Genomic DNA, 115,343 nt, shown 5'->3' on the forward strand with positions numbered 1-115,343 from the left:
AGCATAATGAATGCCTGCGCTGCATGCCGTTGATCCAGGTTATGGCGAAGCTCTGAGCCCGGTTTTTCATGTTGCCCGATACTCACGGGAGCCGTGCTGCAGGAGCCACTGGTGTGGCATGTGCAGCCATGTCTGTCATTGCTGATGATTATCGTTTCAATCGGCCCGCGCCCGGAGGCCACGAGTGCGTTACACTGCTCGGATCAATGACCGACCGCCCGGAGGGTGGTCACTTTCGGATCATGGAGTGAATGTTCAATGGCGAAACAGCAGATCGGTGTCATCGGCATGGCGGTCATGGGGCGCAACCTGGCGCTCAATATCGAAAGCCGGGGCTATACGGTGTCGATCTACAACCGTTCGCGCGCCAAGACCGATGAGGTCATGGCGGAAAACCCGGATAGCAGACTGGTGCCGCTGTACGATATCGAAGAGTTTGTCGATTCACTGGAAAAGCCGCGTCGTATCCTGCTGATGGTTCAGGCCGGCGAGGCCACCGACAAGACCATCGAGGCGTTGCGTCCGCATCTTGATAATGGGGATATCCTCATTGATGGTGGCAATACGCCCTATGAGGACACCATCCGCCGCAACCAGGAGCTTTCCGAACTGGGTCTGAACTTCATCGGTACGGGCGTCTCCGGCGGTGAAGAGGGTGCGCTCAAGGGGCCGTCGATCATGCCGGGCGGCCAGAAGGAAGCTTACGACATGGTGGCGCCGATTCTTGAAGAGATCGCCGCTCGTGCCGAAGATGGTGAACCCTGTGTGACCTATGTTGGCCCCGATGGTGCCGGCCATTATGTCAAGATGGTGCACAACGGTATCGAATACGGTGACATGCAGTTGATCGCCGAAGCCTATTCTATTCTCAAGGGGACACTGGGGCTCTCCAATGCCCAGCTGGCAGAGATCTTCTCGGAGTGGAACGAAGGCGAACTCGACAGCTATCTGATCGATATTACTTCGCGCATCTTCACCAAAAAGGATGATAAAACCGGCCAGGATGTAGTCGACATCATTCTCGACTCCGCCGGCCAGAAGGGGACCGGCAAGTGGACCAGCAAGAGTGCACTCGATCTTGGTGTGCCGCTGCCGCTGATTACCGAATCGGTCTTCGCTCGTTTCATCTCCTCACTGAAGGAGGAGCGTGTGGCGGCTTCGAAGGTACTCTCCGGGCCGGAGCCGAAGCCGCTCAGCGGTGATGAGAAAGCGTTCATCGAGAATGTGCGCAAGGCGCTCTATCTCAGCAAGATCGCCTCCTATGCCCAGGGCTTTGCCCAGATGCGCGCAGCTTCCGATGCGCACGACTGGAACCTGAACTACGGCGAGATTGCCAAGCTGTTCCGTGCCGGCTGCATTATCCGTGCCCGCTTCCTGCAGAAGATTACCGACGCCTATCAGAACAATCCGAAGCTCGATAATCTGCTGATGGATCCCTACTTCGCCGATATCGCCGATCGCTATCAGCAGGCACTGCGCGATGTGGTCAGCCATGCGGTGCAAAATGGTGTGCCGGTGCCGACCTTCTCCTCGGCCATCGCCTACTACGACAGCTATCGCTCCGAGACGCTGCCGGCCAACCTGATTCAGGCTCAGCGTGACTTCTTCGGCGCGCATACCTACAAGCGCATCGACGAAGAGGGCACCTTCCATACCGAGTGGCTGGAAGACTGATTCCCTCATTGTAATGTGACTGACGCCCCGCCTATCGAGCGGGGCGTTTTTATTCATGTTGAGGGCGGCCCATCATGGGTTGATTCGTGGTTGGGACGAGTATGGGATACTGGCGCTTTGCAGGCAGAGAGCCGGTCGCCATGAAACGTCTTGCCCTGTGCGCCCTGATCGCACTACTGATGGCCGGTGTGCTCGGCGCCACCGCGACCTCTACACCCTTTCGCGAGCAGTTGCTGGATGCCGAACTTGATGATTCCCTGCCATCGCCGATGGCGCGATCACTGAGGGATGAGTCGACGGCATTGCAAACCGTCTTTCTCGCCTACGCCAATGAGCCAACCCTGTTGCTGGCCGCTCGGCTGGCGCTGCTGCGTCATGGTGATATTGCCCGCCAGGTCCTCGGAGAATACGGGTTGGACGAAGATTTTCAGCAGGCGCTGAGCCGCTTCGGCGCCGATGCGGTGCTGCCGGTAGCCTACTTTCACGATCACGAGATTGCTACGCTGAATCTGCGCCACTGGGCAAGCCAGCGCTATCGACAGGCCAGTAATGCGCTTGCTGCCTGGTGGGCGGATGAAGACGCCTCGCAATCCTCGACCTCATCTGCCGATGCCAGGACTGCAGGGTCTTCAGAGACGACCGAGCCTCACTCGCAGGGCAGCCTGACGCCGCATCAACGCGGCGATTATGCCGTCGCCTGGCTCAACCGTGAAGGGCATGGCGTGCTCGATCAGTTTGTGGTCGATGAACATCAACAGGTGGCATGGCTGCAGAGTGAGCGAGTGCTCAGCGATGTCAGCGACTTTTTTACCAGCGGGATTCGCGATCTGGATCGCAAGTGGCAGCAGGGCGAGCCGGTGCGGGCCAGTGATGTCGCCTGGGCGGGGGTCGATCTGCTGGCCATGACCAGCGTGGTCAAGGTGTTGCGTGTCGGCCGCGGTCTGAAGGCTGCCGGTGGTGAAGCGCGTACTGCAAGAACAGGTTCACGAGCTTCACGAGGGCTCTTGCCGGGTTTGAAATTCGCTCGTTTGTCGCGCCCGGCGAAGTTTGCCGCCCTCGGCGCGACCGGTTGGCTGGTAGTGCGTCATCCCTCACTGGTCAGTGCCTTCGGGGCCACCCTGGCAGACTGGCTGGGCTGGCCGGTGAAGCTGGTTCAGTTCATGGTCTGGGCAGTCATCCTGACACCGCTGTTGTGGTTGATCGGTATCGCTTACCGCTGGCTGGTGGCGCCACTGCTTCGCCTGGTTGAGTCAATGACCTCGGTCATTCTGCGCTCACGCCCCGCCGATCATTGAACATGGCTGTGCCGCACGCAGGCTGAATGCTCCTTTCGTTGGGCCTGGCTAAAAGCGAATGTCGATCAATCTGCGAATCGGCCATGCTGGAAGCCTTGGCATGTAGACCCGACACGTGCGTGGTGGTGCCCGGTTATCCTGCTTGAAACGGCAGGTGACCCGGTATCGGAAGACCTGTCGATCGGCCCATGAATCAGTCCATGAGGCATTGGGTGCAGACCATGCGCCGCCGTCTCGATGTCATGAACCATAACGATAACAGGGGATATCCCCGTGCATGACGCAAGGAGTGCCCATGAACGTCGAGACCGATTCCTGTCCTCGAAAGGCGGCGCGCTCGGCGCTGCTTGTTTCGGCCGTTCGATCCGATCGGGTTGAAAAGGCGCTGGCCGGCAGGGCCGACATGGTCATCGTCGATCTCGGTAGCCCGGTACCGACGGCTGATCGGCAAGCTTCGCGGGAGGCACTGGCGAGGGTTCTGCATGAGCATCCCGGCACTCCATTGGCGGTGCGTGTCAGTCCGCCGGATACCCCGGAACATGACGAGGATCTGCTGTTTTGCCAGCGCTTCGAGGCGATCTCCACCGTGGTGGTGCCCGGCATTGATTCGATTGCTTCACTGGTCTCGGTGGCTGCGCTGGGACGACCGATCTGGCCGCTGATTGATAGCGCCGCCGGTCTTGGAGCGCTGAGAGAGATTGCCAGTGCCGACGGGGTTGAGCGGCTGGGCTTCGGCGCCCAGGAGCTGGCACTTGATCTTGATATGGCCGTGGGCACTTCCGGTGGCGAGAGCCTGCTGGATCAGGCCCGCTTCGCACTGATCATGCAGTCGCGCCTGGCGGGTCTGCTGGCGCCACTGGCAGAGGTTTCGCCGATCATTGGTGACAGCGAAGCGTTGCGGGCAACGGCACGCCGGGCGCTCGACATGGGATTTGGCGGCATGCTGTGTTCACATCCTGCCCAACCCGGTCCGATCAACGAAGCGTTTACACCCAGCTCAGCTCAATTGGACTGGGCTCGGCGAGTGCTGGCCGATGCTGACACCATTGACTTCATGGTTGATGGTGAACCCATCAGTGCTTCGCTGATCCATCGGGCCAAACGTCTGGTGGCCAGAAGCGGCAGTGTGCGAAAGACCTCCCCCTCTTCACCATGACAAGGGAGAACCCGATACCTTCTGAAGGCGGATATGGCGGGGGATGCGCCCAGCGTGGCCTCTCTGTTTAGACCAAAGTCTACTCGCCAAAGGCTAATACTTTCAGCTGTATGGCCGTGATACACGCTGTAGCGAACCGATCGTGTTCGATGGCTGACGTTGGCCGATCGGGGGATATTCAATCATTCCAGGGAATAACACCATGTCCAAAGCCGCTCTCAAGCGCACCATCGGCCTGGCAGGCTGCTCGCTACTTTTGATGACCTCTGCTCATGCATTGGCGGCCGATCCGATCGTGATCAAGTTCTCCCATGTGGTTGCCAATGACACGCCCAAGGGAGAGGGCGCACAGATGCTGAAGAAACTGGTCGAGGAGCGTCTCGGAGACAAGGTGAAGATCGAGGTCTACCCCAACTCGTCTTTGTATGATGACACCAAGGGGCTCAATGCCCTGCTGACCGGTGATGTGCAGTTGCTGGCGCCTTCGATGGCCAAGCTGGGGCAGTACAGCAAGAGCATGCAGCTCTATGACCTGCCTTTCCTGTTTGATGACATGCAGGCCGTATCGCGCTTTGAGCAGACGCCCGAGGCAAAGAAGCTGCTCGAATCAATGGAGGGCCACGGTATTCTCGGGCTGGCCTACTGGCATAACGGCATGCGTCAGCCGACTTCCAATACTGAAATGCAGGAGCCTCGTGACATGCGGGGGCTGAAGCTGCGCGTCGAGCCTTCGAACGTACTGGCCGATCAGGTCAAGGCGCTGCGGGCCATTCCACGCAAGATGGCGTTCGGTGAAGTCTACCAGGGCATGCAGACCGGCGTTATCGATGGTCAGGCGGGTAACACCTGGTCCAATATCCAGACCCAGAAGTGGCCCGAGGTACAGAAGTACGTCACCGAGGCCAATCTCGGTGTACTGAGTTATGTACTGATCACCAACGACAAGTTCTGGAAGGGCCTGCCGGACGATGTGCGTACCGAGCTCAATGAGATCATCGGTGAGGTGACCGAATCGGTGAACGACAATGCCAATCGACTCAATGAGCAGGCGCGTCAGACCATTGCCGATTCCGGCAGCACTACCATCACCACGCTTTCGGACGATCAGCTGGCCGACTGGCGTGACGCCACCGACAGCGTCATCGACAAGTACCGCGATGAAATCGGTGACGATTTGATCAAGGCTGCCCAGCAGTCCAATCAGACGTCGGCCGACTGATCACGCGTCAGATAATAGAGTAGCCGCACATGTCCATCGTGATGCGTGTCTGGAACCGACTGGAGGAGGGCCTGGTGGCCCTCCTGCTGGCGGCGATGACCCTGGTAACCTTTGCCTACGTGGCAATCTCGAATCTTTACAACGTCTTCTACGATCTGGCCGATGCCGTACCATGGCTGGAAACCCCGGCCTTTGCCGTTGGAGATTTTCTGCTCGACCTGACCCAGTCGATGACCTGGAATGTGGCCATGACCAGTGCGCTGTTCGCCTGGCTGATCTTCATCGGTATTGCATGGAGTGTACGGTTGGGCGCGCATATCGGGGTCGATCTGGTGGTCAGGCTGTTCCCACCGCATCTGCGTCGGGTATTTGGCGTCATTGCCTGTCTGATTTTCATGGCCTATGCCGTGTTGATGCTGACTTCCAGCTACCAGTGGGTCTCCTCATTGATGGAAGGGCAGGTCGGTGTCGAAGACCTCGATCAGTTCGGTATCAAGGAGTGGCATGTCGCCATCGTCATGCCGATCGGCTTTGCGCTGGTGATTGCACGACTGGTTGAAGTGCTGATCAACATTCTGCGAGGGCGTCAGGAAGGACTGGATCTGTCCAGCGAGACCAGTGACGCACTCAAACTCTCCGAAGACAACGAACAAAGCGGGGAGCCGCGTTCATGACCATCGCCTTTCTTTTTGTGGCGCTGTTCGCGCTGATGGCCATTGGCGTGCCGATCGCGATCTCGCTGGGGCTGTCGAGCGCACTGACCATCATGCTGTTCAGTCAGGATTCGCTACAGTCACTGTCGATCAAACTGTTTGCGACGGCCGATCACTATACTCTGCTGGCGATTCCGTTCTTCCTGCTGGCCGGCGCCTTCATGACCAGCGGCGGCGTGGCGCGTCGGCTGATCAACTTTGCCAATGCCTCTGTCGGGCATATCAAGGGTGGTCTGCCGATTGCCTCGGTACTGGCCTGCGTGCTGTTCGCCGCGTTGTCGGGCTCTTCGCCGGCCACTGTGGCTGCCGTCGGCTCGATCGTGATTGCCGGCATGGTGCGCTCCGGTTATACCCGGTCGTTTGCCACCGGTGTGGTCTGCAATGCCGGTACCCTGGGCATTCTGATCCCCCCCTCGATCGTGATGGTGGTCTACGCTGCCGCGACCTCAACTTCAGTGGGGAAGCTGTTCATGGCCGGTGTGGTGCCGGGGGTCCTGCTGGGCGTGCTGCTGATGGTGGCGATTTATGTCATCGCGCGGCTGAAGGACATGCCGGCGCAGCCCCGCGCCAGTTTCGGTGAGTGGCTGACCGCGGCGCGCAAGTCGATCTGGGGCCTGCTGCTGATCGTGATCATTCTTGGCGGCATCTATTCCGGCCTGTTTACTCCGACGGAAGCGGCTGCCGTGGCGGCGGTCTACGCGGCCTTCGTCTCGCTGGTGATCTATCGCGATATCGGTATCAGGGAGTGTCCGCGCGTGCTGCTGGATGCCGGCAAGCTCAGCGTGGTGCTGATGTTCATCATTGCCAATGCGATGCTGTTCGCCCATGTTCTGACGACCGAGCAGATTCCGCAGACGATTACCCAGTGGGTGGTCGAGCAGGGCTTCTCGCCGATTACCTTCCTGCTGGTACTCAACGTGCTGCTGCTGGTCGCGGGCAGCTTCATGGAACCCTCGGCCATCATCCTGATTCTGGCGCCGATCCTGTTTCCGATTGCCACGCAGCTGGGCATCGATCCGATCCATCTCGGCGTCATCATGGTGGTGAACATGGAGATCGGGCTGTTGACGCCGCCGACCGGCCTCAACCTGTTCGTGGCATCAGCTGTGACGGGGCAGCCGCTGACGACGGTGATTCGCGCCGTGGCACCCTGGCTGATCCTGATGTTCGCCTTCCTGATGCTGGTGACCTACTGGCCGGCGCTCTCGCTGGGGTTACCGAACTGGCTGGGCATGCCATGAGCACAGGCCACCGTCACTGATCGGTTCGTACAACGTTCGCCCGCCGCAGTCATTCGCCGCCGCGGGCGAACGGGCGTATGATGGGCCCGCTGCCGACTGATGGCAGTTGCACGGGCCCACCAGAAGAAGAGCCGCTCATGACCGTGATTCGCCAGGCTGATCTCATCGACAGCGTGACCAGCGCGCTGCAGTACATCTCGTACTACCATCCGAAAGATTTCATCGACGCCATGCATCAGGCGTATCTGCGCGAGGAGAATCCCGCCGCAAAGGACGCCATCGCCCAGATCCTGATCAACTCACGCATGTGTGCCACCGGCCATCGTCCGATCTGTCAGGACACCGGCATCGTGACCGTGTTTGTCAATGTGGGTATGGCGGTGCGCTGGGAAGCCGACCTGAGTCTTGATGACATGATCAACGAAGGCGTGCGTCGTGCCTATCAGCATCCGGATAACGTCTTGCGCGCTTCCATTCTGGCCGATCCTGACGGTGCGCGGCGCAATACCGGAGACAATACCCCTGCGATCATTCATCACCGGCTGGTACCCGGGGATCAGGTTGAAATTCATGTGGCTGCCAAGGGCGGTGGCAGTGAGGCCAAGACGAAGTTTGCCATGCTCAATCCTTCCGATAGCGTGGTGGACTGGGTGCTCGAGCAGGTGCCGAAGATGGGCGCCGGCTGGTGTCCTCCGGGCATGCTGGGGATCGGCATCGGTGGTACTGCCGAACAGGCGATGAAGATGGCCAAGGAGTCACTGCTTGAGCCTATCGATATTCAGAAGCTCAAGGAAAGAGGGGCTTCAAATCGGGCGGAAGAGCTGCGCCTGGAACTGTTCGACCGGATCAATCAGCTGGGCATCGGCGCGCAGGGGCTGGGCGGACTGACGACCGTGCTCGATATCAAGGTCATGGATTATCCAACCCATGCAGCCAACAAGCCGGTTGCGATCATTCCCAACTGTGCGGCCACCCGGCATGTCGATTTCACACTGGATGGCAGCGGGCCTGCCGAACTGCCGGTGCCCAACATCGACGACTGGCCGGAAATTGCCTGGGAAGCGGGTGAGGGCGTGCGGCGTGTCGATCTTGACCGCATTACGCCGGAAGAAGTCGCCACCTGGCAGCCGGGTGACACCCTGCTGCTTTCCGGCAAACTGCTGACGGGCCGAGATGCGGCGCACAAGCGCATGGTCGACATGCTCGAGCGCGGAGAAGCCCTGCCGGTCGATCTGAAGGGGCGTTTCATCTATTACGTGGGTCCGGTCGATCCGGTAGGCGATGAGGTTGTGGGTCCGGCGGGGCCGACGACAGCAACCCGCATGGACAAGTTTACCCGCCCGATTCTGGAGCAGACCGGGTTGCTGGGCATGGTCGGCAAGGCTGAACGCGGCCCGGTGGCGATCGAGGCCATTCGCGATCACGGTGCGGCCTATCTGATGGCTGTCGGAGGCTCTGCCTATCTGGTGGCTCAGGCGATCAAGGCCTCGAAAGTGCTGGCCTTCGAAGATCTCGGGATGGAAGCCATCTACGAGTTCGAGGTACAGGACATGCCGGTCACTGTCGCGGTGGACAGTCAGGGTACCAGTGTTCATCAGCAAGGGCCGGCCAAATGGCGGGAGATTATCGCCAGGCGTTGAGTCCTTTCACTTGCGGCGCTCCCTGGAGCGCCGTCATGCTGAGGCAGGGGCATCAGCCCCGATGTTTCATTTCCGTTAGCGAGACGAAGTCCGATGTCCGAACCCCCAGGCTCCCCGAACTCTTCTGATGCTCTGATTCGTCTGGCTCGTTTTATTGGCGCCTTTCTGGCGGCGCCATTGCTCTATCTGGTGCTCTGGCAATTGGCTGCCGATATGCTGCTGCCCCGTGAGGCGGGGAGTAGCCGGCTGGTCATGATCAATCTGTTCAGCGTGGCCATTCCGTGTCTGGGTGTGCTGGCCACCATCTATCTGGCGGGTCCGAGGGCAGGGCGCATCATGGGATCGGTAGTGATGATGGTGTTCTTTCTGTTTCTTTATCTTTCCTCGGCGGTCACGCTGGAGCTGCTGCCGCCGCTGCTGACCGTACTCGGTATTGCGCTGGCGGTGCTGATCTCGCGTCGGATGCCCACCATGACACCGGATCTGGCAGAACTGAAAGCACCCTGATACGTCCGTGTCAGGCGCATGAAAAAACCCCGGTCATGACCGGGGTTTTTGGTGCCTGCTGCGTTGTTTACTTCGAGATGGCTTCGGTGCCATGTCCCAGCGGACGCGCATCGAGTGACTGCTGAGAGACGGCAGCGCTGGCCGCTTCGGCCTGATGCGGCCGATAGGAGACGAAGTAGGCCAGACCAACGAAAACAGCGCCTCCCACGGCATTGCCGAGGAAGACAGCGATGAAGTTGGGCAGATATTCTGCCCAGGTCACGGCGCCGGCGAAAATGGCAGCCGGGACTACAAACATGTTGGCCACCACGTGCTGAAAGCCGATGGCCACGAACGCCATGACCGGGAACCAGATACCCAGCACCTTGCCGGCGAAGTCCTTGCTGGCGTAGGCCAGCCAGACACCCAGGCAGACCAGCCAGTTGCAGCCGATGGCAGAAACGAAGGCGTGAGCGAAATCGGCGCTGACCTTGGCCTGGGCGATGCCGACTGTCGACTTCAGAAAGGCGCCTTCGGTAAGGCCCAGGAAGTGGCCGAAGAAATAGGCCACGAAGACACTACCGACGAAGTTGGCGATCGTGATCACTACCCAGTTGCGAACCAGTCCGGCGACGCCAACCTTTTTCGAGAACAGTGCCATGGGCAGCGCCATCATGTTACCGGTCAGCAGTTCACCGCCGGCGAGAACGGTCAGTACCAGTCCGACCGGGAATACGGCAGCGCCAATGAAACTCTTGAAGGAGCCCCACTCGGCGGGCATGGTCCCGGTAACACGGATATCGAGCAGAAAGCCGAAGGCAATGAAGGCGCCAGCCAGAAAGCCTAGCACCAGCAGCGATGACATCGGGGTCTGATCCTTCTTGACGCCAGCCGCGATGGTCAGCCCGGCAGTTTCCTGTGGAGTATGAAATGACATGAGAAAATCTCTTGCTGTCGGCGCTTTGAGCCCCATGGCTCGATGCCGTGAAAATGAGAGAGCTGGTGGATACCACTGTCGATCACGATCAAACCTGTCGTGCAAACAATTAGTCTGCTAAAAATAGGCTTGTGCGGGATCGACCATTGTTCCGCCGATGCATATCGGCAGGACTTAAGCGACACTGAAGGGTGTGGCACTTTGCCGCACACACTAGCACAGCCCGTCTGTCCTTACATCCTGTAACAGGGCGTTTTTTTTAGCCTGTATGACAATACGGACGCTTCGTCGATAGGCGGCACCCCATCTCATCAGGAGAGTACGCAATGGATTACCGCAATCTGGGTCGAACGGGATTGAAGGTATCCCCGCTGTGCCTGGGCACCATGACCTACGGCACCCCCGAGTGGCGGGACTGGGTGCTTGATGAACAGCAGAGTCGCCCTTTCATCAAGCGGGCGCTTGAAGCGGGCATCAATTTCTTCGACACCGCCGACATGTACTCCGACGGCGCCTCCGAGCGGGTAGTGGGGCGGGCTCTGAACGATTTTGCCCGCCGCGAGGAAGTGGTCATTGCCACCAAGGTATACAACCCGACCGGCCACAAGACCGCCAATGAGCGTGGCCTGTCGAGAAAGCACATTCGGCACGCCATCGATGATTCGCTCTCACGGCTGGGGACCGATTATGTCGATCTTTATCAGACGCATCGCTGGGATTATGACACCCCCATCGAAGAGACCATGGAAGCGCTGCACGAGGTAGTGCAGTCGGGCAAGGCGCTCTATATCGGTGCTTCGAGCATGCACGCCTGGCAGTTTGCCAAGGCGCAGCGGGTGGCCCATGAAAATGGCTGGACACCCTTTTCGACCATGCAGCCGATGGTCAATCTGATCTACCGCGAAGAAGAGCGCGAAATGATCCCGCAGTGCATCGATCAGGGGGTGGGAGTGATCCCATGGAGCCCGCTGGCACGCGGTATTCTCGCCGGCAGCAAACCGGTTGGCAGTGAAGGGGAGACGACCCGGGCCAAAAGCGATGAACAGATGCGCAACTGGAAGCTGGGGCTGGAGCGCGATCGTCCGGTACTCGAGGCGTTGCAGCGTATTGCCGAGGCTCGTGGGGTATCATCAGCGCAGATCGCGCTGGCCTGGCTGCTGCAAAAGCCCGGCATTACCGCACCTATCGTCGGGGCCAGCAAGTCGCGTCATCTTGATCAGGCGCTCGGCGCGCTCGAGCTTACCCTGAGTGAAGAAGAGGTAGAGCAGCTGGAAAGCCCTTATGTGCCGCACGAGGTGGTAGGCTTCGTCTGAGCACTATCCCATGACAGTGATCTGCCGATTGCGGGGGGCGGATCACTGGCTCGGCAGACAGATATCGCGTGGTTGCTGCCAGATCATGACGCTGCGCAGCACGCTGTCGACCAGCAGTTCGGCATTGTGTTCAAGATCGAACATCTCGTGGCGATGCAGCCATGCCTCGATCATTCCCTTGAGATAGATGTAGATCAGCCGTGCTGCCTGCGTGGTGGTCAACGAGTCCGCCAGTCGGATCTCATCGTGCTGCAGGGCCCGGTTCAGGGTGTCACAGACGATTTCCAGAAAACGATCGACGCTGGCATCCAGCTGGGCGCGCACCCAGGCGAACTCACCGGCAAACTCGCAGTGCTGAGCGCAGATCAGCAGAATGCGCTGGAGCTGAGCATCATGGTGCAGCTCCTGCAGATCATTGATCAGAATGCGACGCATGGTAGCCGCCGGGCGTGCAGCGCTGCGTTCGCAGCGAGCCATGTGTTCGGCGAGGCGCTCGGGCATCTGGCGCTTGCGTTCGAACAGCTCGGAAAAGATTTCGAGCTTGCCTTCGGCAAAATGCCAGTTCAGGGCTCCGCGGGTCACGCCTGCCCGCTGGGCAATATCGTTGTGCGTGGTCCGGGTCAGCCCTTTCTCGATAAACAGATGCTCGGCAGCATTGAGCAGCGCCTGGCGGGTGCGCTCGGCTTCTTCCTTGGTCTTGCGCATGGGCGTCTCTCGACGTTGACCTGAAAATGGGACGGGATGATGCCATGGGTCATGGCCCGGTTCATCCACACATGAGGTAATTATACGTCCAGGTTTGTATATTTTTCATGTGCTGCTCGTGCCTCTGGAAAATCGTGTTGATGCATACAGGTGCCTTGCCTACCTTGAGGAAGTGATTCGTGATGCCCGCCCGGCGCCTGACCTGTGCCGGCAGGGGTTTATTCACTCCAACAGTAGAGCCGTCCGTGCGTGATGGCCTGATGAGGCTTCCATGGTATCCATTCAGTACAGCTCTCCGGCATCGCCTGTGGGCCATGCCGATCCGGGTATGGCTGCACCGTCGCAAGCCACTGCCCCGCAGGAGACACCCGCTACCGGTGGTGATGTCAATGCGGGAAAGCAGCGGGTCACCCTGCGCGTCAATGGCCGTTCCCACACCCTCGATATCGAGCCCAATGTCATTCTGCTTGATGCACTGCGCGAGATTCTCGGCCTGCATGGCACCAAGAAAGGCTGTGACCACGGCCAGTGCGGTGCCTGCACCGTGCATGTCAATGGCCGCTCAATGAACGCCTGCCTGCTACTTGCCGTCATGCAGGAAGGTGTCGAGATCACCACCATCGAGGGGCTGGCGCAAAGTGCCGGTTATGAACAGGGTCAGCATCCGGTCCAGCAGGCCTTTCTGCAGCATGATGCCTACCAGTGCGGTTACTGCACTGCCGGTCAGATGATGACGGCCGCGGCAGTGATCAATGAAGGCAATGTCGAGGGCGACGATGTCTCGCTGCGCGAGGCGATGAGCGGCAACATCTGCCGCTGTGGCGCCTACAAGAACATTCTTGAAGCGGTCCAGAGCGCCAGGGCCCGAATGACGGGAGAGGGCTGAGATGCGCGGATTCGAATTCGAACAGGCCAGCGACATCCAGCAGGCGATCAACCGCCACGGCAGCAGTGATGCGCTGATCGCCGGCGGCACCACGCTGCTGGACCTGGTCAAGCTGGATGTGATGCGTCCGGAAAAGGTGGTGGATGTCACTCATCTGCCGCTGAGGCAGGTCGAGTCGCTGGCAGATGGCCGGCTCAAGGTCGGGGCTCTGGTGAGTAATGCCGATCTGGCACGCCATGACAGTGTTCTGCGTGACTATCCGATAGTCAGCGAGGCGCTGCTGGCTGGTGCCTCGACAGGACTGCGCAACATGGCCACCACCGCCGGCAACGTGATGCAGCGCACCCGCTGCCCCTATTTCCGCGATCCCGACATGCCGTGTAACAAGCGCGAGCCGGGCAGCGGCTGCTCGGCGATCGAGGGCATCAACCGCAACCACGCCGTGCTGGGTACCAGCGACAAGTGCATTGCCACTCATCCTTCCGACATGTGTGTTGGCATGGTGGCCGCCGGTGCCACGGTTGTGGTGGAAGGGCCCCAGGGCGTTCGCGAGATTCCCTTCGAGGAGTATCACCTGCTGCCCGGCGAAACGCCCGAGCAGGAGCATGACCTGATGGCGGGTGAGCTGATTACCCACGTGATACTCGATCCGCCCCGCGGTGGCGGCCAGAGCTACCTCAAGCTACGCGACCGCTCTTCCTATGAGTTTGCGCTTGCCTCCTGCGCGGCGATCGTCAATCTCGATGGTGACACCATTACCGAGGCCCGGGTGGCCATGGGGGGCGTGGCCACCAAACCCTGGCGCGCCACGCCTGCCGAAGAAGCTCTGAAGGGGCAGCCGGCGACCCGCGAGACCTTTGAGCGTGCTGCCGAGGCAGTCATGCAGGATGCGGTGGCCTACAGCCACAATGGCTACAAGATCACGCTGGGCAAGCAGGCGGTGGCTCGTGCCCTGCGCGATGCTGCAAATCGCGCGCGAGCCTGACAGGGAGAGTTCTCAATGACTACGGAATCCAGCCGGACTCGGCAGAGCGCGACGACCGGTCAAACCATGGGGGTTGCCAAGCCCCGTATCGACGGCACCCTCAAACTGACTGGTGGGGCCGACTATGCGGCCGACCGCAATCTGCCCAATCAGGTGCATGGCTATCCGGTGACCAGCACGATCACCAGCGGCAAACTGTTATCGCTGGAACTGGATGAGGCCATGAAGATGCCGGGGGTGCTCGACATCTTCCACCATGACAATTTTGACAAGCTGAGTCGTTCACCCAACAGCTTCGCCGATGAGAATCTGACCAGTGAAGCGCGCCTGCCGTTCGAGGATCACCAGATCCACTATCAGGGGCAGTACATTGCCTTTGTTGTGGCCGATACCCTGGAGCACGCCCGTGCAGCGGCGCGCAAGGTCAAGGCGCACTACGAGCGCAATGATGAACAACTGACCAATATCGCCAGTCTCGATCGCGGAGAGGGGGCGCTGCCCGGCGAAGAAGTGCCCGGCGATGCTGCTTCCCGCGGGGATGCCGATTCCGCCTATGCGGGGGCTGAGGTTCAACTTGATCAGCGCTATTCGATTGCCCAGGAGAACCACAGCGTGATGGAAATGCACGCCTCGGTGGCGACCTGGGAAAATGACATGCTGACCGTCTATGAATCCACCCAGGGCGTGATCTTCCAGCGTAATGCACTGGCGAAGATCTTCGGCATACCGGTAGAGAAGGTGCGGGTCATTTCGCACTTCATCGGCTCCGGTTTCGGTAGCAAGCTGTTCATGTGGCCCCATGCCATCATGACCGCCGTGGCCTCGCGTCGGCTGGGGCGACCGGTCAAGACCGTACTATCGCGCATGCAGGAGTATCTTGATACCGGCTACCGGCCGACCTCGCTGCAGCGAGTACGACTGGGGGCAGACAAGAGCGGTAAGCTGCTGTCGATCCATCACGACGGCTGCAATGAAACCTCGCCGGCCGGTAATCACGATGATACTGTCAGCGGCGCCACGCCCAAGATGTATGACTGTGACCATGTAGCGGTGACCAATCGGCTGGTAACGGTCAACAAGTGTCCGCCGTGTCCCATGCGCGCTCCCGGCGAAGCGTCCGGCAATTTCGCGCTGGAAACATCACTGGATGAGCTGGCGGTCAGGCTCGATATGGATCCGCTTGAGCTGCGCAAGCGGAACTTTGCCGAGGTCGACCCGGCCGCCGGACTGCCCTGGTCGAGCAATCATCTCAAGGAGTGCTGGGATAACGCTGCGACGCGTTTCGGCTGGGAGAAGCGTAACCCGATCCCCGGCGCCATGCGCGAGGGTGACGAGATCATCGGCTATGGTATGGCGACCCAGAGCTGGGAAGCGATGCGCATGCATTGCGGTGCTCGCTTCGGTTTTCGCTCTGATGGTTCGATCATGGTCGCCTGCGGGACCCAGGATATCGGCACCGGCACCTATACCATTGTGGCGCAGACGGCGAGCGAGCTGGCCGGTGTGCCGATCGAGATGATCGATGTCCGTCTGGGTGACTCCTCGCTGCCGAGTGGTCCGCTGTCCGGCGGGTCGATGGCGACCTCTACCGTACTGCCGGCGGTGTCAGCGGCCTTCCGCAATGCGCTGTCACAGCTTGCGGATATGGCCACCGCGGAGGGCGGCGTGTTCGAGAATGCCCAGCCCGATACCATCGGCATGAAGAACGGGCAGCTGATCAGTGGTGATCAGTCGATTGCAGTCACCGAGTTGCTGGACCGCAACAGCATCGGTCTGGTGGATGGCGAAGGCAACGCCGCCCCCGGTGACGAACAGAGCCAGTACAGCTTCCGCTCCTTCGGGGCCGTGTTCGTCGAGGTGCGCTGGGATCCGGAGATCACGCGTCTGAAGCTGTCGCGCGTCTGCTCAACGATCGATATCGGCCGAGCCATCAACCCGCTGACGGCGCGCAACCAGGTCGAGGGCGGCATTGTCATGGGCATGGGGATGGGCATGTTCGAGCAGGCCGAGTTCGATCAGCATGGCTATCCCTACAATAACAATCTGGCCGATTACATCCTGCCGGTGAACGCTGACATGCCGGATATCGACGTCGAACTGCTGGATTATCCGGACTTTTTGCACAACGAGTTCGGTGCCCGTGGGGTCGGCGAAATCGGCCTGACCGGGGTTGCAGCGGCCATCTCCAATGCCGTCTATAACGCGACCGGCAAGCGCATTCGCGATATGCCGATCAGCATCGAAAAATTGCTCGCAGCCGAAGCGTAAGACGCTCGAGTACGGTCGCCGAAGTGATGCTTTGGCGGCCGTAGTTTCGTTACCCTTGCCGTTGAAATTTTGCTGAAGCGTCGTCGGGAACGACGCTCGCAATCCCCGCCCGTATCAACCAGGCTGAATTCGTTTGCCAACGAACGAGTTGGCTGCGACGCCCGTCGCAGTCATGCCATAACCGCCGTTCGGCGCTTTGCCAGCCGCTCGGCAGGAACCGATGACAACAGATGACCTTTCGTGCTCTGACCTGCGCGAAACAAGACGCATCGATAATGATGAGGTGATGGCCATGGCCGATCAGGACGATTACACGCCTGCGGATGAGAAATCCTCATCCGGAGTCGAAACCTTTGATGCCCGCTCGCCTTCCCGGCGACGATTCCTCAAATCCATGGGGGCTTCTGGACTGGCAGCCGCTACGGCGCCCGCCTGGGCGCAGGTCGCCTATGCCGGCCAGCAGGACGAAGCCGCGAGTGAACCGCAACAGGATGGCGCGCCGGCCGAGGGCGAGCAGCAGATCCATCTGACCGTGAACGGGCAGCAGCATACGCTTAATGTCACGCCCAATGCCGTGCTGCTGGATGTACTGCGTTCCCGGCTGGGGTTGACCGGTACCAAAAAGGGCTGCGACATGGGGCAGTGCGGTGCCTGTACGTTGCACGTCAACGGCGTCGCGGTGAATTCCTGCCTGTCGCTGGCGGTGATGCATGATGGTGACGAGATCACCACCATCGAGGGACTCGAGCAGGGGGATCAGCTCCATCCGGTTCAGCAGGCGTTCTGGGAGCACGATGCCTACCAGTGCGGTTACTGCACCTCAGGGCAGATCATGAGCGCGGTTGCACTCATCAATGATGACCGGGTGGACACCGACGACAGGACCGTACGCGAAGCGATGAGCGGCAATATCTGCCGTTGCGGTGCCTACAAGAACATTCTGGCGGCCATTCAGGACGCCCGTGGCAACATGAAGGGAGCGAGCTAATGCGAGCCTTCGACTATTCCCGTGCCGACAGCCCTGATCAGGCGGTCGCTACTCACCGGGAGGGCGAAGCAGCTGCCTATCTCGCCGGTGGCACCAATCTGCTGGACATGGTCAAGATCGATGTCATGCAGCCCGATCGGATGGTCGACGTCAATCGGCTCGATCTCAAGCGTATTGAACAGCTCGATGATGGCCGGGTGCGTATTGGTGCACTGGTGACCAACACGGATCTCGCGCGTGACGAGCGGATCATGAAGGACTATCCGGTGCTCAGCGAGGCGCTGCTGTCGGGGGCGTCCACCCAGCTGCGCAACAAGGCCACCACCGCCGGCAACGTGATGCAGCGGGTGCGCTGTCCCTACTTCCGCGATGGCGTCTCGCCGTGCAACAAGCGTGAGCCGGGTTCGGGTTGTGCGGCCATTGGAGGCTATAACCGTAGCGTGCATGCCGTGCTGGGGACCAGTGACAAGTGCATTGCCACACATCCCTCCGACATGTGCGTGGCCATGGCGGCCATCGGGGCGACAGTTCATGTACGAGGCCCGGACGGCGAGCGTGAGATCGATTTTCTCGACTTTCACCTGCTGCCGGGTGATACCCCCTGGCAGGAGCATGCGCTGAAAGAGAATGAACTGATCACCCATGTCACCCTCGAGGCGCCGATCCGGGACAGTCGCTCCGGTTATCTCAAGCTGCGCGATCGCGAGTCCTATCAGTTTGCCCTGGCTTCCAGTGCGGTAATTGTGGCACTTGAAGGTAACACCATTCGTGAGGCCCGAATCGCCCTGGGAGGTGTTGGCACCAAACCGTGGCGGGCGAAAGAGGCGGAACAGGCGCTCAAGGGGCAACCGGCGAACGAGCAGAGCTTTCAGAAGGCTGCGGATATCGTGATGCGCGATGCCACTCCGTATGAGCACAATGCCTTCAAGATCCCGCTGGGCAAGCAGGCGGTCATCCGCAATCTGACCACCCGGACGGCCTGAGCCGATTCATCACTTACAGGAGTCATGTCATGAGTGACAGCATTATCGGCGCCGGCCCCAGACGGATCGACGGGCGCCTCAAGGTATCCGGTGCAGCGCCCTATGCCGCTGACCACTATCCCGACAACATGGCCGTGGGCTATGGGGTGTTCAGTACCATTGCCAGCGGCCGGATCACCAATCTCGACCTGAGTGAGGCCCGCAGGTCGCCGGGCGTGATCGATATCTACCATCACGGCCACTTTCCCTCGCTCTATCACACGCCTTCCTCGATGATGCAGGGCAACAAGGTTGAAGAAACCCGTTTGCCGTTCGAGGATGACCGCGTTTACTACGAAGGGCAGTTTGTGGCCCTGGTGGTGGCAGACAATCTGGAGAACGCCCGGGCTGCGGCCTACAAGGTGAAGGTCAGCTACGACGAGGACCAGGCGATTGCCAATCTCGATCAGGGTGTGAAGGCGCACGGTACACAAAAGGGCAAGGGGAACCATTCGCGTGGTAATCCCGAAGCCTCCTTCGCGGGCGCCGCTCACAGCATTGATTACACCTATACCACTCCGGTTGAAACCCACAACCCGATGGAGATGCACGCCACCGTGGCCTCCTGGCGGGGCGAGCGGCTGCATGTGTATGAATCCTCCCAGGGCGTTCTGCAGGAGAAGGGGGCACTGGCGAAGATCTTTGGTATTGCCCCCAATCAGGTCGAGGTGGAGTCGCCTTTCATCGGCTCGGGATTCGGCAGCAAACTGTGGATGTGGCCTCATGCCGTAACCGCAGCCGCCGCGTCACGAGAAACCGGTCGTCCGGTGCAGGTCGTGGTGCCGCGACAGCAGATGTTTACCACGACCGGCCATCGACCCGAGACCCGGCAGCGGCTGCGCCTGGCGACGGATGACCGGGGCCGGCTGGTGTCGATTCGACATGAATCGATCAACACCACCTCGTTTACCGATCAGTATGTCGAGACCTGTGGCAGCGTCACCAAGAGTCTCTACTCCTGCGACAATGTACTGGTCAGTCATGAGACCACCCGGGTCAATCGTGGCACGCCGACCTCGATGCGCGCACCAGGCGCCGCACCGGGGCTGTTTGCGCTGGAATCGGCAATCGATGAAATGGCGAACGAGGCTGGCATCGATCCGCTCGAGTTTCGCATGAACAATTATGCCGACCGCGATGAGAGTCAGGACCTGCCGTTTTCCAGCAACCACATCAAGGATGCCACTCGGCAGGCCGCCGAGAAGTTCGGCTGGTCGAAGCGCACGCCCGAGCCGGGTTCAATGCGTGATGGCCACGAGATCGTTGGTTATGGCATGGCAGCCTGCAACTGGGAAGCGATGCGCTTTCCCTGTGATGCCCGGGTCTCGCTGCGCGCCGATGGCACGGCCTATGTGACCTGTGCCACCCAGGATATCGGGACGGGCACCTATACCATCGTCGCTCAGGCGGTCAGCGATGTGACCGGCCTGCCGCTGGAGCGGATCACCGTCAAACTGGGCGATACGTCCTACCCCGAGGGGCCGCTGTCGGGCGGATCGTGGACCACCGCCACTACGCTGCCGGCAGTGGCCGAAGCCAGCCGCAAGGCGATCGAGCAGCTCAAGAGCCATGCCACTTCCGGGAAGGGCGAGTTTGGTGATGTGGCTGCCGAAGACCTGAGCTTCGAGAATGGTCAGCTCAGTCACAATGGCCGCTCAATGAATTATACCGAGGTGCTCAATGCCCAGCGGCTGGCCAGTGCCGACGGCGAGGCGCATACCGGCGGGGCAGACACCAGCAAGTACTCGTTTCGCTCCTTCGGGGCTCACTTTGTCGAGGTGCGCTGGGATCCCGGTATCTCCAACCTGCGGGTCAGCCGGGTGGTCAGTGCCATCGATGTAGGTCGAGCGATCAATACGCTGACGGCTCGCAATCAGGTGGAAGGCGCCGTGGTCATGGGGCTCGGCATGGCGCACTTCGAGGCGACCGATTACGATTCCCGCAACGCTCGTCCGGTCAACAACAACTACGCCGAATATCTGGTGGCAACTCATGCTGATCAGCCGGAGATCGATGTCATCCTGCTTGATAATCCGGACTATGAGTTCAACGAGTATGGCGCCCGTGGTATCGGCGAGATCGGCATCACCGGCATGGCGGCGGCAGTCGCCAACGCGGTCTATCACGCGACTGGTAAGCGGATACGCGAGCTGCCGATCACCAAGGACAAGCTGATGGAGAATATTCCCGAACCGCAGCGCGCCTGAACCGTTTCGGGAAAAGACCACTACCGCCGCAGGCTGCTACTGGCGCCTGCGGTTTTTCATGGTTGCATGCGCCACGTTCACAGGGCTCCGCTCGGTTCAGGACGTATCCACTGCAAGGAAGCGCTTCATGTCAACGGGATTGCGTCATCATGGTCGTTTTGATTATCGACCGATTATCGATCGGGATCACTGGCGCTGGCCCAACGAAACCGGGCTGGCGGTCTATATCGGTTTCAATCTCGAGCATTTCGCCTTCGGCAGCGGGCGCGGCGCCGGTATCGCGCCGCCGGCCCCGGAAGGGGAGCCCGATGTGCTCAACTACGGCTGGCGTGAGTACGGCAACCGGGTCGGCGCCTGGCGCTGTCTGGAACTTTTTGAGCGCCTGGGGCTGCCGGTAGGGGCGATCGCCAATACTGCCATTCTCGATCATTGCCCGGAGCTGCTGGATGCCTTTCACGCGCGCGGCGACGAGATTATCGCGCATGGTCATACCAACGCCGAGCGTCAGGGACAGCTGGCGTTCGAGGATGAGCGGGCGCTGATCGAGCGCTGTCGCGAACGGCTGCATGCCCGTTACGGGCGGGCGCCCGGAGGCTGGCTGTCGCCGTGGATTTCGGAAAGCGAGCACACGCCCGATCTGCTCGCCGAGAGCGGGTTCGACTATACCCTCAACTGGGCGCATGACGAACGTCCCGTGCCCCTGTCGACCAGGCACGGCACACTCTGGTCGATTCCCTATCCCCAGGAGCTCAATGACATCCCCTCCATCGTGCCGCATCGCATCAGCATGACGGAATTCGTCACCATGGCGCGCGATCAGTGTGATGAACTGCTCGAACAGTCGCGTCATCAACCGCTGGTGATGGGTATCGCCCTGCATCCCTATATCGTGGGTCAGCCGTTTCGGCTGCCCCAGTTGCGTCTGTTACTGGAGCACCTGGCGAACTACCGCGATCGCGGCCTGCTGTGGTGGAGCACCCCGGGAGAGATCCACCACCATGTCACCGAGCTCGGTTCCCGGTGACAATATATTTCGAGCGTCGTTGTGCGCAACGCGTGGAGCTCGCTTCCCGGGATGGCTTTGGCGTGCCGGTTGGTCAGCCTGGTCGAGTGGCCTGTAGCTTCGCCACTAACGCGGATACCCGCATGCTGCTATGTGCAACTCAAGGGCCCTCGTTCACGACTGGCAATAACAAGACGCGCGATCGATTCGGCTCTGTCGGCCAGAAGTTCGGAGCAACGAGAGAGCGCCTCATCGAGTGACAATGGGCCGTCGGCGAGGGCAAAAGCGGCAGTGATCCCGGCTTCGTGCACGGCCTGCCAGCCTTCACCGAGTCGGCCGACCAGTGCGACCGTTGGCACGCTGTGACGATGGGCCAGACGGGCCACGCCGATCGGTGTCTTGCCGGCCAGACTCTGACCGTCGAGCTGACCTTCACCGGTCACCACCAGATCTGCCTGCTGCAGCAGCTGCTCGAAACCGACGGTTTCCATGACCAGTTCGATGCCGGGTTTGAGCCGGGCGCCAAAAAAGGCCAATGCCGCATATCCCATGCCGCCTGCAGCGCCGGCGCCAGGTGTGTTCCGCGGATCCTGTTCGAGACGCTGCGCCATGCAGTCGGCCAATTGTGCCAGGCCCTGATCGAGATGACGCACGGTATCGGCGTCAGCGCCCTTCTGTGGTCCGAAAACGGCACTGGCACCGCGTTCACCGCACAGCGGATTATCGACGTCGACAGCCGCTTCCACGGTCAATCGTGCCAGACGTGGATCGAGATTCGTATCATCAATGCGATGCAGTTCGGTCAGTGCGCCCCCGCCCGGCGGGAGAGGTTGGTCATTGGCATCCAGAAAGCGTATGCCCAGTGCCGTCATCATGCCGGTGCCACCATCATTGGTGGCGCTGCCCCCAAGCGTCAGAATCAGATGCTCGGCGCCTTCATCCAAAGCCGCCAGAATCAGTTCTCCGACGCCAAGGGTCGAGGCTTGGGTAGCGTCGCGCTCATTCCGGCTCAGATGTTGCAGGCCACTGGCTTCGGCCAGTTCGACGATGGCAGTGCGGGTCTTTCCGATCCAGCCCCAGCCGGCCTGACGCGGGCGGCCCAGCGCATCATGTACCTGACAATTGCGTCGCTCTGCCCGAGTGGCGGCCAGCACGGCTTCAAGTGTCCCTTCCCCCCCATCGCCCAGCGGACAGGTGGTCAGTGCCGCTTCCGGCAGAGCGCGTTGCAACCCCCGACGAATGGCTTCGGCGGCCTCCCGGGCTGAAAGGGCATCCTTGAAACTGTCGGGGGCAATCAATACATGCATGATGAACTCGCTCTGTGGGTCGTCTGACTCTTGTCCAGGATAACACCCGGATGGCAGACGTGCCGCTCAGGAGGATGCCGGCAGACCGAATGGCATAAAAAAGCCCGCGGCCTGGCCGCGGGCTGGAGCAAGCGATACCACTGATGATCAGCGGATCAGATGCAGGAAGTGCAGGTGCTTCTCGTACTGATCGAGAATATCCCCGATCACCTGCTGCTTGGAGTAGCCCATGATGTTGTACTGCTGGCCACCTTCGCGCAGGAAGACTTCAGCACGATAGTGACTGCGCTTCTCGTTGCTGGTGTTACGCCGGACGCTATTGAGCGTGAAAGAGGGCGCTGCATAGGAGCGCACGCGAACGCCATAGACGAAGTCGATCTCGTCACCATGTCCCACACGCAGATAACAGCGATCGTCCTCTACGGTGACATTGGTATCGAGTTCCTGCTTCTCGTACTCCTGGCAGACCTCTTTCATGGCCGGTGCCACTGTCTCATGCAGGAACTTGTTGACCTGTTGACGACGCGGCGAGGAAACCAGCGTTTGCAGACGATCCTGCCAGTAGTCGCTACGACCGGGGCCGCTGCCGACACGCGAGACGTTGCTGGGCGTGTTCATCATGTGGCGCATGCTGTCCTGCTTGAGCGCCTCGACACGCAGCGCCTTGAACAGCCCATAGCATACGGCCATCAGGATCAGTGCAAAGGGCAGCGCCGACATCAGCGATGCAGCCTGCAGAGCTGTCAGTCCGCCGGCGAGCAACAGCGCAAAGGCCACCACACCTTCGGAAACAGCCCAGAAGATCCGCTGCCAGACCGGCGACTCTTCACCGTCCTTGGCGGTCAGCATATCGATGACCAGCGAACCGGAGTCCGAAGAGGTCACGAAGAAGGTTACGACCAGCACGGTAGCCACGATCGATGAAATCCAGGCCAGCGGGAAACCGTCCAGGAAGTGGAACAGCGCCGTGGAGGTATTGGCCTGTACCTGTTCAACCAGATGGCTGGTCGTGCCGGTCATGATGCCGTGCAGAGCGGTATCACCGAAGACCGAGAGCCAGACGAAGGTAACGCCCACCGGTACGAACAGTACGCCAAGCACGAATTCACGAATGGTACGACCGCGTGATACACGCGCGATAAACATGCCAACGAAGGGCGACCAGGCAATCCACCAGGCCCAGTAGAACAGGGTCCAGCTGCTCATGAAGCTGTCGGTACTGCTATTACCGGTGTAGGCAAAGAGATTGAAGGTCTCGTTAACCACCGAAGAGAAATAGGTGCCGATGTTCTGAGCCAGCGACTGGAAGATGAACAGGGTCGGCCCGACCAGCAGCACAAAGACCAGCAGGATCACCGCCAACCACAGGTTCCACTCGGACAGTCGCCGAATACCACCGTCCAGACCGAGTACCACCGAAGTGGTTGCCATTGCGGTCACTACGGCAATCAGAATGAACTGAACGAAGATGTTCTGTGGAATGTCGAACAGATAGTTCAGACCGGAATTGACCTGCATGACACCCAGCCCCAGCGAGGTAGCCACGCCGAACATGGTGCCGAATACGGCAAAGATATCGACGGCATAGCCGATCGGACCATGAATGCGCTTGCCGATCAGCGGATAGAGCGCTGAGCTGATGCGCAGGGGAAGACCGTGCCGGAAGCCGAAGTAGGCCAGTGCCAGGGCTACTACCACATACACACCCCAGGCATGCAGTCCCCAGTGGAAGAAGGTGGTCCGCATGGCCTGTCGGGCTGCCTCGGCACTGCCGCCATCGCCCATCGGGGGATTGGCATAGTGCATGACCGGTTCGGCCACACCGTAAAACATCAGGCCGATACCCATGCCGGCCGAAAACAGCATGGCGAACCATGAGCCATAGCTGAACTCGGGCTCACTGTGATCCGGCCCCAGCTTGAACTGGCCGAGTCGGGAGAAGGCCAGCAGCAGAGAGAAAATCAGAAAGACACCCATCGAGAGCAGGTAGAACCAGCCAAAGGTGTCGATAATCCAGCCCTGAGCAGCACTGAACACCTTGCCGGCCGTATCCGGAGCAATGACCCCGAATAGTACCAGCGCCAGGATTACAGCTGCAGAAGGGAAGAAAACGGGCGGATTAATCCCCGCCTTGGTAGGCTTTTCGGCTTCTGCCATAAGGAAAGCATCCTGTTTAAGGGTTATAGATGATAATTATAACTTATTAATCGCAACGAACACGAAGTCAAAATTGCCTTCACCACCATAGATGACGTGTCAACTTTTGAGTAGCTGCAAACCCATGGCGTTTGGTTATATCTCTCTTCTGTTGTGCCCGAACAGCCAGGGTGGCGAAGGACGTATGGGAAGTTCTGCTGCTACCTGCCATGCTGATACCCATGTGGGTTGCGGGACACATGGCCTGAGATGATCCGCCTGCCGGGAGAAATGCAATGCGTCATGCATGGGGGTGGCTGGTCGTAACAATAATGAGTCTGAGCGGATGTGCAGGCTATCGTACCGCTGATCCGCTGGCTTTCGAGGGTAGCCGGACACTGTCCGCCAGCTGCCAGCAATCTCACGCTGGGCCGCTGATCAGGCAGGTGGCTGCCGCTGCCGAAGCGCTGGAGAAAATGGGGTATCAGGTTCGCAGTACCGATGCTGGTCTGGGGCTGGTCAGTGCCGAACGGCGTACATCCATGCCGGGCCTGGGCGCGGTCGATGAGCCTTTTATCAGCGGGTGGGGGGGACACTACCGTCGCGGGTTCGGTTTCGGCGCCGGATTCGGCGGCTTCCACAGCCCGTGGGGTGTTTTTCGCGGAGATCCTGTCAGGGTCGAGCAGGTCTCCGTCGCACCGCTCAGCGTGCCCGAAAGCCACGCTTCGGATACAACGCTCGCGGTGACCCGGGAAGTCTCGGTAGTCATGCCCGATGGGTACGTGCGTTATCGCGCTCTTGAGCTACCTGATGAGTTCTGCCAGCAACTGCATCAGTCGATCGACCAGCTCCTGCATGCGGGATCTGGTGTCATGGAACCGACCTCATGAGAAGACGCCCGATATTACCTGGCGGTTGGCGGTCATGGCGGCTCTGGCCACTGCTGGTGATGATCGCCTGGCTATGTGGCTGCGCTACGGCATCGATGCCGGCCGAGCCAAGGGTGGAGCCGTTTCAGGCGTCTGCTCGGCAGGTGCTGGCCGCGACGCAGGCTACCCTGGCCGAGCGTGGTTTTGTCATCCTGTATGGCGATCAGACGCTGGGGCGACTGACTGCAGAGTATCCGGGACGACCGGCGCTGACACTGGATGCCCGCGTCATTGATGAGGCCACTGGCAGCCGCCTCTCGGTCACGGGAAGGCGAGGTAGCCAGGGGTTGGCACCCCCCGAGCTGGATAATCTGATGACGGCTATCCATGAGCGCCTGGGGGAGGGGATCTTTTCCTCACCGGGCTCATGACAGATGAAGATGCAGTGCCTTGAGGGCTTCCAGCTGTTCATGGAGCCGAAGACTGCCCAATGCTTCCGGCTGACCGTAGCCCCATACCGGCCCGGGCCAGGCGGCATCCTGACGATGACGCAGCAGCACATGCACGTGCAATTGCGTGACTCTGTTACCCAACGCGCCGATATTGACCTTGTCTGCAGGAAAGGCGTCATGCAGCGCCTGACCGACCGCATCCACTTCCTGCCATAACTGCTGGCGCTCCGGCGCGGGCAGCTGGAAACTTTCACTGATTGCCGCGCGCTGTGGGATCAGCAGTGTCCAGATAAAGCGAGCATCATTCATCATGCGCCACTGACACAGTGGCAGTTCGCGGATCAACACGCTGTCCTCGGCCAGTTGGTGATGCAGCTCGAATCCTCTGTGTGCTTCATTCATTACAACGCTTCCATGACTGATGGGGGAGCACGCCACTGTTTCCCGACCCGGCATGCAGGACAACGACAATAACTGAAAACATTTATTCCGCCACGACCCTGTGGTGGTGGACTGACCGGGATGCAGGATTTACTTTCGCGATAATGAGAAGTATTATCAAACGCATTTCCGGCGTGGTCTCCCACGAGGCGGCTGGTGCTTTCGGTGGCCAAGGCTACGCTTGTCCATGATCGCCTCCCACCCCGCTGTACTGGCCTCTGACGGGTCGTGATAATCGATAGATGAGTCTCATGCCGTACCCTTTGCGAGTGTCTTTATCATCATGAGCCAGCGTGTGCCCCGTTTGGCCGGTCAACGTATGGCTGTCTGGCGTATCAGTGCTGCCGCTGCTCTGCTGGGGCTGGGACAGAATGGTTTTCTGGTGGCGCTGCCCATGCTGGTGGCGCAGTCCGGACTGGCGCTGGAGCAGTGGGCAGGGCTTTTACTGCTGGGTTCGATGCTGTTTGTGGTCGGCAGTCCCTTCTGGGGGCGCTTCAGTGATCGGCACGGCAGTCGCCCGGTCGTGCTCCAGGCGCTGGGCGGTTATATCATCAGCTTTACCCTGGTGGCTTCGGCGCTGGCAGCTGCCATTGCAGGCTGGCTGCAGGGAATGACGCTGATCGCGGTAGTGGCCGTGGCACGTATTATCTATGGTCTGACCGTGGCGGGCATGGTGCCGGGTTGTCAGCGCTGGGCCGTGGCGCTGGAACCGGAAAACCACCGGGCCCGCGCCCTGGCCGCGATCAGTGCCGGGCTGTCGAGTGGCCGGCTGCTTGGACCGCTGGTCGCCAGTGCCAGCCTGACCCTGTCGCTTTATGCACCCTTTGTCATCATGGTCATCGCCGGGGTGCTTGCCATGGTGCTGGTACTGGGCGTAGCCGATCCCCACCACGATATGCAGCAGCAGGAGACGCCCGGGGCATGGTCAGGGCGTCGTTTCAATCCTCGGTTATGGCCCTATATCGGCCTGGCACTGGCCATTTCGGTGGCTCTGTCACTGATGCAGCTGGGATTACCCGATGCACTGCAACATCGCCTTGCCATTACGCCCGATCAGGCCAGTCATCTGATGGGGATCATGCTATCGCTGGGTGCGCTGGGCAGTCTGCTGGTCCAGGTGCTGGCCGTACGGAGACGACGTCTGCCGTGGTCGTGGCTGGTGGCCGGTGGCATTCTGGCGGCCACAGCGGGCACCCTGCTGCTGACGCTGGGCGGGACGGCCGCCTGGCTGGCACTGGGTACGGTGATGACCAGTATTGGCATCGCGTTGGCGGTCCCGGGGTACAATAGCCGCGCCGGTCAGCTGCAGGGGCAGGGGACCGGTTCCGGTCTGATGGGGATGATGCATACCCTGGGCTATGGGCTGGCAACGGCCATCGTGGCGCTTTCCCCGGCCACTACCCTGTTGCCTCTGGCGCTGCTGGCCTGTGGGTGCGCTGCCCTTCTCGGTTGGCCAATTGCGCTGGATGCGCGCCGAGCCGGTGAGTGACGCCCTGCGTCGAGACTGGAATCGATACGGACAAGGAGATTCTGCAACATGGCGCTGCTGCCGGACCCCGATCTGCTCGCGGCAACGAGCTTTTTCAATGCGCTGCTGCGTGAAACCGCCGACTGGCAAATGACGGCCGATGGCACCGATGCAGGAGGGACGGTACGTCTGCCACTGAACGGTGGCGAGCAGCTGTGCCTGACACTGCAACATCGTAGCCACAGTGGCCGTTGCCGGCTGTTGTTGCCTCTTGAGCTGGAGACCGATCAGGGCCGTCGTCCGATCGATTTTCTGCCCGCCGTCGAGCGGCTGATGGGGGAGTCCCCCCTGTTCGATGGCGTCGAGGCGGAGCAGCGCCAGGCCTTCATCGAAAGGGTGCAGGAGAGTCGCCATAACATCGCCGACTCACTGACCCGACGTGACGATGCTGATGAACTGGCACGGGGGCCACTGGATTTCCTGCACGCTGAACAGGGCGTGCTGGCGGGCCACGACTTTCACCCTGCACCCAAGTCACGGGCTCCCTTCACGCTTGAACAGGCCCGCACATACTGCCCCGAATATCGTGCCGACTTTCATCTGGTCTGGTGGGCTGTAGCGCCCGAGCTGGCGGTCAGCGATTCCAGTCGTGAGCGCTCGGCAGCTGAACTGATGACTGATCTGCTGCCGGAGTCGCTGGTGGATCGGGTGCCTGCAGGGTTCATGCCTCTGCCAATGCATCCCTGGCAGGCGCAGCAACTGCAACAGCGTGACGATATCCGTGCCCGTATGACTGCGGGTCGGTTGGTGCGCCTGGGGGAGAGTCCGCAGCGCTGGGCGCCGACTTCATCGCATCGTTCGCTGTATCTCGCCGGAGCCAGGTGGCAGCTCAAGGGCTCGCTGTCGGCGCGACTGACGAACTCGGTGCGAGAACTGCACATCAATGAAGTCGCACGTGGTTTGCGTCTGGATCGCTGGTGGCGATCGTTGCCGGCATCGCTGACCCGATCCTTTCGCTTGATGCAGGAGCCAGCCTGGCTGGGTTGGCATGACGATCAGGGCAGCATCGATGAAGCGAGCCTGATACTACTGCGTGAAAATGGTATCACCGAGCCCGGTGCCGAACGCTCGGTGCTGGCGACCCTGACCCAGCGTTTGGAGAGTGATAGCGCGACGCTGCTGACCGCACGGGTTCGGCATTACGCGCGACAGCACGCTATGCCCTCTGATTCTGCCGCCATGAAATGGTTCGAGGCTTTCTGCGAGCAGGTGCTGACACCGCTGTTGCGGTTGGTGGTGGAGGAGGGGGTTGTGCTGCTGGCGCATCAGCAGAATATCGTACTGCGCCTTGAAGAGGGGCTGCCGGCCGGGGTGGACTACCGCGACTGCCAGGGCAGTGGCGTTACTGCGCACTTCTTCGAACGTCATCCGGCCGCCGAGGTCAGTCAGGATCATCGCCTGACCGATGCCATGCTCCGGCGTTATTTTCCCTATTATGTACTGGTCAATTCGACGCTGGCAGTGACCGGTGCGCTGGCCGAGGATGGCCTGATGGATGAACGTCACCTGCTGGTCCGGCTGCGTCATCATCTCGAACACCTTGCGGCCACTCTCGAAGGGGATCGGGCGCTACTGGACCATCTTCTGTACTCGCCTACTCTCGAGGTCAAGAGCAACTTCTTCTGCTATCTCGCCGGCATCAATGAGTCTACCCTGGATGATCCGGCCCGCATCTATATCGACATACCCAACCCGCTGCTGGAGATCGCTGCATGACCGTGACCCGGGCCGCTCAGGCCAATCCGCTCAAGGGCATCGAGCCGGCTGCGCTGGGGGATGGCGCAGCGCGGCTGCCGCTGATCGAATCGCTGGATCCGGTCGAGGCGCTTGATGCCGCTTTTGCGCTTCATCCGCAGCTGAGTACTCTGGTACTGGAAGACGCCTGGCGTGATCGACCGCACTGGCAGATGTTGTGCGAATTTTTCGGTGCGCCCCGTATTCCGCGTGCTGGCTTCTATCAGTCTCCCTGGCACTGGCTGCATCATGATCGCCCCGCAACTCGCTTCAACATCGAGCTGGGACGCGTCGAGCGCCCGCTCAACCCGGAAGGACGGGTTTACGAACGTTTTGATCCCCGGCTCGAACGTTGCCTGACCCTGAGAACCGTGTCGCTCGATGATGATCTCGATCGACTGGTGCGCTGGATGAACAATCCCCGGGTGGCGCATTTCTGGGAGCAGGCCCGCCCACGGGAAGAGCTGGCCGAGTGGTTTGCTCATCGATTGGCACAGCCCCATCGGTTGGGATTGATCGGCGAGTTCGATGGTGAGCCGTTCGGCTATTTCGAGCTCTACTGGGCCGCCGAGGATGTGATTGCCCCGTACTATGTCTGGCAGGGTTTCGATCGTGGCCTGCATGTTCTGGTGGGAGAGGAAGACTTTCGCGGTGCCAGCTTCGTGAACGCCTGGCTTGGTGGGCTGCAGCACTACGCCTATCTGGCGGAGCCACGAACCGATCGACTGGTACTGGAGCCTGCTGCCTCCAACGAGCGACTGTTCCGTCATCTGGAGCGGCTGGGACTGTTTCGGCAGCGTGAATTCGATCTGCCCGACAAGCGGGCAGCGCTGGTGATGGGCTGGCGTTCGCAGTTCTTCGGTGAGGTGATGTGATGGGCGAGACTTCCGAACACGTGGTGGCGGATGTGGCGATCCGCCGTCACTGGGATGCAGCCAATCGGGCGCTGATCGCCAAGATGATCAGCGAACTGGCTTATGAACAGGTGCTACCGATCGTTGAGCTCTCCACACCCTGTGTCTTCGATGATTTCGGGGCCCTGGGGAGTGAGCAGCAGTATGATTTTGCGCTCGACACGGACCCGCGTGGGCGCTGGACCTTTCTGGCGCAGCTCAATCTGTGGGGGCAACTGCTGATTGATATCGATTCACTGACGCCGCCCGATGGTGTGCGCATGGAAGCAGCCGATCTGCTGCTGGCCATCGGCCCGGCTCTGGGGATGGATGATGCCCGGCAGGCGGAGTCCCTGGAAGACCTGTTCAATACGCTGCGCGCCGACTGCGAGCTCATCGAGGCCCACCGTCAGCTGACTGCCGATCGCGCTATCGGATTGCCTGAAGCCGAGCGTCAGGCGTTGCTGGATGGTCATCCCAAGTTTCTGTTCAACAAGGGCCGACGTGGCTGGGGGCTGGAGGCACTGCGCGCCTATGCCCCTGAATATGGTGAGCGCATCCGGCTCGACTGGATCGCGATTCTGCGGCAGCGGCTGCATGCCGGTGGCGAGCCGGTGGACAGTGAGTATCTGTTGGCCTCGGTGCTTGATGACGACGCCCTGCGCGAATTGCGCGCGACGCTGCAGCGCCGGGTAAAGGAAACCGACCATGCGGTCGAGGAGTATGCGCTGATGCCGGTGCATCCCTGGCAGTGGCAACAGATGCTGGCCATGCTGCATGTCGGGGACATCGGGCGCGGCGAGATGATCCATCTGGGCAGTTTCGGCGACGAGTTCATTGCCCAGCAGTCGCTGCGTACGCTGACCAATGTCAGCGAGCGACCCGGTGCGGGCAGCCATGACATCAAGCTGCCGCTATCGATCATGAATACGTCGAGCTATCGCGGCATTCCGGGCAAGTACATGCTGGCCGGACCAGACGTCTCACACTGGCTGCGGGTGCGAGCTGGAGACGATGACGAGTTTGTGCGTGCCGGGCTGGAAATTCTGGCCGAGCCGGCGTCGGCAGTGCTCGAGCATGATCAGTATGCGCGCCTTGCCGGGGCGCCCTATCGCTACCGTGAACTGTGCGGCGTGATCTGGCGCGAAGGTCTGACGCCCCGTGTGGGGGAAGGGGAACAGGCATTGCTGATGGCGGAGCTGATGCAGTGCGATGCCGACGGCCGCCCCTGGCTGGCAGCCTATATCGACGCCGCCGACTGTGATCCCGAGCTCTGGTTGACGCGTCTGTTCGAGGCGACACTGGTGCCCATGTATCACCTCCTGTGTCGCTATGGCATGACCATTATTGCCCACGGTCAGAATCTGACGCTGATTCTTCGGGATGGCCTCCCGCACCGGCTGGCACTGAAGGATTTCCAGGGCGATCTGCGGCTGACCGATGAAGATTTTCCCGAAGCGGCCGATCTACCCTCGACACTGCTCGAGGTGACCGTTCGTCTGCCGGCTGACAAGCTGATCCATGATCTGCAAACCGGCCACTTCGTCACCCTGCTGCGTTTCGTAGCGCCGCTGGCACCGGCAGTAGGCGTTTCCGAGCGCCGCTTCTATCAGCTCTGCGCTGAAGTGCTGGAGAATTACATGGCGCGCCATCCTGAGATGGCCGAGCGCTTTGCGAAATTCACGCTGTTCCGACCGCGCATCCTGCGACTGGGACTCAATCGATCGAAGTTCCTGCACGATGCCGAGGGCGCGTCGAGTCGCATGCTGCCCGACATGGATTACGAAATCGATAATCCGCTGGCGCTGGTAACGCGTGCCAGCCGACCCTTCGGACCGGGCGAGCGCCAACAGAGTCAGGGCAAGGACCGTATTCCCCATGAGTGACGTTTCGCATAGTGTCGACCTGGCCGGTATCGGGGCCGGCCCGTTCAATCTCAGCATTGCTGCCCTGGCCGATAGCCATGTGCCCTCACTGACAACGCGCTTTTTCGATCGCCAGCGTCACTATGTCTGGCACAGCGGCATGATGCTGCCGGGCACGCATCTACAGACCGGTTTTCTGAAGGATCTGGTTACAGGAGTGGCGCCTACCAGCCCTCACAGCTTTCTCAGCTATCTGGTGGCGCACCGGCGCTTCTATCGTTTTCTCAATGCCGAGCTGTCCACGGTCAGCCGTGCCGAGTTTTCCGACTATCTGCGCTGGGTAGCGGAGCATTTGCCCAATGTCTCGCTGGACGAGGGCGTACGTGAGGTCGATTTTGCCGACGACCACTTCCGGGTCACGACCGAACATGGCCGCTACCGAGCGCGTCATCTTTGTCTTGGCACCGGCAAGCGTCCCTGGCTGCCTGCTTTCGCCGAACCCCTGCGGGGGCCGCGCTGTCTGCATGCCGAAAGTATTGCCGAGATGACCCACGATTTCAGCGATCAGCGGGTGGTCATTGTCGGTGGTGGACAGAGTGGCGCAGATATCTTCATCAATGCGCTCAATGGGCACTGGGGAATGCCGGCTTCGCTGCATTGGCTCTCCCGGCGACGCAACTTCCAGCCACTGGATGAGACGGCTTTCACCAACGAATATTTCACGCCGGAATATACCAGCTGGTTCACCGAACTTGATGATGCCACGCGTCAGCGCGAGGTGCTGGCGCAGAAGTACGCCAGCGATGGGATCACGCCGGCGGCGCTGCTGGATATCTATCAGCGTCTCTATCATCGCTTCGATGTGCTGGGCGAGCCGCGCTGGGCACATCTGCTGCCACATCGTGAAGCGGTCGACATGGACTCGATCGGTGAGGGCTTTCGACTCTGGACGACGCACGGGCTGACGGGGGATCGGGAGCGTTTCGACGCGGATATCGTCATCTTTGCCACCGGCTTTCAGTCGGGACTGCCGGAATGTCTGGCACCGCTTCAGGATCGGCTGTCACTGACTGATGGCAGTATTACCGTGGGTGATCACTTCATGGTCGAGTGGGATGGCCCGCCCGGGCATGGTCTCTACGCTGTCAATGCCGGACGAACCCGCTACGGCATTGCCGAGCCTCAGCTCTCTCTCATGGCATGGCGTTCGGCAGTGATCCTCAATCATATGGCTGGTCGTGCCGTATTCGATATCGAGGATGATCCGGGCCCGGTGACGTGGCGACCGGTGAAGGATCGGAATGCGTAGTCGGCAGGAAAAGCGGGGGATCAGGTCGTGGCAGCCTGCCGATCCTCCGCAGTCTGGCGACGCTTGAGCCGAGGACAGTTGCCGCATTCACCGAGCGATTCATCCAGGTAGCGCATACAGCACATGCGGCGGCAGCGCCATACCGTGGGTTCACCCGACTCATTCACGGTGTCGATGTACTCCACCGGCTGATAGAAGGGGTTGCGTTGTCGATCCGGCAACCAGCGCCGCTGTAGTACCTCACGCGCCCCGCTCAGTTGCCATTCGCTGATGTCGTCAAGTTCTTCCAGCGCCCCTACCACAAATTCGAAGTAACCGGCTGCATTGCTCCAGAGCACACGCGGAGAGAGACGTACCTGTCGTGCCAGCGTGGCGATCAGCGGTGTCAGATGTGCGGAAATCAGGCTGCAGAAGCGGGCGCAGCCATTGTCGAGGCTCCGGGTGCCGGCATGAGTCAGCCCGAAGGCTGTGGCGATACCGCATTCGTCGAAGGCAATATCGAGTTCGTCGAGTGCCATGGGAAGATGGCGATCAAGGCGCAGCTCGATGATGACCACACTGATGATCAGGCGGCTCAGATAGTGTTTCGACCACTGGGTGGCAATGGCCCGGGGGTCGCTCAGTCCCTGTGCCCGGGCAAAACGATCCAGCAGTAAGCGCAGTATCTCCGGGTCAAGCAGGTCGGGGCCGGCGATGACTCTACCGGACGCTGGTGAAGCGCGCAGCTCACTGCGTTGCACCAGCGCTTCCCGGTAGCCACTGAAGCGTTCTGGGTAGTACGTGGCGAACATGAGTCTCCCGGAGTCGCGTCGGACTCGATGACAAATGAAAACTACTCTCATTCTAGCAAAAGGTGTGCTTCAGCGGCAGGGCACGGCGCCTGGTGAGTCGGGGGTGTGCTATGGTCGCGGCTTTACGATGGCGCAGAGACACAGACGCACAAGGAGACAGGCATGGCGCTTGAAGGACTGCTGTTCGATTTCGATGGCACACTGGGCGATTCCGAACGGGCGCATCATCTTGTCTGGAATGAGATTCTCGCCCCCTATGGTGTCGAGATCAGCGATGCAGAATACAAGCGGCGCTATTCGGGCAATCCGGTGCCGGCCTGTGTGGCCATGGTGCGTGAAGATTACGGGCTTGAGGTACCGGATGAAACGCTGATTCAGGCCAAGGTGGCACTGACCCGGCAGCGTTTCAGCGAGCAGCCCATCGCCCTGATGGCGCACGCCGTGGAAACACTCGACTGGGCGCGCGAGCAGGGGCTGCGGCTGGCGCTGATTACCGGTAGCGGGCGTGAAGAACTGATGCCAACGCTTGAACATCATGATCTGGCACACTGGTTCGAAGCGATTGTGACACGTAACGATGTGACGCACTCCAAGCCGCATCCCGAGAGCTATCTGACAGGTCTTGAGCAGATGCAGCTGGGTGTGGATCAGGCCATGGCGCTGGAGGATACGCATCACGGTGTGCAGTCTGCCGTGGCAGCAGGACTTGAGGTGATTGCCATCCCCAATGCCTACAGCAGTGATCACGATTTCAGTGCTGCCATCCGGGTCTGTGACTCGCTGGAGGCGGCGCGTGACTGGCTGCAGGGGCAGCTACCGGGCGCTGATGGATAGCCTCCGACGCGGCATGGCATGACAAATTGATTAGCAGGCTGACGATTGGTCGGATATAATGTTACGCCATGTTGCACCATGGCCCGGTCCGGGTTGCCAGCCGGCCTTGCAGGTCCGGAAGGAAGTAACGATGACTGCCCGCTCTCGTTCGGAGGAGGCCGCCATGGCACGATCCGATGAACAACGCCCCGCCATCCTTGAAGATGCCACAGCTACGCCGGCCGATGTGCTCTCGGGACCTGTCGAGCAACCGATTACGCTGGCCTTCAACGATACGGCTTATGCCTCCGTACTGGCGAGTCCGGAAGCGCTCGAGCACTGGGCGCTCGGATTTGCGTGGAGTGAAGGCATGATCACGCGCACCGCCCAGGTTCGGGACATTCACATCGATCGCCTTCGTCACGGTGTTCGTGTCCGCCTGACGGTGCCGTCTCATGTCGAACAACTGGCGGCGGAGCGCCGTCGGGTAACGACGTCGGCCTCAAGCTGCGGACGCTGTGGCAGTGCCGAAGAAGCCCAGATGCTGGAAGGACTGAAGCGCCTCCCACCCTCGTCGCCGCCTTCGGTGGCACATCTCAATGCCGCCCTTGAATGGCTCGAAGAGTTGGCCAGCCCGGGCATGCATATGGCGCTGGCACTGGACGAGCATGGTAAGCGACTGGGCACGGGGCGTGACATCGGTCGTCACAATGCACTCGACAAGCTGATCGGCGCCGGCCTGAGGGAAGGCCGGCGGCCGGCGCTGGTGCTCATTTCCAGTCGTTGCAGTCTGGAACTGGTGCAAAAGGCAGTTCGTGCCGATATACCCACTCTGGCCACACTGTCGCTGCCTTCCAACCTGGCGGTGGATATTGCTCGGCTGTGTGCGCTTAACCTGATTTGCTGCCACCGGGGGCGCCGCCTGACGCTGCTCAGCGGTAATTTCTGACCCGGTGGGGCCTGCCTGATTCATCGGAGTAATGTGACATGTCCAGGGAACGCATTTTTCAATATACCCATCCGGCCGCCGGCTGGGGCGCGCTACGTGCGGTCAGCCAGCATATCCGGCACAGCCAGGCACCGCTTGCCAATGTGCGCTCGCTGCTGAAGATGAACCAGCCCGACGGCTTTGACTGCCCAGGCTGTGCCTGGGGAGATCCCGAGCATGGGTCATCATTCGAGTTCTGCGAAAACGGCGTCAAGGCCGTCACCTGGGAGACCACGGCCAAGCGGGTGACACCGAAGTTCTTCGAGCGCTACAGCGTCGCCGAGATGAAAACCTGGGATGACTACCGGCTCGAGGATCAGGGCCGGCTGACTTCTCCGATGCGCTACAACGGCGATACCGGGCACTACGAACCAATCAGCTGGGACGCGGCCTACGAGCTGGTGGCCGAACATCTGAAGGCGCTCGATCATCCCGATCAGGCTCTGTTCTACACATCCGGCAAGGCCGCCAACGAGTCTGCCTACGTTTTTCAGCTGCTGGCGCGGCTGTATGGCACCAACAATCTGCCGGATTGTTCCAACATGTGTCATGAGGCCAGTGGCACTGCGTTGGGTGAATCGCTGGGCATTGGCAAGGGCAGTGTGCTGCTGGAGGATTTCGAAAAGGCTGAAGCCATTTTTACCTTCGGGCAGAACCCGGGCACCAACCATCCACGCATGCTGGGAACGCTGCGCGAGGCGTCAGAGCGTGGCTGCGAGATCGTCGCCTTCAATACCCTGCGTGAGCGCGGACTGGAACGCTTCGCCGATCCGCAGAAGAAGCTCGAAATGCTGCGCGGCGGCAGCCATCGCATCAGTTCGCTTTATTTCCGCCCGCATCTGGGTGGGGACATGGCCGCGATCCGTGGCATGGCCAAAGTGGTATTCGAACGCGAAGCCCGTGACGGCAATGTCATCGATCATGATTTCATTGCGCAGTACACCAATGGCTTCGATGCCTGGCAGCGAGCGGTTGAAACGACTTCCTGGGAGGCGATCGAGGATCAGTCCGGATTGACTCGGGAAGAAATCACCCAGGCAGCCGAGGTCTACATCCGTTCCAATGCCACCATCTGCTGCTGGGCCATGGGCATTACCCAGCATCAGCATTCGGTGGTGATGATCCGCGAGATCGTCAACTTCCTGCTGATGCGTGGCAATATCGGCAAGCCCGGTGCGGGTACCTGTCCGGTACGTGGTCACTCCAACGTGCAGGGCGATCGCACCATGGGCATCTTCGAGCGCCCCAAGCCGGCACTGCTGGATGCGCTGGAGGCCTACTATGGGGTGCCGATGCCGCGTGAGCACGGTGTCGATACCGTGAATGCCATTCGCGCCATGCGTGATGGCAAGGCGAAGGTCTTCATTGGTCTGGGTGGCAATTTTGCCCGCGCGACGTCAGATTCCGAGGTCTGCGAAGAGGCCCTTTCCAGCTGCAATCTGACCGTACATATCAGTACCAAACTCAATCGCAGCCATTTGGTGACTGGCCGCGATGCGCTGATTCTGCCCTGTGTGGGCCGGGTTGAGGTCGATCGTCGCGCCGATGGACAGCCGCAGCTGATCACGGTTGAAGACTCGATGAGCATGGTACACGGCTCGGCCGGCATTCATGAGCCGGCGTCTCCGGATCTGCGTCCGGAAATCACCATTCTGACCAATATCGCTCATCGCGCCCTGGGCAGTGAGGTCGTCGACTGGCTGGCACTGGCCGAGGATTATGATCGTATTCGCGACCAGATCGCTGCCGTCATTCCGGGCTTTGCCGATTTCAACAACCGGGTACGCCAGCCGCGTGGATTCTGGCTGGGTAATCCTGGGGCACGTCGGGAGTTTCCCACGCCCAGCGGGCGCGCCGAATTCTCGGATGCGGCCTTGCCGGAGATGGTGATGCACCAGCAGCTGCGTGATCGGGAAGGCTGGATCACGCTGCAGACGCTGCGCAGTCACGACCAGTACAACACCACGGTCTATGGCTATAACGACCGCTATCGTGGTGTCGAGGGCACGCGCCGGGTGATCTTTTTGAGCAGTGCCGACATGGCTCGTCTGGGGGTGGCGAAGAACGACTGGGTCGATCTGATCGGTGATTCAGCGGATGGACGCGAACGGCGTGCCAATGGGTTCCGGGTGGTGGAGTACGATACGCCGGCAGGCTGTGCGGCGGCCTATTATCCCGAGACCAACCCGCTGATTCCGCTGGATAGCGTCGGACTCAAGAGCAATACGCCGACCTCCAAGTCGGTCGCGATTCGGCTCGAAAAGAGCGTACGGCTGGCCTGATGGCGGATGAGGATGCCTTCGAGGCACTGGTCGGTCGGATTCTGGATGCCCGGCCGTCGTTGCAGCCGCTGGACGCGGTATTGCTGGCGGCGGTTATCGAAGCTGAAAACGAGACCATGTCTGACACGCGCCGTTCAAGTGTGGATACGGGTCGATTGTCGCGTCGTTTCGATATCGAGCATGCTCTGGTCCGTCGCAGTGCGGCGGTACTGGAGGCTCAGGGATGGTTGAGTACGACGCCCCGTAGCGGTCGCAGTCCGGCGCTTGTACTGCAATCCCGGCTACCCGATTTGATGAAGGCATTACTCATGATCTGATGCTGCTGTGCCGATTGCGGCATTGCCTGACTCTCAGGGCCCTCCGTCAGTTGGCATGGCGGGGGGCCTTTCGTTATCCTGGAGGGTAATAGCACGATATAACGCAAATCATCATCGTGACATCTGCGACAGGGATTCTGGTACATACACCGACGCATCACCCCGGGGGAGGGTCGTATGCGACTGGCGCAGGCGTTCCGAAGGGCACTGCTGGCGAGCGTGCTCGTGATGCTGGTGGCTGCTCGCGCAGTATCAAACGAACCGGTATCAGTCGGAACGGGCTTCGATCCACTGGATGCCACACTGCCCGAGTTGAAGGCGGCGCTGGATCGAGGTGCCATTACTTCGGTTGAGCTGGTCCGCTTCTATCAGCGACGCATCCATGCCTACGATGATCGAGGGCCGCTGATCAATGCCATGCTGCACCAGCATGAACAGCAGGCGCTTGAACGTGCCCGGCGACTCGATGCGCATCGTCAGACAGGTGATCACGGGCCGCTGTATGGTATTCCGTTCGTGGTCAAGGACAATATCGATGTGTCCGGCTACCCCACCACCGGCGGTTCGATGGCGCTTGATTCGGCCATGCCGCAAGACAGTGCGTCACTGGTCAGGCGCTTGCGCCGGGCGGGGGGCATCCTGCTGGGCAAGGCCAACATGACTGAATTCGCCACCAGTTATGGTCAGCCTGGTTACAGTTCTCTCGGTGGCGTTACCCGTAACCCTCGTAACACCGACTTCAGTGTGCTCGGCTCCAGCAGCGGTCCGGCCGCAGCCGTGGCTGCCAATTTCGCGGCCTTTGCGATCGGCACCGATACCGAGGGATCAATTCGTGGTCCTGCGCATGCTGCCGGCGTCGTCGCGATCCGTCCGACGCTGGGTCGCGTCTCCCGGGATGGCATTATCCCCCTGGCCCTTTCCTTCGATACGCCGGCACCACTGACTCGTAGTGTCACGGGGGCTGCCTGGGTACTGGCAGTCATGAGCGGCGTTGATCGGAAAGACGATGCCACTGCCATTAATGGTCGCCATCCTCCCCGGTTCAGCCAGCACTATGGCAGCGCCATCTCCGAAGACCGACTGGCCGAGGCCCGAATCGGGGTGATTCGACAGCGCGAGTCGGGTGATCCGGCCATCGAAGCACGCTTTGATCAAACTCTGAAGACATTGAAAGCTGCTGGTGCGCAACTGGTGGACGTGCGTCTGAGCCAGTCCTACTACGATCTCTGGCCGGGTGTGATTGCGCCCGTTCATGAAGCCGAGTTCGAACCTCAACTCGAGCGTTATCTGCGTCAGTTCGACAGTGATCAGCCGCACAGTCTCAGGCAGTTGCTGGCGCGCTGTGAGCAGATCAACCGGCGTAGAAACGACCATAGTGCACTGGGTTCATCGGATGAGTTGCCCATTTCCGTCAAGCGCATTCGGGGGATGAAAGAGCGATTGAAAGAGAGCATGGCAGGATCGCCACGCTATCTGGATGTGCTGACCCACCATATGCCGACATTGCGTCGCAAGCTGCGTGATTTCATGCAGCATCAGTCGCTGGATGCATTGATCTTTCCAACCGAGGCGTGCTCGGCACCTCCCCGCGAAGGCGTGTCAGTCAGTGCTTATACCTGTGACACCGATCATCCCTTTGCGCTGGGATATATTGCCACCGCGACCGGTTTTCCCGAGATCACTCTACCGATGGGGGCGCTGGATCAACGCATACCGGTCGGCGTTTCACTGCTCGGTCGTGACTTCGATGAAGACACGCTGTTCAGATTGGCAGGTGCGTTGCAGCAGCGGTTACCAACACTGCCGGTGGCTGCTGCGACACCGGCACTGATGAAGTCGCCCTGAACGATTGCCGTGGCCGGTATGCCGGGGCAGAATGCCCGCTCGAAGTGGCGTATCAATCTCAGGGAGACCATCATGCTCGGTCATTTGGCTCGCATTATCGGCGGTTCGCGACCGGGGCGCCTGTGTGCCTTGAGCGCCGTCACCTTCGTGGCGGGCTGCAGCTGGTTCGGGGGAGGCAGTGATTCATCGACGCAGCAGAACGAGGCTGCGCCATCGAAGACGACAGCTCTTCCTCATCATGCGGACAAATCGACATGCGGTGCCGATCGGTTGCAGGACCTGATCGGTCGCACACTGGAGCCCGGCGTAAGGCGGCAGATCGTGAACCGCTCTGGTGCCGAACAGTATCGGGTGCTTGGGCCCGATACGATGGTCACCATGGACTTCAATGCGCAGCGTCTCGATATTCGTGTTGATGAAAATCAGCAGATCAGCGAGTTTGACTGCGGCTGAACCCCGAGGCGCCGGCCAGTTGTTTCAGCCAGTGCGAGAGGCGGGTCTCGATCCATTCGAAACTCGCCCAGGAAAGCAGCACAATCAGGGCCATACAGGGGATGAGGGTGGCGAACAGGTCCCAGCCGTAGTGTTCATAGAGCACACGATGTCCGGTCCATAATATGATGATATGAATCAGATAGACCGAGTAGGATTGGTCGCCCAACCGCTTGAGCCAGTAATGCCCCTTGAACAAAGGCTCCGTGCAGATCAGTGCTGCAACCAGCAGTGCCGCTGGTAGCCCCCATACCAGCAGGCGCCAGGGATGACGATCGGGAAAAAAGAGCATGAATGCAAAGGCGCCCAGGGCGACCAGCAGGGCGGGCCAGCAGCGCCCGGTCGGATTCAGCCAGCCCCGGCTATAGAGAATGCCCACACCGATTCCCAGCAGAAACTCATAGATCACTGGATTGGCATAGAAACTGCTCAGCGGCGTATTGAGTGCCAGCACCGGGCTGACCACGACGACCAGCAGGGTAACGGTAACCGCGCGAAAGCGTGAGGGCAGAGTGCAGGCCAGGGCAAACAGACTGTAGAACAGCATCTCGAAATTGAGTGTCCAGCCGACCGGCAACACGGGATAGTAGCCGAAGTCGCCAGGATTTTCGTGAGGGATGAAGGCCAGTGACATCAACAAGGACTGCCAGTCGACACCATAGACCGGCATCAGTCCATGACCCAGCCAGATCATCAGCGCCGTGATCAGCGTGCACAGCCAGTAGGCGGGTGCCACGCGTGCTACTCGGTTCCACAGAAACCGGGCACTGCCAATGTTGCGATCCCGGGTCGTGATGTAGATGACGAAGCCACTGATGATGAAAAAGATATCCACCCCCATCTGGCCACGGGTCGAGAGCATGTGGCCCAGCCAGGTATCGGTATCGAAATCAAAAAAGACCTGCATGACGTGATGAAAGACCACCACCCACGCCGCCAGTGCCCGTAGCGCCTGAACCGAGATGAGCATAGGACGTTTTCCTGTTGCGTTTGGTCGAATCTGCCATGGGCAGAGACAGGGAAACGCCGTTTTCTATCGCCGCGAATACAAAAAATTACGCAGATGATGCGTGTCAGAGCTCGTGATTCAGTAGCGTAATGGCGCGATCATAGGCATTGGCGACGGCGATGGTATTGAGCTTGAGGGCATCAAGTGCCTGCCAGTCGATCCTGGACCAGCGGTCCTGCTCGAAATGTATCGCCGTCTCCAGAATCAGACCCAGTGGCCCTCGCCCCTCCAGTAGCGCCATGCGGATATCTTCATGCAGTGGTACCTGATCGACGATATCGCTCAAGGGCTGGTCGAACAGGCCATCGAGGCAGGAAAAAAGACCGACGGTAAACCCCATTCTGGCGACACCGGGAACGTGCTCGGCAAGCTGTTGACAGAAATGACCGCGAAGAATGGCAAGACGCTGCAAGGCGTGTGGCTTGTCATCAAGTCGTGACAGTACCAGCAGACTGGCCAACCCCCGGATGCGCTGCAAACCGAGTGACAGAACGGCGCTCTCCAGGGACGTGACAGGGCGTCCTCGTTGATGAAGCGCCGAGCGGGCCAGGCGCAGCAAACGCAGGCTCAGGAAGGGATCATTGCGGATCAGATGTGTCATCTCATGGAGCCCCAGCTGCGGGCGATTGAGTTCCGCCAGTACAGTCAGGGCGCTGATCCGGTTGATCGGCATGATGTCACCATGAACCGGTTCGGGACGCGCCAGGAAATAGCCCTGAAAGAGATCACAGCCGATATCGCGGCAATACTGGAAATCCTGGTGACGCTCTATCTTTTCAGCCAGCACCCGCAGCCGGGGATTATAGCGATGCAGACGCGCCACGGTGGCTTCCAGCGTATCGGCGTCATAGGCGGGATACTCGAGTTTGACGATATCCGCCCAGGGCAAAAATGGATGACTGCTGTCGGTGAGTACATAGTCATCCAGCGCGATGGTATAACCATGTCGATGCAGTGCTTGCAGGGCGGCAATGGTGGAAGCACTGGGAACCACGGTTTCCAGTACTTCGATCACAATGGTCGCCGGATCAAATGGGATGTGATGGCAGAGGGTGTCGGCAGTGAAGTTCACAAAAGCCGGCCGGCCTTCACAAACTTCACCGATATCGGTGGCTGTGAAGGCATTGAGCAGTACCTGGCTGGTCGCGCGATCGCCATCGAGTTCTGCAAGTGCCGGGGCGGAGCTGTCTACCGGGCGAAACAGTAGTTCGAATCCGGCCAGTTCGAGCCTGCGATCGTAGATGGGCTGGCGGGCATAAAGCACGCCCCGGCGAATGGTGTCGGTCATGACCTCCCTTCCTGGTCCTGGGCGGATCGAGATACGCGGGATTGGTGTCATGTCTGCATCCTATACTGCTGCGCAGCATAGCGTAACGGCTTTACGATCGGATGAGGTCTGTTTCGCGGGTGAGAAGTTCCCGATGGACGTATCGGCAAAATGAGAGGCCGCCGCGCGACATGAAGCCGCGGTCAATGATCAATTACTGTTGCTGGTGGCCGATAATAGCGGGTATGTGCCGGGGCTGTATCATGTGGCAGAACGGTAGAGCAAATCGGATCGCGCGCTCATGGGGGGGCCGCCCGAGGAAATCATGAACGCAGAGCCCGGAACCGACAGGCGTGAAGAAGGTCAGGAAGCGCGGCGTCTGAAGGCCGTGCGGCAACTGGCGCTGCTGGATACGCCGCCCGAGAAGCGGTTTGATCGGCTGATCCGGCTGGCAGGCAGTATCTTTGACGTTTCGATAGCATTGATCACGCTGATCGACGATCAACGCATCTGGTTCAAGTCGCGTCGAGGTATAGCGTTTGAGAGTATTCCGCGAGAGGAAGCATCCTTTTGCGTTCAGTCCCTCCGTGAACCGGAAATGCTGGTGGTCGACGATGCTCGAGGCGATGCCCGTTTTGCGTCTCTTTCACTGGTCACCAAACCGCCGTTCGTGCGTTTTTATGCTGGCGCCGTGCTGCGCTCCGAAGAGGGTGAACCGCTGGGGACACTCTGCATCATGGACAATCGCCCGCGTGAGTTGACCGAGCGCCAACGCACGATCCTGCTGGACCTGGCGCGCCTGGCAGAAAGCGAGATGCGTTTCAGCGATGTCTCCTCGCGCGAGCGCAGCGGCGCACAAATCCGGGCCAATCGGGACCCGTTGCTGCACTGCATGACCCGCCAGGGGATGAGCGATCTGCTGGATGAGTTCATTCATGAGCGTCCGGTTACCCCTGCTGCCGGCTGGCTGCTCAGCGTCGAGCTGCACGACTGGCATGCGCTCAATCTGCGTTACAACGCCGAAGTGGAAAATGAGCTGTTGATCATGGTGCATGATCGGCTGCATGTGGCACTGGCCGGCAGACAGCTCAGCATTGCACGGGCACAGCCCAATCGACTGGTGGCGCTGATTGGCTCACCCCCTGATGAGGTGCTGATTGCCGGGGTCCGGAAGCTGCTGGCCGAGCCCTGTCAGGTGGCAGACCACACTATCACGCCACGGCTGCGCCTCTGGACGGTCCCCGTGCCACAGGGCATCACGGCAGGCCGTGAGCTGTTGCCCGTACTGCACTATCTGGATCGGCAATACCCCTGGCCCACGGATGGTTTGCAGTATCTTGATGCGGCCCACTGGCTGCCTTCCCTGCATCGACGCCGCACCATTCGGCAGCGATTGCCACGCTTGTTCGAGAACGATGGGCTGACCATGTATTACCAGCCCCGGCTTGATCTCGTGCCTCACCGTCTGTCAGGTCTGGAAGCCCTGCTACGCTGGCAGGACGATCAGCTCGGTCATGTGTCTCCTCTGGAAATACTGGATATTGCCAATGAGGCGGGGCTGAGCCGCGATCTGGATATGTGGGTGGTGCGGCGGGTGATCCGGCAACTGGTGCAATGGCGTGATGCCGGACGTCAGTTGGTCCCTGTCTCGATCAACCTGTTGCCTGATCAGTTGCGCTACGATGCCTTCGCCGGCTGGCTTGCCGATGAACTTCAGCAACAGGGTATTGCCGGCGAACTGCTGGAGTTTGAAATTCTCGAGCATGTCGTGATCAACGACTTTCATGGCGTCGTTGCCAACATGCGTCAGCTTGCCGCTCTGGGTGTGCGCTTTGCGCTTGATGACTTTGGTACCGGCTACTCGGCGCTTGCTTATCTCAATCGAATGCCGGTTGATGTGCTCAAGATTGATCGAGCTTTCATCCAGAGCATTGTCGAGGATGTTCAGGCAGCGGCACTGGTGCGGTCGATCATCGAAATCGGCCATAATGCGGGGCTTACCATCGTGGCCGAGGGGGTGGAAACACTCGGTCAGTATCTGATTCTGCGTGCCCATGGCTGTCATGCGGTACAGGGCTTTCTGTTGGCACCTCCCTCTGCGGCAGATACCGTATCCGACTGGCTCGAATGGCCGGCGCTGTTGTCGCCGCCGAAGCTGGCCATGTCGGCGTCGTTACACGCTGACCCGAGTGAGAAATAATCGGGAGAATGGTGAGCCGGTGAGCTGATCCACTTGCGATGGCACAGGGAGCATTGATGACAACAATGAGCTGGCGTGACACGCGGACTCACTATGGTCGAATCAGTCGTTGGCTGCACTGGGTGACGGGCGCGTTATTGCTGTGGCAGTTGGGTGGCCGAGTCGCACAATGGCTGGTGGGGGCAGAGCCCTGGGTGCAGGTCATGAATTCGACTCACCGCTCACTGGGCAGTGCGCTGATGGTCCTGTTGATGCTGCGGGCCCTGTGGGGGCTGTACAATCTGTCGCGTCGGCCCCGGCATGATGCGGGGCTGATGCTGCTGGCCGGTTTTTCTCATTTGCTGCTTTACGCGCTGATGCTGTTGGTGCCGGCCCTTGGGTTGCTGATGACCTGGGCCAGCGGACAGGCGTTTGCGCCCTGGCACGTGCCGCTTTTTTCCGCTGGCGAGTCGCATGCGACGACAGCAGCGCTGGCTGCACAGTGGCATGTCTGGCTGGGCTGGAGTCTGGTGGTGCTGGTGATCGGCCATATACTGATGGCGCTGGTCTGGCATCTGCTGATCCGCCGTGATGCTACGCTGCGACGAATGATCGGCCCGCCACCCCAGAGTGAGGCCGCCGATACAGCATCGTTGAAGGAGCCCCGCCAATGAGTGCCACCGCAGAGACCTCAGGACGACGCACCGTATTGATCACCGGCTCCTCCAGTGGTATCGGTCGGGCGCTGTGCAGCGCTTTTGCCTCAGCGGGCTATCGGGTGTTTGCTGCCGCACGGCGCGAGGAAGACCTGGCACAGTTGGAAGAGGCCGGTTGGACGCCCATTGCGCTTGACGTCAATGATGACGAGGCGATCGTTGCCGCTGTAGCAACCCTGCAGGCACAGGCCGGAGGGCTTGATGTATTGGTCAACAATGCCGGCTACGGCGCCATGGGGCCGGTGCTGGATTTTGACCGTGATCGCTTGCGGCATCAGTTCGAAACCAACGTGCTGGCCCCCGTAGCGCTGACCCGGGCCTGTCTGCCCCTGCTGCGTGATCGAGGGGGTAGTGTGATCAATGTGGGCAGTGTGGCAGGTTTGCTCTCTTCGCCCTTTGCCGGTGCCTATTGTGCCTCCAAGGCCGCCCTTCACCGGTTGACCGAAGCGATGCGCATGGAGCTCGACCCCTTCGGTATTGATGTCATCCTGGTGCGCCCAGGCGCCGTGGCGTCAAATTTCGGACAGCGGGCGCTGTCCGATTATCATGCCTGTCTGGCACCGGACTCTCCCTGGCAACCCTGGCAGGAAGCGATCGATCAACGTGCCATTTCCTCCGAACGGTTGCGTCCTGCGCCGGCAGATAAACTGGCCCGACGAGTGACAAACGCGCTGGAGCGTCAACGGCGCCCGCGCCTGATTCGTGCCGGGCAGGGCGGTATTGCCGTGGCGCTGGCGGCGCAGTGGCTGCCCGAAGGGTTGCGAGAACGGGTGCTGATCCGATATTTCGGGCTGCACGAACGCCGCTGAGCCTTGTCCCTGGGGATGCCGGCGGCGTCAATCGGTCCGCTCTTTCCAGCGCTGGGTGGCAACCTCTTCCTTGACGATCTCCAGTACTTCGATCATCGCCTCCTCCAGCGAATGACTCTCTTCGCGGCCGACCCGAGTCATGACATCGAAACCGCTGTCGGCCAGTTCACCTGCCAGGGCGGTAAACTCGGGAGAACGCATGCCGATTACCGCCTCGCGGATCAGGCGGGTCACGACATCAGCCAGCGTCTCGTCGAGTGCTTCGACCACACCGGCGCCCATCGGCATGCGCGAGAGCCTTCTCATGCTCGGATTTTCAGTGACAGCGCGGTGAATCAGACCGGTAATCCAGGTCTCAACATGGTCGCGGTTATGGCCGTAACCTTCGCTGACCAGGGTATTGACCCGGTGAGCAATATCATCGATCAACTGCTGTTTACGTGGGCGCAATACGCGTTCGACCACCCGTTCGGGCAGTCGATTGCTGTCTCGGATCTCTTCCTGCAGGTTATCGAGCAGCTTGAGGGCCACACGATCGGAGAGCTCTTCGAGCAGAATCTGGTAGTAGTGATTGAAAAAGAGAAACAGGCGCCAGCGCGTGACATCGACAATACCCATGCGCTGCAAACGTATGACCAGTCCGATGACACGCAGGATACGCAGCACGCGAAGGCCGCTCACGGGCAGGCAACCCAGCACGTCATACCAGTGTACGAAAGGGTAGAAGAACCAGCGGTGATAACGACGCTCGACAATGGCCAATATCCAGCCGGCCAGCACATCGAAGGCCAGAATGGCCACGAACCAGAGATCGATGGTCGTGAAATGACGATGCAGCCATCCACCGGCTTCCCGAAGGTCGGGTGAGATGGCGTTCAGCAGCGCCGGCAGGGGTGTCAGCGCATAGAGGGTATCGAACAGGATCAGTGCCAGGCTCAGCGACACCAGTGCGACAATGGCGCAATCCCAACTGATGTACAGCAACTCGCGCCAGCGGGGCAGTGACCGATCGGCCCGCTGGGTCTGCCATCTGCCCGGCGTGTCGTGATGGGTGTCGTCCGATGGGTCGGTCATGTCAGCCTCCTTGATATATGAAGATATCTCAGAGGCTTATGACCCCGGCGTCAAGCTTTGCGGTCACGCGGGGTCGCGTGGCAGTTCGCGCTTGTGCGACGTCTTGCGATACGCCTCGACAATGGTGCGTTCAACGTGATCGCTGACCGGCTTGCCTTCCAGATAGTCATCGATATCGTCGTAACGAATGCCGAAGGCATCTTCATCGGAGCGCTGAGGGGTCAGCGATTCCAGATCAGCGGTCGGCGTCTTGCCCGAAATCGACTCATCGGCGCCCAGCGCGTCGGCCATGGCGCGAATTCTGCGCTTGTTGAGACCGCCCAACGGCGTAATATCGCAGGCACCGTCGCCGAATTTGGTGAAAAAGCCCATCACTGCTTCGGCAGGATGATCGGTGCCCACTACCAGGCCGCCATGGGTGCCTGCAACGGCGTACTGGGCGATCATGCGCTCACGTGCCTTGATATTGCCGAGTACGAAATCCTGTTGATACTCGTCGCTAAACGTCAGACCGCCTTCCTTGAGCGCATCGAGATGAGCATCGCTGGTGGGTTTGATATTGATACCCAGTTCACGGTCAGGCTGAATGAATTTCAGCGCATGCTGGGCATCACTTTCGTCGGCCTGCTCGCCATAGGGTAGGCGCAGAGCGTAAAAGGTGGCGTTGTAATCCTGCTCGCGCAGTCGCTCCACGGCGCGCTGACACAGGCGTCCGGCGGTTGATGAATCCAGCCCCCCGCTGATCCCCAGGACCAGGGCATGCAGGTTGTTGTCGACCAGCTCACGACAGAGAAAATCGATGCGCCGTTCGATCGCCTGATCGGCGTCGAAATCGCTTTCAACACCGAGTGCTTCAATAATGCGTGATTGCTGCGAGGTGGTTGCGGTGCTCATGGCTGAAAACTCCCTTCCAGCAGAAATGTATCGGACGATCAGGAGGCCTGTGTCGACTGGCTGGCCTGCTGATGGTAGTGACTGATCCGGTTGAGCGAGTAGTGAGCCGCTGCCATGCGCACTTCATTGCGATCGCCGTCGAAACGGCAGGTTTCGGAGAGCACGACATCCCCCGAGTCGAAGCGGAAAGCCCAGGCGAAACAGACCGTGCCCACCGGTGTGCCATCATCACCGGCGGAAGGGCCGGCAACACCGGTGTTGGCCAGGGTGACGGTCGCATGGGTGTTGTTCAGCGCGCCCTGCGCCATGGCACGGGCAATGACCTCACTGGTCAGCGAATATTGTTCGAAGAGAGCATCGTCGATATCCAGATAGCGCTGCTTGGCTTCGGGCGAGTAGACCACCAGCCCCGAATCCAGCAACTGACCGGTACCCGGGATGCTCACCAGCTCCGAGACGATCAGACCTGCCGTGCAGGATTCCGCCGTGGCCATGACCAGCTTCTGCTCGGTCATGAATTCCACGACACGATTGAGTCCCCGTTCATCCATGAAACCGGTCTCCGTGACAGTCATTGTCGATTCAGAACAACCACTGTCACAGTTTGGACTGGCACCTGACCATCACTCAGGTTAGGTCCTTTCTGAAAAGTGCCTGTGCTCCAGTGGGTATTTCGGGGGTTATTACGGTACTTCAGTGATGGGGGGTGGGCAGAGCATTGCAGATTTCGGCGCCCCGGAGACGAAAGGCATCGAGCAGGGTATCGTCGTCGGCATCGGTGATCAGGGTCCAGTGCCGCGGCAGTGGCGTCCAGTGCTGCTGACTGGCTCGTCCCAGCTTGGTGGCATCGGCCATGATGAACACTTCGGCAGCGCGCTGGATCATTGCCTCCTTGAGCCAGGCCTGCTCGGGGCTGGCTTCGCACAGACCCATGTCGGCCACGACACCATCGGCGCTCATGAACACCCGGTCCACGCTGATTCTCTCCAGTGCCGCATGGGCCAGCCGGCCATAGGCGGTCATGCTGGAGACGCGCAGATCGCCTCCGAGTATGGTGACATGCCCCTCCGGCAAATCTCCAAGCGCGGACAGCGCTGCCAGATTGTTGGTCAGTACATGCAGGCCGCGTCTTGCTCGCAGGCAGTGGGCCAGTGCTGCGGTTGTGGTGCCGCCATCCAGCAGCAGGGTATCGCCATCGTGAATCCGTTCCAGCGCCAACCGGGCAAGGCCGGCCTTGACATCCCCCTGGCGTTCGCGGCGCTGTTCGAGCGTCAGCTCCGGCTCTCGTGGGCCAAGGCGGGCAGTGGCGCCGCCGTAGGTACGTACCACCAGCCCCTGCCTGGCCAGGGCGCCCAGATCACGTCGCACCGTGGCTTCCGAAACACCGAAGTGGGCACACAGGGCTTCCACTTCGGTCATGCCGGCCAGCACGGCATCAAGCATGGCCTGACGGCGTCGGGTGACTTTCATTGCCTGCTCCCGCTGGGATTCTGAAACAGACCTGATTGTCGCATGTCGTGTCCCGGGATACGCAGTGCCTTATTCACCCAGATGAACGCCATGGCGGGCAGCTACGATATCGGAAAGCTCCGGCACGTAACGCTCTCCTTCGCCCTGGGCTTCGGCGCCGGCATAGAGATCGCGCACAGCTCGGGCGACTCCGGCCTCTATCTGCAGGCTCTCTGCCAGTTCGACCAGATAGCGGGTGTCCTTGTGGGCGTTGGTCAGCACGAAGGGATGCGCGTTGCGGTCACGGTCGAGCACATATTGAAAGAAAGTGCGGTAGAAGCCGCTGTCCATGCGTGAGCCACGAATGACGCTGTCGAAGACCTGAGGCGTAATACCGGCACGGGCGCCAATGGTAAGTGCTTCGGAAAATATGGCGCCATAGCCCATGGCCAGGAAGTTGTTGAGCAGTTTCATGGTGTGCCCGGCACCTACGGGCCCGACATGAATGATACGTGCCGCCCAGGTGGAGATGACCGGCTCCAGTCGCGCGAGTGTGTCTTCATCGGCGCCGACGATGGCCTGTAGCTCACCGCTTTGTGCCTGGGCAGGAATGCCGCCCAGCGGCGCATCGATGAAAGTGATGCCGTCCTCGGCCAGTGATTGCGCCAGCTGTCGGGTCAGGGTGGGCTGCGAGGTTGAGCAGTCCACAATGGTCAGTTTGCGTCCGCCGGCCTGACGTGCCCCGGCCTGAAGCCCGTCGTCACCGGTCACGATCCGCTCGATCTGCGGTGCGCCGGGCAGGCAGAGAAAGACGATATCGCACCTGGCGGCCATGTCGGCGGGAGAGGTGACTTCTTCGGCGCCCAGTGCCACAAGTTCATCTACCGGGCGACGGTTGCGATGTCCCATGACGGTTAGTGGATAGCCGGCGCCGATCAGGTTGCGGGCCATACCTTCTCCCATCAGGCCAAGGCCGATGAATCCAATATTCTCCATGAGGGCAACTCCTTGGGTGTCAGATACGCAGGCCGGCCGGGTCAGGCCGTGGCAGCGTGTCGGGTGGCCAGCTCTACCGCCTGGCGCAGTGCTTCCAGCATACTGCGCTCGTCGGCGATGCCCTGTCCGGCGATATCGAAGGCGGTACCGTGATCGACCGAGGTACGAATGACCGGCAGACCGACGGTGACATTTACTCCGGCTTCCAGGCCCATGACCTTGACCGGGCCATGGCCCTGATCGTGATACATCGCGACCACACAATCGAAATCGCCACGCCCGGCGCGGAAGAACAGGGTGTCTGCCGGTAGCGGCCCCTCGACATCCCAGCCGCGGGCACGCAGGTTCTCGATGGCAGGAACGATCTTTTCCTCTTCCTCGCCATGACCGAACAGGCCATTCTCTCCAGCGTGCGGGTTAATACCGCAAACCGCAATCCGGGGTGAATCGATGCCGGCGCGTGCCAGCGTGTCATGAGCGCGTTCGATGGTGCGCTGAACCAGCCCGGGTTCAATGCGATTGATGGCATCGATCAGCCCCATGTGAGTGGTCACATGGATCACCTTCATCTTCGGTGTGACCAGCATCATCGAGACCTCATCGATGCCGGTAAGATGCGCCAACAGCTCGGTGTGACCGGGGAAAACGTGTCCACCGGCATGCAGGGCTGCCTTGTTGAGGGGGGCCGTGCAGATGGCGTCGAGCTCCCCGGCGCGAGTGAGCTCAACGGTTCGGGCGATATACTGATAGGCGGCATCGCCGGCAATCGGCGAGACTTTGCCCCAGACCAGATCAGCGGGTATCAGACCAAGATCAATGCAATCGACCGTGCCGGGTTCGAAGCGAGCCTCGCTGGGTTGGGTAATGGCACGTACGCTGATCGGACGTTCCAGTATCCGTGCGGCTTCTTCGAGTCGACCGGCATCGCCGATCACCAGGGGGCGACAGAGCTCGTAAACCGAGTCATGGCCAAGGCTCTTGATAATGATTTCCGGACCAACGCCAGCGGCGTCGCCCATGGTAATACCGACTACGGGACGCTCGCTCATGTCCTTGTCCTCATCTGATGAAGGGTAAATACGAGATTCGGTTGTGCCATGTCGCTGCCAGAGGCGAGCCAGGGCGGCGTCATCGCCGAAGCCACCTGCCTTGGTAATCACACGCAGCGGTCTGGCGTCGAGTTCGGTCTGCAGCCCGGCCATGCCGGTATCGGGTTCGTCGGTCAGTAGCAGGCTGGTGATGCCGGCGCTGGTCAGCAGGGCGCGGGCGGTCTCTCCGCCTGTCACGAACAGGGTGTCGATCCGGGCCAGGAGTGGTGCCAGCAGCTCACCGAGATGTTTTGCCAGCACAGGCCCCTCGGCGGCGTTGCGCCCGTGGTTTCGGGCAATGCACACCAGCACATCGAGTCCCTGTTCGAGCGCGTCCGCCATGGCGTGTTCTGTTGAGTGCCGAGTTGCTTCATCGGGTGCGTGACGCAGCTGGTCGGGCGTGAGTTCGAAGACGCGTAACCGAGCGCCGGCTCGTTGTTGCAGCTGAAGGGCCTGCTGTCGGGATACCTCGGTCATGCTGCCGACCACGCTCAACATGGGACGATGATTGATGGCCGGTGTTGGCTCGGAGGAACCCTGTGCAGCAGGCCTGAGGGAGTCTGTCAGACCGAGCGCTTCCGGCAAATGCCGGCCCAGACCGGCCGAACCGACATGAAAGATATCCGTCAGGCTTGCGGAAGCCCTCGCCAAACGAGCCAGATCGTCATCACTTTCGCCATCACAGACCACGGCCTGATAGCCCTGCTGTTGAAGCGCCTGTATTTGTCGAGTGAGTTCGTCGGCCGTTTGGCGCAGTTCTTTCAAACCAAGATGGGCGGTTCGCAGCCCGGCAGTCCGGAGCATTGCGAGCAGGTCGGCATGACCGGTGAGTCCCTCGTTACGCCATATTTCACTCTCTTCCACTGGCTGTTCATTCAGCCACTGATGGCCATTACGAGTTGTCCGCCCGGTAGCGGGGAAGGCTGGAGCCACAACGGCCATACCCGCCAATGGCACCAGCGCAGCGATTTCGGCGGCCACATTACCGCGCAGGGTGGAATCGAGTTTCTTGAACAGATGACGATAGCGACCCTGCCATTGCTGCCAGCTGTCGACACAACGCTGCGCTGCTTCGTCAGGGAGAAGGCGCCGGCTGTCGGTATCGATGGCGACTACCTCGGCGGTGGCTCCTGCCTTGGGTGAGAGTGTCACCAGGGTACGCAGCCCTCGATTGGCACAGCCGACCGCGCTATCCGCCGTGCCGGTCAGGTCATCGGCCAGAATCAGCAATGAGGTGGTGATGGGCGCCGAAGTCATTGGGCTGGTCCGGTGGGCAGCGGTCGCGATTGTCATGGTATGGGCTCAAGCTGTGAATGATCATAAAATGATTGAATCGATCAATTATGGCAAGTAGACCATCGCATGGGCTGTGCCTGGGCGGGACTAGTGGCCGAAAGCCGAAAAATCGGATTTTCCGGTAGCAGGAGAGCCGTGACTCAATCAGTTATTGATTGAATCGATCATATACAGTGTGGCTTATATATCGGCTACAGAAGGTTTCGGACCCAGCCGCCAGCTTTCGAGAATCAGTGTTCTAATGTCTTCGAACGACAGATCATGCTGGTGTGCCAGGCGTTGAATATCCTCGAATTCTGCGGTGGTGCGCAGTATCTGCCCCTCTAGCAGGCCGACCTTGATGCGCGCTTTACCCAGCGGAGTAGTGACCGTCTCGATACGTCGTTCCAGCGTCTGCCGGCTGGCATCGTGACGACGCACCCCGAAGGTTGAGGTATGTCTCAACAGCAGCCGTTCCAGTGCTTCGGCGTCGGCAGGACGAGCCAGTACGGTGATCAATATACCGGGGCGGGATTTCTTCATGGTGACCGGCGTATGGAAAACGTCCAGTGCGCCTGCCTCCAGCAGCAGTGACAAGGCATATCCCAGCTGTTCGCCGGTGGCATCATCCAGCTGACACTCCAGCACGGCGATCGATTCACGTGGCGAAGTCGTGGCCTGTGACTGCTCGAACAGCACCGCGCGCAGCACATTGGGGTGATCGAAATTGCGACTTCCGGCGCCGTAGCCGATGCGCGTCGGGGCTCCCGCAGGAAGCGTACCGAAGCGTTCGACCAGCACCTGCAGGAAGGCGGCCCCGGTGGGGGTGGTCAGCTCGCCGGGGGCATCGAAATCCGACAGCGGGATGTGGCGCAACAGTTCCAGGGTCGCCGGTGCGGGAATCGGAAAGCGCCCGTGTGCCATGCTGACGACACCATGGCCGACCGGCACTGGCGAGGCCGTCAGGGTGTCGATCTCGAGCTGCTCCAGTGCCAGACAGACACCGAGGATATCGATAATCGAATCCATCGCGCCGACCTCGTGCAGATGGACCTCTGCGGGATCGATGCCATGGATACGTCCCTCTGCTTCGGCAATGGCAGTGAACAGTGCCTGCGCCCGCTGCTGCACCCGAGGTGGCAGGTCGGCACTACCGAGCATGGCGAGGATATCGCCGGCGCGGCGGTGTGGATGAGCGTGGGCATGACCGTGATGATGACTGTGTTCGTGTTCGTGTTCGTGTTCGTGTTCGTGTTCGTGTTCGTGTTCGTGTTCGTGTTCGTGCCTGCCCAGCGAGATATTCAACAGCCGGGCGCTGATGCCACAGCGATCAACCCGTTCGCTGCCCAGTTCAAAAGGGTCGAGCGGCAGGGTCTGCAGGTCGTGACGAATACGATCAATGTCGGCACCCAGATCGATCAGGGCGGCCAGCAGCATGTCACCGGCAATACCGAAGGTACAATCGAGATGAAGTCGGTTCATGAGTCCGGGATATCCGTGTTACTTCTGAAATCGGCCGGCGCCGGATGCACGCCGCGCGCGACCAGCCCGAGGATGCTGGCAGCCTGCCAGGCAGCACCGAAACCGTTGTCGATGTTGACCACACTCATGCCGGTGGCGCACGCGGAGAGCATGCCAAGCAGGGCGGTCACCCCCTGCAGACTGGCGCCATAGCCCACCGAGGTCGGTACGGCGAGCACCGGACTGCGCACCAGGCCGGTGACTACACTGGGCAGGGCGCCTTCCATGCCGGCCACCACGATCAGTACATCCGCGTGAGTGATCGCCTCCCGGTGAGCGAGCAGTCGGTCGAGTCCGGCGACGCCGACATCATTGAGTCGGGCAACCTCGACACCCAGCCACTCCAGCGTCTGCGACGCTTCTTCGGCGACGGGCAGGTCGGAAGTGCCGGCACAGATGACGGCCACCCGACCCGGCAGGCGTTCGGGAGCTTCTCCCCAGCGCAGCAGGCGACTGACCGGATCGTACTGGCCATCGGGGTGATCACGCAGTACGTGTTCCGCGCGTTCGGTGTCGAGTCGGGTGACCAGGGCGCGCTGGTGTCGGGCACGCAAACGGGCGACGATGGCGCTGATCTGCTCAACACGCTTGCCCTCGCCGAAAATGACTTCGGGCACGCCATTACGTGCCTCGCGATCGTGATCGACGCGGGCAAAGCCAAGGTCGGCGATGCGCTCGTTATTGCTGTGCTCACTCATGAGGGGGCCGTGATTCAGGATCGAGCATGCGGGTCATGCTGCCACTGCGATACCCGGCAAGATCGAGCGTGACCCAGTGATACCCCAGTTCGGTAAGCTCGCTGACCAGTCGGTCGTGCTGCTCGAGCAGGCGTGGCATATCGGCAGGCTCAACCTCGATACGGGCGAGGTCACCGTGATGGCGGACCCGCAACTGGCCGATCCCCAGGGCGCGGACCCGGCGCTCGGCTTCGGCTATGCGCTCCAGTTTCTCCAGCGTAATCCGTTCGCCGTAGGCGACCCGGGAAGAGAGACAGGCCAGTGAGGGCTTGTTCCAGGTAGGCAGGCCCATCGCCTGGGAGAGTTCGCGGATTTCGGCCTTGTAGAGCTCGACTTCGTGCAGTGGGCCCCGCACACCATGCTCGCGAGCGGCGATGGTGCCCGGACGATATTCACCGGCATCGTCAGCGATCAGGCCGAAGACGATGTTGTGAAAGCCTGCCTCGACCATGATGGGAGCGAGATGGGTAAACAGTCCGGATTTGCAGTAGTAGCAGCGGCTGGCATCGTTATCGGCATAGCCGGGGATGTCGATTTCCGAGGTCTCGATTACGCGGTGCGGAGCATTCAACTGCTGTGCCAGTTCGCGAGCGGCATCAAGTTCCTCATAGGGATAGGACTCGGAATCAGCGGTGACCGCCAGTACATGCTCGCGCCCCAGCGTTTGAAGCGCCACGGCCAAGAGGAAGGTACTGTCTACCCCGCCGGAGAAGGCGACCACGACGTCGCCCATGTTGCGCAGCACGGCGCGCAACCGTTCGAGCTTGGCTTCCAGTGCCGTGCCCTCACTGACCGCATGGGTTAACTGCGGCCCGCGCGGCTCCGGGGTGACGTTGACCGCGGCATGTTCAATCCGATTGCTCCAGCTGACTTCGCTCATGAGGGCTCCTTGCGGGTCTGCGCAATCCCGCGCTCATTCATCCACATAGGGTACGGTCAATGGACCCAGCGGCATGACCGCGACTCGCATGTTGCCCCCATGGCGCGCTCGCAGCGCAGCGAGGGTAGCTTCAATGTCGTGTATCGGCTCCAGCAGGGCGCGCCGAGTCTGGTCGTCACTCAGGGTGGAGTAGAGCATGACATTGGCAAAGCTCTGGATGACCGCCTGCTTTTGCACCTGCCACTGATCGAGCATGGCAAATTCCGGGTCCTCGATCATCCTGAGCAGGGCCTGCGGGGTATCGGCCATGGCGAGAATTTCGGCGAACTTGCCGTGATCGGGAATACCATCCGAGCACTCCGCCGCCATGATGATGGTTCCGCCCTCGCGGACAATCTTGTGTGCCGCACTCATGCCCTTGACCGCCTGATAGAGGTTCTGGTCAAGCGGGTAACCGGAATTGCCGGTAATCACCACATCAAAGCGTTCGTCACAGCGCACCATGGCATGTTCGAGCTCATGTTCGCAGCCGCGGCGGTGGGCCTCGGTCATGTCACCGGCAAAGACCTTCGTGATGGCCTTGTCCCGGTTGAGGGTAACATTGAGCATGAAATGCGGCGGGCAGAGTGTATTGATCTCGCGAGTCATGGCCTGCAGCGGATTGTCTGCCATGTTGCCCCAGGTCGAACGCGGATCACCGATCATGCGGGCATTATGAAAGGTCATGATGGTTTCAAGACCGGCAATCCCGGGCATGATGCCCTTGGGGCCCCCGGAAAAGCCGGCAAAGAAATGTGGCTCAATAAAGCCGGTCACGATGCGAAAGTCAGCTTCGACATAGCGGCGGTTGAGCCATGAAGGGCAACCGAAGCTGTTATCGCCGACGTTGATCTGCTCATCGTAATTGTCGCAGTGGTTATTGATGATCTCGATGTGGTCGACCACCCAGTCACCCAGCATGCCGCGCAACTCATCTTCCGTCTGATCGCGGTGAGTACCGGTGCCATTGATGATGACGAAATGATCGTGTGGCACATGAGCGAGTGTCTCGATCAGCAGTGGCACCAGAATATGGTTGGGGGTCGGTCGGGTGATATCGCTGATGACGATGGCGACGCGATCCTCGGCCTTCACCATCTCTTTCAGCGGAGGCGTGCCGATGGGTTCATCGAGTGCGGCGCGAATGGCATGCTCGGGCGCTTCAAGCGCGTGCTGGGTCGGTGGTTCGACCACGAAGGTGTGCTCGGGCAGCTCGAGAGAGAGTTCGCCCCGGCCGTAGAGCAGTGATGTATTCATGCCTCTTCTCCTGCCATATGGAAGCGGGCGCCAGGGCGCCCGCGCTGCTCAGCATAGCGTGTATGGCGACTGCTGCGTTGGTTCAGGTCTTGCTCGGCTCGGGCTGTGGGGTGCCCTCCGAGGCGACGGTGTCGCTTTCGATGGTGCCATCGATGCCGCGGCGACGCTGCCAGCGATCCACCAGGATGACGGCGGCGGGCCCCAGAATGGCAGTGGTCAGGGTCGAAATGGAAATCTGCGAGGTCGCGATGGCCACCAGGTCATGATACTGCTGTGCCTCGGCGGCACTCATCATGCCCGAACCGGCGGCGACCGAAGCCGCAGCGGCAATGGCGGCCGGGGTGCCTGCGGCGTTGCCGGCCGTAGTGGCTTCCGAAATCGGGGCGATCACGCTGCGCTCACGGAACAGCCGGAAGACCAGGATGCCGACACCGCCGGTCAGTACCGTGGTCATCACCCCCAGCAGCAGTCCGGCGCCCACGACTTCGGGATTGAAGAAGGCGGCCAGATTCATGTTGGCGCCCAGCGCAAAGGCAAAGAAGGGTACCGGCAGAATTTCGCCCGGCTTGAGAAAGGCGCGAATATCTTCGTCAATATTGCCCAGCAGCATGCCCAGCGCAATGGGCAGCAGTACGGCAATAAAGGCGATGACCGGGAACTGGGACCCCAGCAGACCCAGGGACATCAGGGTAAAGAAGGGGCCGTCATTAAGCGACAGGATGGCCACAGCGCCGGTATCCGAACGGTTACCATACTGGCTGGTCAGAGCGGCGTACATGCCGCCGTTGCCGTTGGTCATGGCAGCGATGATGGCCACGGTCGACAGCCCCAGTAGACCGTTGAAGGGTCCGAACAGCCATCCAAGCAGGACACCGACTGCCAGCCCGGTGAGATATTTGGCAGCGACCAGCAGCACGCCCTTCTTGAGCGCACGGCCACCGACGCGCAGGTTCATCTGACTGCCCGAACAGAACAGGAACAGGGCAATCAGTACCAATGCGCCATCCTTGAACAGTTCCTGGGAGAAACCGCCGATGCGCAGGAATTCGTAATGTCCGTCGCTGGTCTGTCCGGCGCCGAGCCATTGCAGGAATGATGTAATCCAGGGCAGGTGAAGCTGATCCAGGGTATTGAGCGCGGCACCGAGGATCAGGGGCACCACCATCAGTCCACCCGGGACCTTTTCGACATTGGCTAGCAGGCGCATGGGAGACCTCCCGACTGTTACCGTCCAACCGGTATTGCGCTGATGGATATCTGTAATGATCGAATCGATGTAAAAAATGATCGAATCAATCATTAAGAGCAATGCCACCATGGATCGGTATTTTTCTCGGGATAAGTGGTTTTGTGCTTTATTTTATTGTTTTTAAATGGTTATTTGTTTTGTTGAGAAGGATGTCGTAAGACCAATGTCCAGGGAGGGAATGACAGAAATGATCGATTCGATCCAGTTGCAACATGGTTTTACGTCTCACTGCTCTATTGATCACTCGTCCTGAACTAAACTGGAAGCCTCGATCGAGGAAAGCAGGAGGCTTTCATGGAAATTCGCACCGATAGAGCAGTCGTTACCCCCGAAGGAGAGTCATTCGGTCGCGTGGTCAGTGCCGATGAGCGCTATGTCAAGATCGAGACAGCATCGGGCAAGCACCGCTGGATTCCCCGGGAGCTGATGCGTGAAGAAGCCGACAGACTGGTGGCCGATCAGGCGATCAATCGCCGGGCGCGCATCGAGGAGGCTGATCCCGATATTGATATGAGTGATGGGTCCGAGCGTGTGGATGAGGCCGTTCGTGAAACCTTTCCCGCCAGCGACCCTCCCGACTTTACGTCGGATCGGAAATAAGCGTCCGATTCATGCTCGGTGAGCGCCAGCCATCGTGAATGATGGCTGGTGCTTCTGACTCAGGAGCTCTCGGTAGCGGCAACAATACGGGCGCGTCCTGCGCGCTTGGCCATGTAAAGGGCGCGATCGGCCTGTTCGAGCAGCTGGGTCATCTCCTGCCCCTGGCGAGGGGCTTCTATCAGACCGGCGGAAAAGCTTCGCTGCTCAATGACGCCTTCTTCCAGCGTCAGACGCCAGTTTCGAAAACGATCCAGAATCATCCCCAGACGCCGCTCGGCGATGTTGGCACTGGCGCCAGGCATGACCACCACGAATTCTTCACCCCCATAACGACAGGCGATATCGCTGGAGCGCAACATGCCCTCCATGATACGAGCGATGGCGCGAAGCACTTCGTCGCCGATGTCATGGCCCCAGGTGTCATTGAGCTGCTTGAAGTGGTCCAGGTCCAGCAGCACCAGCGAGAGTGGCTGATCGGGTGTGGCCCGGCTCAGGAGGCTGGGCAGTTCGGTTTCCAGATGACGTCGATTGTAGAGGCCGGTCAGTGCATCCCGATAGGCATGCCGGGTCAGTTGCTGACGCAGGCGCAGATTGATGACACTCAGGGTTACGGCGCGCGCGGCATCGCTGGCCATACGCTCCAGGCGTTCACGGTCCTCTTCATCCTCGGGTGTGCCACGCAGGGTCAGCTTGCCGATGGTGCCAGCAGCCGTTTCCAGACGTTCTTCGTGATGAAAAGTGTGCTGTTCACACCCCTGCGTTCCCCAGCGGACCCGGTGTGCGTCTTCTTCCAGCTCTTCAAAACGCAGTGCCAGTACGCCGCAGACTTCAGGGAAACAGTTCGGTAGTTCCTGTTCGAGTAGATGCGGCAGTTCACTCAGTTCGGTCAGGGTATAGAGTCGGGTGCCGAGCTGATTGAGATGGCGCCGATTTTCGCCGTAGCGGGCCAGACGCTGGTTCAATTGATGCAGCTTGTTTTCGGCGTGTTTGCGAGCACTGATGTCATGCACCATTTCATAAATCAGCTGACGACCATCGCGAACGATGGAAGCCGTGAAGACTTCGACTTCGCGAACCCTGCCGTCACGACCCAGATGTCGGGATTCGAAATGGCTGCTACCGGATTCCAGTGAGCGCTCGATCCTGGCGCGAATATCGGTCAATGGTGTCTGTACCAGCTCACTGAGTTTCATCTGGCGCAACTCGGCCAGCGAATAACCGTAATACTCCACTGCCGCCGGGTTGGCATCCTCGATTCGGTCGCTCTCGGGATCGACCAGCAGCTTGATGGCATTGCCACTTTCAAAGGTACTGCGATAGAGCTCGGCATTCTCTCTGAGCAGACTCATGGCCCGGCGCTGATCGCTGATATCCTCGATAACACCCAGATAATCGCCTTCGGGCAGGGGGGTGACCAGCCAGCGTGTCCAGCGTTCTTCGGCCTGGCGGTCGGCCAGCGCGATCTGCTCGCGAAAGGGCGTGTATTCATCTGTTGTGGCCTGACGCCACTGCTGCCAGTGACGCTTGACCTCTGCACGGCGCTCATGATTGATCCATTGCCAGATACCATGGGGCGCCGGATGTTCATCCTGCCGGTTGTCCAGCAGCCGACGCAGCGCACCATTATGCTGCTGCAATTCCCCTTGCGAATTGAAGACCATCAGCCCCATGGGCGCCGTGTCGAAGATGGCCTGCAATCGGCTACGCACATGACTGAGTTCCTGTTCGCGCTCCCGAATCGGCTGAATATCAAGCGCTGTGCCCACCAGTCGGGTCGGCTGACCGCTGGCGTCGCGGGCCATGATCTGTCCATTGATTCGCAGCCAGCACCAGTGACCGTGGGCATCCCGGACCCGGGCTTCACAGTGCCAGTACTCGGCATGACCGGACAGATGGGCCTGCAGCGTCTCGCGCACATGAGCTTGATCCTCGGGGTGGATCATGCGCTGCCGCCAGTGCTCGGTTCGACGAGGCAGTTCGCCATCGCGATAGCCCAGATTGTGGTGGAACTGACTGGAGCAGAAGAGGCGGTCCTCGCTCAGATCGAAATCCCATACACCAGTCTCGGAACCGGTCAGGGCCAGTTGCCAGCGCTGTTCCTGATGGGTGAGCGCCTGCTGAGCGCGCGCCATCGATTGCCAGGGAAGGCGCAAATGGGTCAGAAACAGGGCTCTGAAAATCAATACATAGGAAACGGCCTTGTAGAGATGGCCAATGACATTGAATTCATCGTTGGCCGTACCGTAGAGAGTGAAGCAGATCTCCGCCATGGCAGTAATCCAGGCGGCCACTGTCAGCATTTCGCGATCCTGGCGCTGACCGATGCGATTGTTGCGCAGTAGCAGCAAACCTGCGATCACGGCCATGATCGCCAATAGCCACTCGCTGGCGATCTTGACGCTGGTAAGGCCGGTAGTGCTGTCATACAGGCGTGGCAGCCAGCCGGGTTGGGCCATGCCGGTGGCGGCGCCGATCAGGAAAAGCGCTGAAAACAGGAGGATGATGCGCCGTCCCGTGGGGCGTTTTGCTGAGGGCTTCGAGGCAGGTGCCAGCAGTAGTAGACCGGTGATGGCGCTCAACCGGGCCAGCAGCCAGAAATGGATGGCCTTGTTGAGCGTGTTGGGTGTGAACAGCTCTGGCATGCCCGGCATCGTCAGCAGATGCAGGGTATCGAAGCCCGCCGATAACAGGAAAAGACAGCCAACGGCAGTCAGGCGAGAGGAGAGCTGCTTGTAGCCGTTGAATACAGCCAATGCTGCCAGCACTGCCACGATGACGCACAGAATCTCGGTCAGGGAGTGAAAGCCGAGATAGGGCGCTGTGCTGGCAAAGATCTGAAAGCGTGGCAGCAGGGTCAGTACCACCAGCAGGCTCAGCATCAGCCAGAAGATGGCCCCACTGGGGCCTGTAAAGAGGCGGCTCAGCGCCGTTGTCAGTCGCGCCATGGTAGTGCCATCGGTCCCTGGAAGTGCTGATTTATCAGTGTACACAGGATGTTGCGCGTGCCACCCGATGAACAGCGGCCATCAACGACGCTATAACGACTTTTCCGGTATGGTCTGATTCGGAGCGGGATCAGCGCCAGTCATGACGTCGACGATAGAGATAGACCCCGCCGAGTCCCGCCGAACGCACCAGGGTAAATACCGTGAAGGCCAGCCATAGCCCGTGATTGCCGAAAGGTTGGGTCAGCCACCAGACCGGCAGATAGACGGCGAGGGCCAGAATCAGGGTGTCGCGCATCGGCCGCGTGGCAGTTGCGCCAATAAAGACCCCATCGAACAGATAACTCCAGACGGCAATCAGCGGCATGATGACGACCCAGCCGAGATAGCGATCAGCGAAATCCCGTACCGAGGCAAGGTCGGTCAGCAGCGCGATCAGATCGCTGCCCCAGAAAGCGAACACCAGGGCTGCCCCACCAGCCGTGATCAATGACAGCAGCAGACAGGTTCTGACCGTAAGTGCGAAATCCGCCCAGTCATGACGACCGGCAGCTCGCCCGGTGAGCGCCTCGGCGGCATTGGCGAAACCATCGAGCCCATATGAAATCATCATGACCAGCTGCATCAGTACGGCATTGGCAGCCAGCGGGGTATCACCCAGACGTGCCCCCTGGGATGTGAAAAACGCCATCGCGAACAGCAGGCAGAGTGTACGCACGAACAGATGACGGTTGACGCGAAAAAGCGTGGCGTAAGCGCTCCACCGTTTCAGGGGTCGGCTATCCAGCTCTCCTGACAGCTGGCCCAGGCGATGACGCACGAGCACAATGCCCACGCCCAGGGTGGCGTACTCGGCAATCGCCGAAGCGGCGGCCACGCCATTGCTGGTCATGTCGAATCCGAGCACAAACAGCAGGTCCAGCACGATATTGAGGCTGTTGGTGGTCAGCATCAGGATCAGCGTGACCCGGCTGTTCTGCTGCCCCAGAAACCAGCCGATGATGGCGTAGTTGATCAGTACCGCGGGTGCGGCAAGGATGCGGATATGGGCATAGCCTTCGGCCAGCGCTCGGGTGTCCGGCTCACCATGGAGCAGCCAGAGTCCCAGTTCGATCAGCGGCTCGGAGAGCGCGATCAGCGCTACCCCCAGTCCGAGTGCGATGATCAACGCCTGGCCGAGCAGATTGCGCAGTGCCTGCTCGTCCTCGGCACCGTATGCCTGGGCCGCGAGACCGGTGGTGCCCATGCGCAGGAAACCGAAACCCCAGAACAGGAAGCTGAACAGGGTAGCGCCCAGGGTGACGGCGGCCAGATAACGGGGATCCGGCAGATGGCCGACCACGGCCGTGTCCACCAGACCCAACAGGGGAACGCTGATATTCGAGACGATGATCGGCCAGGCGAGTCGGCGAATTTCATTAAAACGCTGACGGGACGCCGTGGGCGTGGTGCTCATGGAAGCTCCTGGGAAGATCGTTCAGTAACGGCGGAAAGCGATAGTGGCGAGCCGATTCATGTACTGCAAGCCCTTTGATTCCTGAACTACTTTGTTAAGGTGGCATTAATTCAGGGAACAGTGTGCGAAAACGATGTATGTCCTGCAGCACACGGGCCACTACACGGCAGCCTTCACGGATAATGACAATCTCTCGGGGGCGCTGTCCGACTTCGACAACCAGAAGGAACTGGAACATGCCTCATTCAAGGCTTCATGCCGGCCTGGGTATTTCACTGGGTGGGCTTCTGCTGACAGGCTCCGCTCAGGCAGCCGTCACCGATATCGATTATCTCTCTCCCGGTATTCAGCTCCCGAGCGCCGATATCGAGCTCTATAACAATCGTCAGAGTGGTATTCGCCTCAATGGCGGTCTGACACTTTATGGATATGGCGCCACCACGCGCAATGCCAATTTCGGTGCCAGTGAAAGTATCAGTGGCAACCCCACCAAACGCCATCCCTCATGGTGGGAAGCCACGGCCATGCCCACCCTGACCGGTGAGGTGGATCTGCCGAATGCCGGGACTGCCTTTGCCGGGGTGACGGCAGTAGGCAGCATGACCCGCGGCAATGCCTATGGTGATGTGGATGGCGCCACGCCGGACCATCCCGAGGATGCTCGTATCGACCGTGCCTACCTTGGGTGGCGTAGCGGCGCCCTGTTTGCCGATTCGCTTGGCAAGGATGCGCTGACTGTTTCATTCGGGCGACAGAAATTCGAATTTGGCGAAGGCTTCCTGGTTGGCGACGGCTACCTTGATACCGGCAAGTATGGTGGCTACTGGATCGGTGCCAGCGAAGGCTTCCACAATACGGCCATCCTCTCGTTGGACAGTCATGGCTGGCATGGTGACCTGTTTCATCTCAAAAAGGAGCAGTACGTTCGCGGAGGGCCTGATACCGAGACCAGCATGAACGGGATCAATGCCAGCTATACGCTGGGTGATCGGGCCAAATTCGGTGCGGCAGTGATGCACACCTACGACAGCGATATTTCTGCGCTGGATGGCACTGACATCTATAACCTGCGGGCGAAGGGCAAACCGTTTGCGTCCATTCCGGATCTCTCGCTGGGCGGTCAGTACGTCTACGAGGACAACAATGACAATGGTATTGATGATGACGCCTGGTATGGTCAGGTGACCTACCGTTTCAGCAAGGTGCGCTGGACGCCGGAGCTGGCCTATCGACATGCCGAGTTCAGTGAGAACTACGATACCGTGTTCTACGATTTTGCCGGTGGCTGGGGCAACTGGTACATGGGGGAAATTGTCGGCGAATACATGCTCTTCAACAGCAATCTTGATGTGGACATGGTGCGGGCTTCTCTCAACCCCAGCGAAAGCCTGGAAACCGGCATCATCGGTTACAACTTTCGCTACCATGACACACCTTCCGGTGTGACAGACCGGGACTTCGCCAGGGAAGTCAATCTCTATGCCGACTGGAACATTACCGATCGACTGTCGCTATCCGGCGTCTACGCAGTGGCCTTTCCCGGGGATGGTGCCGAACAGACCTTTATGGGTAATGACCATAGCGCGCAACTGTTCGAGCTGTTTGCCACCTATACGTTCTGAAGCGAAAACACGCATCGGAAAGTAAAAAGGCGCCCGAACGGGCGCCTTTTACTGAGCGGCAAGCCAGCCGACAGCGTGGAATGAGGATTATTCTTCGACCGCCATGATGCGCTCGTACTTGGCGTAAAGCTGTTCACGGCTCTCTTCATGGCCGGGGTCGAGCGGAATGCAGTCCACCGGACAGACCTGCTGACACTGCGGCTCATCGAAATGCCCGACGCATTCGGTACACAGATTGGGATCGATGACGTAGATTTCCTCGCCCTGTGAAATAGCGCCATTGGGGCACTCGGGTTCACAGACGTCACAGTTGATGCACTCGTCGGTGATCATCAGGGACATGGCTTGTACCTCGTATGAACTTCCGCCGACACCGGATGTGCCCGGGCGGAAGGGAGATTAGCGATCGGCAAACGTCTCGGCAAGCACCTCGGCGACACGAGGGTGAACCAGCTTCGACACGTCGCCGCCGAGGCGGGCGATTTCACGAACGATCGTCGATGAAATATAGGAATTCTGGACTTCCGGCGTCAAAAACAGGCTTTCCACATGTGGCGCCTGGGCGCGATTCATGTTGGCCAGCTGAAGTTCGTATTCGAAATCCGACACCGCTCTCAGGCCGCGCAGAATAATATGGGCGCCATGGCGTTCGAGCAGTTCGGTCAACAGACAGCTGAAGCCAACCACCTCGACGTTGTCGAGATGGGTGAGCACCTCGCGGGCCACACCCACCCGTTGATCAAGTGTCAGCGAAGGATGCTTGCGCGGGCTGTCGGCAACGGCAACGATGATCCGGTCAAACAGGCGAGCAGCCCGCTCGATGAGATCGGTATGACCATTGGTGATCGGATCGAAGGTGCCGGGGTAGACCACGATATTCATGCCGACATCCTGTTGCGGGATCGAATGAACGCTGACGCCCTGCATCTCTGCAGGGTGTCTACTTTATCGCAGGAGCCGGGGGCCATGATAGTGGCCTGCCCTTGATACCGATGTGCCATCCGGTGCATGGGGCGCCTTCAGGAGTCGAGGCGGCCAAAGGGATTATCGACCTTCAGCGATACCGGCCGCGCGTAGCCGGGGATATCAATGCGGTCGGCATGAACTGCGAGCTCAGGCCCTTCGAGCACATCCTTGCCAAAGTGATAGATCGGATGGAACTCACCCCCCTGGGCGCGCGACTCGTACTCTGCCTGCCGATCGCGTACTGCTTCCCGGGCCCGGCGCCAGCGCTGCATGGCAGCCTCGCCATGACGCTGACGCAGCAGCCGCTCGGTAATCGCCGGCGACATCACAGGTGCCGTGGCGTTGTTGCCACCGAAGCCCTTGGCATTGACAAAGGAAATGTCGGAGTCGTGCTGGCGATGCTCACGGAAGAACTCGAGATGTTCGTCATATACGTCATCGGCGACGGCATCCAGGGTGAAGATGCCGGGCAGGACACCATGCGCAAAACTGCCCAGCGCACTCATCAGCTGATCGCCACCCGCGGCGCCCTGCGAATGGCCCAGATAGGCCTTGATCGCGACAACCGGCCAGGAATCGATGCCATTGGCGCGGGCTACGGCGTCGAGTACATGGGATTCGGTGGTGCGATTCTTGGGGGTACTGGTGCCATGAGCGTGCACGTGACTGCGTTTTTGTACTGCCTCGTCGCCCAGGATGTCACGCATCAGCGCAACGCTTTTGGCGAGGGTAATGTAGTTGCCGATCCCGGGCGCTGAGATTGAACGCTTGTTGCCATCGGCATTGACAAAGACTTCGGGAACCGCGCCCAGAATATCGGCACCGGTTTCCAGGGCCAGACTGTCATCCATCAACAGCAGAAACTGGGCGGATTCGGCGATGGTAAAACCGCAGTTGCGCGCAAAGGGGCGACAGGCACGCTGGTAGTCGGCATCGGTGAGCATTTCGAGGGCGTCCAGTGCCTTGAGACTGGCATCATCGGCCAGTGCACTCATCGCCCGAAAGCCTTCGATGATTTCCGGAGTAATGGGGGCATCGGAAGAGCCCACCAGTACCACCCGACGCCGTCCGGAGCGGATGTCATCGACACCAAGGCGCAGGTTGTACAGGAAGCTGGCGCAGGCGCCCTGCATGGCACCTGTGGCACCCACACTGCCAAGCACATAGGCATTGAGGAAGTCAGCCGGCATCTGCCCGTAGCCCAGTGGCATCTGCTTGGAAGTGACCCGATTGCCGGAAAGATAGCTCTGCAGCAGGCCGCCCCAGCCTTCATTGTCGAGCTGACCGATCGAATTGCCGGCATAAACCGCCACTTCATCAGGATCGATCCGGTCGGCCAGCGATTGCCATTCGAAACCGCTTTGGCCCAGGCAGTCGGAGGCGCCGAAGATCGCCATCGACAGGCCGCGCGGATGGTGCACGCTGTGATAGAGCGACGTGGGATCGAAACCGCTTGGCAGCTGTCCGGCGCAGCGCACCAGCGCCTCACGACGATCCGGCAGCAATACTTCCAGCTCGCCGGCCGGCATCGTCACTTCGACATGACGCTTGTCCAGCTCCCGGATCTGCCAGTGCTCTGGCGGTCGATCGGGCAGTTGGCGGCGTCGCAGTGTCGCAGTGGCCGATGAGGCCAGGTTGAGCCTGGCGGCGCGATTGGCAGGGATGCCGGCGGCATTGTAACGATCGTCCTCGAGCCGGCGAATCAGGGTGTGGTCGAGAACGTGACGTTCGTGTCGCGCCAGCAGGGTGGCCGCATCGGTGGCGGAGCCATCGGCATTGACCCAGTCCGGTGCGCGTCGAGACAGCTGCATCAGTGAAGTCAGCCCCAGCAGGGTCTGGTGACGCGAAGTCTCGGGCAGGGCATCGATTACCGTACGACGGAAGGATTGATGCCCCGAGGTTCTGCCGGCAGCATTGACGCCGCCCATGCCGACGATCACCGGTAGCTGTGACAAGTCGCGGCCCTCGCTCATACTGGGGGAATGAAAAAGGCGGCTATCGTCACCGCCATTGCAATCGGGAAATGATACCATTCCCCCCGGCGAGCCGTCATGCCGGGCTTGCGAAGGTATCACGCGCGACCGCCATCATTTGTCCTGCGCCTGCAATGGATGTGTCATGCACGCCAACTCCACGCCTGTTCGTACCGCCCAGCAGCGGCCTCACGAAGACCTTGCAAGACAGATCGAGCGCGCGCTTGGTGCCGCCTGGCAGCGCCCGATCGCCGAGCATACCCGGCAAGCCTTCGAGCAGGCGCAGACATGGCGGGCTGCACGTACCGGCCCCCTGATTCTCGATGCCGGTTGTGGTGTCGGACTCTCGACCCGTGAGTTGGCACGTCGCCAGCCGGATCACAGCGTGATCGGTATTGATCGCAGCGCCGAGCGACTGGGGCGTGATCTTTCCCGTAGCTGGGGGGAGCTGCCTGACAATGCGCTATTGTTACGCGCTGATCTGGTGGATTTCTGGCGACTGGCGCTGGCAGCCGGCTGGCAGCCCGAGCAGCACTATCTGCTTTATCCCAACCCCTGGCCCAAGGTCTCCCAACTCAAGCGGCGCTGGCAGGGACACCCTGTTTTGCCCACACTGCTGGCGTTGGGCGGCACGCTGGAGCTGCGCTCCAACTGGCGGATCTATGTGGAGGAGTTTGCCCAGGCCATCGAGCTGGTCTGTGGCCTTGCGCCGCTGGTTGAGTGGTGGCAGCCCGAGATACCGATGACGCCGTTTGAGCGCAAGTACAAGGAAAGCGGGCAGTCGCTCTGGCGGCTGGTCTGCCGGCTGCCTCATCGCGAGAGTCCCTACACCCGGAAGACCCAATGAGCTGGTTGCCCTATGTCTATCTCGTGATCGCCATTATTGCCGAGGTGATTGCTACCAATGCACTCAAGGCCTCGGCTTCCTTTACCCGTCTGACGCCGAGTCTGATTACCATTGGGGGCTACGGCCTGGCCATGTATCTGCTCTCCCGGGTGTTGAAGACCCTGCCGGTCGGGATTGCCTATGCCATCTGGGCGGGACTGGGGATGGTGCTGACTCTGCTGGTGGCAATGGTGTTATTCGGTGAGCGTCCGGATCTGCCGGCTTTCATCGGCATCGGCCTGATTGTGGCCGGCGTCACGGTGCTGCAATTGTTTTCCGGCATGAATGCCCAGTAAGCTGGGGCACGTTTTTTAACGTACGGCCTGGCCGTATAGAGCTCATCTGACGTTCCTTCTGTTCGGATTTCCTTTCCATGTGGTCATTTTTACCCGGTGTACGTCCGCGCCATGCTTCTGCCAAAGCGCCCACGCGTGGTCTGATGAACCTGTCATTCGGGCAGGGCGGAAAACGATGGTTGTGCTGGGGCGCGCTGGCGGCACTGATGGGCGTCGCCACACTGTCCCGGGCTGCCGGCTTTCCGGCGACAGCCGAACTGGCACACGAGGGGTTTCGGGTCAGCGCTGAAGCCAGACTGCTGGACAGTGGTGAAACCCTGGGCAGCCTGACGCCCACGAATCAGCTGACGCCGGCTTCGGTGTCGAAACTCTATATTGCAGCTGCCGCGCTGGATCGCTGGGGGCCGCAGAAAAGGTTCACGACCCGCCTGGTCACCAACGGTACCGTCAGTGGTCATACGCTGCAGGGGGATCTGATACTGGAAGGCGCCGGCGATCCGGGGCTGACCAGCGAAGATTACTGGAGTCTGGTCCAGCAGTTGCGTCAGCGCGATATCGAGCGCATCAGTGGTCGGGTACTGGTCAGCCAATGGCGGTTTGGACCGGTGGACTGTATTACTACCGATCGCTGTCGCGCGCGGGAGCGCTCACGGCACGCTTATGATGCGCGCCTGACCTCGGCGGCAGTAGATTTCGCAACCTGGTGTGTACGGGTCATGCCGGGCAGTCGGCCTGGTGCCGAGGCCCGGGTCAGTGGCTGTTTCAGTGCCGCGCCACTGCCACGGGTGGCCAATCACGTAAAGACAGTCTCCAGTGGCAAGACCGGCATAAGCGCTGAACGTGTCACGGCGGATAACGGCGAGGACACGCTGGTGCTTTCAGGACAGATCGATAGCGATACCTGGCCACGCACCATCTATCGCTCCGGCTCTCATCCGGCGTCGCAGAGTGCAGCGACCTTTCAGCAGCGACTGCAAGAGGCTGGTATTGCCCTGGATGGCCCGGTAGCCGTGACCAATACGCCGCCGGCCGATGATGCGCGCCCTCTGGCGACGGTCGATGGCAAACCATTGCAGGAACTACTGCTGCGCATGCTCAATTATTCCAATAATTTCATGGCCGATACGCTGGCGCTGGACCTGGCGGATCAACAGCCGGCAGGCCTCAACGATGCCAGCGCTGCGCTGGAGCAGTTTGTGGCCAGGAAAGTACCCGACCACGGGCCGGTCAGTCTGGCTTCGGGAAGTGGCCTGACACCACAAAGCAGCACCAGTGCGCATGGCCTGGTCGCACTGTTGACGAGCATGTATCGCCAGCCAGCACTGTTTCCGGTATTCGTGGCCGGCATGCAGGTGCCGGACAATGGGCCGATGCACTTCATTCGCCGGGGTAGCGATCTCTTCCAGAGCCATGTGATGATCAAGACCGGTACGCTCAACGAGCCAGTGCCGGTGCGCGCCATCGCCGGCTACTTCCGTACCGAATCCGGTCGCTGGGGGGCTTTTGCGGTGATGTTCAATGGTCGGGCGGCTACGCCCTATCTGAACTGGCGCAAGACGCTCACTGCAGTATCCGAAGATCTGACACCGATGATCGAAAACCACTGAAAACAGCCGAGGGTGCCGGGCGGGCAGCGATAGCCGCCCGGCAGCAGTGCCTAACGTGAGGGCATTGCCAGTTCATCAAAGCGCAGATAGAGATCGTTCAGATGCTGTCTGAGCTCCTCGCCCGCCATGGCCATGCCATGACCGGTCATGGCGACCGAGGGTCCCAGCGCTGCCAGCCGACCGACCGAGGCCCTGGCAGCATCCCAGTCGACGGTGAAATAGCGGGGTGGCCCACTGATTTCACGATGCTGGGTAAATACCTTGTAGAGCGATTCCTGCTTGACGGTGACAAAGGCGTCTCCGGCAATCAGGGCGCGGTCTGCAGGACGGAAAAACGACACATGCCCCGGCGTGTGACCCGGGGTTGGCTCCCACTGCCAATCCGGTAATGGCGGAATGCTCCCATCTTCCGGCAACGCCCGGACACGCTCGGCCAGGTCGATGGGCTGATCGGGAAAAAAGCGTGCCAACTGGCTGATCAGTCCGCCGCCGACATCTGTCCATGGCCCCGGATAGTGCTCCTGGCCGGTCAGGTAGGGAAGTTCCTGTTGATGGGCATACACCGGCACATCCCAGTACTCGGCCAGTTCGACCGCTGCGCCGACATGATCGAAGTGACCATGGGTCAGCACGATGGCGCGAGGTGGGTGATCGGTGCCAAAACGGCTTTCGGCTTCATGGCGAATGCGGTCCTCGCTGCCAGGCATGCCGGCATCAATCAGCACCCAGTCGCCGCTGTCCGGGATGCCGACGAAGTAGACATTGACGATCTGCACCGGCAGGCAGTAGACGTCGCTGATGACCTCATGACCGTCGCCACTCTTGAGCGATGTCATGGGCAGATGCGTATCGTGCAGGGGATTGAATACCATAACAGGTCCTCCGTGACCGAACTCGGCATCAGGGGCAATTAACGAATATGCTGCTGAAGTCTGGTGCGATGGGTCGCTTCTGTCGACAATACAGGTCAGGTTATTGATTCAATTTCGGTCGTGGACGTATTCATGCCTCAACCCCGCTCATTCGATGGTGTAACGGACATCGTGCTTCGCGATGCCGTTGAAGCCGACCTTGTCGGCATCATGGAGATCTACAACCTGGCGGTTGAAAACACGACCGCCATCTGGAACGAGCATACCGTCGATCTGGCCAATCGGCTCGACTGGTGGCGGCAGCGCACGAATGCCGGGTTTCCGGTACTGGTTGCCGTGCTGCCGGCAGAAGAGCGCGTGCTGGGTTATGCTACCTATGGTCCGTTCCGCCCGCATGATGGCTATCGGCACAGCGTTGAACACAGTGTCTATGTCCATCCGGACCGGCGCGGGGAGGGGATCGGTGGACAACTGATGGCGATGCTTATCGAGCACGCCCGGCAACAGGGGCGGCATGCCATGATCGGCGGTATCGATGCCGGCAACCGGGGGTCGATTCGGCTGCATGAGCGATTCGGCTTCAGGCAGGTGGGACTGATGCCACAAGTGGGTTGCAAGTTCGGCCGCTGGCTGGACCTGGCCCTGCTGCAATTGACGCTTGATGATTCTGCCACTCCGCCTGCTGTGACTGTCCGGGCGTCGGAGCCGAGATGATGGAGACTCCGGTCCTGGCGTATGGTCGCAGGGGAGCAGGCTTTGCTAGGATAAATGCTTATCCGCCTCTCATCGGTTTCGGGGAAGCAGGGCCCAAAACCGCAGGACAAGCGCCTGACAACAGGAACGCGCAATGAAACCCGGTCATTCCGGCTTCAGGCGATTGTTGTACTCGACTCGCTATTCGCTCAAGGGGCTTGGTGCCGCCTGGCGTAATGAAGCAGCCTTTCGTCAGGAGCTGATTCTGACCCTGGTATTGCTGCCAACCACCTTTTGGCTGGGACGTTCGCTGCTGGAGTGGCTGTTGCTGCTCGGTAGTGCGTTGCTGGTGATGATTGTGGAGCTGCTCAACTCCGCCATCGAGGCGATTGTCGATCGAATCGGTGTCGAGCACCATGTACTTTCCGGACGTGCCAAGGATCTGGGGTCGGCCGCTGTCTTCCTTTCGGTACTGTTTGCGTTCCTGGTCTGGGGCAGTTTGCTGCTCTCCCGACTGGGTGTGCCATTGCACACATAACAGCTGGCGCCGAGACCTTCGTTCTTTCGTGCACTGCAATGCCCCGTGGACGCTCACTGTGTCCCTCATGCCTGCCTCCGGGGTGAGCTGTCGGGACTGCTATTCTGCACGGCCATGTTCAATGACAGCCGGAGTCGCTGTGTCGCCGCAACGCACTCGCATCCTGATCGCGCTGCTGATCACGTTCGTGATGATGACGCCGATCGGCGTTGATATCTATCTGCCTTCATTGCCTGACATGGCACGTTCACTGGGCTATTCCACTGCCGCATTGCAGATCACGGTAACGCTGTTTCTGTTTACGGTAGGAATCGGGCAGGTCGTGGTCGGACCGCTTTCTGATCGCTTCGGTCGGCGTCCGGTGGCATTGGGTGGGTTGCTGGCCTTCGTGCTGGGGGCTGGGCTGGGCATGTTTCTCGAGAAGCTCATGCTGCTCTATGCGGCACGCATACTTCAGGGCCTGGGCGCATGTGCCACGACCGTGGTGGCCTTTGCTGCGGTTCGGGATCGCTTCACACCGCAGCGAGGTGCGCATCTCTACAGCTATCTCAATGGGGCGCTTTGTGCGATCCCCGCACTGGCACCGGCGCTCGGCGGAGTGCTGGCAACCTCATTGGGCTGGCGCAGCAATTTTCTGTTCATGGTGCTGTTCGGGTTGCTGGTGGGTGGCGCGAGTCTGGTGGGATTTCCCGAGACGCTGGCTCGGGCACAGCGGAGTGATGAGCCGCTCTACCAGCGCGCCCGGTATGCACCAATGCTGCACAGCCTGCGTTTCTGGTGGTGTGCGCTGATTGCGTTATCGGGCATGTCGATGGTCTTTGTCTATGTTACTTCGGCACCGGTGGTACTGGTCGAGCGCCTGGGGTACAGCCAGCTGGGCTTCAGTGCCTGGTTTGGTGGTAATGCCGCACTCAATGTTCTGAGCTTCCTGTTGGCACCCGGTGTCATTCGGCGCTGGGGAAGGCTGGCGACGGTGCGACTGGGCGTGGCCATCATGGTCCTGTCCGGGGTGATGCAGCTGATGGTCGATCAGTGGTTGTTAGTCAGTGCCCTCACTTTCATGGCGCCGGTGGCGGTGCTGACGGTGGGTTTTTCCCTGGCGCTGGGGGCTACGGTCAGTCTGGCACTGGAACCCTTTGCCGATCGAGCCGGTACTGCTGCCGCCCTGATCGGTCTCTTCCAGCTCAGCGGCGGGGCGGCATTGTCGACGCTACTGGTCAATTCGCCGCTTTCACCGGCATTGGCCATGGCGGCCGTCGGCTTGCTGCTGCTCGCGCCGCTGCTGATCGCCACCCCACAGGTGGCGCGCCGCTGCGGATTGGGGCGATAGCTGCAGCGCTGTAATCAGTGGTTGGAAGCCGGCTGAGGTTCATCTTCCGGACGCGGCGCGCCATGACCCAGTACGCTGGCCAGCGCTGGCAGGATCTGAATCTCGACCAGCGAGCTCAGGGTATCGGCCGGAGGACGGGCGTTGATGGCAGCCCAGGCGGGTGGCAGGCCTGAGGCACGGACGTCCACGCTGGCTTCGGTCACCGGCACGACATAGACTTCGGCGACCTCGAGCAGTTCGGGCTGATCGTCGTCAAGATCGGAAAAGCGACCGATCCACATGGCTTCATGGGTATCGATCGTCGTGCCAAGAATGGTGCGTGACAACCCGGCAACGATATCGAGCGGCTCGCTGTCATCCTCGTGGGCGACTCGTGGCAGGGTGAAGCGCCCCTGAGCCTGAGGCTGAATGACCAGCAGCTCATGGCGCTCGTTGATGAAGGCCGTCGCAATGGAGCGTCGGATGGTGCGCATGGTTCAGTCGATCCCGATGTCGTGGCGTTCTCTAAGGGCCGGCAGAATGGCGTCGCGCAGCAGCGGCGCCAGGCGCTGCGGATCAGACTGATCGTCCAGCGCCAACCAGTCCACCGCTTCGATCTCTCCACCGGCTGCTGGCGTCATCAGCTCCAGAATGGCGTGGTCGATTTCGAAAACATCGGCATCCACTATGGTATCGGGCTCATGGGCAGCGGGCGCACTGAAGCGGCCCAGCAATACCAGATGCGGTTCGGCCAGTTCGCCGCCAAGCTCTTCCTGCCATTCACGCAGCAGTGTTGCCATGGGGGTTTCACCGCTCTCCGGCTTACCGCCCGGCAGCATGTAAACGTCAGTCCCCCGCTTGCGCACGATCAGTAGGCGCTGATGCCGATCCAGCAGGCAGCCAGCGACAACATGGAGGCGTTCCGTCATGGCATCAACCATCGGCAGGTGACTTGAGAGAGGGTCAGCATAGCGTACTGGCACGATGTCTGTCCTGTCTGGCATCGGCACCTCTTTCTTTTGCCCTTGCGCTGAATGATCAGGAAATCTTCATCATCGGATGCTGGAATACGCGCCTGTCGGGCTATCGGCATTCGGGATCGGGCCCGTGATACACGGAGTGGCACATGTCGGCAGGAATTGAAGTAGTGGGTCGCAGCGGGTGGCGTCGAAAGTGCAGTGAACCACGGAGATCGGTGTCATGATGCTGACGGACTGGCACCCCTGGCAGGCGCTGATACTGGGCATCGTGGAAGGGATAACCGAATTCCTCCCGGTTTCCAGTACCGGGCATCTGATTCTGGTGGCGCACTGGATCGGCTTTGATGGACGGGTCAGCAAACCCTTTGAAGTCGTTATTCAGCTGGGGTCGATTCTGGCGGTGATCTGGGCTTATCTCGATCGCGTGATCTTTGCCGTGAGGGGGGTCGTTCAACGTGACCCGGTGGCACTGCGCTTTGCCCGCAACGTGTTGCTGGGTTTTTTGCCATCGGCAGTGGTGGGGTTTGTGTTCATCGATCAGATTACTCGGGTACTGTTCGATCCTCGCATTGTGGCTGGCATGCTGATCATCGGTGGCGTGGTCATTATCATGATTGAACGGTTCGTTCGGGCACCGGTCATCAGTGCTACCGACGACATCGGCTGGCGCCAGGCTCTGGCGGTGGGTGTGGCCCAGTGTTTCGCTGTCATCCCCGGCACCTCGCGCTCTGGTGCGACCATCGTCGGGGGCATGCTGAGCGGTTTGTCGCGCAGGACCGCTACCGAGTTCTCCTTCTTTCTGGCCATTCCCACCATGCTCGGTGCCACCACGCTGGATCTGTGGAAGTATCACACGGGATTGACGTTCGGTGATGTTCTGACCATTGCGGTGGGGTTCATGGCCGCCTTTGTCAGCGCATTGATCGTGGTTAGAGTGCTGGTACGTTTTGTCGAGAGACATACGCTGGCGGTTTTCGGCTGGTATCGCATCCTGTTCGGCGGGTTACTGATGGTGTTGTTGTTTACCGGTCACGGATGATGCCGGCGAGGAACGGGCAAAGCGGGCGATGAAGCGTGCCATGGAAGGGCCGACCAGAATGACCGTGAACAGGCGCAGTGTCTGTAAGGCAGCCACAATGCCGATATCGGCATGCGTATCCAGCGCAATGATGGTCATCGAATCCAGTCCACCCGGACTGGTGGCCAGATAGGCACTGACGAAATCGGTCTTGAGCAGTGAAAACAGGGCTGCCGCCGACAGGGCGCACATTGCAATCAGTACCAGCGAGGCGAGCAGCATCCACTTGAAGGCGTGGGTGACATTGCGCACCGTCTGACGATCGAAGCGCAGCCCGACATAGACGCCGATCAGGGCATAGGCAAACTGCAAAAGTGGCCCCGGCAGGGTGATGGGCACCCATTGGGTGACATGCAGGACGGTACCAATGACCATCGGCCCCAGCAGGGCGCCCGCCGGCAGCAGACGGTCCACTACCCATACGCCCAGTGCAATGACGGCAAGAGAAACCCCCAGACCGCCGATACCTGATGGCGTCCACTGCATGGGTGCGCCGCGGTGACTCTGACCGTCACCGGCTCCCAGCCAATGACTGACCAGCGCGCCTACGAGTACCACACAGATAACTCGAACATACTGCATGGCCGCGACAATGCGTGGATCGGCATTGGCCTCCTCCGCCATGGCCACCATGGCGGCGGCGGCCCCGGGCGTGGTGCCCCAGGCTGCGGTAGTGCCCGGCAAGCCGCCATAACGCACCAGTCCGATACCCACCAGCAGGCTCAATAGCAGGGTAATGGCGATGGCCAGTAGCATGACCGGCCAGCCCTGCAGAATCGTCAACAATATTGGCAGTGTCATGGTCTGTGCGATCAGACACCCGACCACGCCCTGACCGCATTTGAACAGGGTGCGTGGCAGCCGTAGTCGCATTCCGCTGATACCGAAGAGAATGGCGACTGCCATGGGTCCGATGAATGCGCCGGCGGGCATTTGCAGCGCCTGTAGCAACAGGCTGGCAATGGTGCAGGCGGCGATCAGGGCCAGCCAGCGCCAGAGCACCAGGGGTGAGAAGTGTAGACGATTAATGCGCACCGCCGACCGACTCCATAAAAGCCTCAAGCATAGCACGCCAGCATCGAACATGTGGCCGGGTCACTGGCAGGTTGTTGACAATTTTTCAGGCAATGTCGGGCGACGAATCAGGTCGATAGAGGGCCAGTGCATTGTCACGCAGTGCCAGACGCGATTCCTCGGGGCCCAGCGCATGACGGATCAGGCCGATGTCATCCGGGTGAAAGGGTCGTGGTGCACGGGTAGAAGGCAGGTCAGTACCGAACATCAGGGCGTGGCGATTGCGTTCTGCAATTGCTGCCAGAGTGGCGGGGATATCGCAGTCGGTACGTCCGAATCCGGAGGCCTTGACCTTGACCCCGGCATCCACCAGTTCCAGCAGTAGTCCCAGCCCCTCCCGGGAAAGACCAAGATGGTCAATGACCACACGTGGCAGACGCGTCAGTAGTGCCTGATGGGAGGCAAGTTCACGCACGTCGCAATAGAACTCGACGTGCCAGTCGGCCAGTTCGAAGCAGCGCTGTGCCATGGCTTCGATCTGCTCGAAATCCGGTAAGGGGCCGCGATGAAGGTTGAAGCGCAGGGCACGGACGCCTGCTTCGGCCAGCGCCAGTATTTCTTCATCGGTAGCCTCGAAGGGCAGCTGTGCGACGCCGACAAAACCGGGTCCCAGCTCCATCAGGGCGGTGCGCAGCCACTGTTGCTGAAATCCCTGAAAGGAACCGGCCACTACTGCACCGCCGATGATCCCCAGTTTGTCGGTGGCCCGGTAGTAATCCTCGACGGTAAAGGGTGAAGGTCGATAGCCCTGGTTATCGATCAGTCCAAAGCGCGGATCGATGATATGACAGTGCGCATCGAAGCAGGTGGTGGCGCCGGTACGATGGGGCTGGCTCAGCGGGGTCACATTGTTTGAGGACATGGAGCTTCTCCCGGTCGACATGGCGGGGCAAGGGGCAGTATCGAGTGCCCCTTTTCTCTAAGCCTGAAGCAGTCGGCGCAATACAGCCAGCACCAGGACGTATGATAAACCCTGCTTCAGGTGGCATTATTCCAGTTGTCATCCTTTTCGAGGAGTTCCGGCATGTCGCTCGAGATCGCGCTCGCCATCCTGCCCGAAGACCTTCAAAAGCCGGTTCGGGAAACCCTTTCCCAACTGGACGAAGCGCTGTGTGCCGGGCTTGGTGAGAACCGATTACGCGAACTGGTCACGGTACTGGCCGGGTCGGTCTTCGTGGGTGAGGCATTGCGTCGGGACCCTCAGCTGATTGGTCGCCTGGAAGCGGGTGACGAGCTGGAACGGGCGCCTGCCAGCGCGCAGTTGAGCAAATGGCTGGAGGCGGCACTGGTTGAAGTCGAGGATGAGGCCGGCATGCACTCGGCGCTGCGGCGGTTCAGGCGTGATCGGATGGTCGGCATCATCTGGCGGGATCGCAACGACCGCGCGGATGCCTGGGTGACCGCTGCGGCCGTTTCACGGCTGGCCGAAGTTTGCGTCGAAGTAGCCCTGCAGTGGTGTGAACGCCATTATGAGGCGCGCTGGGGCCTCCCGAGTCCGGATGAAGAGGGGCGGCCCCAGCGCCTGGTGGTCTTTGGCATGGGCAAGCTGGGGGCAGGCGAACTGAATCTTTCCTCGGATATCGATCTGATCCTTGCCTATCCGGAGAAGGGCGAGACCGTTGGTGGCCGGCGCTGTCTGGATCATCAGGAGTATTTTACCCGCCTGGGTCAGAAACTGATCAATGCGCTGGATGCCATTACCGAAGACGGTTTTGTCTTTCGTGTCGACATGCGCCTTCGTCCGCTGGGCGAGGGTGGCCCGCTGGTGGGCAGTTTCAACACACTGATCAATTACTATCAGGATCAGGGGCGTGAGTGGGAGCGCTATGCGATGCTCAAGGCGCGCCCCGTGGCCGGTGACGTGGCCGCTGGCCGGGAGTTGCTCGAAACCCTGCGTCCTTTCGTCTATCGACGCTATATCGATTTCGGCGCGATCGAATCACTGCGCGAGATGAAGACGCTGATCAATCGTGAAGTGCGACGTCGCGGTCGCGAGGATGACATCAAACTGGGTGCCGGCGGCATCCGGGAAGCAGAGTTTGTGGTGCAGGCCTTTCAGTTGATCCGTGGGGGGCAGATGACAGAACTGCAGACCCCTTCGTTGCATCAGGCGCTGAGCCAGCTTGTGGCGCTCGACATGATGGGGCGTCGCGATGCCGAGTCGCTCGAGGCCGATTATGTCTTTTTGCGTGATCTCGAGCACGCCCTTCAGGCATTGCACGACCGCCAGACCCAGACGTTGCCCGAGGATGCGCTGGAGCGCAGTCGGCTGGCTTTTGCGCTGGGCGCGGATGACTGGACAGCACTTTGCGAACGCCTTGACGAAGTGCGCCAGCGTGTCCGCCAGCACTTTGACAGTGTTATTGCCCCGGAGGATGAGGCAGGGGAAGGCAGCGAAGAAACGTCGCTCAGCGAGTGGCGGGCATTGTGGCAGTCGGCACTGGATGAGGAGCAGGCCCTGGCGCTGCTCGATGAGCACGGTTTCAGTGATGCCAATGGGGCGCTGCGCCGTATCCGTCAGCTGCGCGACTCGCGGACGGTTACCACCATGCAGCGGATCGGCTTCGAGCGGCTGGAGGCGCTGATGCCATCGCTGTTTGCGACCGTGGCCGAGGTCGATAATCCCGATGTGACGCTGGAGCGTGTACTGACCCTGATCGAAGCCGTACTGCGTCGCACGGCTTATCTCTCCCTGCTGCGGGAAAACCCCGGTGCGCTGACGCAGTTCGTCAATTTATGCGCTGCCAGCGCCTGGATTGCCGAGCAGTTGGCGCGGCATCCAATGCTGCTGGACGAGCTGCTTGATCCGCGCACACTTTATTCGCCGGCTGAACGCGATCAGCTCGACGAAGAGTTGCGCAGCCGTCTGGCGCGGCTGGCGGAGGATGACGAAGAGGCGCAGATGGAGGCGCTGCGGCACTTCCGGCATGCTCAGATTCTCAGTGTGGCGGCGTCCGATATTGCCGGCGCACGGACTCTGATGCATGTCAGCGACTACCTTACCCTGATCGCCGAAGTGGTACTGCAGGCGGTCGTACGCATTGCCTGGCGAGCGCTGACGCGCAAGTATGGCCATCCCCAGGCGCGGGCTGATCGACCCACGGCAGACAGTGATGACGAAGTGGCCGATTTCCTGGTCGTGGGCTATGGCAAGCTTGGCGGTATCGAGATGGGTTATGGCTCGGATCTCGATCTGGTTTTCCTGCATGATGCCGAGCCCCAGGGGCAGACCGATGGCCCTCGGAAAATCGATAACAGTATTTTCTTTACCCGCCTGGGGCAGCGCATCATCCACATGCTGACCACCACCACGCCGGCTGGTGTGCTCTACGAAGTCGACATGCGTCTGCGTCCCTCTGGCGCCTCGGGGCTGCTGGTGTCAACGCTGGAAGCTTTCGCCGATTATCAGCGTCATCAGGCCTGGACCTGGGAGCATCAGGCGCTGGTGCGCGCCCGGGCGGTAGCCGGTAGTCAGGCGCTGGCGGCGCGCTTCGATGAGGTGCGCCGGGAAATTCTCTCCCGCCCGCGTGATCCGGCCACCCTGCGTGAAGAGGTGCTTTCGATGCGCCAGCGCATGCGTGAGCATCTTGGCAGCAGCGCCGGTGAGCGACGGGCCGGGCGTTTCCATATCAAGCAGGACCCGGGCGGCATGATCGATATCGAATTCATGAATCAGTATGCCGTACTGGCGCTGAGCCAGCGTTTTCCGCCACTGATGACCTTCACCGACAACATGCGCATTCTGGAGACGCTGGAGTCCGCCGGTCAGCTCTCTGCCGAAGAGACCCGGGCACTGCGTACCGCCTGGCTGGATTACCGCAATGCCACTCACCGTGCAGCGCTGACCCGGGCCGGATCACTGGTCGATGCCGAGCGTTTCAGAGGGCATCGCAATGCTGTCACTGCGCGCTGGCAGGCCCTGTTCGAGACGAGCGCTGAAGCGAACAGCGCTCGTAATGACATCGAATAGCGGGCAGGTTACTGCTCCTGGCGTGGATCGCGCCCGATCGGATGCGGCTCGCCACGGGCCTTTGCCAGCTCGATCTGGCGCTGGCGCTCGCGTGCGCCGGCACGGGTCTTTTCCGGCAGGCTGTCATGGCAGTGGGGGCAGCTGACGCCGGGCTCGTAAAAGGGCGACTGACGATCCTCGACCGAGATCGGGCGACGACAGGCATGACACTGATCGAAGTCCCCCTCCGACAGATCGTGGCGTACCGTGACCCGATCATCGAACACGAAACAGTCGCCTTGCCATTTCGACTGGGCCTCCGGTACTTCCTCGAGATACTTCAGGATGCCACCCTTGAGGTGATACACCTCCTCGAAACCCTGTTCGAGCATCCAGCTCGACGCTTTCTCGCAGCGAATACCGCCGGTACAGAACATGGCGACCCGGCGGTGTTGTGCAGGGTCGTAGTGCTGTTTTACATACTCGGGGAATTCGCGAAACGATTGCGTGCGCGGGTCAACGGCGCCTTCAAAGGAGCCAATCTCGACCTCGTACTCGTTACGGGTATCGAGCACCAGCACTTCCGGATCCTCGATCAGGGCATTCCACGCCTGGGGTTCGACGTAGGTGCCGACCTGGCGATTGGGATCGACGCCCTCCACACCCATGGTGACGATCTCGCGCTTGAGCTTGACCTTGGTGCGGTGGAAGGGGTGTTCGGAGGTATACGACTCCTTGTGATCAATATCCTGCAATCTCGGATCGGCTTTCAGCCAGGCCAGCAGCGCATCGATATTCTCGCGCGTTGCGGCGACGGTGCCATTGATACCTTCCTCGGCGAGCAGCAAGGTGCCTTTCACCGCGTGTGCGCGCATGACTTCCAGCAACGGCTCGCGCAGCGCCTGGTAGTCGGGCAGGGAGACGAACTTGTATAGCGCTGCCACCACAATGGGCGCAGCAGACTCGGTAGCGAGTGACATGTGAACTCCTGGCAGTCGCCCGCGTAAAGGGCGGACCGGGATAGTGAATCGGGCTGTCGGCTCGGGCCGATAGCGGGCCTATTCTACCGGGCGCATTGAAACGGTGCACCCGTCAGCAATGAGAGACGCTGATCGCGTGCGACGGCCATGCTATCGTCATGAAGCAGGACTGCGAACGACAATTTCCCCGCTGCAGGAGAACCCCGGCCGTGCTGAAGACCCCTTATCTGCTGTTTCTGGGCGATGCCCCTGATCCACTGGCTGCCAAGGTGGCGCAGGGTATACGTGACTGGCGACCGGAATATGCCCTTGGCCAGCTACGCCTGGCGGGTTGTCAGGCGGACATGAAACTGCCGGACATGAGCGTAGAACAGGCTGTGGCTCAGGGGGCAAAAACGCTGGTGATCGGCGTGGCAAACCGGGGCGGGGTGATCTCCGAAAAGTGGCTGGAAGTGCTTGAGCAGGCGCTGGCCGCAGGCATGGATATTGCCTCTGGCCTGCACAACCTGCTGCGTGACGAGCCACGGCTGGTTGCGGCTGCCGAGCGCCATGGCAGACAACTGATCGATGTGCGGGTGCCTCAGGTGAAGTATCCGATTGCCGATGGCAAGCCCCGTGCCGGAAAGCGCTGCCTCGCGGTCGGCACCGATTGCTCGGTAGGCAAGATGTATACTGCGCTTGCGCTGGACAGCGCGCTGAAAGCGCGCGATGTGAAATCGAGCTTCCGCGCCACCGGTCAGACCGGCATTCTGATCACCGGTGAAGGTGTGCCGCTTGATGCCGTTGTTGCCGATTTCATGGCCGGCTCGATCGAGTGGCTGACTCCGGCCAATGATGAGGATCACTGGGATATCATCGAAGGGCAGGGCAGTCTGTTCCATCCTTCCTTTTCGGGGGTGACGCTGGCACTGATTCACGGTGGCCAGCCCGATGCCCTGATTCTCTGTCATGAGCCGACTCGCACTCATATGCGCGGCCTGCCCGAGTATGCGCTACCGAGTCTCGAGCAGCTGCGTGAGACCGCACTGACCATGGCGCGGATCGTCAATCCTTCCTGCCGGGTCATTGGCGTGTCGGTCAATACGGCGGGGCTGGACGAGCAGGAGGCCGAACGGTATCTCGCTGACCTGGAGGCCCGGCTCGAACTACCCTGTGTCGATCCTTTCCGTCAGGGGGCCGATCGTCTGGCCGGGGAGCTGAGCTCATGAGTCGTGTCCGCGTGCATGTCACTGAAGAGGTCTTTCCGCTGGCGGAAGTCTTTACCATCTCCCGTGGCTCGCGCAGTGAAGCGCGGGTAGTGCATGTCATTCTTGATGACGGCACTCATCGGGGGCATGGGGAAGGCGTACCTTATAGCCGCTATCATGAGACGGTCGACAGCGTGATCGAGACGGTACGTGGTCTGGCCGGTGAGATCGAGCAGGGGCTTGATCGTGAGCAGTTGCAGACCCGACTGCCGCCCGGCGCGGCGCGCAATGCGCTGGATTGTGCCTTCTGGGATCTGGAGGCCAAACGTACCGGCAAGCCGGTCTGGCATTTGGCCGGGCTTGAAGCGCCGCAGCCGGAAATCACCGCCTTTACCTTGTCACTGGCCGAGCCATCAAGGATGCGCGAAAAGGCACGTGCTCATGCGCATCGCCCGCTGTTGAAGATCAAGCTGGGCGGTGAGGGCGATCTGGAGCGGCTGGAAGCGGTACGCGAGGGAGCCCCCTCGGCGCGCATCATCGTCGATGCCAACGAGGGCTGGTCAACGAGCGATTACGAGCGACTGGCACCGGTGCTGATGCGTCTTGGCGTGGAAATGGTTGAGCAGCCGTTTCCCGCATCTGACGACAGCGCGCTGGCCTGGCTCGAGCGGACCCTGCCGGTCTGCGCCGATGAATCCTGCCATGATTGTGCCTCACTCGATCATGTGGCCGGGCGCTATGACATGATCAACATCAAGCTCGACAAGACCGGTGGTCTGACCGAGGCGCTGGCGCTGCGTGAAGCCGCCCGCGCTGCAGGCTATTCAATCATGGTTGGTTGCATGGTGGGATCATCGCTTTCCATGGCGCCGGCATTGCTGGTCGCCCAGGGCGCCAGTGTGGTCGATCTTGACGGACCGCTGCTGTTGGCCGAGGACCGGCCCGGAGGCATGCAGTTCGATGAGACCGGTATTCATCCGGCCGACACGGCCCTGTGGGGCTGATATGAGCTTGTGGATCGATCTTTCATGGAACAGCGATGAGCAATAATTCCCTGCGTACCGTCTATGTCAACGGCGACTATCTGCCGGAAAATGAAGCGCATGTTTCGGTCTTCGATCGCGGTTTTCTGTTCGCCGATGGGGTCTATGAGGTGACCACGGTGCTGGATGGCCGGCTGGTCGATTTCGGGAACCACATGGCGCGGCTGCATCGTTCGCTGGGTGAGCTCGACATGACCCTGGCCACGGATGATAACGAGCTGCTCGCCATTCATCGTGAGCTGGTGCAGCGTAATGGGGTCGATCAGGGATTGGTCTATCTGCAGGTGACCCGCGGGGCCGCCGATCGCGACTTTGTCTATCCCGCCACGGGGACGCCGGCCACGCTGGTGCTGTTTACCCAGCATAAACCGCTGCTTGATGCCCCGGCTGCCCGTGATGGGCTGCGTGTAGTCTCGTTGCCCGATCTACGCTGGAATCGCCGGGATATCAAGACGGTGCAGTTGCTTTATCCTTCGATGGCAAAGATGGAAGCAAAGCGGCGCGGGGCCGACGATGCCTGGCTGATCGAGGGAGGCCAGGTCACCGAAGGCTCCTCCAGCAATGCCTGGTTGCTCGATCATGAGGACACCCTGGTGACCCGGGCATTGTCGCACTCGATTCTGCCCGGGATTACCCGCAGCGCAGTGATGGCCTTCGCCGAGGAGCAGGGCATGCGGGTCGAGGAACGCGGTTTTACCATTGATGAGGCAAAGGCTGCGCGCGCTGCTTTCGTTACCTCGGCGACCTCGTTTGTCACCCCGGTAGTCGAAATCGATGGGCAACCGATCGGCGATGGTCGGCCGCTGCCGGCGATTACCCGACTGCGTGAACGCTTTATTGAAGAGAGTCGCCGGCGCGCGATCTGAACAGGGAGTCGTCCGGGATCGTGTCATGGACGATAGAGACCGGTCAGCCTCCCTGCTCGCCATTTCGACTGCGCTCGCAACTCTATTGCTTTCTTCTCGCGCGAGCGCAATCACGCACGATTTTACACCGTGGCTGCGTCACTGAGTGTCAGACGGTAGGCGTCCAGACGTGGGGCAGAAAGCGGTACCCGTCCCCATCACGCACGATGTGGCCTATTCCGGGGAAGTCGATGTGATGCCCGGCGATCAGCTGCTGCTGCTCACTGACCTCTTCAAGCAGGGCTTCACGGGTGCGGCGCGCCTGGTCGCCGTCGACATCGAACAGCACGCCGGCCTCGGGACGAGCCAGCTGAATGTGCGGCAGGTGCACGATATCGCCCCAGATCAGCAGGGAGTCACCGTTGGATTCAACCCGGTAGCCGCTGTGATCGGGGGTATGCCCCGGGAGCGGCACGCGAGTAATGCCGGGTATGACCGCGTTGCCGTCCAGACGCTCGGTGCGGGCCTCAATGGCACCAAGAATGCGCCGTGCGGCGGCAAAATGTTGCTGCACGGCTTCACTAATGCCTTCGGGCTCTTTACCCAGCCAGAAATCCAGTTCACCACCAGGGACATGCACGGTGGCGTTGGGGAAGACAGGCTGGTCATCGCTGTTGATCAGCCCACCAATGTGATCGGGGTGCACATGAGTGAGCAGCACATCATCGATGGCTTCCGGGAGCACACCGATCTCCGCCAGTGCTGCGTTCATGCGACCGCTCTCTTCACCGGCAAAGACACCGAAGCCGGTATCGATGAGCACCAGTCGATCTTCGAGCCACAGCAGATAGGCATTAAGCGTAATGTGTGGGGGATCGGCACGCAGACTGCGTTCATGCAGGCCGGCGGCAGTCTCTGCATCAAGATTCTGTATCAGCCCCAGTGAGCCGGTCATCCAGGCATCCTGTAATGTGGTGACCACAATATCGCCGATAGCGATGTGATGCGCGCCGGTGGACTGGAGCCGAGGGCGGGGGAGCTCGCTGTTGCCTGTCATTCCGCGGGTCCTGTAACAATCCTGTTCGAATGGATAAGAGGGGCTGGCGCCCCGCCGGAGTGTTTGACAGCTTAGCGGGCGAGTGGTTTGGAGTCACGTTCAGTCTGGTTTCAGCATGGCTGGCGCTTCAGGTATAAAGCGTTGATTCGTGCGGGACGCCTGAAGGTGGTTGGCTCTTCGAAAAGATATCGCGCATTGCGTCATCCTTCATCCCGGCAGAGTGTGAACCGGGGTTGTCATTCTCCACCCCGGTGAAGAAAGTTGTTTTTAACTTCCTGTTTTTAAAGAGGTTGTTCCAGGTTTATGGTTGTCGAGAAGTAAGCGGTGCGCTAAGGTAACCCCCGCTGTGGGGGAGTAGTCGCTTCGTACGCACCGGCTGGCGTGTACGGAGATACCTGTCAACATCTTCAACGCTGTCGCGAATGGCGTTGTGGCCGGTATGATCGAATCGCTTGTGCGATACGCTCTGACGAGACCCGGGGCATGCCGACCCGCTTGTATGTAATGAGCGGGCATTCGACCCGGGAGATGTGATGGTGCAGGCTCTGCTCGTTTCCTTCGGCTCCGTGGCGCTGGCCGAACTGGGGGACAAGACCCAGATTCTGGCGCTATTGCTGGCCATTCGTTTTCGTCGTCCCTGGCCGATCTTCTGGGGCATCCTGAGCTCGTCGATTCTGAACCATGCCGTTTCGGCCTGGCTTGGGGGCGCGCTCTCTTCGCTGATCGACCGGCATTCGCTCGATGTCATGACCGGATTTGCGTTTATCGCCATCGGGTTGTGGATGCTCAAGCCGGATGATGATCCGGAACTCACCGAAGAGCGTTTGCGACTGGGCGTTTTCGGCTCGGCTTTTGTCCTGTTCACGGTCGCCGAGCTGGGCGACAAGACCCAGTTTGCCACTATTCTGCTGGGCGCCCGTTTTCACGACTTCCCCATGGTCACCCTGGGCTCGACGCTGGGCATGATGGTCGCCAATACACCGGTATTGTGGCTGGGCGCCCGTTTTGCCGAGCGGTTGCCTGTTCGGCCGATTCATATTGCCTCGACCCTGTTGTTTATCGCCCTGGGTGGGTGGACGCTGGCCGGCGCAGCCGGTTTGGCCTGATCGCACCTGGGGGCTGAATTCGACATGGCTGGAGGATCGAGCAAAACATCGAGAGAAACCAATACGGTATATCCGACACTTCTCGCCCATGCTTGAGGGTGATTTCAATACCCGTCCATGAGGAGGCGTTGTGTCGAGTACCATTCAAACCGTCAATCCGGCTACGGGTCAGGTCATCCGCGAGTTCGAAACCATTTCGGATCAGCAGCTCGATCAGCTCGTTGAGCAGAGTCATCAGGCGTTTCTCGACTGGAAGGAGCGTTCATTCGAAGAGCGTGCCGAGCTGGTACGTCGGGTAGGCGAGCTTCTGGTTGAACATCGGGAGCGTCTGGCCAGACTCATGACCGAAGAAATGGGCAAGCCGATCAGCCAGGGCCCGGGGGAAATCGACCTGTGCAAGGCGATTTGTGACTACAGTGCCGAGAACGCCGCTGGTGTCCTGGCCGATGAGGCGCGTGCCCTCGAGGGTGGTCGGGCATTGGTGACTTATCAGCCCATGGGTGTGATTTTCGGTATTCAGCCATGGAACTTCCCATTCTACCAGGTCATCCGCTACGCCATTGCCAATATCATGGCTGGCAATACCGTACTGTTGAAGCATGCGCCCAATGTCTGGGGGTGTGCCGAGGCACTGGCGGATATCTTCCGCGAGGCCGGTTTGCCGGAGCATGTGTTCAGCGTATTGTTCATTGCCGATGACCAGGCAAGCCGGGTGACGGCGCACAAGCGAGTTCGGGGGGTGACCTTCACGGGCAGTGCAGCGACCGGTCGCAAGGTGGCAGCGGCTGCTGGCGAGCACCTCAAGAAGAGTGTGCTGGAGCTCGGCAGTAACGATGCCTTCCTGGTACTGGAGGATGCCGACATCGAAAAAGCGGTGAACGCTTGTGTGATGGGGCGAAACTACAATAACGGTCAGACCTGCGTCGCTGCCAAGCGTTTCGTGGTCGTGGATGCCGTTTATGAGCAGTTTCGTGATGCCTTCGTCGAGAAAATGAAACAGGCCGCGTTTGGCGATCCCATGAAGGAGGACACGGCGCTTGGCCCGATCGCACGCAAGGATCTGCGCGACAATCTGCATGAGCAGGTGAAGGCGTCGGTCGCCAATGGCGCCGTCTGCACGGTTGGAGGCGAACTGCCGGATACGGATGGGTTCTTTTATCCTGCCACCGTGCTGGAAGAGGTCAAACCGGGGATGCCGGCCTATGACGGCGAGCTGTTCGGTCCCGTGGCGGCGCTGATCCGGGCCAGCGATGAAGAGGACGCCATTGCCATCGCCAACGATTCTGTCTATGGACTTGGCGGCGGTATCTTCTCCGAGGATGAGGCGCGTGCGGTCAAGCTGGTGCGTGACCATTTCGATACCGGCATGGTCAGCGTCAATGGGTATTATATCGCTCAGCCCAATCTGCCATTCGGTGGTGTGAAAGACAGCGGTTACGGGCGTGAGCACGGTGGTTTTGGCATGCGTGAATTCGTCAACATCAAGTCACTGATGATTGCTCAATGAAGTGCTTTTGACCGTGGGTCGCAAACCGCCGTCTCTGACGGCGGTTTTTTCGATGGGGGGACGCTTGCCCTCAAAAGGCATCAGCAGTGGTGGTAGCGCTGACAATTCCGCCATGAGCACTACACTCCTGAAACGATATGACCATGGAGTGAAGCAATGCTGCCACTGATCGATGAAGGGCAGGGGGAGCCGACCCTGTTGCTGATGCACTTCTTCGGCAACTCCCACCGGGACTGGACCGAAGTGTTGCCCTACCTGACGCCGTACCATCGCTGTATCGCCGTCGACATGCCGGGATTCGGTGATGCGGGGCCGAGTGAGGCACTGGATAGCGTGGCGATGGCGGATCAGGTCGAGGAGACAGTACGCGAGCTGGGTTTGACCCGGGTCGTGCTGGTCGGGCACTCGTTTTCCGGCCGCACTGCCATGCTGTTGGCGGCGCGTCAGCCCGCCTGGCTGGAAGCACTTCTGCTGGTGGCCCCCACACCGCCCGGGCCGCAGCCGGTCAGCGAAGATGAGCGAAACTTTCAGCTTGCCTTCGATTTCAGCCGCGAACAGGCCGAAGCCTTCATCCGTGGGGCAGTGGTGCAGTCGCCGTCGGCAGCTGCCTTTGAACGAGCTGTGCTTGATGCCATGCGTGCGTCGCGTGAAGGATGGTATCGCTGGCCACGTACCACTTATGCCGAGGATCATTCAGCGGCCGTGGGCACGCTGAACTATCCGGTCCGCGTGATCGTGGGTGATCAGGACCCTTCTTTGCCTCCTGATGTGCAAAAGCGTCTGGTCATGCCGCATTTTGCGCAGGGTGAACTGCGCATCATCAAACAGTGTGGGCATTTGCTACCGCTTGAAATTCCTGAACAATTGGCCGCCGAGATAAGCGAGTTCATAACACAGGCGGTATGATATCGACTTCGACGCTTATTTTAAGCGGTTGATTTAATTGTTCTTTTGTATGAATTAAGACCAAGGTCGAATGTCGGGGTCATGGTACCCCGATGTCCTGCCCCCTAAGCTGGCCCCTCATACCAACAGGCGAGCATTCAGGGGATCAGCGCATGAATATCCGGACACTTACGCTGGCGGCAGCCATTGCCCTGCTGGGTTTGGGCCTTGGTGGTTGTGGCGGCGGTGATGATGAGCCTTCCGATCAGGCGCAATCAGAGCAGCAACAACAGAATGCCAATAGTGAACAATCGACGGGTTCGGCGGGCAACGATACGCAGCAGTCCTCTACGCAGGCCTCGGGTGATGCGCAGTCCGGTAACGATACCGACCAGCAGGCGGGTGAGCCGGTCAGCCTGATCTTTGGTACCGGTGGCACTTCCGGCAGCTACTATCCGATCGGCGGGGCTCTCAAGTCAGTCTTCGAGCGCAGCGATCTGATCAACAATGTTCAGGTAGTCTCTACCGGTGCCTCGGTACAAAACATTCAGAACATTGCCGATGGCCTCAATCAGATTGCCATTGTCATGAGTGATGTCGCCTACGACGCCCTCAAGGGACAGGGGCAATTTCAGGATAATCCGGTCGAGATCCGTGCGCTGGCCGGCCTCTACCCCAACGTGGTGCAGGTCGTCGCTACGGCCAACAGCAATATTCATTCGATCAGTGACCTGGCCGGCAAGCGGGTCGGTGTCGGCAAGGTGGGCTCCGGGGTCGAGCAGAGCGCCCAGAAAGTGCTGGAGGCGGCTGGCATGAGCTATGACGACCTGGCCCGGGTCAGTCATACCGGCTATGCCGACAGCGTGACTGAAATGGGGAATGGCAACCTCGATGCGGCCTTCTTCACATCAGGCGTTCCCAACTCCAGCATTACCGGGCTGATGCAGAACAACGACGTGGTTTTCGTGCCGGTCTCCGGCGATACCGCGGACAAGCTGCTCAAGGCCTATCCCTACTATCAGCACTACGAGATCCCTGCCCACACCGCGCAGAGCTATGACCTGCCTCAGGCTGTGCAGACCGTGGCGATCCGCAACATGATGATTGTCCCGAGCTCGATGCGTGATGATGTGGCACGTGAGCTGGCCAAACGCACCTATGACTATCTGGGCACCGACAAGGTTTCGGTGGGCGCGCTCAAGCGTTTCGATCGCAATACCATGGGTACCGATCTGGTGGCACCACTGCAACCCGGTGCCAGGGACTTTTATGAGAGCGTGAATGAGAGTGGTAGTGACGGCGAAAACGGCCAGGGTGCTGGTGACGATCAGTCCGGGCAGTAAATGAGCGCTGCGAAAGCGCAATGAAACGACAAGCCCGTTTCACGGTCACCGTTGCAGTACTGGTGGCCGTGGTTCTGCTGGCCTGCTGGCCGCTTCCCTGGCTGGTGATGTCGAGTGGTGGGCAGTGGCGCTTTGCCTTTCCCGCTTTCGGCACCGTCAGCTTCGCCGTTCGCTGGCAGCACTCGGTTGAGCGCGAGGATTGGATCGAGTACTACCGGCTTGATCAGGGGACGATTCGGGTCAGCATGACCCGTTTTCGAACCTTCGGTGCCGGTGTGCCGGATCATGCCGGTCGACATACGCGACTGATCGATGGCTGGGTGGAAATGAGTGGTATCGATCGGGTGGTTGATCCGCTCAATATCCAGGCTGCACCGGCAGAGCACTATCGATTGCTGTATGACAATCGGGTCTGGCCGCTCTATCGCGGTGACCGCCCACGTATCGTAACCTTTGCCGGTCGGCGTGCGCCGCTGTGGCGCGTGCTGCCGGCGCTGATTCGGCCCTGGCTGCCTTCGACCCCACGTGGGCAAGGCACACTGCAAGAGTAGAATGACCATGCCGACCCCTTCACGGGATAACATGAGACAGCAGCCCGCTACCGCCGTGTCCGATAGCGCGACCCCCGAAGCCGTGGATCCGGCGCTGCTGGAGAAATACGATCGGGAAAGTGCCATTCGCCACAGTCTGCCCCGTGGCGTACTGAGTCTGGTCAGCGTCATCGCGATACTGCTGGCGCTGTTTCATCTCTATACCTCGTTTTCCGGCCCGCTGGTGGATGTCGCTCAGCGCAGCATCCATCTCTATACCCTGCTGGGACTGGCGTTCATCCTCTTTCCATTGACCCGTAACGGGGCCCGCGACCGGGTGCCCTGGGGCGATGCCCTGCTGGCGCTGCTGGCCTTTGCGATAGGTGTCTACATGCTGATGGTCTCCGATCGGGTCATTGCCTCGGCCGGACGGATCACTGTCACCGATATGGTGGTAGGCCTGGTGGCACTGCTGCTTGTCATCGATGCGGCACGCCGGGTGACGGGCTGGGGCCTGGCGCTGTTGGCTGCCGGCTTTCTACTTTACGCATTTTATGTCCGGCTGACGTTCTACCCGCAGCTCAACGAGCAGATTGCACTCGCGGTAGGGCGCCAGATCGTCTCGCATCTGGTGTTCATTACCGAGGGCCTGCTGGGCACTGCCATTGCAGTGTCGGCCAGCTATATTATCCTGTTCATCCTGTTTGGCGCCTTTCTCGGCAAGTCCGGTCTGGGGCAGCTGTTCAATGATCTGGCGTTGGGTGTGGCAGGTCATACACGTGGTGGGCCGGCCAAGGTAGCGGTGCTTGCCAGCGGTTTTCTGGGCTCGATCAACGGCTCGGCGATCGCCAATGTGGTCACCACCGGCGCCTTTACCATTCCGCTGATGAAAAAAACCGGCTATCGCGCCAATTTCGCTGGAGCGGTCGAGGCGGCCTCCAGCGTGGGTGGCCAGATCCTGCCACCGATCATGGGCGCGGCGGCCTTCATCATGGCCGAAGTGCTCTCCGTGCCCTACACCCAGATCGTGCTGGCCGGGATCATCCCGGCACTGCTCTATTATCTTGGTGTGCTGATTCAGGTGCATCTGCGCGCACTGCGCAACGGTCTGAAGGGCATTCCCCGTTCGGAGCTGACACCGCTGCGTGAGGTGCTGCTCAAGCGTGGCCATCTGCTGCTCCCCATGGCGGTACTGATGTGGCAACTGTTCGAGGGCCGGGCGCCGTTCTTTGCCGCCTTCTGGTCGATCGCTGCAACCGTGCTGATCTGCGGAACCCGTCGGGTCACCGTGGGGCTGACCGTTATTCTGGTGGCGCTGGTGTTCGAGCCGCAGTGGCGGGCACTGCTGGGAGGCCACATGATGCCCGGCATACCGGCAGATCGCTGGTGGCTGCTGGCAGTGATTGCGCTCCCGGTAATCGTCAACGCGCTGCGCGCAAGGCTGGGGCTGGTCGCCGAAAAGATGGATGTGCGTGAATGTCGTGAGGCCATGGAGGAAGGCGTACGTAATGCCATTCCGGTTGCCGTGGCCTGTGGCGCGGTAGGTATCATCGTGGGCGTGGCCACACTGACCGGAATCGCGCTGGAAGCCGCCGATGCCGTGGTACAACTGGGTCATCAGATTCCGATTCCGATGATCCAGCTGCTGGTCACGCTGGTGCTGACCATGCTGGCGTCGATCGTGCTGGGCATGGGGCTGCCAAGCATCCCCACCTACATCATTACCAGCACCATGGCGGCGCCGATCCTGCTCAATCTGCCACTGTTTCGCGAGATGGCCGGTAGCAGTGATACGGCGGTTTTCGTGGCCCACATGTTCGTGTTCTATTTCGGTCTGTTTGCCAATCTGACGCCGCCGGTCGCATTGGCGGCCTATGCCGGGGCAGGGATCAGCGGTGGCTCACCCAATGCCACCGGGCTGCAGGCCATGAAACTGGCAGTCGCCGGCTTCGTGGTGCCCTACATGTTCGTATTCTCACACTCGATGCTGATGATCGATGCCAGCTGGAGCAGCGTGGTGGGTATCATCATCACTGGCGTCGTGGGTGTGGCACTGCTGGCGGTGGCGATCGAGGGCTATCTGTGGCGTGCAGTGTCATTGCCGATGCGGCTGCTGGCGGCCGCTGGCGCCTTGCTGCTGATCTATCCCGGCTGGCTCAGCGATCTCGGTGGGGCCGCGATTGCGGTATTGGTGATGGTAGCCAACCGAATGGCGGCTGGGCGTGAGAAGACTTCACCGGCTTCCTGAGCGGTAGCGGTGTCGCCAGTAAAACCGCCCGGCAGGCGCCGGGCGGTTTTTTGCGCTTCAGCGCAGGCAGAGATTGGCAAGAATCTCGTAGCTGTGCAGGCGATCCTCGTGGTAGTAGAAATCGGAGTTGACCATGACCTCGTCGGCCCCGGTGAGCTCGAGAAAGCGCTCGAGTTCGCTGCGTACAGTCTCGGGGCCACCCACGATGGAAGCACCGAGATTCTGCTGCACGGCAGCCTGTTCCTGTGGGCTCCAATCCATCTGCTCGACCGGTGGGGCCAGCTGGATTCGCCGGCCTCGGGCCAGCGCCAGGAATTTCTGCTGCTGAGTGGTGGCGTGATATTGCGCCTGTTCGTCGGTATCTGCCGCCACGATCGGGATGCCGGTAATCACATAGGGTTGGTCGAGGACTGCCGAAGGCTGGAACTGCTCGCGATAGAGACGAATCGCTTCGAGCATGTAGCCGGGGGCAAACTGACCGGCAAAGGCGAATGGCAAGCCCATCTGCGCGGCCAGCTGAGCGCTATACCCGCTGGATCCCAGCAGCCAGATGGGGACATGCGTGCCTTCACCGGGCCAGGCGTGCACCTGCTGTCCCGGCTGGCCATCGCCGAGGAAGCGCTGCAGTTCGGCAACCTGTTGGGGAAAGTCGCTGACCCCGCTCATGGGATCGCGCTTGAGGGCACGCACGGTCATGCCGTCAGTACCTGGCGCGCGGCCGAGCCCCAGATCGATTCGGTCGGGATAGAGCGTGGCCAGCGTACCGAACTGCTCGGCAACCACCAGCGGCGCGTGATTGGGCAGCATGATGCCACCGGAACCTACCCGCAGGGTCGAGGTTGCACCAGCCACATGGCCGATCAGTACCGAGGTGGCGGCACTGGCGATACCGGCCGCGTTGTGGTGTTCGGCCAGCCAGAAACGGGTGTAGCCGAGTTGCTCGGCATGCTGTGCGAGGCTGACAGTATTGGCAAAGGTTTCACTGATACTGCCCCCCTGGCGGACGGGCGCCAGATCGAGTACCGAGAGGCGGACATCGTTGAGTCGTGACATGACAGGGCTCCGGAGGGTCGACGGACGTGATCGCGACACGATAACCTGAACGGGCGGAGATCGTTAGCGTCCTCATTATCATGCAGAATTGAGGGCGCTCCGTGACTTTTCAAGCCTAGTGCGAACAATGAGCCGGCTCAGGCCGGCTCATTGACAGGAAACCCGGCGCAGGATCGGATGATTGAAAGGCGTGGGCACCTGGTCTGTCAGGTAAAGGGGGGCTAGCGACGTGTGGAATGAGTGTGAACGTGGTACTCACCTTCCAGTACCTGGCGGTCGTGCTCCGCAGTCGTGTACTGGCCTTCATGGGTCTGACCGAAGCGTTCGGCCTGGCGCTTCATCCGATGGCGCAGCAGCGGCATCATGGCCCAGCCGATCAGCAGGAAACACAGGGCCAGCACTGTACCCACGATCAGCAGCAGGCCGAAGGCCAGCCAGGTCACGAGCAGCTTGAATCCTCCGGTATTACGGGTCGAACTGCGTGTATTTGCCCGAAGCTGTTCGGCCATGCGCCAGGCGGCGTTTTGGCGGGGGTCTGCCATGTCGTATGCTCCCTATCAGGATGGCCTGTAGATTATGACACCAAATGCCCCGTCGGGTTCGGTAACCCCGGACCTTTCGGTTAGAGTATCAGTTTCGTGGATCGGGTAGAGACTTCGCCCGGTTGTGCCCGTCGAGTTTCGCCGGAAGACATCATGTCCACCCCACCCGAGCGTGTCACGCCCTTTCAGCTCTTCCTGTTTGTGGTGTCGCTTTACGTGCTGGCTGCACTGGCAGCCGAGACCTTCTTTGTGCTGCCGGCAGAAGTAACGCGGTTGCTGCGCTACCTGGACGCCTTTGTCTGCATCTTTTTCTTCATCGATTTCTGCCTGCGCTTCGCCCGCGCCCCCAGCAAGCTGGAGTACATGAAATGGGGCTGGATCGATCTGATTGCCAGTATCCCGATACTCTGGCATCTGCAGGCTGCACGGTTGTTCCGGGTCATTCTGATCTTTCGTCTGATTCGTGCACTACGCTCGATCAATGTGGTCATGGGTGTGATGTTTCGCAATCGCGCCGAGGGCATGTTCTTCAGTGTGGCGTCGATGACCGTACTGCTGGTGGTCTTTGGCGCCATTGCCATTCTGCTGGTCGAAGGACCGGACCCCAATAGCCCAATCGAAACCGCTGGCGATGCACTCTGGTGGGCTTTTGTCACCATTACCACGGTCGGCTACGGTGACTTCTACCCGGTGACGACGGCCGGTCGCATTATTGCCTGCTTTCTGATGATCGGCGGAGTAGGGCTGTTCGGTAGTTTTGCTGCCTATGTCAGTTCGCTCTATGTCAGTGAAGAGAGTGAAGATGACGATCGTCAGCATCGGGCCAGTCGCGAAATGATCCGCCATCTCAATAGTCGAATGGAAGAGCTGACCGAAGAAGTGCGCGCGCTCAGGGCTGAGCTACAGCGCCCACCGACTACCGGAGCGTCCGGTGAAGAGGACAAGGTGGAGGATGCCGAAGGGGGCGATGCGCGAATGAGGCGTCACCTGACCGGCAGCAACAAACCGGATCAGTAGGGTATAGCCTGCTTGCTGAAATCACAGGATACGATAGGGAGGCAGGGTTGAGCGATCATGATTCCGGGCAGGGGCCGCTACATCGATTGCGTGATATGTCACCGGCCTGGTTCACGCTGGCGATGGCAACAGGGACGCTTTCCAACGCCTTCTGGCAACTGGATCTGAAACCACTGTCGGCACTGTTCTACTGGCTCAACTGGGGCATCTATCCGCTGCTGGTCGCGCTGCTGATGATACGGGCGCTTCGCTTTCCGCAAGCGCTGAGCCGCGATCTGCTCGATCCGCGTCAGATATTTACCTTTTTCACGCTGGTAGCGGCAAGCTGCGTGTTTGGCGTTCAGCTCAGCTATCGTGGCTGGCTCGAGTCGGCCACGACCCTGCTTGTTGTCGCGGGCGTGCTGTGGCTGGTACTGGGCTATGTCAGCTTTGGTGTACTGGCCTTTCGCAACGATGAGCAGCGCGCCGATGTGACCCATGGTGGCTGGTTGCTATGGATCGTGGCGACCCAATCGGTCGTGATCCTGGCCACTCAACTGTTCCATCTCGACGGGGAGAGTTCTGCGCTGATGGCGCTGCTGCTGTTCGGGCTATGGGGATTCGGGGTGATGTGGTATGCCATCTTCATCACCATCTTTTTCAACCGAATCAGCTTCGTTCCCCTGCACCAGCGTGACATCAATCCTGTCTACTGGGTCGTGATGGGGTCAGCGGCGATCAGTGTCGATGCGGGCGCCGAGTTGCTGTCGCTCCTGCCACGGACATCGGTCTGGCAAAGTGCCGGTGGGCTGCTTGAAGCAGCAGTTCTGATCCTGTGGATATGGAGCAGCTGGCTGATCCCTACTCTGCTGATGCTCGACGGCTGGAAGCATCTGATCAAGCGGGAGCCGTTAAACTTCAGGCCGACCGTATGGGCCAGCGTGTTTCCGGTGGCGATGTATGCGCTGGCGACAGCGCGGCTGGCATCAGCCGAGCATTTTCGCCTGCTCCATGACATGGCGCTGGTCGTAGGCGGGCTGGCCACACTGGCATGGCTGGTATCAGTGGCAGGGCTGATGATCTGGCTGAAGCGCCAGTGGTATCAGCGGCGGTCGAGCGCCTGAAGGTGATCGAAACAGCTACGCGAAAAAGCCGCAGACCGGGCGCCGGGGCAGTAACCCCGGCGTCACGGCAGCGGCCGGTTCGACACCCTTCGCTCGACCTGTAGAGCGGTCTTCAGCTCTGGCGGCGACCGAAGTTGCCGAAGCGCCGACGGAACTGGGCAGCACGACCTTCGCTGCTGATCTGGCGCTGCTGACCCGTATAGAACGGATGCGAGGCAGAAGAGATATCCAGTCGGACCAGCGGGAAGGTTTCGCCTTCACGCTCGATGGTCTCATCGGTTTCGATGGTCGAGGAGATCAGAAAGTAGGTGTCCGCGTTGGTGTCGTGGAAGACCACCTTGCGGTAGTTGGGATGAATGCCTGATTTCATGGCGTTTGGCTCCGCGGGCGTTGCGAAAATGACAAACCGGGTATTTCAAGGGTGCGAAATGATGCGACAAACGGCCCGATTTTTCAATCTTCTCATCGAATTCGTGCCCTTTGCCGGCGGCATCAGGCAGAATCGTCGCGCAGCAGGGCATTTTTTCGTCCGGAATGGGGTCGAAGGCGTCACTTCCGGATAGCCCGTTGTCCGGTGAGCAACGGGGTGATCCCGATTGAACTGGCTCGCATGGCGCGATGATGAATGCACAAGGCTCGGTGAGCAGACGTCAATGAGAACAGCGATAGCGTGGACACGGTGGCTGGGGCTGATACTGGTCATGTGGTGTCTGGTAATCCCGCTTCAGGCCGGCGCAGCCGGGATACCCGGTATGAGTAGCGGCTCGGAAAAGGAACAGGCCCCCTCGCCGAAGGAGCTGCAGGCTTCTCTGGAGCAGGTCATCGGCGTACTGGAAAGCGATCAGCAGCGTACGGCACTGCTCAAGCAACTCAAGCAGTTGCGTCAGGCCAGTCAGGAGGCGGCTGCTGAAAACGGTGGTAGCGAAGGGGGTGGTCTGCTGGGCGCGCTGGCTTCCAGCCTCGAGTCCGGTGAAGGGCAGAACAATGGCAAGGCCCTGCTCGCCATCTGGCGCGATCGTGCCGGTGCGGCGTGGCAGGATTTGCAGGAGGATTTCGGCAATACCCGGCAGTGGTGGCTGGGTGTGCGCGATTTCGGGCTGACTCTGCTGGCCTGGGCCGGTATGGCAACCCTGTTCTATTTCATGCTGCGTCGCGTGCTGTACCACTACGGGTTACGGCTGGAGCTGACTGATCAGCCCACGGCTCTGACCATGCTGCGCTACTGTCTGCGGCGGGTGGTCCCCTGGGCCGTGGCATTCGGGCTGACGTTGACCGCTACTTCCTGGCTGGAGAGCTCGTCCGGCATCGTGCTGGCACTGACCCTGGGATACGCCACGGTCTGTGGGATGATCTTCGCCTCGGTGTGCGAGGTAGTGTTTGCCCTGTTCACCTGGGGGCACCGGCGCGTGGCCCTGCGTATCCTGCGGCGTCAGGCAGGCTGGCCGCTGTTTGCCATCGGCGCGCTTGCGGCACTGGGCGATGCCACCAATTCTGCGATCATTACACGTACCCTGGGTGATGATCTGGCCGGTTTCCTTTCCGAATTCATCGGCTTGTGTGCGATCCTGGTGTCCGGGGCCTTCATCATCCGGTTCAAGCGCCCGGTACGGCACCTGATTCGCAACCGTCCCTACCATCAGCGTCGCGACCGTCGGTTGGTCAGCGAGCTGTTGCTGGTGCTGGGCAATATCTGGCATATCCCGGCGCTGCTCGTAGTAGGAGCTTCGCTGATCGCCGTAGCCAGTTACAGCGGTGATGTCCGCAGCGACTTTGGTCGAGCGGTGCTGACTGCCGGCTTGCTGGTGGTCATGCTGATCATTGGTGGGCTGCTCTATCGCAGCTCGCAGCGGGCTCCGGAACGGCGGCGCACCCGTTATGGCAAGCGGCTGGTGCGTTTCGGTTACGCCCTGGCCCACCTGGGCAGCTGGATCGTGTTTGCCGAACTGGCGGCACGCATCTGGGGTGGCTCGCTGCTCAACGCCAGCAATGGTCAGCTGGGCGAGCGCATCATGTTATCGCTGATCAGTGTCGGGGTGACCCTGCTGGTGGCCTGGCTGGTCTGGATCATTGCCGATACTGCCATTCATCGCGCCATGACCTCGACCTCGCGCTCACAGCGTGGACGGGCTCGTCGGGCGCGGGCGGAAACCATTACGCCTCTGCTGCGCAACATTGTCTTTGTCACCATCGTGGTGATTACTGCCATCGTGGTATTGGCCAATCTGGGTGTGAACGTCACGCCGCTGCTGGCCGGTGCTGGTGTCATCGGTCTGGCGGTCGGCTTCGGAGCGCAGACGCTGGTTCAGGACCTGATTACCGGCATTTTCATTCTGGTGGAGGATACCCTGGCGATCGATGATTTCGTCGATGTGGGGGGCAATGTCGGCACGGTGGAGAAGCTCAGTCTGCGGACTGTTCGACTGCGTGATCTCGACGGTATTCTCCATGCGGTGCCCTTCAGCCAGATCAAGGCGGTACAGAACTATTCCCGTGAATTCGGATATGCGCTGTTTCGTATCCGGGTACCGCATGCCATGCCGATCGACGATGCCATCGCCATGATTCAGGCAGTGGCCGATGAGTTGCGCGAGGATGCGCTGTTTCGATTCAAGATCTGGTCGCCGCTGGAATTGCAGGGTATCGAGAGTTTCGATCAGGGGGCAGCGATTGTTCGCGCCCGTTTTCGTACTGCACCGGTCATGCAGTGGGATGTGGCGCGAGAGTTCAATCTGCGCCTCAAGCGGCGCATGGATGCGGCAGGGGTCGATCTGGCGATGCCACGCATGAGCGTGACCCTGGAAAATGCCGAAGCGCTGCGGGCAGCAGGGCAGAGCGAGTCGGCCAGGCAGCCGGCGAGCCGCCCACGATATCGCTTGCGTGCCGGCTCAGCGCTGAGCGCCGAAACGCTTGAACGGCTCGGGGTAGAGGAGCGCCATGGTCGTGCCACGGATGCACCCGGTGACAGTGGCGCCGGCGATGGCGCGACGACACCACATCCTTAAGGCAGCTTATCCGTTGATGGAAGGCTCAGTGCGCTGCGTACGACCACTCGCGAGCCGCCCGCCTGGGGCGTTTCAAGTGCCTGGCGGGCGAGGGCGACGGTACGATAGGCAATCTCGTCGATGTCATGACGCAGACAGGGTATCGGCAGGCCGAAGATATCGGCGTGCTGCACCTCATCGATGCTGAACAGCAGGATATCCCGCAGTGGTTGCAGGCCGGCTTCGACACAGGCCTTGATGATGCCCAGTGTGATCTGATTGTTGAGCCCGATGACGCCTCCCGGTGGCGGCCCCTCCTGCAGCCGTTCCCGCATACGCTGGTAGGCGAGTGCCATGTTGAAGTCGGCGTAACGCACTTCCAGCGGTATCTCGCCCAGTGCTTCACGGATGCCGGACGTTCGTCCGATGGAGACTCGCGAGCCGGGTAGTCCTGAAATGGCCAGTACGCTGCTCGGCTGCTGGCTTGCCATCCACGCCCCCGCCTTGTAACCGCAGTCGAGATTGTCGATGTAGACCCCGGCGTAGGGCGCCGTATCGATCTCGCGGTCGACCAGGATCAATGGAATGTCCGCATCTGCAAGTGCCTGCCGCCACTTCGGCTGGTAATTGGAGTTGGACGAGATGACCGAAACGATCACCGCCGAAACCTCCATCTGTATCAGGCGCTCGATGGCCGTCATTTCCTGCTGTTCGGACTCATAGGAGTCGAACATGACGACTTCGAAGTTGTGCTGCTGGCCAATCAGAGTGATGGCACGCGTCAGCCCGCTGAAGAAGGGGTTGCTCATGTTGGGGTTGACGACCCCGAGCGTGGCTTGCCGCGACTGTCCCGAGCCTCTTTTCTGAGAACGCTGCGGGCGATAGCCCAGTTTGTCCGCTGTTGTCAGCACATGTTCGAGCGTATCGGGATGGACACGCTCGGGTGCCGAGAAAGCGCGTGAGACGGTAATGCGGCTGACGCCGGCAGCGCTGGCGACATCCTCGAGCCGGGCGCGGGAACGGGTAGACATGGTGATCGAAGCCACCTCTGATGCGAAAACCGGGACGATACGCCATCGCCACTGGCTATCGATGATGCAGGTACATCGATCGTTTCATTGGCGTATCACTGAAGTAACAGCGTAATTGACGCGCCTGTCTCAGGGCAGCGCTCCAATGTGCTCCTTTGGTCGCCTGGACTTAAGTTGAGAGGCATGTAGTTCCACTTTCCATAGTGTGTAACCCACTGAGGTTACGAGGATTTGGAAGTCCATATGGTCTCGACTTGTTTTCCATGAGCGAACCATGAACGGGGATGATACGAAATGATAAAAGCATCCATCGTTTGCAGGGCGCACCATTTCTCGGGCACGGATCGGGGACTGCTCCAGGGCGGCGCCCGGTGAAAAGAATATCAGGGGCGCTCGGGCGCCGGATAATCAGGAGAAGCGGATCATGAGATGGGGAGCTGTCATCGTCGGGGCAGGCATCGCGGGGCTGGGCGTAGCCACTACAGCCAGCGCGGCGACCACCATTACCGTAGCCACCGTCAACAATCCCGATATGGTGACCATGCAGAAAATGACGGATGAGTTCACCAGGGCTCATCCGGATGTCAAGGTCAACTACGTCACCCTGCCGGAGAACGAGCTACGGCAAAAGATTACCACCGATATTGCCAGCGGTGGCGGTCAGTATGACGTGATTACGGTCAGCAACTACGAGACACCGATCTGGGCCAAAAACGGCTGGCTCAAGCCGATGGACAACCTGCCTGACGATTACCAGGTCGATGATCTGCTGCCGACGGTGCGGCAGGGGCTCTCGTATGACGGCACGCTCTATGCGCTGCCGTTCTATGCCGAATCCTCGATGACCTACTACCGCAAGGATCTGTTCAAAAAGGCCGGCATCGAAATGCCTGACCGGCCGACCTGGGACCAGATGAAGGCGTTTGCCCAGAAGCTCCATGATCCCTCCAACGGTGTTTATGGCATCTGTCTGCGTGGTCTGCCGGGCTGGGGTCAGAACATGGCCTTCTTCGACACCATGGTGAACAGCTATGGCGGACGCTGGTTCGATATGGAGTGGAAGCCGCAGCTGACCTCCGAGGCATGGCACAAGGCGGCCAGCGATTACAAGATGCTGATGAACAAGTACGGCCCGCCCGGGGTGACCTCCAACGGGTTCACCGAATCCGAGACGCTGTTCGCCAATGGCCAGTGTGGCATGTGGGTGGATTCCACGGTGGCTGCCGGTTATGTCTCCGATCCTGACAACTCGAAGGTGGCTGACAGCGTCGGATTTGCCCAGGCGCCTTATCAGACCACCAAAAATGGTGCCAACTGGCTCTATTCATGGGCACTGGCCGTGCCGAAGTCAGCGCCGCACAGCGAAGCAGCACAGGCCTTCGTCGACTGGGCAACCTCGAAGCAGTATATCCAGAGCGTTGCCGAGAAGAAGGATTGGCTGGCAGTGCCGCCAGGAACGCGTCAGTCCACCTATGACAGTGAGGGCTATAAGCAGGCTGCCCCCTTCTCTTCGCTGGTGCTGACTGCGATCAAGAGTGCGGATCCCGAGCATCCCACGGCGGAGCCGGTGCCCTATACCGGTATCCAGTTCATCAGCATCCCGCAGTTCCAGGCGATTGGCACCCGGGTAGGTCAGATCATGGCCGGTATCCTGGCGGGCCAGACCAGTGTTGACCAGGGGCTGAACCAGGCGCAGCAGTTTACTGCGCGGCTGATGAAGCAGTCCGGCTACGACAAGTAAGCAGCAGGCGTGCGTGGCGCGCGGGAGAGCCCGCGCGCCGGTGAGAGATGACCGGATGTGGCCATGGGCCCATCCGGATTTGTGCAAAGAGGCCTCGTCATGACGAGCGAAGTGACGGCAAAGGGCACCGGAACGGCTGGGAGCGCGTCAGGACAGGGCGCGAGTCGCCGGCACCGGGCACCGGTCAAGCGGTTGATGGCGCCGGCAGTGATCTTCCTGCTGGTGTGGATGATCGTGCCACTGGGCATGACCATCTACTACTCGTTCCAGAACTACAATCTGATGATGCCGATGATGCGAGGCTTCGCCGGCATCGGCAATTACGCCATCCTGCTGACCGACGCCACCTTCTGGGATGCGCTGGGCAATACCCTGGTACTGGTGGTGGCCTGTCTGGCCGTGACGGTAGGGCTGGGTCTGCTGCTGGCGCTACTGTTCAATGCGACTTTCATCGGTCGTGGTGTGGCGCGCACACTGGCGATTTCACCATTCTTCGTGATGCCCGTGGTAACCGGGCTGATCTGGAAGAATATGCTGTTTCATCCGGTTTACGGGCTGATCTCCTGGGCGATGCGCTCGCTGGGGTTCGAGCCGGTCGATTGGCTGGCGCACCACCCCATGCTGTCGATCATCATCATGATCTCGTGGGAATGGACACCCTTTGCACTGTTGATCCTGTTAACCGGTCTGCAGTCGCTGCCGGAGGATCAGATCGAGGCGGTACGCCTTGATGGCGCCAACAAGTGGCAGGAGTTTCGCCACATCGTGATTCCGCACCTCGGCCAGGTGCTGTATGTCGTGGTCATGCTGGAGAGCATCTTCTTTCTGACCTCGTTTGCCGAGATTTATGCCACGACCAGCGGTGGCCCCGGCACAGCGACCACCAACCTGCCGTACTACATCTATCTCAACGCCTTCTTCCAGTACGACATCGGATTGTCGTCGGCGGCAGCCATCGGCGCAGTGATTCTGGCCAACATCTTCGCCATCTTCCTGATCCGTTTCGTGGCCGGCAATCTCAATGCGGGGAGTGCACGATGAACGCACAACGCTCCAACATCGGTCTGACGGTGGTCGGCTGGGTCGTCGCGCTGATCATGTTCTTCCCCATCCTGTGGATGGTGCTGACGGCATTCAAAACCGAGCAGACGGCCTTTACCACGACGCCGGAATTCTTTTTCTCGCCGACGCTGGAAAGTTTCCGTACGGCACTTGCCCAGGGGGCAGGTTATTGGCACTACGCCTTCAACTCGTTCTTTACAGCGGCCGTGTCGACCCTGCTGGGACTGGTACTGGCTGTGCCAGCAGCCTTTGCGATGGCGTTCTACCCCTCGAAGCGGACCGATTTTACTCTGGTGTGGATGGTCTCGACCAAGTTCATCCCGGCGGTGGGTGTGCTGATTCCGATCTTTCTGATCTACAAGAGCCTGGGGCTGATCGATAACGACTGGGGTCTGATCATGCTGTTCACGGCGATGAACCTGCCGATCATGGTGTGGATGGTGTACTCCTACTTCCGTGATGTGCCGAAGGACATCGTCGAGGCCGCCGACATCGATGGTGCCAGTACCATGCAGACCATGTTTCGGGTGATTCTGCCACTGGCCCTGCCAGGGTTGGCATCCACCGGGCTACTGGCGCTGATTCTGGCATGGAACGAGTCGTTCTGGAGTCTGACCATGACCGATCACGATGCAGCGACGCTGGCGGTCTTCATCGCCTCGTTCAAGAGTGCCGAGGGGTTGTTCTGGGCCAAGATGTCGGCTGCATCGGTGCTGACCGTAACGCCGATTGTCGTGCTGGGATGGTTTGCCCAGCGTCAGATGGTGCGAGGCCTGACCTTCGGCGCCGTCAAATAGGTATTCACATGCCTTCGGTCGGCGACCGAAGGGGTTCGCTGCAGGACAGGAGAACATTCCCATGGCAGTCGTGGAACTGAAAAACGTCGTCAAACGCTATGGTGGCGGTCTGACAGGCAAGTCGGGCCGGAGTGAGGAAGCCCCGGCGGTAGCTGATTTTAATCTGACTACCGAGGATGGCGAGTTTGTGGTGCTGGTTGGCCCTTCGGGCTGTGGCAAATCCACCACCATGCGCATGATCGCTGGCCTGGAGGACAATACCGAGGGCGAGATCCGTATCGGCGGGCGTGATGTCAGTGAGGTGGCCGCGCGCGATCGCGATATCGCCATGGTCTTCCAGAGTTATGCGCTCTATCCCCACATGACGGTGTTTGAAAACATGGCCTTCTCGCTGCGGCTGAAGAAGGCTTCGAAGAGCGAGATCGAGCAGCGGGTCAATGAAGCTGCGGGCATTCTCGATATCACGCATCTGCTGGAGCGCAAGCCGCGCGCCCTCTCCGGTGGTCAGCGTCAGCGGGTGGCCCTGGGCCGGGCAATCGTCCGTCAGCCGCAGGTCTTTCTGATGGACGAGCCGCTTTCCAACCTCGATGCCAAACTGCGTGTTGATATGCGCGCCGAGATCGTCAAGCTGCACCGCAAGCTGGGCGTGACCACGTTCTATGTCACGCACGATCAGACCGAGGCGATGACCATGGGGCAGCGCATCGTGGTCATGCGTGACGGGTGCATTCAGCAGATTGATACACCCAACGCGCTCTATGCCCGACCGGCCAACATGTTCGTGGCCGGTTTCATTGGCACACCATCAATGAACTTCATGAAAATGCGAGTCGGGGATGATGCCCGTTCCCTCAAGGGGGAAACTGCACATTTTCGGGCCGGGGATGCCTTTACCGGTGGCCTGCTCGAGCCGCATCGTGGCCAGGAAATCTGGGTCGGTATTCGCCCCGAGCATCTGCAACATTACGAAGGTGAAGCCTCGGCACTTGAAAACGGGCTTACCGGGGTCGTGGATGTCGTGGAACCGCTTGGATCGGTCACCATGGTGCAACTCGAGGTCGATGGCCATCGCGTTACCGCCCAGCTGGAGGGTGATACCCGCGTTCGCTCGGGCGATACGATCACACTGACCTGTGATTCTGCCAGGCTTCATCTGTTTGATGCCAACTCCGAACAGGCGTTGGCAAAACAGCCGGCTGAATCGGAAGCGACCGCCTGATATCGGGCCATGCACAGGCTGTCGGTTCAGATGATACGCAAAGGGCCGGTTCATTCAATCTTTCGGGAGCAGGACGCATGAAGTCGCTCAACGCAGCCACGCTGGAAGCACTCGAGGGCGTTGCCAGACCGCAGTACAACCGCGGCGATGTCGGTATCGGTATCGTGCACTTCGGTGTGGGTGGATTTCATCGTGCGCATCAGGCGATGTATCTCGACGCGCTGATGAACGAAGGCAAGGCACTGGAGTGGGGCATTTGCGGCGTGGGTGTGATGCCATCGGATCAGCGCATGAAACAGGTCATGGACGCCCAGAATGGCCTCTATACGCTGGTGCTCAAGCATGCCGACGGGCAGTACGAGCCGCGGGTCATCGGTTCGATCGTGGATTATCTCTATGCCCCCGAGGACCCGGAGGCGGTAATCGAGCAGATGGCTGCCGAAAGTACGAAGATCGTCTCACTAACGGTGACGGAAGGGGGGTACAACTTCCATCACGTGACCGGTGAGTTCAACTTCGAGCATCCCGATGTGAAGCATGACCTCGAAGAGGGTGCCGCACCGAAAACCACCTTCGGTCTGGTGACCGAAGCGCTCCGGCGTCGGCTGGAGCGAGGTATGGCGCCGTTCACGATCATGTCCTGCGACAATATCCAGGGCAATGGCGATGTCGCCCGGAAGATGTTCTCTGCCTATGCCGAGCGCAAGAGCCCCGAGGTCGGCCGCTGGATGCACGAGACGATTCATTTTCCCAATTCGATGGTCGACCGGATTACCCCGGTGACCACCGACGACGATCGCCGCGAAGTGGCGGAACGCTTCGGCATCGACGATGGCTGGCCGGTGGTCTGTGAACCCTTCACCCAGTGGGTGCTCGAGGATCACTTCAATCTGGGACGGCCGCCTTATGAGGAAGTCGGCGTGCAAGTGGTCGACGACGTCATGCCTTACGAGCTGATGAAACTGCGTCTGCTCAATGCCAGTCACCAGGCGCTGACCTATTTCGGTTACCTGGCCGGCTATCGCTATGCCCATGAGGTCTGTCAGGACGAACTGTTCGCCAATTTCCTGCTCGACTACATGAACGAGGAGGCGACGCCGACCCTGTCACCGGTGCCCGGGGTGGACCTTGATGAGTACAAGCACACTCTGATCGAGCGGTTTGCCAATCCCGAAATCCGTGACACTCTGGCGCGACTGTGTGCGGAAAGCTCGGATCGCATTCCCAAATGGCTGCTGCCGGTAATTCGCGAACAGCTCGAGCGTGATGGTGAGATCAAGCGCTCGGCGGCTGTCGTCGCCAGCTGGGCACGCTACGCTGAAGGGGTCGACGAGCAGGGTGAACCGATCGAGATTGTTGACCGGCTGAAGGATGAGCTGCACGCCATCGCTCAGCATAACCGCGATAATCCGTTGGCCTTCATCGAAAATCGTGAACTGTTCGGTGATCTGGTAGACGATCCTCGCTTCGTTGAAGCCTATACCGACGCACTTTCCCGGCTGCATCGTCAGGGGGCTCGCGCTACGGTCGAGGCACTGCGCCAGGCGGACTGAAGCAGCGATCACGACAACGGGAGAGAGACATGTATATCGGTGTGGACTGTGGTACCCAGAGTACCAAGGTGGTGGTCTTTGATCCCGAGCAGCGCGTTATCATCGGCGAAGCTTCGAGTCCTCATGAATTGATCAGTGCCGCCAGCGGTCGTCGTGAGCAGCAACCCGCGTGGTGGGTTGAAGCCTTCGAACAGGCCTTTCATCAGGCCATCGAAAGCGCCGGTGTCGATGCCCACCATGTGCGGGCGATCGGTGTCTCCGGTCAGCAGCATGGCATGGTAGCACTGGATGAACGGGGTGAACCGGTTTATCCCGGCAAGCTCTGGAATGACACTGAAGCCACGCGTGAGAACGATGAGCTGATCGAAGCGCTGGGCGGTGAGCAGGGCTGCCTCGATCGTCTGGGGGTCATCCCCCAGGCGGGCTATACCGCACCCAAGGTGGCATGGCTGAGGAAACACCAGCGTGACGCTTATGATCGTATTGCGACGCTTCTGCTACCGCACGACTATCTCAACTTTTATCTGACCGGCGAACGGACCGCCGAATATGGCGATGCCTCGGGGACGGCATATTTCGATACCCGCAAGCGTGAGTGGGCCCCGGATGTGCTGGCCAGGGTGGCTCCCGAGCTGGATGCCCGCCAGGTGCTGCCGCGGCTGGTCGAGCCCGATCAGCCGGCCGGTTGGGTGCGTCGTGAGGTGGCCGAACGGCTGGGGCTCGGCGACAATGTCGTGGTCTCCTCGGGGGGAGGGGACAACATGATGGGGGCGATCGGTACCGGCAATATCACACCCGGGGCCGTCACCATGAGCCTGGGGACTTCGGGTACCATCTATGGCTGCTCGACCCAGCCGACGGTGTCGCGTAACGGTCTGGTTGCCAATTTCTGTGGTAGTCACGGCGGTTGGTTACCGCTGATCTGCACCATGAACGTGACCTCGGCGACCAATCAGATCCGTGAACTGATCGGCCATGATGTGAAAGCCTTCAACGCTGCGGTTGAACGTGCGCCAATCGGCGCCGAAGGCGTGCGCGTGCTGCCATTTTTCAATGGTGAGCGGGTACCGATGCTGCCGCAGGCAACCGGCAGCTTCCTGAATCTGTCGAGCCACAACTTCTCCGCGGATAATCTGTGCCGTGCGGTAATGGAAGGCGCTACTTTCGGGTTGCGTTACGGGCTTGATCTGCTGGCCGAGTTCGATATCCGTCCCAAACAGCTACGCCTGGTGGGAGGTGGTGCGAACAGTCAGGTCTGGCGTCAGATGGTCGCGGATGTGATGAATGTCGAGCTGGTCTGCCCGGTGGTCGGTGAGGCAGCAGCACTGGGCGCGGCGTTACAGGCCCAGTGGTGTGATCGACGTCAGCAGGGAGAGACGGTTGAGTTGCACGAACTTTGCGAGCGGGCGGTTGATATTGACGAATCTACCCTCACAATACCGAGTGAGGAGAGCGCAGGCTGTTACCGCGAAGTTTATCGTGACTATCTCAGAACGCTCCGGGAGCGCTATCCTCAGGGTATGGCCGTGTAGTTTTACAACAGCTTCCGAGCTTCGCGAGCACGGTCACTACCGGTTTCGTTCTGGCTCAGGCCAGACGAACAGTTTCCGTGGCAAGGGTGCCCCGTGCATCCTGCCAATGACATCGAATCAGGAGGCGATATGGCAACGCAGCTCGAATCCCTGAAGGCACTCTCCAAGGTCGTGGCGGATACCGGCGATCTGGAAGCGATCAAGAAATATCAGCCTTATGATTCCACTACCAATCCATCGCTGCTGCTCAAGGCGTTTGATCTCGAGGGTTATCAGGAGCTGATCGACAAGACACTGGCCGAGGTCAAAAAGGAGACTGAAGGGCAGAGTCGTGAAGCTCGGCTCGAGCATGCTGTCGACCGACTGTCAGTCGTGGTGGGTACCGAAATTACCAAGCTGGTCCCCGGGCGTGTTTCGACCGAGGTGGCCTCGAAGCTCTCCTTTGATCAGCAGGCCAGCATCGACAAGGCGCGCAAGCTGGTCGAGCTTTATGAAAAGGCGGATGTCAGCCGCGATCGCATTCTGATCAAGCTGGCTTCGACCTGGGAAGGTATCCGGGCCGCCGAGATTCTTCAAAAGGAAGGCATCAACTGTAACCTGACGCTGCTGTTCAGTGACGCACAGGCACGTGCCTGCTTCGAAGCCGGCGTATTCCTGATTTCGCCGTTCGTGGGACGTGTTACCGACTGGTACAAGCAGCGTGATGGCGTTGAGCACTATGCACCGGATGATGATCCGGGCGTGAAGTTCGTGCGCGGCGTGGCGGACTATTCCAATCGTTACGGTTATGAAACCGTGGTGATGGGCGCCAGCTTCCGTAATACCGATCAGATCAAGGCGCTGGCCGGTCTCAACCGTCTGACCATTTCGCCGAACCTGCTCGAAGAGCTGGCCAACAGCGAAGGTGAAGTGGAGCGCAAGCTGACCGATAACGCCACGTCTGGTGGCGGTAGCGAACAGCGTGGTGAGAAAATGACCGAAGCGCAGTTCCGCTGGGAGCATAACCAGGATGCGATGGCCAACGACAAGCTGGCCGAAGGCATTCGCAAGTTCGCTGAAGACCAGGAGAAGCTTGAAGGTCTTATCGAAAAGCGGATGTAACTGTTCGGGTCATTGATCCGACGTGAAACCGGCCCCCTGTGGGCCGGTTTTTTCATGTCTGTCGTACGGTGCCCGGTTTAATGCATGCACTGTACGATGTACGGATACCGTTGCCGAGAGTGAAGGAGCAGGGCATGAAGGAACCGGAAAACGCCACGGCCAACGATGCACTGATCGACGAAGCAGTTGTCAGGGCGGCCAGGGCCATGCTGGAGAAGGGGCATCGTCGTCTGCTGGGCATCGTCGGTGCGCCGGGGTCGGGCAAGTCAACCCTGGCTGAAGGTTTGGTGGCCCGGTTGGGTGAGCAGGCATGCAATGTGCCAATGGATGGCTTCCATCTCTCCAACCGGCAACTGGCCCGTCTGGGGCGTAGCGAGCGCAAGGGCGCACCGGACACCTTCGATACCGGCGGCTATCGGGCGCTGCTTGAACGGCTGCGCCAGTCGAATGCATCAGGCGGCACGGTCTTTGCTCCCGACTTCTTTCGAGACATCGAGGAGCCCATTGCCGCCAGTATCGCGGTAGCGGACGAAGTGCCGCTGGTGATCACCGAAGGGAATTACCTGCTGCTGGAAGAGGGGGCATGGCCGCAGGTGCGTGCTCTGCTTGATGAGGTCTGGTTTCTGGACGTAGAGACCGGATTGCGCGAGCAGTGGCTGGTAGAGCGGCATATGCGGTTCGGTCGCAGTGAGTCCCAGGCTCGGGAGTGGGTTGCGTCGACTGACCGCCCCAATGCCGAGCGCGTCGAGGCCGTGGCGCATCGGGCCGATCGACGGTTGTGCTGGCATGAAACAGGGATCGCTTTTGCTGATCGGTAGCCGTTGAGAGGGACATGACGGCGGTTACGCCGGCATTGGATGGCAAAGCTTGCCCGGGGTGCGAGCAAGGGCATAACAGTGGCATGAATGGTACTCCCGGGAACAGTCGATGGGGGCGTGTCGCCATTCATTGAGAGCGTGGCCGGATTGCATGCTCGGGGGCTGTCTGTTGCGTACAGTCAACGCTGGCGTGAAAGCGGGCGGTACTCGGCTCGACTTCATAGTGTTGCGCCCATTCGTTGGCATGACGTGAGAGCTCGGCGACGCCGGCGAGAATTCGCTCGACCTGATCATCACTGTGCAGATAGCTCAGATTGAGTCGCACCCACCCGGGTTTGGCCAGCTCATCGCCGTTCTCGAGTCGTGTCATGAGTGCACTGGATGCCACGTCATCGATCTCCATCAACCGGTGGGCATAGGGCCCGGCACAGGCACAGCCGCCGCGGGCCTGAATACCGTGGACGTCCGATAGCATGCGGGTGAACAGCTGATGATGAATCGGCAGGCCGTCATGGTCGACGACCTGAAACGAGAAGATCGGCAGTGCCGGTGCATCGAGATTGCCCAGCAGGTGCAGGTTCACAATCCCGGACCAGTACGCCAGCGCCCGATGTCGCAGTTCGGTGTCGCGCTCGAGAATGACATCGGTGCCGATGGCGTCCTTGACCAGCAGCACCAGTGCGGCGCGGATATCGCCGATGACGTTGGGTGTGCCGCCTTCTTCGCGGGCCTCGACGCGCTCGCTGTAGTGATGCTGCCATGGCGAGACAAACCTGACCGTGCCGCCGCCGGGCAGTGTGGGTGCGCTGGTATGGACGACGCTGTCGCGGAAGACCAGTACCCCCGACGCCCCCGGACCGCCGATAAACTTGTGCGGTGAAAAGACGATGGCGTCCTTCTCGCTCTCCCTGGTTGGCGCCATATCCATCGGTAGATAGGGGGCGCCACCGGCATAATCCCAGATCGCCAGCGCACCATGACGCTTCAGGCAGCGGGTGACGGTATCGACGTCCGTCAGCGTACCGGTGACATTGGAGGCGGCCGAGAAGCTGCCGATGAGCAGATCGCTATCGATTTTGGCGGTGAGCGTCCTGTCCAGTATCCCAAGGTCCGGTCCACCGCCTGTTGCCTCGGGAATCTCGATCAGTTCAGCGCCGCTCTCACGCCATGGCAACAGATTGGAGTGATGTTCGTATGGGCCGATCAGGACCGTGATCCGCTGACCGCAACGAACGCGATCAGCAATATCGAGCAGACCGATCAGCCGGTTGATGCCAGCGGTTGCGCCGGCACCGTTGAAGACGACATGGCAGCCTGCACCGTTGACCTGTTCGCGGATGATTTCACGCGCTTCCTGGCGCAGCCGGGTCATCGCCTGACCGCAGAAGGAGGCCTCGGTATGCGAATTGGCGTAGAAGGGGAGCACCTGCTCGCTGATGAACTGTTCGACCTGTCGCAGCGCGCGGCCGGAGGCAACGTAGTCGGCGTAAAGCAGCCGGCGGCGACCGAATGGCGTATCGATCCCGATTTCATCACCGATCAGCCCGGCCCGCAGATACTCGACGATATCAGCACGTTCAAGTGATGCCCGAAAAGTCTGTAGCGTGAGCATGAGGGGTCTTCTGATCGGTAAAAAACCATGATACGGCAGCGCTCATCGCTTATGGGTTGTAAGATACACAGCGAATAACATTAACAATGCAGGTTTTGAACGAATGACAAGCGTCAAGCTGGATCAATATAACCTTGCCATCCTGCGTACGCTGCAGCAGCATCCGGCGCTTGCCCAGCGCGAGGTTGCCGAGCGTATTCACCTCTCCCAGAATGCCTGCTGGCGTCGCATGAAACAGCTTGAGGCGGCTGGGGTGATCCGTGGCACGCGAGTGGTACTGGGGCGTGAGGCGCTGGGTATCGACCTGGTTGTGTTCACCATGATCCGTACCCGCAACCACTCTGCCGATTGGCTCGCCGCCTTTCGC

Annotated in this window: 99 protein-coding genes (1 of these 99 cut by a window edge); 63 read left to right on the top strand and 36 right to left on the bottom strand. The window is 60.3% G+C overall.

Annotation, left to right across the window (positions count from 1 at the left end; all coding sequences use genetic code 11):
- Positions 1 to 258: 258 nt before the first annotated feature.
- From gndA to FY550_RS02550, 8 genes are all read left to right on the top strand, one after another.
- Entirely contained in the window at positions 259 to 1,674 is a 1,416-nt protein-coding gene (gene gndA, locus FY550_RS02515; protein WP_070981410.1) for an NADP-dependent phosphogluconate dehydrogenase, read from the top strand.
- A gap of 140 nt (positions 1,675 to 1,814) precedes the next feature.
- The gene (locus FY550_RS02520; RefSeq protein ID WP_070981412.1) at positions 1,815 to 2,969 is read left to right on the top strand and encodes a hypothetical protein; all 1,155 of its coding nucleotides are present in this window, start codon (positions 1,815 to 1,817) and stop codon (positions 2,967 to 2,969) included.
- 295 nt (positions 2,970 to 3,264) lie between these two features.
- Complete coding sequence (locus FY550_RS02525; RefSeq protein WP_070981414.1) at positions 3,265 to 4,125, top strand: HpcH/HpaI aldolase/citrate lyase family protein; 861 nt, start codon at positions 3,265 to 3,267, stop codon at positions 4,123 to 4,125.
- Positions 4,126 to 4,327: 202 nt separating this feature from the next.
- Complete coding sequence (locus FY550_RS02530) at positions 4,328 to 5,344, top strand: DctP family TRAP transporter solute-binding subunit (protein ID WP_149054337.1); 1,017 nt, start codon at positions 4,328 to 4,330, stop codon at positions 5,342 to 5,344.
- A 29-nt stretch (positions 5,345 to 5,373) separates the two neighbouring features.
- The gene (locus FY550_RS02535; RefSeq protein ID WP_070981416.1) at positions 5,374 to 6,018 is read left to right on the top strand and encodes a TRAP transporter small permease; all 645 of its coding nucleotides are present in this window, start codon (positions 5,374 to 5,376) and stop codon (positions 6,016 to 6,018) included.
- The gene (locus tag FY550_RS02540; protein WP_070981419.1) at positions 6,015 to 7,298 is read left to right on the top strand and encodes a TRAP transporter large permease; all 1,284 of its coding nucleotides are present in this window, start codon (positions 6,015 to 6,017) and stop codon (positions 7,296 to 7,298) included. The genes FY550_RS02535 and FY550_RS02540 overlap by 4 nt, the downstream gene beginning before the upstream one ends.
- A gap of 137 nt (positions 7,299 to 7,435) precedes the next feature.
- On the top strand, positions 7,436 to 8,938 hold the full coding sequence (locus FY550_RS02545) for a fumarate hydratase (RefSeq protein WP_070981875.1): 1,503 nt from the start codon (positions 7,436 to 7,438) through the stop codon (positions 8,936 to 8,938).
- A gap of 93 nt (positions 8,939 to 9,031) precedes the next feature.
- Entirely contained in the window at positions 9,032 to 9,445 is a 414-nt protein-coding gene (locus tag FY550_RS02550) for a hypothetical protein (RefSeq protein ID WP_070981421.1), read from the top strand.
- 67 nt (positions 9,446 to 9,512) lie between these two features.
- Here FY550_RS02550 and FY550_RS02555 read toward each other — a convergent pair whose 3' ends face one another.
- Complete coding sequence (locus FY550_RS02555; protein ID WP_070981423.1) at positions 9,513 to 10,361, bottom strand: formate/nitrite transporter family protein; 849 nt, start codon at positions 10,359 to 10,361, stop codon at positions 9,513 to 9,515.
- 326 nt (positions 10,362 to 10,687) lie between these two features.
- On the opposite strand from FY550_RS02555, the gene FY550_RS02560 reads away from it, so the two are divergent.
- Positions 10,688 to 11,674, top strand: a complete 987-nt coding sequence (locus FY550_RS02560; protein ID WP_070981425.1) for an aldo/keto reductase — start codon at positions 10,688 to 10,690, stop codon at positions 11,672 to 11,674.
- A gap of 42 nt (positions 11,675 to 11,716) precedes the next feature.
- On the opposite strand, the gene FY550_RS02565 is transcribed toward FY550_RS02560, so the two are convergent.
- Positions 11,717 to 12,379 carry a TetR family transcriptional regulator gene (locus tag FY550_RS02565; protein ID WP_070981427.1) on the bottom strand — a complete coding sequence of 221 codons (663 nt, stop codon included), beginning with the start codon at positions 12,377 to 12,379 and terminating at the stop codon, positions 11,717 to 11,719.
- Between the two features lie 271 nt (positions 12,380 to 12,650).
- Between FY550_RS02565 and FY550_RS02570 the strand changes: the two genes are divergently transcribed.
- From FY550_RS02570 to FY550_RS02600, 7 genes are all read left to right on the top strand, one after another.
- Complete coding sequence (locus FY550_RS02570) at positions 12,651 to 13,265, top strand: (2Fe-2S)-binding protein (RefSeq protein WP_070981430.1); 615 nt, start codon at positions 12,651 to 12,653, stop codon at positions 13,263 to 13,265.
- A gap of 1 nt (position 13,266) precedes the next feature.
- On the top strand, positions 13,267 to 14,250 hold the full coding sequence (locus FY550_RS02575; protein WP_070981432.1) for an FAD binding domain-containing protein: 984 nt from the start codon (positions 13,267 to 13,269) through the stop codon (positions 14,248 to 14,250).
- Between the two features lie 15 nt (positions 14,251 to 14,265).
- On the top strand, positions 14,266 to 16,518 hold the full coding sequence (locus FY550_RS02580) for a xanthine dehydrogenase family protein molybdopterin-binding subunit (protein WP_084388280.1): 2,253 nt from the start codon (positions 14,266 to 14,268) through the stop codon (positions 16,516 to 16,518).
- Between the two features lie 292 nt (positions 16,519 to 16,810).
- Positions 16,811 to 17,506 carry a (2Fe-2S)-binding protein gene (locus FY550_RS17025; protein WP_070981877.1) on the top strand — a complete coding sequence of 232 codons (696 nt, stop codon included), beginning with the start codon at positions 16,811 to 16,813 and terminating at the stop codon, positions 17,504 to 17,506.
- Positions 17,506 to 18,489 (top strand): FAD binding domain-containing protein, encoded by a 984-nt coding sequence (locus FY550_RS02590; RefSeq protein ID WP_070981435.1) that lies wholly within the window; start codon positions 17,506 to 17,508, stop codon positions 18,487 to 18,489. Before FY550_RS17025 ends, FY550_RS02590 begins: the two co-directional genes overlap by 1 nt.
- Before the next feature lie 29 nt (positions 18,490 to 18,518).
- Positions 18,519 to 20,735 carry a xanthine dehydrogenase family protein molybdopterin-binding subunit gene (locus FY550_RS02595; RefSeq protein ID WP_149054338.1) on the top strand — a complete coding sequence of 739 codons (2,217 nt, stop codon included), beginning with the start codon at positions 18,519 to 18,521 and terminating at the stop codon, positions 20,733 to 20,735.
- A gap of 127 nt (positions 20,736 to 20,862) precedes the next feature.
- On the top strand, positions 20,863 to 21,759 hold the full coding sequence (locus tag FY550_RS02600) for a polysaccharide deacetylase family protein (RefSeq protein ID WP_070981437.1): 897 nt from the start codon (positions 20,863 to 20,865) through the stop codon (positions 21,757 to 21,759).
- Between the two features lie 128 nt (positions 21,760 to 21,887).
- Here the strand turns inward: FY550_RS02600 and FY550_RS02605 are convergent, their stop codons facing one another.
- On the bottom strand, positions 21,888 to 23,045 hold the full coding sequence (locus FY550_RS02605) for a glycerate kinase (protein WP_070981438.1): 1,158 nt from the start codon (positions 23,043 to 23,045) through the stop codon (positions 21,888 to 21,890).
- Positions 23,046 to 23,192: 147 nt separating this feature from the next.
- Positions 23,193 to 25,202 (bottom strand): BCCT family transporter, encoded by a 2,010-nt coding sequence (locus FY550_RS02610; RefSeq protein WP_070981440.1) that lies wholly within the window; start codon positions 25,200 to 25,202, stop codon positions 23,193 to 23,195.
- 275 nt (positions 25,203 to 25,477) lie between these two features.
- On the opposite strand from FY550_RS02610, the gene FY550_RS02615 reads away from it, so the two are divergent.
- Together FY550_RS02615 and FY550_RS02620 are read left to right on the top strand one after the other, a co-directional pair.
- Entirely contained in the window at positions 25,478 to 26,071 is a 594-nt protein-coding gene (locus FY550_RS02615) for a hypothetical protein (RefSeq protein ID WP_070981442.1), read from the top strand.
- Positions 26,068 to 26,481 (top strand): hypothetical protein, encoded by a 414-nt coding sequence (locus FY550_RS02620; RefSeq protein WP_139148769.1) that lies wholly within the window; start codon positions 26,068 to 26,070, stop codon positions 26,479 to 26,481. The genes FY550_RS02615 and FY550_RS02620 overlap by 4 nt, the downstream gene beginning before the upstream one ends.
- Here FY550_RS02620 and FY550_RS02625 read toward each other — a convergent pair.
- Positions 26,476 to 26,904, bottom strand: coding sequence for an HIT domain-containing protein (locus FY550_RS02625; protein ID WP_070981446.1), 429 nt, complete (start codon positions 26,902 to 26,904; stop codon positions 26,476 to 26,478). The genes FY550_RS02620 and FY550_RS02625 overlap by 6 nt on opposite strands.
- Before the next feature lie 322 nt (positions 26,905 to 27,226).
- On the opposite strand from FY550_RS02625, the gene FY550_RS02630 reads away from it, so the two are divergent.
- Genes FY550_RS02630 through FY550_RS02650 form a run of 5 tightly spaced genes read left to right on the top strand, consistent with a single transcriptional unit; the run spans position 27,227 to position 34,272 of the window.
- Positions 27,227 to 28,432 (top strand): MFS transporter, encoded by a 1,206-nt coding sequence (locus FY550_RS02630; protein WP_070981448.1) that lies wholly within the window; start codon positions 27,227 to 27,229, stop codon positions 28,430 to 28,432.
- A 48-nt stretch (positions 28,433 to 28,480) separates the two neighbouring features.
- Positions 28,481 to 30,187, top strand: coding sequence for an IucA/IucC family protein (locus tag FY550_RS02635; protein ID WP_070981450.1), 1,707 nt, complete (start codon positions 28,481 to 28,483; stop codon positions 30,185 to 30,187).
- Positions 30,184 to 31,080: a GNAT family N-acetyltransferase gene (locus FY550_RS02640; RefSeq protein ID WP_070981453.1), complete on the top strand. Its 897-nt coding sequence runs from the start codon at positions 30,184 to 30,186 to the stop codon at positions 31,078 to 31,080. Before FY550_RS02635 ends, FY550_RS02640 begins: the two co-directional genes overlap by 4 nt.
- Complete coding sequence (locus FY550_RS02645) at positions 31,080 to 32,984, top strand: IucA/IucC family protein (RefSeq protein ID WP_070981456.1); 1,905 nt, start codon at positions 31,080 to 31,082, stop codon at positions 32,982 to 32,984. Before FY550_RS02640 ends, FY550_RS02645 begins: the two co-directional genes overlap by 1 nt.
- Complete coding sequence (locus FY550_RS02650; RefSeq protein WP_070981459.1) at positions 32,977 to 34,272, top strand: lysine N(6)-hydroxylase/L-ornithine N(5)-oxygenase family protein; 1,296 nt, start codon at positions 32,977 to 32,979, stop codon at positions 34,270 to 34,272. The genes FY550_RS02645 and FY550_RS02650 overlap by 8 nt, the downstream gene beginning before the upstream one ends.
- A 20-nt stretch (positions 34,273 to 34,292) precedes the next feature.
- Here the strand turns inward: FY550_RS02650 and fhuF are convergent, their stop codons facing one another.
- A complete protein-coding gene (fhuF, locus tag FY550_RS02655) occupies positions 34,293 to 35,063 on the bottom strand; it encodes a siderophore-iron reductase FhuF (RefSeq protein WP_070981461.1) in 771 nt (256 codons plus the stop codon).
- 162 nt (positions 35,064 to 35,225) lie between these two features.
- Between fhuF and FY550_RS02660 the strand changes: the two genes are divergently transcribed.
- From FY550_RS02660 to FY550_RS02685, 6 genes are all read left to right on the top strand, one after another.
- Positions 35,226 to 35,897, top strand: coding sequence for an HAD family hydrolase (locus FY550_RS02660; protein ID WP_070981463.1), 672 nt, complete (start codon positions 35,226 to 35,228; stop codon positions 35,895 to 35,897).
- Positions 35,898 to 36,060: 163 nt separating this feature from the next.
- Positions 36,061 to 36,825, top strand: a complete 765-nt coding sequence (locus tag FY550_RS02665) for a formate dehydrogenase accessory sulfurtransferase FdhD (RefSeq protein WP_070981879.1) — start codon at positions 36,061 to 36,063, stop codon at positions 36,823 to 36,825.
- 38 nt (positions 36,826 to 36,863) lie between these two features.
- Positions 36,864 to 39,146 (top strand): FdhF/YdeP family oxidoreductase, encoded by a 2,283-nt coding sequence (locus tag FY550_RS02670; protein WP_070981464.1) that lies wholly within the window; start codon positions 36,864 to 36,866, stop codon positions 39,144 to 39,146.
- Complete coding sequence (locus tag FY550_RS02675) at positions 39,146 to 39,463, top strand: hypothetical protein (protein WP_149054339.1); 318 nt, start codon at positions 39,146 to 39,148, stop codon at positions 39,461 to 39,463. The genes FY550_RS02670 and FY550_RS02675 overlap by 1 nt, the downstream gene beginning before the upstream one ends.
- A 177-nt stretch (positions 39,464 to 39,640) precedes the next feature.
- Entirely contained in the window at positions 39,641 to 41,308 is a 1,668-nt protein-coding gene (locus tag FY550_RS02680; RefSeq protein ID WP_070981469.1) for an amidase, read from the top strand.
- 72 nt (positions 41,309 to 41,380) lie between these two features.
- The gene (locus FY550_RS02685) at positions 41,381 to 41,761 is read left to right on the top strand and encodes an I78 family peptidase inhibitor (RefSeq protein ID WP_168169369.1); all 381 of its coding nucleotides are present in this window, start codon (positions 41,381 to 41,383) and stop codon (positions 41,759 to 41,761) included.
- Here the strand turns inward: FY550_RS02685 and FY550_RS02690 are convergent.
- Positions 41,739 to 42,770 (bottom strand): acyltransferase family protein, encoded by a 1,032-nt coding sequence (locus FY550_RS02690; protein WP_070981473.1) that lies wholly within the window; start codon positions 42,768 to 42,770, stop codon positions 41,739 to 41,741. The two genes, FY550_RS02685 and FY550_RS02690, sit on opposite strands and share 23 nt — an antisense overlap.
- Positions 42,771 to 42,873: 103 nt before the next feature.
- Positions 42,874 to 44,097, bottom strand: a complete 1,224-nt coding sequence (locus FY550_RS02695) for an EAL and HDOD domain-containing protein (protein ID WP_070981475.1) — start codon at positions 44,095 to 44,097, stop codon at positions 42,874 to 42,876.
- Between the two features lie 304 nt (positions 44,098 to 44,401).
- Here FY550_RS02695 and FY550_RS02700 point away from each other — a divergent pair, with 304 nt between their 5' ends.
- From FY550_RS02700 to FY550_RS02710, 3 genes are read left to right on the top strand one after another with little or no spacing between them, the layout of a single operon-like run.
- The gene (locus FY550_RS02700) at positions 44,402 to 46,276 is read left to right on the top strand and encodes a sensor domain-containing phosphodiesterase (protein WP_168169370.1); all 1,875 of its coding nucleotides are present in this window, start codon (positions 44,402 to 44,404) and stop codon (positions 46,274 to 46,276) included.
- Positions 46,277 to 46,332: 56 nt separating this feature from the next.
- On the top strand, positions 46,333 to 46,929 hold the full coding sequence (locus tag FY550_RS02705) for a cytochrome b (RefSeq protein WP_070981480.1): 597 nt from the start codon (positions 46,333 to 46,335) through the stop codon (positions 46,927 to 46,929).
- Complete coding sequence (locus FY550_RS02710) at positions 46,926 to 47,780, top strand: SDR family oxidoreductase (protein WP_070981482.1); 855 nt, start codon at positions 46,926 to 46,928, stop codon at positions 47,778 to 47,780. Before FY550_RS02705 ends, FY550_RS02710 begins: the two co-directional genes overlap by 4 nt.
- Positions 47,781 to 47,807: 27 nt before the next feature.
- Here the strand turns inward: FY550_RS02710 and FY550_RS02715 are convergent, their stop codons facing one another.
- The 11 genes from FY550_RS02715 to FY550_RS02765 all read right to left on the bottom strand — a co-directional run bounded on the left by FY550_RS02715 (position 47,808) and on the right by FY550_RS02765 (position 60,197).
- On the bottom strand, positions 47,808 to 48,854 hold the full coding sequence (locus tag FY550_RS02715) for a hypothetical protein (protein ID WP_084388282.1): 1,047 nt from the start codon (positions 48,852 to 48,854) through the stop codon (positions 47,808 to 47,810).
- Positions 48,855 to 48,917: 63 nt separating this feature from the next.
- Positions 48,918 to 49,748: an ammonia-dependent NAD(+) synthetase gene (nadE, locus tag FY550_RS02720; RefSeq protein WP_070981484.1), complete on the bottom strand. Its 831-nt coding sequence runs from the start codon at positions 49,746 to 49,748 to the stop codon at positions 48,918 to 48,920.
- 38 nt (positions 49,749 to 49,786) lie between these two features.
- The gene (locus FY550_RS02725) at positions 49,787 to 50,299 is read right to left on the bottom strand and encodes a CinA family protein (RefSeq protein ID WP_070981486.1); all 513 of its coding nucleotides are present in this window, start codon (positions 50,297 to 50,299) and stop codon (positions 49,787 to 49,789) included.
- A 142-nt stretch (positions 50,300 to 50,441) separates the two neighbouring features.
- Positions 50,442 to 51,218: a DeoR/GlpR family DNA-binding transcription regulator gene (locus FY550_RS02730; protein WP_070981489.1), complete on the bottom strand. Its 777-nt coding sequence runs from the start codon at positions 51,216 to 51,218 to the stop codon at positions 50,442 to 50,444.
- A gap of 69 nt (positions 51,219 to 51,287) precedes the next feature.
- On the bottom strand, positions 51,288 to 52,193 hold the full coding sequence (locus FY550_RS02735) for an NAD(P)-dependent oxidoreductase (protein WP_070981491.1): 906 nt from the start codon (positions 52,191 to 52,193) through the stop codon (positions 51,288 to 51,290).
- Positions 52,194 to 52,234: 41 nt separating this feature from the next.
- Positions 52,235 to 54,574, bottom strand: coding sequence for a 4-hydroxythreonine-4-phosphate dehydrogenase PdxA (pdxA, locus tag FY550_RS02740; protein WP_199287838.1), 2,340 nt, complete (start codon positions 54,572 to 54,574; stop codon positions 52,235 to 52,237).
- A gap of 183 nt (positions 54,575 to 54,757) precedes the next feature.
- Complete coding sequence (gene larC, locus FY550_RS02745) at positions 54,758 to 56,038, bottom strand: nickel pincer cofactor biosynthesis protein LarC (protein ID WP_149054340.1); 1,281 nt, start codon at positions 56,036 to 56,038, stop codon at positions 54,758 to 54,760.
- Positions 56,035 to 56,775: a nickel pincer cofactor biosynthesis protein LarB gene (larB, locus tag FY550_RS02750; protein ID WP_149054341.1), complete on the bottom strand. Its 741-nt coding sequence runs from the start codon at positions 56,773 to 56,775 to the stop codon at positions 56,035 to 56,037. The genes larC and larB overlap by 4 nt, the downstream gene beginning before the upstream one ends.
- Positions 56,768 to 57,694: an ATP-dependent sacrificial sulfur transferase LarE gene (larE, locus tag FY550_RS02755; RefSeq protein WP_084388284.1), complete on the bottom strand. Its 927-nt coding sequence runs from the start codon at positions 57,692 to 57,694 to the stop codon at positions 56,768 to 56,770. Before larE ends, larB begins: the two co-directional genes overlap by 8 nt.
- A gap of 33 nt (positions 57,695 to 57,727) precedes the next feature.
- Complete coding sequence (gene larA / locus FY550_RS02760; RefSeq protein ID WP_070981496.1) at positions 57,728 to 58,990, bottom strand: nickel-dependent lactate racemase; 1,263 nt, start codon at positions 58,988 to 58,990, stop codon at positions 57,728 to 57,730.
- A gap of 82 nt (positions 58,991 to 59,072) precedes the next feature.
- The gene (locus FY550_RS02765; protein WP_070981886.1) at positions 59,073 to 60,197 is read right to left on the bottom strand and encodes a 2-keto-3-deoxygluconate permease; all 1,125 of its coding nucleotides are present in this window, start codon (positions 60,195 to 60,197) and stop codon (positions 59,073 to 59,075) included.
- 336 nt (positions 60,198 to 60,533) lie between these two features.
- Between FY550_RS02765 and FY550_RS02770 the strand changes: the two genes are divergently transcribed.
- Positions 60,534 to 60,839 (top strand): hypothetical protein, encoded by a 306-nt coding sequence (locus FY550_RS02770; protein ID WP_070981498.1) that lies wholly within the window; start codon positions 60,534 to 60,536, stop codon positions 60,837 to 60,839.
- 59 nt (positions 60,840 to 60,898) lie between these two features.
- Here FY550_RS02770 and FY550_RS02775 read toward each other — a convergent pair whose 3' ends face one another.
- Both FY550_RS02775 and FY550_RS02780 read right to left on the bottom strand, forming a co-directional pair.
- Entirely contained in the window at positions 60,899 to 63,784 is a 2,886-nt protein-coding gene (locus tag FY550_RS02775; RefSeq protein WP_070981500.1) for an MASE3 domain-containing protein, read from the bottom strand.
- Between the two features lie 130 nt (positions 63,785 to 63,914).
- Positions 63,915 to 65,240, bottom strand: coding sequence for an MATE family efflux transporter (locus FY550_RS02780; protein ID WP_070981502.1), 1,326 nt, complete (start codon positions 65,238 to 65,240; stop codon positions 63,915 to 63,917).
- A gap of 236 nt (positions 65,241 to 65,476) precedes the next feature.
- On the opposite strand from FY550_RS02780, the gene FY550_RS02785 reads away from it, so the two are divergent.
- The gene (locus FY550_RS02785) at positions 65,477 to 66,862 is read left to right on the top strand and encodes an alginate export family protein (RefSeq protein ID WP_070981504.1); all 1,386 of its coding nucleotides are present in this window, start codon (positions 65,477 to 65,479) and stop codon (positions 66,860 to 66,862) included.
- Between the two features lie 87 nt (positions 66,863 to 66,949).
- Here FY550_RS02785 and FY550_RS02790 read toward each other — a convergent pair whose 3' ends face one another.
- The 3 genes from FY550_RS02790 to FY550_RS02800 all read right to left on the bottom strand — a co-directional run bounded on the left by FY550_RS02790 (position 66,950) and on the right by FY550_RS02800 (position 69,756).
- Positions 66,950 to 67,204, bottom strand: coding sequence for a YfhL family 4Fe-4S dicluster ferredoxin (locus tag FY550_RS02790; protein ID WP_070981506.1), 255 nt, complete (start codon positions 67,202 to 67,204; stop codon positions 66,950 to 66,952).
- A 57-nt stretch (positions 67,205 to 67,261) separates the two neighbouring features.
- Entirely contained in the window at positions 67,262 to 67,744 is a 483-nt protein-coding gene (coaD, locus tag FY550_RS02795) for a pantetheine-phosphate adenylyltransferase (protein WP_149054342.1), read from the bottom strand.
- Between the two features lie 137 nt (positions 67,745 to 67,881).
- Positions 67,882 to 69,756, bottom strand: coding sequence for a beta-ketoacyl synthase (locus FY550_RS02800; RefSeq protein ID WP_149054687.1), 1,875 nt, complete (start codon positions 69,754 to 69,756; stop codon positions 67,882 to 67,884).
- A 190-nt stretch (positions 69,757 to 69,946) separates the two neighbouring features.
- On the opposite strand from FY550_RS02800, the gene trmB reads away from it, so the two are divergent.
- The 3 genes from trmB to dacB all read left to right on the top strand — a co-directional run bounded on the left by trmB (position 69,947) and on the right by dacB (position 72,590).
- A complete protein-coding gene (gene trmB, locus FY550_RS02805) occupies positions 69,947 to 70,648 on the top strand; it encodes a tRNA (guanine(46)-N(7))-methyltransferase TrmB (RefSeq protein ID WP_070981508.1) in 702 nt (233 codons plus the stop codon).
- Positions 70,645 to 70,983, top strand: a complete 339-nt coding sequence (locus FY550_RS02810) for a DMT family transporter (protein WP_070981511.1) — start codon at positions 70,645 to 70,647, stop codon at positions 70,981 to 70,983. Before trmB ends, FY550_RS02810 begins: the two co-directional genes overlap by 4 nt.
- Positions 70,984 to 71,060: 77 nt before the next feature.
- Complete coding sequence (dacB, locus tag FY550_RS02815) at positions 71,061 to 72,590, top strand: D-alanyl-D-alanine carboxypeptidase/D-alanyl-D-alanine endopeptidase (protein WP_233350261.1); 1,530 nt, start codon at positions 71,061 to 71,063, stop codon at positions 72,588 to 72,590.
- A gap of 50 nt (positions 72,591 to 72,640) precedes the next feature.
- Here the strand turns inward: dacB and FY550_RS02820 are convergent, their stop codons facing one another.
- Positions 72,641 to 73,462 (bottom strand): MBL fold metallo-hydrolase, encoded by an 822-nt coding sequence (locus FY550_RS02820; protein ID WP_070981514.1) that lies wholly within the window; start codon positions 73,460 to 73,462, stop codon positions 72,641 to 72,643.
- Between the two features lie 132 nt (positions 73,463 to 73,594).
- Here FY550_RS02820 and FY550_RS02825 point away from each other — a divergent pair, with 132 nt between their 5' ends.
- The 3 genes from FY550_RS02825 to FY550_RS02835 all read left to right on the top strand — a co-directional run bounded on the left by FY550_RS02825 (position 73,595) and on the right by FY550_RS02835 (position 76,023).
- On the top strand, positions 73,595 to 74,176 hold the full coding sequence (locus FY550_RS02825) for a GNAT family N-acetyltransferase (protein WP_168169371.1): 582 nt from the start codon (positions 73,595 to 73,597) through the stop codon (positions 74,174 to 74,176).
- Positions 74,177 to 74,309: 133 nt separating this feature from the next.
- On the top strand, positions 74,310 to 74,693 hold the full coding sequence (locus FY550_RS02830; RefSeq protein ID WP_149054343.1) for a diacylglycerol kinase: 384 nt from the start codon (positions 74,310 to 74,312) through the stop codon (positions 74,691 to 74,693).
- Between the two features lie 139 nt (positions 74,694 to 74,832).
- The gene (locus tag FY550_RS02835; protein WP_233350262.1) at positions 74,833 to 76,023 is read left to right on the top strand and encodes a multidrug effflux MFS transporter; all 1,191 of its coding nucleotides are present in this window, start codon (positions 74,833 to 74,835) and stop codon (positions 76,021 to 76,023) included.
- Positions 76,024 to 76,037: 14 nt separating this feature from the next.
- Here FY550_RS02835 and FY550_RS02840 read toward each other — a convergent pair whose 3' ends face one another.
- Complete coding sequence (locus FY550_RS02840; RefSeq protein ID WP_070981519.1) at positions 76,038 to 76,496, bottom strand: hypothetical protein; 459 nt, start codon at positions 76,494 to 76,496, stop codon at positions 76,038 to 76,040.
- Positions 76,497 to 76,499: 3 nt separating this feature from the next.
- Positions 76,500 to 77,006, bottom strand: a complete 507-nt coding sequence (locus FY550_RS02845) for an NUDIX hydrolase (protein ID WP_199287839.1) — start codon at positions 77,004 to 77,006, stop codon at positions 76,500 to 76,502.
- 196 nt (positions 77,007 to 77,202) lie between these two features.
- Between FY550_RS02845 and FY550_RS02850 the strand changes: the two genes are divergently transcribed.
- On the top strand, positions 77,203 to 78,021 hold the full coding sequence (locus FY550_RS02850; RefSeq protein WP_199287840.1) for an undecaprenyl-diphosphate phosphatase: 819 nt from the start codon (positions 77,203 to 77,205) through the stop codon (positions 78,019 to 78,021).
- On the opposite strand, the gene FY550_RS02855 is transcribed toward FY550_RS02850, so the two are convergent.
- Both FY550_RS02855 and FY550_RS02860 read right to left on the bottom strand, forming a co-directional pair.
- Positions 77,986 to 79,095: an AbrB family transcriptional regulator gene (locus FY550_RS02855; RefSeq protein WP_070981521.1), complete on the bottom strand. Its 1,110-nt coding sequence runs from the start codon at positions 79,093 to 79,095 to the stop codon at positions 77,986 to 77,988. The two genes, FY550_RS02850 and FY550_RS02855, sit on opposite strands and share 36 nt — an antisense overlap.
- Before the next feature lie 85 nt (positions 79,096 to 79,180).
- Positions 79,181 to 79,996, bottom strand: a complete 816-nt coding sequence (locus FY550_RS02860) for an amidohydrolase family protein (protein WP_070981524.1) — start codon at positions 79,994 to 79,996, stop codon at positions 79,181 to 79,183.
- A 162-nt stretch (positions 79,997 to 80,158) separates the two neighbouring features.
- On the opposite strand from FY550_RS02860, the gene glnE reads away from it, so the two are divergent.
- Positions 80,159 to 83,104: a bifunctional [glutamate--ammonia ligase]-adenylyl-L-tyrosine phosphorylase/[glutamate--ammonia-ligase] adenylyltransferase gene (gene glnE / locus FY550_RS02865; RefSeq protein WP_070981526.1), complete on the top strand. Its 2,946-nt coding sequence runs from the start codon at positions 80,159 to 80,161 to the stop codon at positions 83,102 to 83,104.
- A gap of 8 nt (positions 83,105 to 83,112) precedes the next feature.
- Here the strand turns inward: glnE and trhO are convergent, their stop codons facing one another.
- Entirely contained in the window at positions 83,113 to 84,063 is a 951-nt protein-coding gene (gene trhO / locus FY550_RS02870) for an oxygen-dependent tRNA uridine(34) hydroxylase TrhO (RefSeq protein WP_149054345.1), read from the bottom strand.
- A gap of 209 nt (positions 84,064 to 84,272) precedes the next feature.
- On the opposite strand from trhO, the gene dgcN reads away from it, so the two are divergent.
- The 3 genes from dgcN to FY550_RS02885 are packed head-to-tail and all read left to right on the top strand — an operon-like array spanning position 84,273 to position 87,159.
- A complete protein-coding gene (dgcN, locus tag FY550_RS02875; protein ID WP_070981528.1) occupies positions 84,273 to 85,271 on the top strand; it encodes an N-acetyltransferase DgcN in 999 nt (332 codons plus the stop codon).
- A complete protein-coding gene (gene dgcA, locus FY550_RS02880; RefSeq protein WP_070981534.1) occupies positions 85,268 to 86,254 on the top strand; it encodes an N-acetyl-D-Glu racemase DgcA in 987 nt (328 codons plus the stop codon). The genes dgcN and dgcA overlap by 4 nt, the downstream gene beginning before the upstream one ends.
- A gap of 35 nt (positions 86,255 to 86,289) precedes the next feature.
- Complete coding sequence (locus FY550_RS02885; RefSeq protein ID WP_070981536.1) at positions 86,290 to 87,159, top strand: D-amino-acid transaminase; 870 nt, start codon at positions 86,290 to 86,292, stop codon at positions 87,157 to 87,159.
- A gap of 148 nt (positions 87,160 to 87,307) precedes the next feature.
- Here FY550_RS02885 and FY550_RS02890 read toward each other — a convergent pair whose 3' ends face one another.
- Positions 87,308 to 88,195 (bottom strand): MBL fold metallo-hydrolase, encoded by an 888-nt coding sequence (locus tag FY550_RS02890; RefSeq protein ID WP_070981538.1) that lies wholly within the window; start codon positions 88,193 to 88,195, stop codon positions 87,308 to 87,310.
- A gap of 533 nt (positions 88,196 to 88,728) precedes the next feature.
- Between FY550_RS02890 and FY550_RS02895 the strand changes: the two genes are divergently transcribed.
- The 6 genes from FY550_RS02895 (at position 88,729) to FY550_RS02920 (ending at position 95,814) form a co-directional block, all read left to right on the top strand.
- The gene (locus FY550_RS02895; protein ID WP_070981540.1) at positions 88,729 to 89,301 is read left to right on the top strand and encodes a TMEM165/GDT1 family protein; all 573 of its coding nucleotides are present in this window, start codon (positions 88,729 to 88,731) and stop codon (positions 89,299 to 89,301) included.
- Between the two features lie 130 nt (positions 89,302 to 89,431).
- Entirely contained in the window at positions 89,432 to 90,808 is a 1,377-nt protein-coding gene (locus FY550_RS02900) for an NAD-dependent succinate-semialdehyde dehydrogenase (RefSeq protein WP_070981542.1), read from the top strand.
- A gap of 156 nt (positions 90,809 to 90,964) precedes the next feature.
- Entirely contained in the window at positions 90,965 to 91,714 is a 750-nt protein-coding gene (locus FY550_RS02905) for an alpha/beta fold hydrolase (RefSeq protein WP_070981544.1), read from the top strand.
- Positions 91,715 to 91,866: 152 nt separating this feature from the next.
- Entirely contained in the window at positions 91,867 to 93,036 is a 1,170-nt protein-coding gene (locus FY550_RS02910; protein WP_070981546.1) for a TAXI family TRAP transporter solute-binding subunit, read from the top strand.
- A 20-nt stretch (positions 93,037 to 93,056) separates the two neighbouring features.
- Positions 93,057 to 93,587, top strand: coding sequence for a DUF1850 domain-containing protein (locus FY550_RS02915; RefSeq protein WP_070981548.1), 531 nt, complete (start codon positions 93,057 to 93,059; stop codon positions 93,585 to 93,587).
- A gap of 31 nt (positions 93,588 to 93,618) precedes the next feature.
- Positions 93,619 to 95,814: a TRAP transporter permease gene (locus FY550_RS02920; protein ID WP_149054346.1), complete on the top strand. Its 2,196-nt coding sequence runs from the start codon at positions 93,619 to 93,621 to the stop codon at positions 95,812 to 95,814.
- Positions 95,815 to 95,871: 57 nt separating this feature from the next.
- Here the strand turns inward: FY550_RS02920 and FY550_RS02925 are convergent, their stop codons facing one another.
- Together FY550_RS02925 and FY550_RS02930 are read right to left on the bottom strand one after the other, a co-directional pair.
- Positions 95,872 to 96,867: an LLM class flavin-dependent oxidoreductase gene (locus FY550_RS02925; protein ID WP_070981550.1), complete on the bottom strand. Its 996-nt coding sequence runs from the start codon at positions 96,865 to 96,867 to the stop codon at positions 95,872 to 95,874.
- A gap of 221 nt (positions 96,868 to 97,088) precedes the next feature.
- Positions 97,089 to 97,409: a hypothetical protein gene (locus tag FY550_RS02930; protein WP_070981552.1), complete on the bottom strand. Its 321-nt coding sequence runs from the start codon at positions 97,407 to 97,409 to the stop codon at positions 97,089 to 97,091.
- 153 nt (positions 97,410 to 97,562) lie between these two features.
- Between FY550_RS02930 and FY550_RS02935 the strand changes: the two genes are divergently transcribed.
- Positions 97,563 to 98,426, top strand: a complete 864-nt coding sequence (locus FY550_RS02935; RefSeq protein ID WP_149054347.1) for an ion transporter — start codon at positions 97,563 to 97,565, stop codon at positions 98,424 to 98,426.
- A gap of 47 nt (positions 98,427 to 98,473) precedes the next feature.
- The gene (locus tag FY550_RS02940; RefSeq protein ID WP_070981558.1) at positions 98,474 to 99,529 is read left to right on the top strand and encodes a tellurite resistance/C4-dicarboxylate transporter family protein; all 1,056 of its coding nucleotides are present in this window, start codon (positions 98,474 to 98,476) and stop codon (positions 99,527 to 99,529) included.
- 112 nt (positions 99,530 to 99,641) lie between these two features.
- Here FY550_RS02940 and FY550_RS02945 read toward each other — a convergent pair whose 3' ends face one another.
- On the bottom strand, positions 99,642 to 99,899 hold the full coding sequence (locus FY550_RS02945) for a type B 50S ribosomal protein L31 (RefSeq protein WP_070981560.1): 258 nt from the start codon (positions 99,897 to 99,899) through the stop codon (positions 99,642 to 99,644).
- Positions 99,900 to 100,182: 283 nt separating this feature from the next.
- Here FY550_RS02945 and FY550_RS02950 point away from each other — a divergent pair, with 283 nt between their 5' ends.
- Positions 100,183 to 102,531: a mechanosensitive ion channel family protein gene (locus FY550_RS02950; protein ID WP_233350263.1), complete on the top strand. Its 2,349-nt coding sequence runs from the start codon at positions 100,183 to 100,185 to the stop codon at positions 102,529 to 102,531.
- Here FY550_RS02950 and FY550_RS02955 read toward each other — a convergent pair.
- Positions 102,528 to 103,541 (bottom strand): LacI family DNA-binding transcriptional regulator, encoded by a 1,014-nt coding sequence (locus FY550_RS02955; protein ID WP_070981566.1) that lies wholly within the window; start codon positions 103,539 to 103,541, stop codon positions 102,528 to 102,530. The two genes, FY550_RS02950 and FY550_RS02955, sit on opposite strands and share 4 nt — an antisense overlap.
- 424 nt (positions 103,542 to 103,965) lie before the next feature.
- On the opposite strand from FY550_RS02955, the gene FY550_RS02960 reads away from it, so the two are divergent.
- The 8 genes from FY550_RS02960 (at position 103,966) to FY550_RS02995 (ending at position 113,364) form a co-directional block, all read left to right on the top strand.
- Positions 103,966 to 105,282, top strand: a complete 1,317-nt coding sequence (locus tag FY550_RS02960; protein ID WP_070981568.1) for an ABC transporter substrate-binding protein — start codon at positions 103,966 to 103,968, stop codon at positions 105,280 to 105,282.
- 195 nt (positions 105,283 to 105,477) lie between these two features.
- Positions 105,478 to 106,323, top strand: a complete 846-nt coding sequence (locus FY550_RS02965; protein ID WP_070981899.1) for a carbohydrate ABC transporter permease — start codon at positions 105,478 to 105,480, stop codon at positions 106,321 to 106,323.
- Complete coding sequence (locus tag FY550_RS02970) at positions 106,320 to 107,141, top strand: carbohydrate ABC transporter permease (protein ID WP_070981570.1); 822 nt, start codon at positions 106,320 to 106,322, stop codon at positions 107,139 to 107,141. The genes FY550_RS02965 and FY550_RS02970 overlap by 4 nt, the downstream gene beginning before the upstream one ends.
- Before the next feature lie 61 nt (positions 107,142 to 107,202).
- Positions 107,203 to 108,360 (top strand): ABC transporter ATP-binding protein, encoded by a 1,158-nt coding sequence (locus tag FY550_RS02975; RefSeq protein WP_070981572.1) that lies wholly within the window; start codon positions 107,203 to 107,205, stop codon positions 108,358 to 108,360.
- Between the two features lie 77 nt (positions 108,361 to 108,437).
- Entirely contained in the window at positions 108,438 to 109,913 is a 1,476-nt protein-coding gene (locus FY550_RS02980) for a mannitol dehydrogenase family protein (RefSeq protein ID WP_070981575.1), read from the top strand.
- Positions 109,914 to 109,942: 29 nt separating this feature from the next.
- Complete coding sequence (gene xylB / locus FY550_RS02985) at positions 109,943 to 111,445, top strand: xylulokinase (RefSeq protein ID WP_070981577.1); 1,503 nt, start codon at positions 109,943 to 109,945, stop codon at positions 111,443 to 111,445.
- Positions 111,446 to 111,574: 129 nt separating this feature from the next.
- Positions 111,575 to 112,546, top strand: a complete 972-nt coding sequence (gene tal / locus FY550_RS02990) for a transaldolase (RefSeq protein ID WP_070981580.1) — start codon at positions 111,575 to 111,577, stop codon at positions 112,544 to 112,546.
- A gap of 134 nt (positions 112,547 to 112,680) precedes the next feature.
- Entirely contained in the window at positions 112,681 to 113,364 is a 684-nt protein-coding gene (locus FY550_RS02995; protein ID WP_070981583.1) for a nucleoside/nucleotide kinase family protein, read from the top strand.
- 127 nt (positions 113,365 to 113,491) lie between these two features.
- On the opposite strand, the gene FY550_RS03000 is transcribed toward FY550_RS02995, so the two are convergent.
- The gene (locus FY550_RS03000) at positions 113,492 to 114,976 is read right to left on the bottom strand and encodes an aminotransferase class V-fold PLP-dependent enzyme (protein ID WP_149054348.1); all 1,485 of its coding nucleotides are present in this window, start codon (positions 114,974 to 114,976) and stop codon (positions 113,492 to 113,494) included.
- Positions 114,977 to 115,079: 103 nt separating this feature from the next.
- On the opposite strand from FY550_RS03000, the gene FY550_RS03005 reads away from it, so the two are divergent.
- Positions 115,080 to 115,343, top strand: partial view of an Lrp/AsnC family transcriptional regulator gene (locus tag FY550_RS03005; RefSeq protein ID WP_070981585.1) — the 5' portion only. It continues 201 nt past the right edge of the window; only the first 264 of its 465 coding nucleotides appear in the window; its start codon is at positions 115,080 to 115,082; its stop codon lies off the right edge, out of view.

This window comes from Kushneria phosphatilytica, assembly GCF_008247605.1.
GTDB lineage: Bacteria > Pseudomonadota > Gammaproteobacteria > Pseudomonadales > Halomonadaceae > Kushneria > Kushneria phosphatilytica.

Coding starts and splice junctions, on each gene's coding strand:
- gndA (WP_070981410.1), top strand. CDS start 259: ATGGCGAAACAGCAGATCGGTGTCATCGGCATGGCGGTCATGGGGCGC.
- FY550_RS02520 (WP_070981412.1), top strand. CDS start 1,815: ATGAAACGTCTTGCCCTGTGCGCCCTGATCGCACTACTGATGGCCGGT.
- FY550_RS02525 (WP_070981414.1), top strand. CDS start 3,265: ATGAACGTCGAGACCGATTCCTGTCCTCGAAAGGCGGCGCGCTCGGCG.
- FY550_RS02530 (WP_149054337.1), top strand. CDS start 4,328: ATGTCCAAAGCCGCTCTCAAGCGCACCATCGGCCTGGCAGGCTGCTCG.
- FY550_RS02535 (WP_070981416.1), top strand. CDS start 5,374: ATGTCCATCGTGATGCGTGTCTGGAACCGACTGGAGGAGGGCCTGGTG.
- FY550_RS02540 (WP_070981419.1), top strand. CDS start 6,015: ATGACCATCGCCTTTCTTTTTGTGGCGCTGTTCGCGCTGATGGCCATT.
- FY550_RS02545 (WP_070981875.1), top strand. CDS start 7,436: ATGACCGTGATTCGCCAGGCTGATCTCATCGACAGCGTGACCAGCGCG.
- FY550_RS02550 (WP_070981421.1), top strand. CDS start 9,032: ATGTCCGAACCCCCAGGCTCCCCGAACTCTTCTGATGCTCTGATTCGT.
- FY550_RS02555 (WP_070981423.1), bottom strand. CDS start 10,361: ATGTCATTTCATACTCCACAGGAAACTGCCGGGCTGACCATCGCGGCT.
- FY550_RS02560 (WP_070981425.1), top strand. CDS start 10,688: ATGGATTACCGCAATCTGGGTCGAACGGGATTGAAGGTATCCCCGCTG.
- FY550_RS02565 (WP_070981427.1), bottom strand. CDS start 12,379: ATGCGCAAGACCAAGGAAGAAGCCGAGCGCACCCGCCAGGCGCTGCTC.
- FY550_RS02570 (WP_070981430.1), top strand. CDS start 12,651: ATGGTATCCATTCAGTACAGCTCTCCGGCATCGCCTGTGGGCCATGCC.
- FY550_RS02575 (WP_070981432.1), top strand. CDS start 13,267: ATGCGCGGATTCGAATTCGAACAGGCCAGCGACATCCAGCAGGCGATC.
- FY550_RS02580 (WP_084388280.1), top strand. CDS start 14,266: ATGACTACGGAATCCAGCCGGACTCGGCAGAGCGCGACGACCGGTCAA.
- FY550_RS17025 (WP_070981877.1), top strand. CDS start 16,811: ATGGCCGATCAGGACGATTACACGCCTGCGGATGAGAAATCCTCATCC.
- FY550_RS02590 (WP_070981435.1), top strand. CDS start 17,506: ATGCGAGCCTTCGACTATTCCCGTGCCGACAGCCCTGATCAGGCGGTC.
- FY550_RS02595 (WP_149054338.1), top strand. CDS start 18,519: ATGAGTGACAGCATTATCGGCGCCGGCCCCAGACGGATCGACGGGCGC.
- FY550_RS02600 (WP_070981437.1), top strand. CDS start 20,863: ATGTCAACGGGATTGCGTCATCATGGTCGTTTTGATTATCGACCGATT.
- FY550_RS02605 (WP_070981438.1), bottom strand. CDS start 23,045: ATGCATGTATTGATTGCCCCCGACAGTTTCAAGGATGCCCTTTCAGCC.
- FY550_RS02610 (WP_070981440.1), bottom strand. CDS start 25,202: ATGGCAGAAGCCGAAAAGCCTACCAAGGCGGGGATTAATCCGCCCGTT.
- FY550_RS02615 (WP_070981442.1), top strand. CDS start 25,478: ATGCGTCATGCATGGGGGTGGCTGGTCGTAACAATAATGAGTCTGAGC.
- FY550_RS02620 (WP_139148769.1), top strand. CDS start 26,068: ATGAGAAGACGCCCGATATTACCTGGCGGTTGGCGGTCATGGCGGCTC.
- FY550_RS02625 (WP_070981446.1), bottom strand. CDS start 26,904: ATGAATGAAGCACACAGAGGATTCGAGCTGCATCACCAACTGGCCGAG.
- FY550_RS02630 (WP_070981448.1), top strand. CDS start 27,227: ATGAGCCAGCGTGTGCCCCGTTTGGCCGGTCAACGTATGGCTGTCTGG.
- FY550_RS02635 (WP_070981450.1), top strand. CDS start 28,481: ATGGCGCTGCTGCCGGACCCCGATCTGCTCGCGGCAACGAGCTTTTTC.
- FY550_RS02640 (WP_070981453.1), top strand. CDS start 30,184: ATGACCGTGACCCGGGCCGCTCAGGCCAATCCGCTCAAGGGCATCGAG.
- FY550_RS02645 (WP_070981456.1), top strand. CDS start 31,080: ATGGGCGAGACTTCCGAACACGTGGTGGCGGATGTGGCGATCCGCCGT.
- FY550_RS02650 (WP_070981459.1), top strand. CDS start 32,977: ATGAGTGACGTTTCGCATAGTGTCGACCTGGCCGGTATCGGGGCCGGC.
- fhuF (WP_070981461.1), bottom strand. CDS start 35,063: ATGTTCGCCACGTACTACCCAGAACGCTTCAGTGGCTACCGGGAAGCG.
- FY550_RS02660 (WP_070981463.1), top strand. CDS start 35,226: ATGGCGCTTGAAGGACTGCTGTTCGATTTCGATGGCACACTGGGCGAT.
- FY550_RS02665 (WP_070981879.1), top strand. CDS start 36,061: ATGGCACGATCCGATGAACAACGCCCCGCCATCCTTGAAGATGCCACA.
- FY550_RS02670 (WP_070981464.1), top strand. CDS start 36,864: ATGTCCAGGGAACGCATTTTTCAATATACCCATCCGGCCGCCGGCTGG.
- FY550_RS02675 (WP_149054339.1), top strand. CDS start 39,146: ATGGCGGATGAGGATGCCTTCGAGGCACTGGTCGGTCGGATTCTGGAT.
- FY550_RS02680 (WP_070981469.1), top strand. CDS start 39,641: ATGCGACTGGCGCAGGCGTTCCGAAGGGCACTGCTGGCGAGCGTGCTC.
- FY550_RS02685 (WP_168169369.1), top strand. CDS start 41,381: ATGCTCGGTCATTTGGCTCGCATTATCGGCGGTTCGCGACCGGGGCGC.
- FY550_RS02690 (WP_070981473.1), bottom strand. CDS start 42,770: ATGCTCATCTCGGTTCAGGCGCTACGGGCACTGGCGGCGTGGGTGGTG.
- FY550_RS02695 (WP_070981475.1), bottom strand. CDS start 44,097: ATGACCGACACCATTCGCCGGGGCGTGCTTTATGCCCGCCAGCCCATC.
- FY550_RS02700 (WP_168169370.1), top strand. CDS start 44,402: ATGAACGCAGAGCCCGGAACCGACAGGCGTGAAGAAGGTCAGGAAGCG.
- FY550_RS02705 (WP_070981480.1), top strand. CDS start 46,333: ATGACAACAATGAGCTGGCGTGACACGCGGACTCACTATGGTCGAATC.
- FY550_RS02710 (WP_070981482.1), top strand. CDS start 46,926: ATGAGTGCCACCGCAGAGACCTCAGGACGACGCACCGTATTGATCACC.
- FY550_RS02715 (WP_084388282.1), bottom strand. CDS start 48,854: ATGACCGACCCATCGGACGACACCCATCACGACACGCCGGGCAGATGG.
- nadE (WP_070981484.1), bottom strand. CDS start 49,748: ATGAGCACCGCAACCACCTCGCAGCAATCACGCATTATTGAAGCACTC.
- FY550_RS02725 (WP_070981486.1), bottom strand. CDS start 50,299: ATGGATGAACGGGGACTCAATCGTGTCGTGGAATTCATGACCGAGCAG.
- FY550_RS02730 (WP_070981489.1), bottom strand. CDS start 51,218: ATGAAAGTCACCCGACGCCGTCAGGCCATGCTTGATGCCGTGCTGGCC.
- FY550_RS02735 (WP_070981491.1), bottom strand. CDS start 52,193: ATGGAGAATATTGGATTCATCGGCCTTGGCCTGATGGGAGAAGGTATG.
- pdxA (WP_199287838.1), bottom strand. CDS start 54,574: ATGACAATCGCGACCGCTGCCCACCGGACCAGCCCAATGACTTCGGCG.
- larC (WP_149054340.1), bottom strand. CDS start 56,038: ATGAACCGACTTCATCTCGATTGTACCTTCGGTATTGCCGGTGACATG.
- larB (WP_149054341.1), bottom strand. CDS start 56,775: ATGAGTGAGCACAGCAATAACGAGCGCATCGCCGACCTTGGCTTTGCC.
- larE (WP_084388284.1), bottom strand. CDS start 57,694: ATGAGCGAAGTCAGCTGGAGCAATCGGATTGAACATGCCGCGGTCAAC.
- larA (WP_070981496.1), bottom strand. CDS start 58,990: ATGAATACATCACTGCTCTACGGCCGGGGCGAACTCTCTCTCGAGCTG.
- FY550_RS02765 (WP_070981886.1), bottom strand. CDS start 60,197: ATGCGCCTGCTAGCCAATGTCGAAAAGGTCCCGGGTGGACTGATGGTG.
- FY550_RS02770 (WP_070981498.1), top strand. CDS start 60,534: ATGGAAATTCGCACCGATAGAGCAGTCGTTACCCCCGAAGGAGAGTCA.
- FY550_RS02775 (WP_070981500.1), bottom strand. CDS start 63,784: ATGGCGCGACTGACAACGGCGCTGAGCCGCCTCTTTACAGGCCCCAGT.
- FY550_RS02780 (WP_070981502.1), bottom strand. CDS start 65,240: ATGAGCACCACGCCCACGGCGTCCCGTCAGCGTTTTAATGAAATTCGC.
- FY550_RS02785 (WP_070981504.1), top strand. CDS start 65,477: ATGCCTCATTCAAGGCTTCATGCCGGCCTGGGTATTTCACTGGGTGGG.
- FY550_RS02790 (WP_070981506.1), bottom strand. CDS start 67,204: ATGTCCCTGATGATCACCGACGAGTGCATCAACTGTGACGTCTGTGAA.
- coaD (WP_149054342.1), bottom strand. CDS start 67,744: ATGAATATCGTGGTCTACCCCGGCACCTTCGATCCGATCACCAATGGT.
- FY550_RS02800 (WP_149054687.1), bottom strand. CDS start 69,756: ATGGGCGGCGTCAATGCTGCCGGCAGAACCTCGGGGCATCAATCCTTC.
- trmB (WP_070981508.1), top strand. CDS start 69,947: ATGCACGCCAACTCCACGCCTGTTCGTACCGCCCAGCAGCGGCCTCAC.
- FY550_RS02810 (WP_070981511.1), top strand. CDS start 70,645: ATGAGCTGGTTGCCCTATGTCTATCTCGTGATCGCCATTATTGCCGAG.
- dacB (WP_233350261.1), top strand. CDS start 71,061: ATGTGGTCATTTTTACCCGGTGTACGTCCGCGCCATGCTTCTGCCAAA.
- FY550_RS02820 (WP_070981514.1), bottom strand. CDS start 73,462: ATGGTATTCAATCCCCTGCACGATACGCATCTGCCCATGACATCGCTC.
- FY550_RS02825 (WP_168169371.1), top strand. CDS start 73,595: ATGCCTCAACCCCGCTCATTCGATGGTGTAACGGACATCGTGCTTCGC.
- FY550_RS02830 (WP_149054343.1), top strand. CDS start 74,310: ATGAAACCCGGTCATTCCGGCTTCAGGCGATTGTTGTACTCGACTCGC.
- FY550_RS02840 (WP_070981519.1), bottom strand. CDS start 76,496: ATGCGCACCATCCGACGCTCCATTGCGACGGCCTTCATCAACGAGCGC.
- FY550_RS02845 (WP_199287839.1), bottom strand. CDS start 77,006: ATGCCAGACAGGACAGACATCGTGCCAGTACGCTATGCTGACCCTCTC.
- FY550_RS02850 (WP_199287840.1), top strand. CDS start 77,203: ATGATGCTGACGGACTGGCACCCCTGGCAGGCGCTGATACTGGGCATC.
- FY550_RS02860 (WP_070981524.1), bottom strand. CDS start 79,996: ATGTCCTCAAACAATGTGACCCCGCTGAGCCAGCCCCATCGTACCGGC.
- glnE (WP_070981526.1), top strand. CDS start 80,159: ATGTCGCTCGAGATCGCGCTCGCCATCCTGCCCGAAGACCTTCAAAAG.
- trhO (WP_149054345.1), bottom strand. CDS start 84,063: ATGTCACTCGCTACCGAGTCTGCTGCGCCCATTGTGGTGGCAGCGCTA.
- dgcA (WP_070981534.1), top strand. CDS start 85,268: ATGAGTCGTGTCCGCGTGCATGTCACTGAAGAGGTCTTTCCGCTGGCG.
- FY550_RS02885 (WP_070981536.1), top strand. CDS start 86,290: ATGAGCAATAATTCCCTGCGTACCGTCTATGTCAACGGCGACTATCTG.
- FY550_RS02890 (WP_070981538.1), bottom strand. CDS start 88,195: ATGACAGGCAACAGCGAGCTCCCCCGCCCTCGGCTCCAGTCCACCGGC.
- FY550_RS02895 (WP_070981540.1), top strand. CDS start 88,729: ATGGTGCAGGCTCTGCTCGTTTCCTTCGGCTCCGTGGCGCTGGCCGAA.
- FY550_RS02905 (WP_070981544.1), top strand. CDS start 90,965: ATGCTGCCACTGATCGATGAAGGGCAGGGGGAGCCGACCCTGTTGCTG.
- FY550_RS02910 (WP_070981546.1), top strand. CDS start 91,867: ATGAATATCCGGACACTTACGCTGGCGGCAGCCATTGCCCTGCTGGGT.
- FY550_RS02915 (WP_070981548.1), top strand. CDS start 93,057: ATGAAACGACAAGCCCGTTTCACGGTCACCGTTGCAGTACTGGTGGCC.
- FY550_RS02920 (WP_149054346.1), top strand. CDS start 93,619: ATGAGACAGCAGCCCGCTACCGCCGTGTCCGATAGCGCGACCCCCGAA.
- FY550_RS02925 (WP_070981550.1), bottom strand. CDS start 96,867: ATGTCACGACTCAACGATGTCCGCCTCTCGGTACTCGATCTGGCGCCC.
- FY550_RS02930 (WP_070981552.1), bottom strand. CDS start 97,409: ATGGCAGACCCCCGCCAAAACGCCGCCTGGCGCATGGCCGAACAGCTT.
- FY550_RS02935 (WP_149054347.1), top strand. CDS start 97,563: ATGTCCACCCCACCCGAGCGTGTCACGCCCTTTCAGCTCTTCCTGTTT.
- FY550_RS02945 (WP_070981560.1), bottom strand. CDS start 99,899: ATGAAATCAGGCATTCATCCCAACTACCGCAAGGTGGTCTTCCACGAC.
- FY550_RS02950 (WP_233350263.1), top strand. CDS start 100,183: ATGAGAACAGCGATAGCGTGGACACGGTGGCTGGGGCTGATACTGGTC.
- FY550_RS02955 (WP_070981566.1), bottom strand. CDS start 103,541: ATGTCTACCCGTTCCCGCGCCCGGCTCGAGGATGTCGCCAGCGCTGCC.
- FY550_RS02960 (WP_070981568.1), top strand. CDS start 103,966: ATGAGATGGGGAGCTGTCATCGTCGGGGCAGGCATCGCGGGGCTGGGC.
- FY550_RS02965 (WP_070981899.1), top strand. CDS start 105,478: ATGGCGCCGGCAGTGATCTTCCTGCTGGTGTGGATGATCGTGCCACTG.
- FY550_RS02970 (WP_070981570.1), top strand. CDS start 106,320: ATGAACGCACAACGCTCCAACATCGGTCTGACGGTGGTCGGCTGGGTC.
- FY550_RS02975 (WP_070981572.1), top strand. CDS start 107,203: ATGGCAGTCGTGGAACTGAAAAACGTCGTCAAACGCTATGGTGGCGGT.
- FY550_RS02980 (WP_070981575.1), top strand. CDS start 108,438: ATGAAGTCGCTCAACGCAGCCACGCTGGAAGCACTCGAGGGCGTTGCC.
- xylB (WP_070981577.1), top strand. CDS start 109,943: ATGTATATCGGTGTGGACTGTGGTACCCAGAGTACCAAGGTGGTGGTC.
- tal (WP_070981580.1), top strand. CDS start 111,575: ATGGCAACGCAGCTCGAATCCCTGAAGGCACTCTCCAAGGTCGTGGCG.
- FY550_RS02995 (WP_070981583.1), top strand. CDS start 112,681: ATGAAGGAACCGGAAAACGCCACGGCCAACGATGCACTGATCGACGAA.
- FY550_RS03000 (WP_149054348.1), bottom strand. CDS start 114,976: ATGCTCACGCTACAGACTTTTCGGGCATCACTTGAACGTGCTGATATC.